This is a genomic window from Anoxybacillus andreesenii (assembly GCF_030813005.1).
In the GTDB taxonomy this organism is placed as follows: domain Bacteria; phylum Bacillota; class Bacilli; order Bacillales; family Cytobacillaceae; genus Robertmurraya; species Robertmurraya andreesenii.
Map to the genome: position 1 here is coordinate 230,686 of NZ_JAUSTU010000001.1, position 115,343 is coordinate 346,028.

Genomic DNA, 115,343 nt, shown 5'->3' on the forward strand with positions numbered 1-115,343 from the left:
GAAAGGCTGGAAGAAATCATTCCGAAGAGGGACCGGTTTCGACTAAACATTGAAAACGTTGTTAGAGATGGGATTCGAAAGGAAGAGTTTCGCTCTAACCTAAACGCCTCCATTGTCACTTTCGGCATCCTTGGAATTGCCAATTGGAGCTACAATTGGTTCAACCCGGAAGGAAATCTATCGGATTTCGAGGTGTCTGAGATTTTTGTTGACATGATTTTGAGAGGGATTCAGTAATTTTACGTCTTGTCTCATAAAGATAACATGATAGGATGTGATAAAATGACTAAACCACTTGATACGATACCCGTAAGAAGGGGAGAAGAGCTCAATTTAGTGAAGCTACGGACCTTTTTGCAGAAGAACGTTGAGGATTTGCCTGATGAATCATTGGAGGTTTTGCAGTTCTCGGCAGGACATTCAAATTTGACCTACCAATTAAAGGTAGGGGAGTGGGAGGCTGTCCTGAGACGGCCGCCGCTTGGACCAGTTGCTCCGAAGGCCCATGATATGGAGAGAGAATTCAAAATTATTTCCGAAATCCAGCCTCTCTTTTCTCCTGCACCAAGGCCCATTTTATTTTCCGATGATGAATCAATTGTGGGGGCACCCTTTTTCCTGATGGAGAGAAAGCGTGGAGTTGTTATTGATTCCTCTTTTCCAGATGGGGTGGAAGCTCCCCCGGAAATTTGTAACCAGCTATCTCATATCATGGTTGAGAATCTAGTAAACCTCCACTCTATTGACTATACAAAAACAGGGCTCATAGCAATTAGTAAGCCTGAGGGATTTCTCGAACGGCAGGTCCACGGATGGATTTCAAGATACCAACGTGCCAAAACAGATGAGCTAAAAGAAGCGGAGCATGTGATGAAGTGGTTGGCTGAACACATCCCTACACAGAAGTATGCCACGGTTATTCATTATGATTATAAATTCAATAATGCCATGTTTAATGATGACCTTAATCAAATGGTTGGACTGTTTGATTGGGAAATGACAACGGTAGGGGACCCATTAGCGGATCTCGGGGTCGCATTAAGCTATTGGAATCAGCCGGATGATCCCGAATTACTGCGATCGGGATTAGGAAGTTCTGCTATCACGGTCATGGACGGTTTTATTAGCAGAAAAGAGTTTATCGAACTTTATGGAGAAAAGAGTGGCAGAGATGTCACAGATATGAATTTTTATATGACATTTGCTTATTTCAAACTTGCTGCCATTGTTCAGCAAATCTATTATCGTTATAAAATGGGGCAAACCCAGGATGAGCGTTTTTCGCAATTTAATTCTTATGTAAAAAGCTTAATGACACATAGCAGCCATACAGTTGCAATATAAATAGAGGTGGGGAAATGACAAAAGTTCATCTTCTCGTCAAGAAGGAAGATATTGATGAAGAAAAAATAGGTGAGGGGAATAAAATCGCAGTTGTTCTCGATGTCCTGCTTGCGACAACTACGATAACCTCTGCTTTACATGATGGAGCTAGTGGGGTAATCCCTGTGATGGATGCGCAGGAAGCGATGGAGATCAGCAGGGAGCATGTTCAAGGCAGCTATCTTCTTGCAGGTGAAGTGCAGGCAAAACCGATTGAAGGATTTGTCTATCCCAGTCCAAAGGTGATTCGTGAATCCATTTCTGGCAAGACACTCATCCTATCCACTACAAATGGCACAGTTGCACTAAGGAAATCCTCCCGTGCGAAGGCTGTATATGTAACTTGTCTATTAAATAACGCTTATGTAGCTGATAGAGTGGTTCGTGTTGCAGAGGAAGATGACACGATCCTTGTCATTTGCTCTGGAAATTCGGGACAGTTTAGCTTGGAGGATTTCTATGGTGCCGGGCATTTTATTTCCTGTCTGCTTGAAGGAAAGCGGAAGGCAGAGCTATCGGATGGTGCCAGAGCTGCTCTATTATTCTATGAAGGGAATCGAGACCGTGCTTATTCCATTCTTTCTGCTTCTTACGTCGGGAAGCTGTTTGAACAGCATGACTTGCAGGGGGAGCTATCTTTTACCTGTCAAATAGGCTCGGTCCCCATTATTCCGATTCTAAAAGGAAGAAAAGTCGTCGTAGAATCAAAGGTTCCACATTATAGGGAATAAAAAAAACGTTATGAGAGGTGAGGATATTGAGATTTTCGCAGAATATTGCACTTATCACTGGTGCAGGAAGTGGAATTGGCAAGGCCACAGCGATTCGGCTGGCGGACGAAGGAGCAAAGGTGATTCTTGTTGGGCGAACGAAGTCCAAATTGGAGGCAGTGGCAACCGAGATTAATCGCACAAAACGAATTCCGATGGCTGAGATTTTTCAAGCGGATGTTTCGGATGAGGAGGATGTCAAGGAATTAGCGGAATACGTAAACATCCATTTCGGCGATCTTCATATCCTCATTAACAATGCGGGTGGTTCAAAGCACTCCAAAATATTAGAAACGACCGGAAAGGACTGGGATTATGTGCAAAATGCCAATCTGAGAAGTGTCTTTCTCGTTTCTAAAATGCTCGGCCGTTTAATGGTGAAAAAGGCGCAAGAGGAACATGGAGAACATGGGCGGGCGATCGTCAATGTGGCCTCCCTATCAGGTCATCAGGCTGGCGCCCATATTCCTCATTATAGTGCTGCCAAAGCAGGAGTGATTAATTTTACAAGGGCACTCGCACTTGAGCTTGCTCCTTATAAAGTCCGTGTCAATTCAATTTCACCGGGGTTCATCGAGACACCGCTGACGGAAAATGGCCTTCAAAATGAAAGGTTTGTAAAAGCAATTGAGCGCAATACCGCCTTAGGAAGAGTAGGAAAAGTCGAAGAAATTGCCAATGTCATTGCCTTTGTCGCCTCGGATGAAGCCTCATATATGACAGGAATCGACGTGCTTGTAGATGGTGGTTGGCTGATAAAGTAGAAACCAGGAGGAACTAAAAGTGAAAGCAATTCAATTTATCGAATATGGCGGGCCAGAGGTATTAAAGCTTGTGGAGCTTGAAAGGCCAACGCCAAAGGACTATGAAGTGTTAATCGAAATTAAAGCGATCGGTGTAAATTATGCCGATACTGCAAGAAGAGAAGGGCAGTATGTAGTGCCAACTAAACTTCCATTCATTCCAGGAGCAGAAATTGCTGGGGTGATCACAGCTGTCGGTGACAAAGTGACAAAGGTGGTACCTGGCACCCGTGTGGTCACTCTCATTGAATCAGGGGGCTACGCCGAATTTGCTCTTGCCGATGAACGCTCCGTTATCCCGCTTAGCGACCATTTATCCTTTGATATGGCTGTGGCTTTGCCTCTTCAAGGCTTGAGTGCCTACCATATTCTCAAAACTATGGGACGCTTGGAGAGCGGGGAGACAGTCCTTGTCCATGCGGCGGCAGGTGGGGTGGGCTCGCTTGCTGTCCAACTTGCAAAAATTTTCGGGGCTGGCAAGGTCATCGCGACGGCAAGCTCTGAAGAAAAACTGCAGCTTGCCGGTGAACTAGGAGCCGATGTGTTGGTGGATTACACGAAGGAAGGATGGGAGGAGGAGGTTCTTCAAGCAACTGACGGCAGGGGTGTAAATGTTGCACTAGAAATGGCAGGTGGAGAGATTTTCAATAAAACACTGAAATGCCTAGCGACAAACGGTAGACTCGTCATCTATGGAGTAGCAAGTGGGCAGCAAAGCAGGTTCTACCCATCCTCTTTAATGGCAAGAAACCAATCAGTCATTGGCTTCTTTTTGCCACAAATTATGAGAAAAAGAGAGCTCCTACAATCTAGCTTAGAAGAGCTATTCACCTATTTGGCAGATGGAAGGCTCAAATTAACCATTGGAGACGTGTTTGAGCTTGGGGAAGCTGCCCAGGTACACGAGCTGATGCAATCACGAAAAACAAAGGGGAAATTAATTCTCGTTCCATAGGTTGAATCATTTCTCTGCCTGTTGGGGTAACTATCTCAGTGTATTCGCCTTTCCTTTTGCTATTAAATCACCATTTTAAGATCCCTTCATAAACTGTAATTAGCTTAATCAATCCATTTTGATGGCGAGGGAGTACGAAGATCTTAAAAGGTTTTCGATTTATTAGCTTAAAAAGGAGGCGCACTTCGACTGATGGATAATCAATTCTTTAAGAATATTGAAAAAAAGACAGGTGTGAATATGAAGGATGTCTTTGATTTAGCCAATTCCTTACAGGGGGCTAATTTCAAGGATGAAAGAACGGTACGGAATGTCATTAGACGAGTATCCCAAATTGCCAATAGACCCGTTAATAAAGAATTGGAGGACAAAATTGTCCAATCGATCGTAAACGACGGAAAACAGCTTGATTTTAATACGATTGCCCAAATGCTTAATAAGAAGTAAATAATCAAACGAAATGGTCGGTATTAGGGCCATTTCAGTAAACAAATCCGTACGAAAATTGCCTGTTAAAAAAAGTCGCTCAGTACCATGTTGAGCGGCTTTTTTCTATGTTTGTAGATTAACCATAGAGGAAACCATGTTATATTCCTATAAGAGTCTATCAGTTTAATAATTTGCTATCACATGATGATTTCTTACTTTTGAACTGATTCAAAAATATTTATAATTATCGTATAATAAAGAACGTAGTTATTTAAATCTATTAAAAATTGTATTACACTATGATAGGGGTATAATTGAGTCAGAAAAGATGTGTGTCAAAGTGGCTCCTTATGGTGTTCTGCCTACATCATTTCTGAAAATTCAGGGGAAAAGGTTGGTTAATATGAACAACAGGGAAACAAAATCAGATGTCATTCTAATTGGCGCTGGAATCATGAGTGCTACCTTGGGGACAATTTTGAAGGAACTAGTGCCGGAATGGGAAATTAAAGTATTTGAGAAGCTGTCAAGTGCAGGGGAGGAAAGCTCTAACGAATGGAATAATGCGGGAACGGGCCATGCGGCACTTTGTGAGCTTAACTACACGGTCGAGAAGCCAGATGGAACTGTTGATATTAGCAAAGCTATAAATATTAATGAACAGTTTCAGGAATCCATGCAGTTTTGGTCTTATCTGGTAAAAAGTAATTTAATAGAAAATCCACACGATTTTATCATGCCATTGCCTCATATGAGTTTTGTTCAAGGAGAAGAAAATGTCAATTTTTTGAGGAAGCGTTTTAAAGCGCTATCAAATAATCCTTTATTCCAAGGGATGGAATTTTCTGATGATCCAGAGAAACTAAAGGAATGGATCCCGCTCATTATGCAAAATCGGGATCTACATGAGCCAATTGCAGCCACGAAAATTGATACTGGAACAGATGTCAATTTTGGGGCTTTAACTCGTATGTTGTTTGAACATTTAACGAATAAGGATGTAGATATCCATTATAAGCATTGTGTTGAGGATATTAAGCGGACAAGCGATGGTCTATGGGAATTAAAAGTAAAGGATTTAGTGAATGGAGCAGTGGAACGTCACACGGCTAAATTTGTCTTTATCGGTGGCGGCGGAGGAAGCCTACATTTACTGCAAAAATCTGGGATTCCTGAAGGGAAACATATTGGAGGGTTTCCTGTCAGTGGAATCTTCATGGTGTGTAAAAATCCAGATGTAGTAGAGCAGCATCATGCAAAGGTTTACGGAAAAGCGAAGGTGGGGGCACCACCTATGTCTGTTCCACATTTGGATACAAGATATATTGACAATAAAAAGTCACTATTATTTGGACCTTTTGCCGGCTTTTCACCAAAGTTCCTAAAAACGGGCTCGATGTTTGATTTAGTGGCTTCTGTGAAACCGAATAATATATTAACGATGCTGGCAGCAGGTGCAAAGGAAATGTCCTTAACCAAATACCTTATTCAACAGGTCATGCTATCGAAGGAACAGCGTATGGAAGAGCTGCGTGAGTTCATACCAAATGCTAAGAGCGAGGATTGGGATTTGGTCATAGCAGGACAACGTGTGCAAGTGATTAAGGATACCGAAGCTGGGGGCAAGGGTACGCTTCAATTTGGTACGGAAGTCATTACTGCTACAGATGGCTCGATTGCAGCCCTTTTAGGTGCTTCACCTGGTGCTTCTACTGCTGTTCATGTGATGCTGGAGGTTATCAATAGATGCTTCCCGCAGTATATCAAAGAATGGGAACCGAAAATTAAAGAAATGATCCCTTCTTATGGTGTTTCTTTACTGGACAACCCAAGTCTCTTGCGAGAGGTTCATTCTTCAACTGCCGAAATACTTGGCTTAGTTGAAAAAGAACTGGTCCTTATTTAAGACTACTATAAATATAATTGACTCAGATGGTTTCCCAATCCTTATCTTGGGGAACCATTTTGCTTTTTAAATAAGAGAAATCTTTAGGAAAGGAAGGTACGAAAATTAGCTTGACATGAAAATTTTTAACAAAAATGAATTTTCATGTTGACATAGAAAGTGTATTAACCATATAATACAAACAAGATGTATTAAATAGTTAATACACATTATGGATACACTTTAAGTGTGGTATTTTTTTGCACTATCTGTATTAATCCTATAATACATCAAGTTTTTTTGTACACTATGTATTAAGCGGGTAATACAGATTATATTTTGCTTTAGTTGTATGAACCTTTTAATACAGAATTATTTTTTGCTCTTTGTGTATGAACCTATTAGTACGGAATAAGGAGAATCACATTTTTAATTAGGAGTTGGGTCTATGGATATCAAGTATAACAATCGGGATCCTGTTTATGTTCAAGTGATTCGGCATTTTAAAGAGAAAATTGCAACGGGTTTGTATGGACCAGGGGAAGAAATACCATCTAGAAGGGAACTAGCCAATCAATTGAAGATTAATCCGAATACTGCGCAACGGGCGTATAAAGAAATGGAGGAACAAGGATTGATTTTTACAGAGGGAAATTTGCCCAGTCGAATAACAAAGGATGAGCTCGTGTTGGCACAAGTACGAGAGGAACTGATTTTGGAGGCCGTTGATGCGTTTGTCGATTCTGTTCGCTCCATCAATGTTCCGCTCGCAGAGGTTTTGAATTTAGTCGAGAAAAAGTATAACAAAGAAGGCCAGGAATAGGAGGGGATCCTTGTGATTGAAGTAAAGAATGTCACGAAAAAGTTTGGTAAAAAGACGGTTCTAAAAGGAGTCTCTTTCACTGCCGAAAAAGGAAAGATTACTTGTTTAATCGGGATTAACGGTGTTGGGAAGACAACGATCATGAAAGCGATTATGGCTTTAACCCCAATTAATTCAGGTGAGATTCTCATAAATGGGGAGAAAATCCATAAAGGGAGCTATGAGAAAATTACTTTTATTCCCGATACGATTACGATGCTGCCGAATATGACGATTAAAGATGCTTTTACATTTATGGCTGATTTCTATGACTGCTGGAATCCAAAACGAGCAGATGAGCTTCTTCAATTTTTTAGACTACAAGAGTCAGATAGAATTTCCGAATTATCAAAAGGGAATACCGCAAAAGTAAACCTTATTCTCGGACTTGCTTTGGATGTTGATTTTATTTTAATGGATGAGCCTTTTTCAGGCATCGATATCTTTAGTAGGGAACAGATTGCGGATGTGTTTACAAGTCATTTAATTGAGGGCCGCGGTGTCATTATCACAACCCATGAAATAAATGATATTGAGCATTTAATTGATAAAGCGGTGCTTTTAGATAATGGGGTCGTATTGAAGGAATTCGATACCGAAGAAGTGAGAGAGAATGAAGGAAAATCGGTTATCGATGTCATGAGAGAAGTGTTTAGAGCATGAACCGTTATTTGAAGCTAGTCAATTTTGAGACAAATCGTTTTTTAAAGCTATATCTCGTTCTCATTGGGATTGTTTTCTTTGTGCAAATGATAGGAGTAATCATTGTATCACGACTATATGTCAATTCTGCGAATGAAGCGATATACGAGGATTTCTTAACGAAGGCGCAGTTCCTAGATCAATATGGATATATGTCCTTTATCAACTTTACCAGGACAGCTTGGTTCTTGGGACCGATTATGCTTTCTATGGCAGTATTAATTATTTATGTGTTCTTCATTTGGTATCGTGATTGGCTCGGAAAAAACACATTTGCTTATCGTTTATTGATGTTGCCGACAGAACGCATTAATGTGTATTTAGCAAAGGCAACAACGATGCTAATATTTGTTTTAGGGCTTGTTTCCGTACAGCTATTATTATTTCCTTTGGAGAATCAAGTAATGAAGTGGCTGGTTTCTGATGATTTTCGGATGGATTTCTCTGTTAAACAAATTACTACGAGCAATGAGCTTGTCATCCTTTTCCCTAATACATTTACTGAATTGCTTCTTTATTATGGTGGTGGAATGGTTGCAGTATGCATCGTTTTTACGGCCATTCTGTTTGAACGGTCCTACCGCTTAAAAGGGATCATCTATGGGATTCTCTATTGTGCAGCTTCACTGCTAGTCTTTTTTGCACCTGTCTTCGTGGATGCTTTTCTGTTAGGAAACTTCCTGTATCCACTTGAGTTATTCTTTATCGAGATCGTTATGGGATTCCTTGTTTTAATAGGCGCAATTTGGATAGGTCATTACCTATTAAAGAATAAAGTAAGGGTTTAAAGAGGGGGCTACATGATGAAACGATACTGGAAAATTATTTCTCTTTGCGTGCTAACGGTTCTGATATTGGGTTTCTTTTACATTCAATCGGGCCTAGCTGCAAAAGAGGATATCAAAGTTGAATTTGAAAAAGTAAGCGGTAATCAAGCAGAATTAGAAAAAATACTTTTCTATGGCGATTATGAAATTGGCAACATTTATCAATCCTTACACTTTACCAATCAAGAAACCATCGATATAAATCAGCTGTCTCTGCTTCAAAGTCTAAATAGGGAACTATCATCACCTTACTATAAAAAATTGGTAAAGGAATACAGAAGTTTTATGCGTGGAAAAATCTTCACAACGAATAGCTTCTATGAGGATGAAAAAATATTAGCATACGCAGAGTTAGATTATCAATCAGCAAAAAAGTCTTCATTTGATATTGATGTTTTAGATAAGAAATCGGGAGAAACTACATCTATTAAATTGGATTTACCGGAAAAGGAAAAATACAACTGGGCAGATGTCTCAGAAGTTCAGGCTATAGATGGAAAGCTAAAAGTATTTGTACGAGGATTCCAGGTAACCGGGACATCTGAGATCAATTTATATACATTTGACATTGATAAAGAAAAGCTAGAAGAAAATGAAGTCCTTCTTTCTACATCTGAAAAAGAGAACAACTGGTCAGATATTCGAATGATAAATAGTTATCAATCGAGCGGATACGAAAGGTATATTCTATTTAATATTGAAACTCAGCAGGTTGAAACTTATGAAGATGAATCTTCAATGGAAATGAAAGATAATCTTGAAACAGCCAACAAGGAGCTAATTATTTACGATATTGAAACAGGCAAAACTAATAAAATGGTGACAGATGATGAAATGATCGGTTTTCTAGATGCAGCTAGTGTCTATGATTCAACTCTGTTTATCCCAATCCAGGTCGAAAATCGTTTTGAAATAAATCAGTATGATATCGAGAAGCAAGTGTGGGGGAAAAAGATAACATTTGATGTACCAGCTCCAGAGGATGGACATTCTCCAGGACCCTATATGAAATTAATGAATGGAAAGTTCTATCTAGTTAGTGCTACGAAAAAGGGACATTCACTTGTAGTTGGCGACATTTCAACAGGAAAAACATTATATGAAGGAATCATGAAAGTGAAAAAGGACGGTGTAGAACAATCAGATTACCGTCTCTATATTCACGAAATGGAAACAGTCCAATGACTCGGCCTAAGCATGTGATGGTGAATCAATAAGGTGGGGTAATAAAATGAAGGAATACGAAATTGAACGTATTATTGCGGATTATGAAATTGGGCTGCGATATTTAGCTTTTCGCTATGTACGGGATTGGATATTGGTCGATGATATTATGCAGGATGTCTATTTGAAGGTCTTTTTGAAGTTAGATACTTTCCAAGGTAAATCAAATATTAAATCTTGGCTCTATCGAATTACTGCTAATCAATGTATTGATTATCTTCGTAGTAGAGAGATGAAATCAACGGTCTTAATCGATAATCTTGAGGAAGTGGATTCTCACAGTGGTGTGTCAGTTGAGAATGATATCATTGAAAGGCTAGAAAAAGAAGTGCTATATCAAAATATTCGTTCTTTGCCGGATGACTATAAGCAAACATTATCTCTATACTACCTTAATGACTATTCGTATAGGGAAATTAGTGAAGCTCTATGTAAGGATATTACTTATGTAAAGAATCGACTTTTCAGAGGAAGACGTTTGTTAAAAAAGGTCTATCAGGAAAATGAGTTAAAGGTAGTATAATATCAAGGAATCAATAGGTTTATCACGGGGCTATTCTTCAAGTAGGGGAATAGCTTTTTCTAATGGAACAGAATGAAGCATGAAGCAGTGGTATGGAGGTTATGGTATAATTTACTAAAATATTGTGAGGTTAGGTGATTTTGAAATAATTTGATTGGTGGTGATTGTGATGGAGCCAAAATGGCTTGATTGGGCAAAACAGCTACAATCCATTTCACAGGCAGGGTTAACATACTCTAAAGATGTTTATGATTTAGAGCGGTTTGAATTAATAAGAGAAATGAGTGTTGAAATATTATCACACTATACAGATGTTGAAAAGACGAAAATAAAAGACTTATTTGCCAATGAAACTGGATATGCAACACCAAAAGTAGATATTCGAGCTGTTGTTTTTAGAGATAAGAAAATTTTAATGGTTAAGGAGAAGACAGATGGCGATTGGTCGTTACCAGGCGGCTGGGGGGACATTGGATTAACCCCAAGTGAAGTAGCGGTTAAAGAAGTAAAGGAAGAATCAGGGTTTGATGTGAAGGCAACGAAATTGTTAGGTGTATTTGATAAGAAGTGCCATCCGCATCCTCCTTCTCCTTACCATGTTTACAAAATCTTCATCCAATGTGAAATCATTGGTGGACAGCCAGAAAAGGGAATAGAAACGAGTGCAGTTGAATTTTTTGCTGAAAATGAATTGCCTCCATTATCTGTAGCAAGAAATACAGAATCACAAATTCAACTTGCTTTTAAACATTTGCATCATCCACAGGAACCGGTTTATTTTGACTGATATGAAAATGAGTTCTGTATTAGAATCCTGTTCTAAGACCTAAGGCTGATGATGTAATAACTATGGCATACAGGCTTAGATGAACATTTTCGGTAGTTGGACAAATTTTTGTACAATAAAGGCCATTCTTCCAACAAGAAAATGGCTTTTTCCTGTTAAGATACGAGGAAAAGAATGTTTGCTTTATTAAAAAATATATGGGAGAGTGGCCCATGAAGATTATCGAAACAGAGAGATTATATTTAAGAGAACTAACCTTTGATGATATACAAGATTTATCAAAGGTTCTGACTGATCCAGAATCAATGCAGTATTACCCTGAGCCATTTAGTCTAGAAAAAGTGGAAAAGTGGATTAAATGGAATATGGATAATTATAAGAAATACAACCATGGACTTTGGGCTGTCATTCTAAAGGATGGAGAAAAATTTTTGGGGGATTGCGGCATCACCATGCAAATGATTGAGGATGAAAAAGTACCAGAGATTGGTTTCCATATTATCAAGGACTATTGGAATAAAGGTTATGCAACTGAGGCGGCAATGGCGTGTAAGCACTATGCCTTTGAAGTTTTGAATTATCCAAAGATATTTTCCTACACCACGATTAGAAACCTTCCATCACAAAAAGTAGCTGAGAAAATGGGCATGCAGACATATAAGATATTTGAGAAAAATGGGGAAACACAAATTGCTCAGGTTGCCATTAATACGCAAGAGTCCTAGCTTTAAGTACTGAAAAAGCGTATTCATTCATCTATAATGGGGGTACTTTTCGATAGAAATAAATGACAAATAAGAAACGGGGAGGTTAGGGCTATGAATGATCCGATAATAAAAGATCTGCAATCGAAAAACGATATCCTCGCAGCGTTCCCAGTTATAAAGCAGCTGCGGTCGCACCTAGATGAAGGTACATACCTTGAATTGGTTAACGATGCTATGGAACATGATGGCTATAAGATGTTTGCTTTATTTGAAAAAGCGCAAATCGTTGCGGTGGTTGGTTTCAAGCCGATGATCACTCTTTATTATGGAAGATTTGTATGGGTCTGTGATTTGGTTACGGATGAAAATACACGTTCAAAAGGATATGGTGAGAAACTGCTTACCTTTGTTCATACATGGGCAAAAGAGCATCAATATGAATCGGTCGCTTTATCATCCGGTTTACAGCGTGAGGATGCCCACCGATTCTATGAAGATAAGATGGAGTACGACAAGGTTAGTTATGTGTTTAAACGGACTCTAGATGATTGAAAGCAATAATCCTTGTTTATTGAGGATATTTACAGATTAGCTGGCTATTTGTTTGACCGTATCTCATTATTCGGTGCGGATTTGGTATAGCTTTGTTAAAAAGATGGAGATGAGGAACAATAACTCGAATACGTTCATGAGTAGGGGGTTTTTAATCCAGATCCCAACAACACCTCCAATAATCATTGCAAATGTGCCAATAAAGAGCCAAGGAAAGTGAAATTTTCTAATTAATAAGAACCCAACCACAAGTAGAACAGTCGTGACGACTACCACCATGAATGGACTGCTCGTATAGGCAATATTTTCATAGGTTAAAAGACCATTCTCCCACCTTGGTTCCATTTTTATTTTTATGACTTCAAAAATAAGTTCGAATAGGATTAATCCGATTGTTAAGAGAGGAGCTAGCACCTTCCATATCGTTTTTTGGGCCCAGCGGAAACCAGTCTTGAAACAAATTCCCCAAGCGAATAATATGAGAGTAGGAGTTAAAAAAGCATGTAACCAATGACGGCCAATACTAAGGTTTTTTAAAAACAGACCTTCACCAATTATGCTACCGGATGCAATGATCAAATTGTCATAAACTAATCCAAGTAGGACGATAAGAGGGATGTTGGTAACATCTAGCCACTTGTTTTTTCTAACTAGAACAAACCAAGCAAAAAACAAACATAGATACCCGAATGCAAGAAGGAAAAATAGAAATGTCATGGTCCACATCCTTAATTGTTTTTCCTATTATTGCCATGTTAACTCCTGGTTACTCACCTAAGGTGTCCATGATTTCCAAATGATTCAAGAGTATAAAGAAATGGGTTTAAATTTAAAGAAATTAGTTAGTGATATACGATATGAATGTTGTAAAGGGAGAGTTGGTTCATGATCGTTAGAGAAGGTATATCATCTGATGCAGAAAAACTTGCACATCTTATCCAACAGGTTGAAGAAAGCTCACAATATATGCTATGGGAAGCAGGTGAGAGAAACATTCAGCCTGAATCTCAACAAAAGATGATCGAGAGCATGAGGGAGAAAGATAACTCTATTATTCTTGTTGCTGAACAAAATAATGAGCTGGTTGGGTATTTGTTTGCTATCGGAGGAAATGCAAGGAGAAATAAACATGCAGCTTATATCGTGATTGGCATTCACAAGGGTTTTAGGGGAAAAGGAGTCGGAACTCTTCTATTTGGGGAATTGGAAAAATGGGCCAGCAAACATAATCTGCATCGATTAGAATTAACGGTTGTCACTCGTAATGAAGCGGGGTTATCCCTGTATAAAAAGATGGGCTTTGAAATTGAAGGGACGAAAAGGGATTCACTGCTGATTAACGGCGAATATCAAGATGAATTCTATATGGCGAAACTGCTATAATTGTAATAGAGGAAGGCTGTTCTTCAAGAAGGAGGATGGCTTTTTTTGTAGAAATTTAAGGAGTAATTTATTTCTGACAGGGTGGTGGAGTTTTGGACATTCAAGGTATGGTGGGGCAGCTTTGCAGGACAGTTTGCAGTGGAAAGGACGACTGATGAAAAGGTAGAAAGTCTGTATCGGGATTTGGCATATTCACTCCAGAAAAAATGGATAGAGCCATTCAAGGCATTGCATATTAGTTTACTGTATGATGAATGTGTGTTGGTAAATGCTAATACCTCGTCGTATTTTGCCGTTCTCCCGATAAGAGATTTTTTTGTTGCATACAAAGAATTGGTTCCAAGACTGCAAGGATGTTTTGATTAATTTGATTTAAGGAAAGTTTTTGACAAGTAAGCGATAAACCAAAGAGGACTTGCCGTTTGTATATTTCCTTAATCAAGTTTAAATTTTTCTAAAGAGGCTGGTGGTCCGGATAGTGTGTCGATATAGGCCCTTATGACTTTCATGTCATGGGTTAAGGGATCTTCTTCAAAGATAAGATGCATACCGCTGTCATCTTCCTTGTAAATGGAGTATGCCCATAGCAATCTATTGGGTTTATCAACAGGCACTTCATTGATAAATTCTTCGTAATGGACCTTGTATCGAGGTACTTCCCCCTGGAAACGTTCCGAAATCTCTGCTTCGGTCAAGCCAATTAATTCGCTATCCTTCGGCAATTTCCCTCCTTCAGCATCAGACCAGTATTGATCTACTATTCCCTTCATGATGTCATGATTGGTTACATGGGAAGTGTTTGATTCAGTATAAAAGAAAAAACTTTTTGTAGTCTCCACAATCTCTTTTTCGATCGTTTGATTTGCATCTTCATTCTTTGGAACACAGCTAGCTAGGACAATAACAAGAAGAACACTTGATATGATTGCTTTCTTCATCAAAAAAACCTCCAAAATCTGTTAATGGGATTATTACTATTATACATAGGAAATAAGGAAAATTATAGGAGGAAATAGCTTGTTATGATATAGTTTAAGAGAATGGGAAAGGGGGAACTATTTATGCCCCAAGCAAAAATAGACTCTATATCAATAGCGATGACAAGAGAAAAAAATATAAATTCCATCGTCGAATGGTTCGCTCAGCATAAAAGATCATTTTATTTACTTGGTTGGTCTTATCTGAGGAATGAGCAGCAAATGGAGGAGCTTTTTTTTCAAGCCATACATAGAATGAGTAAGGAAATTTCCCGATATAAAGGGAATGCATCATTTGAAACGCAGGTTACATCGGTTTTTATGGAGCTTTGCCATGAACTTTCTAGCTCTAGAAGTTCTCAGGTGTCTGAGGAAAATGAACAATATCGAGATTTGTTTGATGCACTTGATCAATTAGAAGAATGCGAGAAAGATATCATTTTACTATCATATGTAAAAGGAATGTCGAAGGAGGAAGCGGCAAATCTTCTGCAAGTTCCAGTGGGCAAGCTGAAAGAACATTTGTTTTCTGGAATCCAGTCACTTAGAAAAGCGATGGGGTACGGCTCACACTTTAGCGGCTGTAAGGAATACTACTCGAATTACATCGATTATTTAGAGAAAAACATGGATCGTTCAAAAAAGATTGATTTCGAGATGCATATCTACCATTGTCACGACTGTCAGGAAGATTTAGCTACCTTTCAGGATGTCATGTTACGCCTGCTCAATCTTACCGAAAGGCTTGGTGAATTCTTTATCCCCTCTGATTTTATGGAAAACGTCAAAGCTCGGGTTTTAGAAAAGGAAAAGAAACGCCAACTGCGGATCAAGAAGCATACAAGAAGAGGATTTGCTATGGCAAGTATCTTCTTGGTATTAACGGGTCTTGGTTTTTTTACAGGGGCCTTTGCCAATCTTTATTATTCATGGACAGAAGATAATCCGGAATTACGTCCCTTTCTTCAGCATCATCTGGGTAAAATGTTGAACCTGGAAGCGGAAAATGACGGGGTGAAAATCACCATCAAAAGTGCAATTGCTGATGAGGTTCAAACGCTTGTCTTTTATGAAATAGAGGATACGACCGAGGACAACCAGTTTATGATGATGTATGAGGATGGGGTTTCCATTGAGAACACAGGCGAAATCATGATCCGTAATGTATATCCTAGGTACTATCCACCTGATTTTGAATCAGATATAAATAAAAATGAAAGAAATGTATATCAAGGGAAGTTGAGTTTACCGCCAATAAATGAAGAAAGCGGGACGCTCAAGCTGAAAATCACAAAACTACTGAAACTAATCAATATGTCATCAAATTCAAATAATTATTGGACTTATGATAATATAGAAGAGAAGATAGGGGAGTGGAGCTTCGAAATCCCTGTAACTAAAAAGCCTTCCACCGAGTATGTATTAGATGAAGAAACAGAAATTGAGGGAATTCCCGTTCGAATGGAAAAGCTAACGATTGCACCAACAGCTACGATTATCCAATATGCTGTTAATCAAGAAAAGGCGGAAAAGCAGATCGAATATCTCGATCTTGATTGGCTAGAAGTGAACAATAAGAAATTTGAAACGGATTTGTATGGCAATTCTTATATGGGTTCTAATCAAGACATGAATTGGACAGGCTATCAAACATATTTTGACCCTCTTTTTGAAAACAATCCAAAAGAAGTGAAAATTAAATTTAGAAAGGCTCAATTAAGAATAGAAGATTTAACAACCATCATGTTGGATGGAACCGTGAACTACCCACAAACTTTTGAATATGCAGGTAGTACAATATCCATTGAGAAAGTGGAGGTTGGGGAACCGACCGAAGTTGTGATCAGCAATCATGAGATTGAGAATCGTATATATGAGAGCCTGCATTTCGGTATTATTGACGAGAATGAGAATTTTGCTAACAATACGGAGATGAGCTCTGAAGGTGTGCTCGTTGATAAATATGGGAAAGAATATAACTCAAATGAAACTACTTTTTCATATGAAGAAATTGAACAGCCTCGTTTTTTTGAGACTATCAAAACCGTGAGACTATACAATGAAAATTCAGAGGAAAAAATAATTCCCAAAAGACTTGAAATTTATAGCTATTTTACAACGAAATATTTGGATGATATGGTGAAAATATCGTTGGATTAAGGCGTATTTGAGATACGTCTTTTTCTTATGGTATAAAAGCTCTTTGTAGATATGAAATCCTCCATATATAATTTAGTTAACTAAACTAAATTATATATGGAGGATTGATGAATTGAGAAAAGGGAAACGTTTAAAACAATCGAAATCAATCTTTTATAATCTTGGAATGGGGCTCTTAATTCTATCTCTATTGCTTTGGCTAATTCCAGTTATCACACCATTTACATCATTTTCAACGAAGGTAAAGGCAGGGGCCATTACGGGAAGCATCATAATCGCAGAAATAATTTTTTGGATTGGTGCTTTGCTCGTTGGAAAAGAAGTAGCTGCAAAATTCAAGGGCTATTTGAACCCGAAAAATTGGCGAAAAAAGAGTGAGGAGCAACAGCATGAAGATTAAAAATATTGCAGAGCAAATTAATGAAACGATTGAAGATATATGGATGATACTCGAAAAAAAGGAAAGAGCCTATACGAAATTCAAATTAAATAACCAACAATATGTTTTATTAACACTGATTATTCGGCATCCACATTCTTCTCCAACAGAATTAGCGGAAAAAATGGAAATCACGAAAAGTGCCGTCAGTCAGCAATTAGCCAAACTTGAGAGGGAAGGCTATATCATCAGAAAGCAACACCCTGAGGACAAACGTGCATTTTCAATTGTATTGGGAGAAAAGGGAATGCTTTATCAACAAGAAATGAAAGCATTCAACCAGCAGGTTTCTGATAAATATCATGCGAACCTGTCAACGGAAGAAATGACAAACATGTTGTCAACTCTCCAAAAGCTGAGGGAAATACTTTAGAGTTTATCGTTCGACAATCGTAGATTCTTTAAATGGGAGAGTCTTAACATTTCATACCCCTCCGTGATTTAAAAGACGGTCTTTTCTGATAAACAAAGATAGGATCTTGTAACCTTTTATATAGCTCAAACGATTAATATATAAATACCTAATAGGGGAGGGGACATTTTGCCTGATATTGAGAATTTGGAGGATAGTATTATTGAAATCTATCGGAATCATTATTTAGACGTTTACCGCTTTCTCATTTGTTTTACTGGAAATCAAAACGATGCTGAGGATTTAACTCAGGAAGTATTTATACGTGTTTTGAACAATCTAAATAAATTTCATTCAGGCAGTTTAACGACTTGGATTTTTTCAATCGCAAAGCATGTTGCTATTGATGATTACAGGAAAAAGAGATTCAGTTCCATATTTAAAGATGGTTTTTTCAAGCGGATAGCATCGATGGAGAAGAATCCTAGTGATTTTATTGAGCAGGACGAATTGAAAAGAACGGTCCACACAGCAATTTCAAAACTCAAACCTAGTTATAGATCAGTTGTCATTCTAAGAGGGATTAACGAATTTTCAATAAAAGAAACAGCATATATTCTAAAATGTAGTGAATCAAAGGTTAAGGTGGATTATCATCGGGCCTTGAAAATACTTAAGAACCAATTAAATATGGTTGATTTGGAGGTTATCAAGAATGTCAACTGATAAGGAATTATTTGATCAGATGAAAGAATCTTATGCCATGAATCCAAGACCGGATTTTGTTTCCAATACAGAATTATATCTTAGAAAGGCTGCCAAGAAAGCTAAGAGGAAGAGTTCATTTCAACTTATATCAATTACTTCAGGTGGACTTATTGCTTGTATTATTGCCATGTCATGGCTTTTTACCTTTAATGGAAAAGAATTCATCCACAATACGCTAATTTCCGTGAAAGAAAATACTCCATCATCCATTATGAATAAGAATGAACCACTTATTTATATTTACCATACCCATAATCATGAGTCATTTAGCTCAGAAACATTGTCAAAAGACCCTAATAAGGCATTTCATCATGAAAAAAATATTTCCCTGGTTGGCTCAAGATTTAGTCAGGCATTAGATAAAAGGAATATCAGCAACATCCACGAAAAAGGTGATGTCATGGGTGATTTGAAACAAAAGGGGGAAACCTATTATCAGTCATATACAGTTTCTAGGGAACTTCTCAACAATGCTCTAGAAAACAATGAGAGTATTAAAATGGCATTTGATATACACAGAGATTCGCATAAAAGGAATGCTACCACCACTAAAATAAATGGAAAAGACTATGCGAAAATTGTTTTTATTGTCTCGCAGTCAAGTCCAAATTATGATGAAAATTTAAACTTTGCCGAGAATCTTCATTACAAGGTTATGGAATTATACCCCGGTTTATCTAGAGGAGTAGTTATAAAATCAGATACAAATAAACAAAGCACCTATAACCAAGACCTAAAAGATGAATTAGTCATCCTGGAAATAGGTGGATTTGAAAATACATTAGAAGAAGAATATCGAACGGTCGATGCCTTGGCGGAAGTTATTGAAGAAATATTAAAAACGGAGAAATAGAATCTTAGAAAAATCCCAAAATAGTAAATTGGGCCACAATAGAAGTGTTGATCCAAGAAGGATTAACGCTTCTTTTTGTTGAAGTACTACAAGACGAATTATAAGATAATACGGGGTTCACAGGCTCAATGGAAAGAACACCGACGATCTTCAATTTATTCACGACTTTGCAGCTAATCGGGTACCCGTTTCCAAGCGTTTTGGAACCGCAAATAATCAGGGGATTCTTATGTTCCATTGTATGTATGTGTTTCATCAAGATATTTACTATTTGGAACGTGAGGATGCTATCGTTATCTTTAAAAAGGATAATGAACAAATTGATATTTTCGATGTTATTTCAAAGAAAGGGATTTCCATTCATGATATTCTTTCAAAAATTGTGGATAGAGATACAAAAAAGGTTGTCTTTCATTTTACCCCAGACTACCCGGAAATTTTTACAAAGACTGAGTTGTATCATGGTAGTGATGTATGGTTCATTAGAAGAAATGATCATGCTCCACTTCCATTGAATTTGAAGCATCCGTTGACTTCTCAGGCATAATAATGGGGATGAAATCTTAGAGCTTGGAGGGAATAAATAAATGAAGTATGAGGTAAAAACATATGAGGAAGCCATTAATGTAATAAACGAGGTGGGTATACTCCCCTTGGCCCCGTTAATACCTGATTTTCCTTCTTTAAATACCATTACCCGACCGGAATATTGGCATTCGGAAACGGAGTTTGACCCTTGGATTTGGAGAACAAAATTCTCAACTGACGGTGTTGCAGGATATGGAAAATTTATAAAGAAAAAATCGGTTTTGGTTTCACGACAATTTCTTCCTTATGTAAAGAGGGTTTTAGGTTATCAGGAATCTGTCGATGAACGCTACTTTAATGGAACGGTTTCGAAAGAAGCGCTTGATATTTACCAGTTGATTCGTCAGGAGGAAGGAATAGATACAAGGGCATTAAGGGGAAAAGCAGGGTTAAAAGATAAAGACAAAAAAAGAATATTTGAGAATGCATTGCTCGAACTGCAAGGTTCAATGGATATCGTTATCTCGGGAATACAAGAGAAAAGAAATGAATTAGGCGAGAAGAATGGGTGGAGCAGTACAGCCTTTGAAACCTATAATTCTTGGATTACTAGAAATGGAATAGACATCATTTCCATTGATAAGGAACAAGCAAGGCAATTTCTCATGGCCCATTTTTCAAATATATGTAGTGCTGAGGGGATAAAAAGGCTGGGGAAAATATTTGCCTAAAGGTTCAATCTTTGCTTTATTCTGAGAAAGGGATAAATCTCCCTGAAACCCGGGTTCCCGATTCAACATTTTGGTTGGTAAATGATCACAAGCGGGTTATTGGTGTTGTGAATATTCGGCATAGATTAACTGAGAGATTACTCTGTTGTGGTGGACATATCGGCTATGGTATACGCCTGTCTGAAAGAAGAAAGGGGTTTGCGACACAACTTTTAGCTTTATCCTTAAATAAAGCAAAAGAAATCGGGATTCAAAAGGCACTCGTGGTCTGCGACGAAACCAATATTGGCTCTGAAAGAACGATTTTGAATAATGGGGGAGTGCCAGATATCAGTTTCGTCGAGGAAGATGGAAATGTTATTAAAAGGTTCTGGATAGAGTTGTGAATGTGCCTAGCTTTAAATTATGAAAGATTAGGTCATCGTAAAGGAGGGAAATAAGATATGAAGACAACAAATTATTCAAAAATTGCTGAAAGATATGATAAGAACCCATATAGGGTTAATGAAATTTACTTTGATGCTGAATTAAATGAAGTTATTAATAAAAATAGTAGAAGTGAATATCATGTATTGGATTTATCCTGTGGAACCGGTCTATATCTCGAAAAACAGAAAGGCTATTTTGATAAAATGGCAATTAAGTGGTATGGATTAGATTTATCCGAGCAAATGTTACAAAAAGCTAGGGACAGGTTAAAAAATGTTGACTTAATTTTGGCAGATGTTGAGAATATGCCATACCAGTCAGACACCTTTGATTTTATTTCAAATAACTATGCTTTTCATCATTATCGAAATAAGGGTCAAGCCTTAGACGAAATCTATCGAGTACTTCAAAAGGGTGGCATTTATAAACTACATAATATAGCCATTCACGAAATGCCTAATTGGTAGGTTTATCATTATTTTTCTTCGGCCTATTGTGAAGATCTAAAGAGATATTGGGAAAAAGAGATATTATTCTATGAGCTTACAGCAAGAGGTTTTGAGGTTAATTTAAGAATTGGATACAGAATGGAAAATATAAAGGTATGTGACTACCTAGCACATGCGGAGAATAGAGATATTTCAGTACTTACTTTAATAGATGATAAGGAATATGAGGAGGGTTTAGAAAAAATGAGGTTTGATGTGAAAACGAACCCTGATAAGACGATTTCGAATGATTTTGCGGAACTAGTCTGTATCGCAAAAAAACTCTAATGCTAAAGACTGAGTATTTCTTGTCAAATAACTAGGGCTTTAGTTACTTAAAGGGGAGGCGAACTGGTTGAAAATAAATAAATTTTTTGTCGGCTTCTTGGCGGGAACTATTATTTGTTTGCTGGCTGTTTACTTTGTCTTTGATTACTTTTCCTGGTCTTTCACCGGTGGTTACCTAGCAGGCATTATTATATTTGCATTGTTGCTAAATTTGATTAGAGGGCGGAATCTTTCTAAAGATTAGGGATGCAAGTCTGTCAGATGCTGAAGGAATTACTTGAACAATGCCCTCAGATAAGTAAATGAAGACACAAAACTCGAAATCTATTTGATTTGTGTCTTCATGAGGCAAGCCAGATAACCTTATCTTACCGAACTGGCGCCAGAAACCTCGACGGGTGGGCATTTTTACCACGGCGATTGTCGGGGATGGAGAGATACAACTCCTCCATAGCCCTAGTCACTGCGACATAAAGCAAACGCCTTTCCTCCTCTAAAGCTGCCATATCCCCATTTCGATAGGAATCGAGGGCATAATCGTGGGGAATGCTTCCGTCCACAGCACCAAGCACATAGACTACCTTGTATTCTAACCCCTTAGACCGATGAATCGTGCTTAAGGTTATTGCATCGTCCAGCTCTTTGCTGAGATTTTTGATTTCTCGATTCATGGCAGTCATGTGGGCGACATGATCCAGTAGCTCGGCAATCGACCGGAACCCTTTTGCAACTACCTTTAAATCTCGAATATCATCTGAACCCTTATCCAGCTTGTTTCCTTCATTACCCCTCTTTTTAATAAAATCTCCATATCCGAATTCCCTTTCTACCGTCTCGATCGCTGTTAGCGGAGATAAAGCATGGAGGGAACGGATGACACTCACAAGCTTTCGCAGCTTTTTCTCCTGAAACGCAAAACCAGTTTTCACAGCACTCAAGGCTTCAAGAATGGTGCAATCCTTTAGAATGCTTTCCGCTTTAATATCCTGAAGAACGCTATTTTTTACAAAAAGGACGGGCAGGATGTCCCTCACAGCGTGCTGATCCTCTTCATCGAGGGCCAGCTTTAAAAAAGAAAGCATTCCTTTTACGATAAAGCGTTCATAAAAAGGTTCCACATCCAAATCAATGGTAAAAGGCAGACTAGAATTGGCAAGTCTCTCAAATACGGCACGGCTTCCCGTATTGGTGCGGAATAGAATCGCAAAATCACTCGGTCTATATCCCGCCTCAATCTTTTCTTGCATATCCTGAACAATCATCGTGGCTTCTTCTTCCTCATCATAAGGGAAAAACAACATCGGAGCAGAGGAGGTAGACCTTTGCGCGTGCATCACCTTAGGCTTACGCTCCTTATTTTTTTGAATGATTGCATTCGCAGTTGCTACGATTTCATGTGTGGAGCGATAATTTTCATTCAAAACGACAACTTTCGCATTTGGAAAATCTTTTTCGAATTTTTGCAGGTACTCTGGGTTGCTTCCTCGAAATGAATAGATAGATTGATCATCGTCACCGACCGCACAGACATTTCCAGAAGAAGCAATCATGCGGATTAGCTCATACTGCACCTTATTAATATCCTGAAATTCATCAATCAAAAAGTACTGAAAGCGATTTTGATAGCTTGCGAGAATCGATGGATTTTCCTGAAAAAGCTGAAAGCATCCAAGCAGCATATCGTCAAAATCAAATAATCCCTGCTGGCTCTTTGTTTTTTCATAATGGTCGTACAGGAAAGTGACTTTCTCTTCCCATGGGGACTCAGGCCTAACCTGAGAAGGAAGGCAGAGAGAATTTTTCCAGAAGCCGATTTGCTGTAGGGCTAAGTCGTAGGCGAATTCCTTTTCATCAAGATTTAGTTCTCGGCCGCCCTCCTTCAAAATTTGTTCCTTCTGCCAGTCCTTTTTTAATAGCTTATGAGAATTCCAGCGTTCTCGATCATGAAAGGCGAGAATGCGGTAAAAAATGCTATGAAAGGTACCAGCCAACAGCTGCCCAACGTGTTTTCGTTCCATTTTTGGGTAGTGAGATAGTCGATTTTTCATCTCGGCTGCCGCTTTTGCTGTGAAAGTGACGAGCATGATTGTTCTTGGGTCGATTTGTTCTTCATGTAGCATGTAGGCGGTTCGTGCTGTTAAGACACGTGTCTTGCCACTTCCTGCTCCAGCAATGACAAGAAGGGGGCCATTCGTAGACACAATGGCCTCACCTTGATTCGTGTCTAATGCAAACCCCTCATTTTCTAACAATTGGATATAGGGGTGGGCCAAGGAAGAGAGATTATTTTCTTTTTTAGTAAAAGGTGAAAGCTTCGAAATGCGCTTAGGATTTTTGAACTCCGTTCTGGTTTCGACTGTTGAAATAGAGCGTGAAATGGGTATTTTGAAGCCGTTCCGCTCAATATACTCGTCATTTTGGGCTATTGGCTCAGCCGTTTTATGTATAGGATCCTGGCAATTTTCTCGTTTGGATAGATGATAAAAATGGGGTTCTCTTTCAATTCCCAAGTATAATCGAACTGGTTCTTTGCAGACAGGGCATTGAAGCTTGCCTTTTTTCCCAGCATCATAGATAAATTGGTAGTTTTCCCTCTTAAGCTGATTTAAGTCAATTATGTTTTGGTCAATCATGGCTGTATTCATTGTGTTACTCCTTTTCAAGTCTCTTAAGGACAAAATTTCACACAATCCTAATCATAACAAAAAACATATACTTATGTAAAAGGGCTAAAAATTTGATTGAGGTGAGAAAGATGGCTTATATTCCACCAGTTTCGAACAATCAATACGAGCAATATGCCGAAAGAGAATTCAAGAAAAACTATGATCCGTTTCATGTGGGTCCGATCAATCGGGCGAATCCTGCGGCAGGAAACAACAATACAAATGTAACCTTATCCAAAGGGACGTCTCTAAAGAAATCCATTAAAAAGAAGCGGACTTCGATTAAGAGGGCGGTGAATCACTCAGTCAGTGATAAGGCCATCAGTGAAATTACGGGCAAAGGCAGAAACTTTAACGACAGCATTTAAACATCCTAATAGGATTGTAGAAGCAATGGTTCTCCCTCTTTCCACTCAGCATATAGAATGTCCTTTTCGGATTTGAACCCTTGCTGCTGTATGGCATCAAGTAATTTCTTTTTATCCCATTGAATCATATGGAGATTATCCTCCTCAATGATCCCGTCGAGAATCAAAGTCACCGGTAAAGTGACTGGGGAGAGGGGGAGATTTAAATCCCGTATCGTTACATTTTGATAGTTTGGTTTCTTCAAGACGCTAACCGAACCATCTGTTTCTATAATGGCGTATTCACACTCCCTAATGGAAAAAACATCTTTCGAGCGCAGTAAGTGCTGGAGCTGGTTAATGTCCATATGTACTTCTTTTAGAACGTTGTAATCGATCCTTCCTTTGCGAATGACAATCGAAGGCTCGCCCTCGAGCAGCTTTCGTAGCCCCTTTTTCTTCTGAGTAATAATTTCAGTGGAAAAGATTAAGATCCCCCAGACGACAACAGCAAATATGACCTTGGAGAATTTAATGTCATTATCATACATAGCGTTCCCAACAAGCTCACCTAGAATAAGAGCAGAGATGAAATCAAAGGGAGTAATTTGCGTGATCTGGGTCTTTCCCATTAACTTTGTCAGAACGAATAGCGCAGCATAGCCAAAGATTAGCTCCAATAATATCTGTAGAAAATCCATTATCCTAATTCCCCCACAATTGAGCAATTTCTCCTTAGTATTGGTAATGATTAGAGGAAATATAAAAAAACTTGGTGGGGGACCAAGTTCTTTTTTTGAAAGCTCTTAAAAGCTATATATGCTTTGCCATTGTTCTATGTGGGATGCCAGCATCCATAAATTCCTCGGAAATCACTTCATAGCCTAAATTTTCGTAAAAAGGAATCGCGTGTGTTTGGGCATTCAGCTTCAGTTTGCTGATTCCTTTGCTTTTGGCGAAAGCCTCAATTCCTTCCATGATGACTCTTCCTGCACCAGTACCACGTTTCTCCTTTAGAACACAGATGCGCTCTACTTTGCCGTAGTCATCGACGACACGAAATCTTCCTGCTCCTACTGGTTCATTGTGGTCGTATAAGACAAAATGTTTGGATTCTGCTTCAAGATGATCAATTTCTTCCTCAACAGGAACCTGTTGTTCCTCCACAAAGACTACCTTACGAATTCGGTAGGCATTTTCAAGTTCTTGATTATTCTTGACTAATTTGAGATTCAAGCTGCATTATTCCTTTCCGAGACGAAATGTTTCATAGACTGTCCATTGTCCATTTTCAAGTTGATAAAGCAAGTGGAAGCGGTCAACTGTTTCCTCATGGTTAATCGGTTGCATTCTTAGTGAGCTATACACATCAGAATGTTCATCATTTGATAAATTCTGTCCGACGGTGATATGTGGAACGAATGAATATTCCTGCGGACGATCAACGATTGAGGCAAGTGCTTCGTGAAGATCAACAATCTCATGCGAAGACTCAACCTTCATATAAATCACATTATTCACTGGTTGAAATGAGCTGAATTTCAATACCTTCAGTTGAAATGGAGAAAATCTTTCAGCAGTATTGCGAATTTGGTCTGCTAATTTCTTGATTTTGTCATCGTCTTCTTCAAAAGAACTGATCAATGTTAAATGTGGGGGAATAAGTGCGTAGTGTGTATCGTATCTTTTTCGGTAAGCATTAGCCTTATCTTGAAGAGACTTAGATGGGAAAATAACGATTCCATATTTCATATCTTAACCTCCTGAGCCATTAAATTTTACAAGTATTATATCAAACATTAAACAGTATTGACAGAAAGTTCATAAATAATCTATTCACATCAAAGACGATTCGACATGTTATAATCTTATTATTCAAAAGAGAGAGGAGACATAATAATGACAAGAGTACATAGTAGAGTTGTTACAGAAGCAGCAAGAAAATCCTTAACAGAGCGAGGGGTATCGATTGAAGCCATAGCAGAAATTGTTTATGATATGCAAATTCCGTATAACAAGAATTTAACATTGTCAGATTGTATTGAAAGCGTTGAAAGTGTTCTATTAAAGCGGGAAATTCAGCATGCGATATTGGTAGGTGTTGAGCTCGATAGGCTTGCTGAGGAGAAGAAACTTTCCGAGCCGCTGCAATCCCTTGTTGAATCAGATGAGGGTTTATTTGGGGTTGATGAAACGATTGCTTTTGGGGCAGCCCTTGGATATGGAAGCATCGCAGTTACAACCTTTGGTCACCTTGATAAAAACAAGATTGGCATTATAAGAGATTTGGATACAAAAAAAGGAGTCGCAGTCAATACATTTCTTGATGATATTGTTGGAGCCATTGCAGCTACAGCTGCATCCCGCTTGGCACACCGCTTTCGTGATCTAGAAGAGCAATTAGAAGAAGAAGGAATACCTACAGGGAACTAATGTTTCCTGTGGGGGATTCTGACAAAAAATGATACTGTTGACAAATATACATAATTTTGTGATAAAATAGAAAACGATAATCTTAGAAAGTACAAAAAGGGGGAAAAGGAATGAAGAAAAAGAGTTTTCTGTTACTGACTATTTTAATGTTAGCGCTATCAATGTTTCTAGCTGCTTGTGGTGGTGGAGAGAAAGAAAAGGCCAATGGAGGTAAGGATTCAGGCTCTGGTTCAGATTCAAAGGATGCTGAAGAGTCTGCCGATCTTCCAGAATTCGTTAGTATCCTAACTGGAGGTACTGGTGGAACTTATTATCCGCTAGGTGGTGCTTTCGCAAGTATTATTTCTGATGAGCTTGGGATTGATGCAAACGCTGAATCAACGGGTGCATCTGCTGAAAATATGACAACGTTGAAAGCTGGCGATGGAGAAATCGCCTTCACACAAACAGATATTGCTTCCTATGCGAAAGAAGGAAAAGCAATGTTCAAAGAGAAGATTGATAACATTCAAGCAATTGGTACTCTTTACCCTGAAACGATTCAAATTGTGACAACTGCAAAATCTGGAATCAAATCTGTTGAAGATTTAAAGGGGAAAAAGGTTTCTATCGGTGCCCCTGGTTCTGGTACAGCCCTGAATGCTGAACAAATTTTAGAGGTTCATGGATTAACATTAAATGATATTCAAAAGCAAGATTTATCTTTTGATGAATCCACAGCTGGAATCCAAGATGGTGCGATTGATGCGGCATTTGTTACAGCTGGAACTCCAACTGGTGCAGTTGAAGGCCTTTCTGCAACTGAAGATGTAGTGATCGTTCCAATTGCCCAGGACAAAATTGATGAGTTAATCAAGAAATATCCTTACTACATTCAAGATGAAGTACCAATTGGTGTTTATGGTCTAGAAGAGGCTGTTCCAACTGTAGCGGTATCAGCTATGTTAGCAGTTGTTGATAGTCTTTCTGAGGATGCTGTATACCAAATCACTAAAGCAATTTTCGAGAATCTAGACAAAGTAACACATGCTAAAGCTAAGATTATTGATCCAGCCAAGGCAAAGGAAGGAACTGGAATTGAGATCCATCCTGGAGCGCAAAAATATTATGATGAAAAAGGTTATTAATCTTAACTTCTAGTTTTTTGTCGATAAAAATGACCGGCTGCAATACCTTATTACAGGGGCTTGCGCCGGTCAAATTATCTTTTAATATGAATTCCTAAATATAGAATATGTTCTACAGGTGGGTTTGCATGAAGAAGCAACAGATAAACTGGATCATCTTTTTAGTAACCCTCGTATTTTTAAGTTTGACTATCCTTACATTCATTCCCATAAAGAAGGCACTTGTATTTGAAGATCCTAAAACTGAAAATGTGCTTGCCTACATCCCTCTGTCGGAGGAACAAACTTTTAAAATCAAGTATACCCATTCCATCCATCTATCTGATGTTGTAGAAAGTTATATGTCAACAAGTGATGGACAAATCAAGCAATATGAACTGATGTATGAGGATTTTGCCATCGGAATGCCGTCATATGCTTCTGATAGTGAGATATTCGAAGAGAAAAATGGGAAATATTTTCTTAAGAATATGAATCGAGTATTTCCATATTTTGACCTTCGAATTGCTCGAGTACGGGCGAATCATATCGTTATTTTCCAAAATGAAGAATTTCCTCTTTTAAATTACTTTGAAAAAGGTACAAGGGTACGTATTAAGATTGAAAATCTAGATTTGTTACAGCTTTTGAAAGGAGTGAACATCATTGAGTCAAAATAATCATGAAACACTTTCGTTAGAGGAACAACAGAAATTATTAGAAAAGTATGACCCTGAGGCAGGTACGAGGAAACTAACAGGAATAATTGGCTGGATTGTATTCCTAGGTCTCTTGGCTTTTTCCTTATTTCAACTATATACGGCTATATTTGGTGTTTTGACTGCACAATTACAGCGTTCAATTCACTTAGGCTTTGCCCTTTCTCTCATTTTCCTATTGTTCCCGGCCAAGAAAAAGGATCGGGGATTCAAGCATAAGCCAGCATGGTATGATATTATCCTGGCGATTGCCTCCGTTGTGGTAGGTGCTTATTGGCCGCTGATGATTGATGATTTGGTCATGAGAGCAGGGGTCATTACGGATATAGACTTTTACATAGGGATATTAGCCGTTCTATTGGTATTAGAAGCGACACGCCGAGCAGTGGGCTTGCCGATTACCATTATTGCTGGATTTTTTATTGTCTATGCATTATTTGGGCCACAAATGCCAGGGTTTTTAGCACACCGTGGTTTATCTCCAGAACGCTTCATTCAAACGATGTTTTACACAACTGAAGGCATACTTGGAACACCAATAGGGGTATCAGCTACATTTATCTTCTTGTTCCTATTATTTGGGTCCTTCCTTGTGAAAACCGGTGTAGGACAGTATTTTAATGATCTAGCGGTATCCATTGCTGGTAAGGCTACAGGAGGGCCGGCAAAGGTTGCAGTTTTCTCTAGTGCCCTTCAAGGAACAATTAGTGGTAGCTCTGTGGCAAACGTAGTTACTTCAGGTTCATTTACAATTCCGATGATGAAAAAGCTCGGATATAAGAAGGAGTTTGCTGGTGCGGTAGAAGCCGCAGCTTCCACAGGTGGACAGCTTATGCCGCCAGTCATGGGGGCTGCAGCCTTCTTAATGGTGGAGTTCATCGGCGGAATTACGTATTGGGAAATCGCAAAGGCAGCTGCTATCCCTGCATTACTATACTTTACTGGCATATGGATCATGACACATTTTGAAGCGAAAAGAGTAGGTCTTCGTGGTCTAAAAGATGAGGAAATGCCAAATCGCAAGGAAGTATTCAAAAATATTTATTTATTAACTCCAATTCTAGCTGTTATAGTCTTGTTAACCTCTGGTATGAGTGTAACAAGAGCAGCATTATGGTCCATTCTGATTACCATTATTGTCAGTGGTTTACGTAAAGCAACTAGAATTGGTTTCAAACAAATGATTGATGCTCTTGTAGATGGAGCTCGGACCGCACTGGGTGTGGCGGCAGCAACAGCCTGTGCAGGAATTATCGTTGGGGTCGTTACGAAAACAGGATTGGGGCTGAAGCTTGCAAACGGTTTATTAGACTTAGCGGGTGGAGCATTACTTCCAACCTTGATGTTAACAATGGTCGCTTGTATTATTCTTGGTATGGGTTCCCCAACAACAGCAAACTATGTTATTACATCAACGATTGCAGCACCTGCTATTATTTTGTTAGGCGTACCCGATTTATCTGCTCACTTATTCGTTTTCTATTTTGGAATTATTGCAGATATTACTCCTCCAGTTGCTTTAGCAGCCTTTGCTGCTGCAGGAGTTTCCGGTGGTGAACCGATTAAAACCGGTATAAATGCATCCAAGCTCGCAATAGCAGCCTTCATTATTCCATATATGTTCGTCCTTTCACCGGAATTACTGATGATCGATACGACTTGGTATTACTTAATTTGGGTTGTATTCACTGCACTCTGTGGGATGATGGCGATTGGCGCTGGTGTTATCGGATTCTGGCAAAGAAAGCTTAACGGGGTTGAAAGAATTGTAGGAATTGTTGCCGGGTTATTGCTAATTTATCCAGAAGGAATCTCAGATATTGTTGGTTTAATCATGTTTATTGGTCTTGTTGTACTTCAATTCCTTGGCAAAGGAAAAGGAACATCCACACCACAGGCCTTATCAAGTTAATCGTTTGAATATGTATAAAAAAGGAAGCTCTCAGTTTGAGAAAAGAGCTTCCTTTTAGTTTAGGTTCTACTTTGCCTAAGATAATTGTTCAACTAAATGTTCCTCTTTTTGTGGATTAAATTTCCCTTCCCATTTTGAAATGACAATTGCTGCAAGGGAATTCCCAATCACATTCACTACGGTACGTCCCATATCAAGAATACGGTCAATTCCCGCAATGAAGGCAAGTCCCTCAACAGGTAATCCGACGGTACCCAATGTTGCTAACAGAACGACAAAGGAGACACCAGGAACTCCTGCAATTCCTTTCGAGGTAACCATTAGAACAAGCATGAGTGAAATTTGATCAGCAATACTCATATCAATTCCATACATTTGCGCAATAAAAATCGCAGCAAGGGCTTGATAAAGAGTGGAACCATCCAAATTAAAGGAATAGCCTGTTGGAATAACAAATGCGGCTATATGCTTTGGACAGCCAAGCTTCTCGACCTTCTCCATTATTTTTGGTAGAACGGTTTCCGAGCTAGCTGTCGAGAATGCAAGAATTAATTCATCTTTAAGATAACTAATCAATTTGAAAATATTGTATCCAGATATCATGGCTACTGTACCGAGAACAACAATGATAAAGAACAGCATGGTTCCATATACGGTGAGAACCAGCTTTCCAAGTGGAACAAGAGAGGAAATACCGAATTTTGATACCGTTACACCAATCAAGGCAAATACACCGAATGGCGCAAATTTCATAATTTGATTCGTCGCCCAGAACATGGCATCTGCGATTCCCTGGAACAAGGTTAAAACCGGTTTTCCTTTTTCACCGATGGCAGATATCCCTAATCCAAGAACTAATGAAAAGAAAATTATTGCAAGCATGTCTCCATTGGCAATCGCTGCAATTGGATTCGTTGGAACAATTCCAACCAGGGTGTCCACAATTGTCTTACTTTCCTGAGCTTCAGCGGTTTCGACATAGCTGTGAATATCGGTTTGCTTTAGCTCGCTCATATTCACACCGCTACCTGGGTGGAAAATATTTGCTGAGGTAAGACCAACGATAATGGCGATGGTTGTAATGATTTCAAAATAGAGGAGTGTTTTCCCACCAATCTTACCTAACTGCTTGATATCGCCAACACCTGCAACGGCCACAACGATGCTCGCAATCACGATTGGGACGACAATCATTTTAATTAAACGAAGAAATATATCTCCAATGGGTTGAAGATAAGAGGCTGCTGTTGGACTACCATAGAAAATAGCACCCACTACTATACCAAGGGCTAGTCCAATAAATATCTGTGTTGCTAAACTAATCTTTTTTTTCATACAATCTCTCCTTACCTTTATTTTTTATGCTGCAATAATAAGTCTCGGTAAGGGAAACAGAGTAGCCACTTTTCGGCCAAAAATAGACACCTGTAGTGTCTGATTTTCAGGAAGTATTGATTTGCTGTTCCCTTATAGACGCTGACGGGGTTAGCTGTCGGGTTAGGACTGGAAACATGCCCCTTCTTAAAAAATTGCAAGCTGCACGTAATACCCAAGATGCCCGCATTTTCTAAAAATTCACCCCAAAGGCTGGAGGCCAACTGATTGGTTCCCCCGTTCTGAAAAAGATTAAGCGAAAAACACATAAGAAAATATTATCCTATTATAATTAATTTGTAAATAATAGATTCCTGGTAGCCGGTTTGAGGAGAATTCAGTGTATGAAAAAAGCTAACAACCCTATAAAAGATTGTTAGCTTTTATTTTACCCAATTTGCCGATTATCTTTCCTTGCGACCATTACAGATAAAATGTTGTCTAGATTAAACAATCTTGTTTGTCTGCGTAAATAACAGTAAGCACGAATAGTACTGGGATTGATTTCAGTAATCACAATTTTTCGTTGCGTGATTTGATTGTTTGAGGAAATATAAATCATTTCAATTGGCATATGCTCTTCCAGCGATCTCAAGAGAAGACCCTTCATGATGACTCCCCACTTTTCAAGTTCTTAGCTCTATTATATGCAAACAAATGTTCTTTATACAATAAAAAAACGAATATTTGTTCGTATTTTTATTTTCCATTCGCTCTTTATCAACAAAAGCATTGACTTTTCATTGTACCCATGTATAATAAAGCATGTACTCTTTAAAAACGATCTGTTAGCTCAGCTGGGAGAGCATCACCTTGACAGGGTGGGGGTCGGGGGTTCAAGTCCCTCACAGGTCATTGGGTGCCAAACCCGTAGAATCCTTCGGAACAAAGGGTTCTTGACAAAAGACTGCTTCCTTTGGAAGTGGTCTTTTTTGTGTTCGGCAGTTGTAGGGGAAAATTAGCATTTGTGAAGGGACGATCATGATACAAAAAAGATACAAAAGGTACAGAATAATTAGAGATGTGGTTGAAAAAGCTAATTTTAAAAAGGATGTTTTTTGCGATGTTCGGATTTATTACTGCGATTATTCTCTTTAATTTGTTAGCTTTTACAACCAATAAACGTTTAAACAAAAATGAATTACTGCATATATGGATGTTTACAATCGCTTTCCAGGCAGTTACTGAGACCTATATAGACTTCAAATACCATGGTTATTGGTACTTTACTAAAGAAATTAATTGGTGGGTGCTTCCTGCATTCACTGTATTAATCCCTCCTGTAAATATTATGTTTATAAATTGGTATCCATTTAAGCAATTGTTTTACAAGCAAATACTTTATATCCTGTTTTGGGTAATAGCTATTACATTGTATGAACTCATCTCATTATTACCTGAACCTTGGGATTTTTATCATAATTGGTGGCGTATATGGTATTCATTGCTGGTTAACCCAATTTTGTTAATAGCTGTTTTGTTTTACTATAAATGGGTCTGTAAGATTAACTCATAATCATAAAAGTGGAAACAAAGCAAGCGATAAACTAAATAAAATAGCCAATATCATTAAAGAAGATAAAGAGTTTGCAATTGAAATACTAAATACGCTCATGAACAGTTCAGAACACAATAATTTACTCATTTACTTTCACATTTCTAGGTCGAATACAATCAGTAGATACAGGATAATCCCTATTTTTTTAGCAGCTTTGTATGCAATTTTGAAAAGATGAGAAGTGCTAAAATAGAACCAACTAGGGTTAATAACATATCCCATTGTGAATCCCAGATATCTCCTTGAGTTCCTAAGAATTCTTTAGAAGCTTTTCCTCCTTTTGTTATCTTAGAAACTAACCATTCGATTATTTCATACAAAGCTGCGATAGCAAGCGATATACTTAATGTTACACCGATGAGCCATTTTCCTTCCGTAATTGCAGCACTTTTCTCAGTTGTTTCTATAGATAGTCTGCATAATCAACCGTTTTGTCTAATTATCTTTATTCAAAAACAACAATGTTTGAGAAAAGAGCCTAAATGAATAAGCATCGAATCAATTGACTCGATGCTTATTCGCAAAGGCTGCTATTTTCTTCTCAATTTTAATAACGGTTTTGAAATAATCGGCGCCAACACACCTGAAAGAATTGCTTCAGTAATTCCATTGGTGGCTACAATGGTCAGTAGCGCAGGCAAGAGCTGCTCCATGTCCATCTTCAAAAAGTTCGCATATGGCTCCCGATACAATAAATAAATGAGTCCCAGCACTAAAATAGTATTTGTTAAAGATCCCAGCACACCAGCAATACTCATTCTTACTGTTTCATTGAGCTTCCCGCTGAGCATTCTATGAAACACATATGCAGCAACTACACCAATTAAAATCCGAGGCAATACGGATACAAGCGGATTGGTGAAAATAAGTGGTGCAATTGGGCTTGTCGGGGCGACAAATGCCCTGATGAACGTGATCATACCCCATACGCCGCCGACGATGGCTCCATCCTTCATTCCGAGGACGATTGCTGCGATAATGACCGTTACCTGAATAATCGTTAAGCTAAGCGGTCCCATCGGGATATATCCTAAAAAAGGGATTGTCGTTTGAATAATTATGATGGAGGAAAGCATCCCTAATATGACAATTCGGAACGTCTTATTTTTCTTGTTCATATATAAACCCCTTTTAACGAAAAAAATCTTCTTCGTTATCATACTACAAAATACAGAAGAGACAATAGGGGAACAAGCTAAAAAAGCATTATTCAGTCAATCGATAGTTTTATTTTCTCCTACCTGTGCTGGTTTAAATGAAAAAATATTTGACAATTTTGGTTTAAGATATTATCTTAGTATTAAGAGTAAGCGCTTTACTTTAATAGCTTAATTATTATCAGGGTGTTACTGAAGAAGGCATAACCTGAATTTACTAGTATGGACGAGTCTATAATTCTCCATATTAAGTAGGTTCAGGTTTTTCATTTTTACTAGTATTGCTATTTTAAACATAGCAAGAGGTTTTTGTTCTATACTATGAGAGATATCTTAGGACTAGTTGTATTGTCTCAAATGAAAAGGCGGGTGAAGCTGTGATCCTTAAGAAAGCTTTGAACAATAATGTTGTACTGGCTAAGAATGAGAAGCATCAAGAAGTTGTTATTTTCGGGAATGGGATAGCTTTTAACAAAAAGCCGGGCGAAGTTATTGATGAGTCAAAAATTAGCAAGGTTTTTACACTTCAAACCCAAGACCTATCATTGAAGATGGCGACCCTGCTGAAAGATGTTCCAGTAGTGTATGCAGAAATTGCAGAAGAAATCATTAAATATGCAAAGACAAAAATTCATGGGCCAATTGGTGACTATCTCTTCTTGGCATTGACGGACCATATCCATTATGCGGTTACCCGTTATAAAAATGATGAGGAAATTCATAATGTACTGTTATGGGAAGCGAAGAAATTCTATAAGATAGAATTTGAAATTGGCATGAAAGCAATTGAGATTATCAAGGAAAAAACTGGTGTCGAATTTAGTGAGGATGAAGCGGGATTTATCGCTTTCCACTTTGCTAATGCCCAAACGGAAGAGCAGGAACTAAACCGAACGGTAAAGATTACACAGTTCGTTCAGGATGTCTTGGGAATTATAAAATATCATTTTGGTATTGAATTCGATGAGGACACATGGAATTATGGGAGGCTCATAACCCATTTGAAATTTTTTGCACAACGGGTTCTTTCAAAGGATATTGGGCAAAACGATGATGACTATTTATATAAGCATGTTCAACAAAAATATAAGAAAGCATTTGAATGTGTGAAAAAAATTGAGAAGTATGTTGCCAATGGATATGGGGTTACCATTACGAAAGCGGAAATGGTCTATCTGGTCCTTCATATTAACCGTGTGACCAGCCGGACCAAAGATTAGACATAAATCACAAATCAACTTAATAATTCAGGGTGTTACTGAAAAGGCATTACCTGAAGTGAAACAGAGAAGGCAATAGCTGCTGTTACTGGATTCCACAATGGGATCTAAGATGGGGCAGCTGCAATCCCTCCGGTTAAGTCTCGGACTCTGTATTCATTTCAGGTTTTTCTTTTGGAAAAATAAATAAAACCATTAGGAGGAAATCTAGAATGGCTGATTATAAAAATCTAGCTAAGGCAGTCATAGATGGGGTAGGTGGAGAAGGGAATATCGTGAGCCTCTACCATTGTATGACAAGACTTCGTTTTAAATTGAAGGATGGAAGCAAGTTTAACAAAAAGGAATTACAGAATACCGATGGTGTTATAACGGTTGTTGAAAGTAACGGCCAATACCAGGTTGTCATCGGTAACCATGTTGCGGATGTATTTGATACGATTACGAAAATGTACAATATTGTAGCTACATCTAATGAGAAAGATACCAATGAAAAAAAAGGCAATCCTATTGCACGCGTGTTTAACATCATGTCAAACATATTCACACCAATTGTTCCATTACTTGCGGGTTCAGGTATGCTGAAGGCAGTTCTCGTTATTTTAACAACTTATTTCGGAATGTCTGCTGAAGGTAGTACCTATATGATTCTAAGTGCAGCCTCTAATGCGGTATTTTACTTCTTCCCGTTAGTTCTCGCATTTTCGGCGGCAAGGGCGTTCGGGACAAACCCATTTGTGTCATTTGCAATCATGGGAGCGCTACTTGAGCCTAAGTTTACAGGCCTTATGCAAAACGTTGGGGATATCGTTGAATTCGCAAACCTCCCTATTGTCCTTATGGGTTACAGCGGAACCGTCATCCCGGCTATTTTAGCGATTTGGGCATTTTCATATCTTGAGCGTTTCTTGAATCGTTATGTACCAAATTTGATTAAGATGTTTGCAGTACCAATGCTTTCTCTTCTAATCATGGTTCCACTTACAGCAGGTGTAATCGGCCCTATCGGTGTTTATCTTGGAAACTGGATTGCTGATGGAATAGCTTTCATGAGCGGAACAAGTGGAATGCTAACAGGAGCCATCATTGGTGCTGGCTGGACATTCCTTGTTATGTTTGGTGTTCATTGGGGTATTGTCCCAGCAATGCTTAATAACCTAAGTACGACTGGTTTTGATACAATACGACCACCGGTTGCAAACGCAACATTTGCTCAGGCTGGTGTTGCTTTCGGTGTGTTTCTTAAAGCAAAAGACAAGAAACTTAAAACAACAGCCATTTCTGTTATGATGCCTGCGCTTCTTGCCGGTATTACTGAACCAATTGTTTATGGATTGTCCGTAAAATACAAGCGGCCGATGATAGCTGCAGTTATCGGCGGTACGCTGGGCGGAGGTTTTGCAGGTGCAATGAAAACGACGGTAATGGCCTATGTATTCCCGGCTCTTACCACTCTGCCTGCATTTATGACTGGAACATTTGTGTATTACATCATTAGTATCACCATAGCATTTACCGTGACAGCTGCATTAACCTATATTCTTGGTTTTGATGAAGAAGATACGAAGGAGCCATTACCAAAGGATCAACCGAAAAAGACTCCGTCTGTAACACGTTCAATCGTCCTTTCTCCGTTGACTGGACAGATTGTCCCGCTTAATCAAGTAAAAGATCCTGTGTTCTCTACTGAAGCGATGGGCAAGGGAATTGCCATATTGCCTGAGGATGGAAAAGTGTACTCTCCAGTGTCAGGGAAAGTAACAACCTTATTCCACACAGGTCATGCAATTGGTTTGACTTCAGACCTAAATACTGAAATCCTGATCCACATCGGTCTTGATACAGTCAAGCTTAATGGTGAGTTCTTTATCACGCATGTGCAGCAAGGAGATGATGTTGAGAAAGGACAACTACTAATTGAATTTGATGTAAAGAAAATTGTGGAAGCAGGCTATGATGTGACTACTCCGGTTATCATCACCAACTCCAATGACTATACGGATGTAATTGAAACTGAGCAAAAATCAGTTAAGAAGCAAGATGTATTGCTAACAGCAGTTGTTTTATAAGTAAATTGGACCGCTGTGCTAGTTTAGTATAGCGGTCCAACTCTTAATAAGGAGGACTTGGTATGAAGGAATTTCCAAAGGGTTTTCTATGGGGCGGTGCCATTGCCGCTAACCAGGCAGAAGGTGCATGGAATGAAGATGGTAAGGGACCAGCCATTTCGGATGTATATCGGAATGGGATTGTTGGCGGCCATTTTGACGGCGAAGTACTTGAAGGCCATTATTATGCAAGCCATGAGGCAATTGATTTTTACCATCGCTACAAAGAGGACATTGCGTTACTTGCAGAGGCTGGGCTCAAGTGTTTCAGGACATCGATTGCTTGGTCGAGGATTTTCCCGAATGGTGATGAAGAACAGCCGAATGAAAAGGGTCTGCAATTTTACGATGATCTGTTCGACGAGTTGCTCCGTTATAACATTGAGCCAGTTATCACCATCTCGCATTTTGAAATTCCGTTGAATTTAATACTCAAATATGACGGCTGGAAGAATCGGAAGCTGATTGGCTTTTTTGAAAGGTATGCAAGGACAATCCTTACTAGATATAAGGGTAAGGTTAAATATTGGATGAATTTCAATGAAATCAACCATTTCCATACGATTCCACTAGCAGCAGGGGGAATCTTAATTAAGGATGAACAATCAAAGCTGCAGGATATTTACCAGGCATCACACCATGTCTTCGTCGCAAGTGCTCTTGCCAAAAAGCTATGCAGTGAAATCTCACCGGATGCAAAGATGGGCTGCATGCTTTCATTAAGTCCAATATATCCACACACCTGTAATCCTGAGGACATTTTTGACGCTTACGAACTAAGAAGAAGGTCACTTTTTTACTCTGATGTCATGATCCGCGGCTATTATCCAAGCTATGCGAAACGCATTTGGAGGGAGCATGGCATTTCTGTCAAGATGGAGGAAGGGGATCTTGAAATCATTAGGGAAAATACGGTCGATTACCTTGGTTTCAGTTATTATAGGAGTTCAACCCATAAAGCTGGGATGCCGATTTTGGGGAACACTGGAGGTATCATTGGTCTAGAGAACCCTTATTTGGAAAAAACAGAATGGGGCTGGCCGATTGATCCAAAGGGACTTCGTTTCGTGTGCAATGAACTTTACGACCGATACCAGATTCCTCTGTTCATTGTTGAAAATGGTTATGGTGGGATTGATGAAATTGGTGAGAATGGTGAAATTCATGATGATGCCAGAATTGACTATATACGAAAACACTTACTCCAACTGCAGGAAGCAATTGAGGATGGCTGTGAAGTCATGGGATATACCTGGTGGGGGCCTATGGATATAGTCAGTGCCGGGACAGGGGAAATGAGAAAACGCTACGGATTTATTTATGTTGATAAGGATAATGATGGTAATGGAACACTAGAGAGAAGGAAAAAGAAAAGCTTTAACTGGTACAAATCTGTGATTGAAACAAATGGAAAAGTATTATTTGAGACAAATGATAAATGCTGACTGAACCTAGAAATAAAACTGAATGAATTTATCTGAAAGCAAAATAGATTTAGGAGGGAATAATGTGGAGCATCGAAACAAGATTTCTTTTCCAAAGGATTTTCTTTGGGGCGCGGCCTCTGCGGCTTACCAGGTAGAGGGAGCGTGGAATGAGGACGGGAAAGGCCCGTCTGTCTGGGATAATTTTGTCCGCGAGGAAGGAAGAACCTATAAGGGAACGAACGGGGATGTTGCGGTTGATCATTATCACCGTTATAAAGAAGACGTAAAGTTGATGGCTGAACAGGGTCTCAAAGCATACAGGTTCTCGGTCGCATGGAGTCGGATTTTCCCCAAAGGTAATGGTGAAGTTAATGAAAAAGGTCTGCAGTTTTACGATGATTTAATCAATGAACTTCTGAAATATGGAATAGAACCGATTTTAACGTTGTACCATTGGGATTTACCACAGGCACTACTTGAGGAGTATGGAGGCTGGGAATCCCGAAGAATCATTGAGGATTTCAACACTTATGCGGTAACGCTCTTTAAACATTACGGCGACCGCGTGAAGTACTGGGTGTCGCTGAATGAGCAAAACTATTTTGTCGGCTACAGTTATGAAACTGGTCTGCACCCGCCAGCAGTGCGTGATAAAAAACGGATGTATGAGGCGAATCATATTGCCAATCTTGCTAATGCAACGGTCATTAAGTCGTTTAGAAAGTTTGTTCCAGACGGGAAAATTGGACCAAGTTTTGCGTATAGGCCATATTATCCACTAAATTCTAATCCGGAAAATATTCTCGCATTCGAGAACGCAGAGGATCTGCTAAATTATTTCTGGATGGATATCTATGCTTGGGGAACATATCCAAAGACCGCTTGGAGATATCTTGAGGAAAACGGTCTTACACCTACTGTGGAAGAAGGGGACTTTGAACTTCTGAAATCTGAGAAACCTGATTTTATGGGAGTGAATTATTACCGTACCACTGCTGTTGAAAAAAATCCATTGGAAGGCGGAGTAAGCATCGGTATAAAAAATACAACCGGCAAAAAGGGCTCAACCAAGCATTCAGGAGTACCTGGCATGTATAAAACCACTGACAACCCGTTTGTTGAAACTTCAAACTGGGATTGGGAGATTGATCCACAGGGAATCAGGGTGGCGCTTCGCCGCATCGAAGCACGCTATCATCTTCCAGTACTGATTACTGAAAACGGACTTGGTGAATTTGATACTGTTGAAGAAGATGATGTGATTAATGATGATTACCGGATTGGTTATCTAGAAGCTCATATTGCCGCCATCCAGGATGCTATTTCTGATGGAGTGGATGTCATGGGTTACTGCGCCTGGTCGTTCACTGATCTATTAAGCTGGCTAAATGGCTACCAAAAAAGGTACGGCTTTGTTTATGTGAACCGAACCGAAGAGGATGAAAAAGACCTCCGTAGGATTAAGAAGAAAAGTTTTTACTGGTATCAGGATGTTATTAAAAGGAACGGTATCCAATAGTTATTTTTAGAAAAAGGGGAGGTTTATAATCATGTTTCAATTGAAAACCAAATTTCCTGAAAATTTCTTATGGGGAGGGGCAACTGCTGCCAATCAACTTGAGGGAGGGAGTGATGTAGGCGGCAAGGGTCTTTCTGTCTCAGATGTATATATCTTTGATGAGAATACTCCAAAAGAGCATTGGGCTGACCAATGGCATTTGATGACCCATAGACAAGTGGAGGAAGCTCAAGATCCCACTAGCAAAAAGTATTATCCTAAAAGGCATGGAGTGGACTTTTATCATCACTACAAGGAAGATATCGCTTTGTTTGCCGAAATGGGCTTTAAATGTTTCAGAATGTCACTTGCTTGGACACGGATTTTCCCAAATGGAGATGAGCTCGAACCAAATGAAGTGGGACTGGCGTTCTATGACTCCGTGTTTGATGAACTAAAAAAATATGGCATTGAGCCGATTGTTTCTCTATCTCATTATGAAATGCCTCTTCACCTTGCCACTGAATATGGAGGCTGGGTAAATCGTAAATTAATTGATTTCTATGTACGATTTGCCACAACTGTTTTCAATAGATATAAGGATAAAGTGAAATACTGGATGACGTTTAATGAAATCAATTGTGTGAAGCACCACCCTTATGTAAGTTTAGGGGTTGTCGAGGAAAATCATCCTCATATTGAGCAAGCCAAATTTCAAGGAGCACATCATCAATTTGTTGCAAGTGCTCTAGCTACAAAAGCTTGTAAAGAGAGTAATCCTGAAGCAAAAGTAGGATGTATGATTAGTTATCAGCTTCTTGTTCCATACAGCTGTGATCCGGATGATATTCAAAAGACTGTGGAAAAGCAGCGAGAATCCTTGTTTTTTAGTGATGTACAAGCAAGAGGTTACTATCCAGCATACACAGCTCGCATGTTGGCGGACAAAAATGTAATCCTTGAAGTGGAACCTAAAGATGAACAAATTATGAGAGAGTATCCGGTTGATTATGTATCCTTCAGCTACTATATGTCGAGTGCTATCAGTGCGCATCCAGAAAAGTTAGAAGGAGCGGTAGGAAACTTAATTACGGGAGGAATTAAAAATCCTTATTTACCAACGAGCGACTGGGGCTGGCAGATCGACCCTAAGGGTTTACGAACTGCTTTAAATCAGCTATTTGATCGCTATCAAAAACCGTTATTTATTGCAGAAAACGGTTTAGGTGCAATGGATGTAGTGGAAGAAGGCGATCTTATCCAAGATGATTATCGCATTTCATATCTTAGAGATCATATCAAACAAATTAAAGAAGCGATTACAGATGGTGTAAATGTATTTGGATATACGAGCTGGGGCTGTATTGATATGATCAGTGCTTCAACGAACCAAACATCAAAACGATATGGATACATTTATGTCGATCAAGATGATATGGGGAGAGGCACAAAGCGCCGTATTAAAAAGAAATCATTCCATTGGTATAAAAATGTTATTACTAGTAATGGAGAAGAATTGGATTAATAGAATATGTTATTGGGGAAGCGGTTATGGTAGAAAAGAATTACACAATAATTGATGAAGTAATGGTAAAGGAGGAGCTTGCTGAATAACGAGCGAATTTCTGGAACAATGGATCTTTGATATAAGGCTGTTTCCTTTGGGAGCAGTCTTTTTTTGTTAAGCATCTAATTTAATTGACCCTCTTTACATACCCTGTAAGGGTATAGTATAATAACATCAAGTTAGGGGGTTGAGTATATGGAAAACTCAATTAAAGTAGAAGCTTGCCATACAGAAGATGGTACCTCTTGTCGAAAAAGTCATCATCCAGAGCGTGTAAAAAAGGATTTAACAACTCGATTAAATCGTATTGAAGGTCAGATCCGTGGAATCAAAGGAATGATCGAAAGGGACGTATACTGTGATGACGTGATTACCCAGATTTCTGCGACACAATCAGCTTTAAATAGTGTAGCCAAAATTCTTTTAGAAGGTCATTTAAAAGGATGTGTGGTAGATCGCCTTTCGGAAGGGGACAATGAGGTTTTAGACGAATTAGTGGTTACTATCCAAAAACTTATGAAAAAATAATTTTTTTGCGGTATATATACCCCTATGTGGTATGAGGAAATGGATTATGTTTTTAAGGGAATTAGAGTGCTTTTTAGAGCGCTCTCTCATTTTATAAAAAATATACCCATTATGGGTATGTGGAGGGTGGAAGATTATGAGTACAGAAGCTATAGAGGGTAGTAAATTGAAAGAAACGAGCATTCAAATTACAGGAATGACTTGTGCCGCGTGTGCGACCCGGATCGAAAAAGGATTAAATAAAATGGATGGGGTCGAGCAAGCATCGGTCAACCTTGCACTTGAAAAATCCTCCATTAAATATGACCCATCAAAACTGAGTGAAGCTGATTTTGAAAAGAAAATTGAGGCGCTTGGCTACGGGGTTGTAAAACAAAAAGCGGAGTTTGATATCACAGGAATGACCTGTGCAGCTTGTGCAACACGGATCGAAAAAGGGCTAAAAAAGATGGAAGGTGTTGCAGCCGCAAACGTCAATCTAGCACTTGAAAAAGCAACCATTGAATTTAATCCATCTGAAGTAACGATTGCAGACATTATTGCAAAGTTAGAAAAGCTTGGTTACGGTGCACATCAAAAGGAAGAGGATAAGGAACAGGTAGATCATCGTGAAAAGCATATAAAAGATCAACAACGTAAATTCATTGTTTCAGCGGTTTTATCATTACCATTATTATGGACGATGGTCGGTCACTTTTCCTTTACATCGTTCTTATATGTACCGGAATTCTTAATGAATCCATGGATTCAACTGATATTGGCAACACCAGTACAATTTATTATCGGGAAACAGTTTTATGTAGGTGCCTATAAAGCACTTCGTAATGGTAGTGCAAATATGGATGTGCTAGTTGTTATGGGTACTTCCGCAGCTTACTTTTATAGTGTATATCAAGCGATTGTTACAGCTGGAACACATCATGGTCCACACCTATATTTTGAAACAAGTGCGGTGCTGATTACCTTGATCCTCTTAGGTAAATTATTTGAAGCGAAAGCAAAAGGCCGTTCATCTGAAGCCATCAAAAAATTAATGGGACTTCAAGCAAAAACGGCAATGGTTGTACGTGACGGTGTTGAAAAGGAAGTACCATTAGAAGAAGTAGTCATCGGTGACACTATTTTAGTGAAGCCAGGTGAAAAAATTCCTGTTGATGGTGAAGTATTAGAAGGTACAACGGCCGTTGATGAATCTATGTTAACGGGTGAAAGTTTGCCAGTGGATAAAAAAGCGGGCGACATATTATACGGCGCAACGATTAATAAAAATGGTTTTATCAAAATGACAGCAACTAAAGTTGGTCGTGATACTGCGTTAGCCCAAATTATTAAAGTAGTAGAAGATGCACAAGGTTCAAAAGCACCAATCCAACGTTTGGCTGACCAAATTTCGGGTATTTTTGTACCAATCGTTGTAGGGATTGCGTTTATCACTTTCTTAGTATGGTTTATTTGGGTCCAACCAGGTGAGTTTACACCTGCACTTGAGGTCTTAATTGCCGTTCTAGTTATTGCTTGTCCATGTGCGCTGGGTCTTGCTACACCAACTTCTATTATGGCAGGAAGCGGCCGTGCAGCTGAGTTTGGTATTTTATTCAAAGGCGGCGAGCATTTAGAACAAACACAAGGCATTGACACAGTGGTTGTTGATAAAACAGGTACTGTCACACATGGTAAACCTGTTTTAACAGATGTCCTATTAGCAGATGGTCAAGATATAGAGAAATTCTTATCACTTATTGGCGCAGCCGAAAAACAATCTGAGCATCCATTAGCACAAGCGATCGTTCAAGGAATTGAGGATAAAGGCATCGAACTTGGTGAAACCCAATTTTTTGAAGCGATTCCAGGCTACGGTGTTCAAGCAACGGTCTCAGGTCAAGGGGTTGTCATCGGCACACGAAAGCTCATGCAGCAATATGGGATTGATATTACAACCATTCTATCAGCAATGGAGGAATTAGAGAAAAATGGGAAAACAGCGATGCTAGCGGGTATTAATGGACAATATGCAGGGCTAGTTGCCGTAGCAGATACGATTAAAGAAACATCTCAACAAGCGATTCGCCGACTGCAGGATATGGGCATTAAAGTCATCATGATGACAGGAGATAACGAGCGTACAGCGCAAGCAATTGGCAAAGAGGTAGGCGTTAACGCAGTAATTGCCGAAGTACTTCCTGAAGGGAAAGCAGAAGAAGTGAAAAAACTGCAAGAACAAGGTAAAAAGGTGGCAATGGTTGGTGACGGGATCAATGACGCACCAGCACTGGCTACTGCTGATATTGGGATGGCCATTGGTACGGGTACTGATGTAGCGATGGAAGCTGCAGATATTACACTGATTCGAGGAGACCTAAACAGTATTGCTGATGCCATTTTGATGAGCCGCAAAACGATGCGTAACATTAAGCAAAACTTATTCTGGGCGTTTGCTTATAATACCATCGGGATTCCAATTGCGGCAGCAGGATTCCTTGCCCCTTGGGTTGCTGGTGCTGCGATGGCGTTTAGTTCTGTATCTGTTGTATTGAATGCATTGCGTTTACAAAGAGTGAAGCTAGAAAAATAGAATATTGGATAGAGATTAAGATTTATAGAAGTGGTCTTTTTTATCTTAAAGAACCTCTTTGTAGGAAAATTAAGAGCAGCTAGTTTTTTCAGTCATTAAAAGAATGGATCGAATGTTATCTTAACAGAATATAGAATTAGTATAAAGTGACAATGCGTCATAAAATAATTGACAAATGACAATGTGTCATTTATGATAGAAACATCATTATATGACATTGTGTCATGTGTGAGAACTGGAGGTTATGCAGTGCCAAAGCAAACATTCTTTAATTTGCCAGAGGATAAAAAGAATAAATTGATCGAATCAGCTGAACTAGAATTTACGCGAGTCCCTTTATTTGAAGCTTCAATAGCAAATATTATTAAAACGGCGGGTATTCCTAGAGGAAGTTTTTATCAATATTTCGAGGACAAAGAGGATTTATACTTTTATATACTGGACGGGAAACTCAAAAAGGCAAAAGTGGGCTTCATAAATTTATTGAAAAAACATAACGGTGATTTGATAAAAGCTTTTATGGAAATGTACTACCGCATTCTTGTTGCTATCCCCGATGAGGAAGAAAAGAACTTTTTGAAAAATGCCATACTACATACAAGTCACAGGGTTGAAAGTTCTTTCGCAAGTATGATTGATGCTAATATTGATAATCAAGAGTTCAAAGAAATCATCGGATTAATCAATAAAGATAGTCTAAATATGAATGAAGATAAGGAATTACTCCAAATCTTCAAAATCATTTCAGCCCTTGCCTTTCACAACTTCATTGAAAAAATACTAAAGGGATTGTCTGATGATGAAGCGATGGAAACCTTCACACTGAGGATGGATTTAATAAAGCAAGGAATATCTAAGAAAAAATAATGAGGAGTATGGAAAATGACAGTGAATATTTATGGACAGGGATGTTCTTCAACAAGGAAAGCTAGAAAATGGATGATAGAAAATAAAGTTTCATTTGTGGAGCGCAATATTAGGGATGAGCCCTTAACAGTAGGGGAGCTTCAAGAGATTTTACGCTTGACAATAAATGGTACGGATGACATTATCTCTAAAAGATCTGCTCCTTATAAAGCGATGAAATTAGATTTTGATGAACTTTCATTACTTGAATTACTAGAAATTATTCATGAACAGCCTAGGTTACTCAAAAGCCCTATTATTGTATCCGAGAAGAAACTTCAAGTTGGTTATCATGAGGAGGAAATCCGTCAGTTTCTTCCAAGGAAAACTCGAAAATTTCAATGGCTACAATGGAGAATGGACCACTTTAATCCTGTTGAAGGTTAGCAGATTGTATCTTAATGGTCGGTGGGGAAATTATGATTGCCATGAACACCCTATTTTACAACGTTCGGCAACCCTCCATCTTTAATATTTGTGAGGTGGGCAAGTCGCAGGTTTGTGAGTTTTTGTCCCAGCTAGAGCGCTAGTCCAAGAAGGATTAACGCTCTTTTTTATTGATTTTATTAAACTAAGACTTTTTAAATTTTCTTATTCATCTACTTTTCGTCGCATGATCTCGTGATATTAATTGAAGATAACGATACACACTTGATTCCGACATTCCCATAATATCAGCAACTTCATTTATTGTCCCTTTAATATCAAACACCCCATATTCCTTAAATTTGGAAATAGCCAGTTTCTTTTGTTCAGGTGATAATTGCGCACCAGAATCTAGTATATCTTTATCTATTACCGTATAAATGATATTACGAACATTATCGTGAAGTTTTTCAACAGGTTGCTCCTGTTCGGTTTTCATTTCGAACTGTTCTATATCTATGCTTAGATTGGCTAACTTTAATACATCTTTGGCAACTTTCCGATAGACATCTACATCAATATTTATACATAAAAGACCTTGTAACTGACCTTCACTGTCCTTAATAAATAGAGTTGATGAACGAAATTTCTTACCTCGTGGTCCTTCCCCGACATAATCCACAATATGATCCTTTTCTAGATAGACTTTCTCGCTGATTAACTTCTTTGCATAATTCGTAAGTGGCCCGTTTAAAGTTCTACCACTTAATTCTCCATTGACGATGTGCCCGATATGAGAACCTCCATCAGGATCTAAAACATGTAATACAAATTCATAATTAGGTCCCAAAATTGCCCCAAAATAATTCATAATATTCCGATAGTGGCGAAATAGTTCTTTGTCCAATTTAGAATTCCTCCTTCTATGAAACCCTTAATTTCAAAGGTTTATTGTCGGGTCTTTTAGTTTTCGACAATTAAACGAATAAGGGGATATGTAATCTCTCTAGATCTAAATTCATGGTTTACTAGCTTGTTAAGGCCATGGTAGATTCTAATCGCTTTTTTAAGATAATTGGTAAGAGGATTAAATCGCTTTCAAATAAATGAAAAACTGCTCATCCCTCCTTTGATCTATTATAGTTATCTCTTAAATTATAACAAACTTTTAGAACATTCCAAGTAAAAAATAATAATTTTTTCTTATAAAAATAGTTTATTATTATTATATTGACATAGCATTATCTAGCGTGATATATTTTGCGTGTAATAAAAAATAATAACTGTTGTAATAAATTATTAGAAAAATCTAATGGAGGTAATACGAAATTATTGTTCTCTAATCATTTCAAAAGTGTGCAATCAATCAATTCACTGGTAAAAAATTTTTTGCTAGATTTGGAAACGTTTTCGTAACGGCTTTCATAATTAAATTACGGGGGTGCTTATATGAACTCGAATGTAGTGCCTATTAAAGAAAAAAAGGTTGTTAAATACAAGAGTTGTTTTGATGTGATTGGGCCGGTAATGATAGGTCCTTCAAGCTCACATACTGCAGGTGCTTTAGCTATTGGAATGGTTGCCAATAAATTATTTCAAGGTCTTCCAAAAAAAGTTGTAGTAGAGTATTATGAATCATTTGCTGAAACCCATAAGGGACACGGTACTGATTTTGCTATTATTGCTGGGGTATTAGGGTTTGCTGCTGATGACAGCAAAGTGCCAGATGCGATTAAAATAGCAAAATCTAAAGGAATGAATATTACTTTCATTGAAAAAGCAGGTGATAGTCCTGCTGGTCATCCAAATACGGCAGATATTTATTTGGAGGATGAAAGTCGAAGTATCCGAACGATGGGTATTTCGGTCGGCGGCGGACTAATCGAAGTCAAATATATTGAAATTGACGGATTTAGTTTGAATCTGCAGGGGCCATTGCCTGTGATTATCGCAATTTCCGAAAAAACTGACCTTGAATTTGTCTTACGCAGGATTTTTCAAAAACATGATGTGGAAGTTAACAATTTTAATAGATTAGAACAAAATGGCAAATATTTATATGCATTTTCGTTGGACTCGCTTTTGCCTAGTGATGTTCAGAAAGAATTGGGAAGTTTAAGCAGCATCGCTAATCTCATCATTCTTTAGTTTCATTAGGAGGGAAAAAACATGTATATGTCCATAAAAGAAATTGTCGATGCAGCTAATGAAAAACAAAAGCCTATTTATGAATTAGCCATCGAACAGGAAATGGAGCAAACGAAAGCTTCTTATGAAGAAGTTTGGCGTAAAATGGAAAAAAATTTACAGACGATGGAAAACTCCGTCAATAAAAGTATAGAAGGTGACGGTGTATTTTCTCCAACTGGGTTAACGGGTGGTGACGCTGTCAAAATAAAAAAATATCGAGAAAGTGGGAAAACCCTTTCTGGAGATTTGATGGTATACGGGGTCCAAAGTGCTATCGGTGTGAATGAAGTAAATGCTTCGTTAGGAGCTATTTGTGCAACTCCAACAGCAGGGGCGAGTGGGACCATCCCTGGAGTGCTATTTGCTATTAAAGATACGCTGCAGCTAAATCATGAGGACATGGTTCATTTTCTCTTCACTTCAGCATTATTTGGAATGGTAGTTGCAAATAATGCTTGTATTGCCGGAGCGTTCGGTGGATGTCAAGCCGAAGTAGGCAGTGCCTCAGCAATGGCGGCTGCAGCAGCGGTAGAAGCTGCAGGAGGAACACCACAGCAATCGTCTGAAGCGTTCTCAACAGCATTACAAAATTTGCTTGGTCTAGTTTGTGACCCAGTCGCTGGTTTGGTAGAAATCCCTTGTGTAAAGAGAAACGCAATTGGTACTGCCAATGCTTTAGTAGCAGCTGACATCGCATTAGCAGGAGTAACCAACGTCATCAATGCTGACGAAGTGGTTGAAGCGATGTATCGAGTTGGAAGGCAGATGCCACGCGAATTAAGAGAGACAGGTTTGGGCGGAATTGCGGCCACACCTACAGGAATTGCGATTAAAAGTAAAATTTTTGGAGAGAAACATATTAAACTATAAACGGTAGGAGGAATCATTATTATGCATGGGAATACTGCTAAGAAATTAGACTATCAAACTGAAAATCCTGCGGTAAAAAATGAAAATTATCCAGATCCAAAAAAGTGGCATAAACAAGATACCACCTGGGCATTGAGTCTATTTGGAACAGCCATTGGAGCAGGAGTACTGTTTTTACCTATTAATGCAGGTGCAGGCGGTTTATTATCATTATTGTTAATTACCATCCTTGCATTTCCTGTCATGTATTACTCGCATAGAGCGCTTGCAAAAATGATATACGCATCCAATTCTGCTGAAGAAGGGATTACGGGTACGATTAGAGAGTATTTCGGAAACAAGGCAAGTATCATTTTCAATATCGTATTTTTCATCTCCATCTATACGATCGTACTCATGTATTCAGTTGCACTTACAAATACGGCCAGTAGCTTCATGGTGAATCAATTGCATATGCAAGAGCCTCCAAGGGCTATTTTATCGCTTGTGTTAGTACTCGGTCTTATCACTATCCTAAATTTTGGACAAGATATCACTGTAAAAGTAATGAGCATGCTCGTATATCCTTTCATAGCTTCACTACTGTTTATCGCAGTATCTTTGATTCCTCAGTGGAATACGTCTATGCTTAGTTTTTCAAGTGTTACTACTGCTTCATCAGGAACAGGAATTTTTGGAATGATATTGATGGTACTGCCAATCATCGTATTCTCGTTTAACCATTCACCAATTATTTCGTCATTTGTTATGAAGCAAAGAGCAACCTATGGAATAGAAGCTGTTGACGCCAAGAGTGCTCAAATCCAAAAAGTTACTTATATCCTAACATTCAGTGTTGTTATGTTCTTTGTTTGGAGCAGTGTCTTAAGCTTGAATCCAAGTGACCTTGCCATGGTAAAAGAACAGAACTTGTCTATCCTATCCTATCTGGCTAATGAGTTAGGTTCACCAATCATTACGATTGCAGCACCAATCATTGCTTTTGTGGCTATCACAAAGTCCTTCCTTGGCCACTATATTGGAGCCTATGAGGTAATGCGTGACATGATTATCGAAGGCGGTAGAAAGCGCGGAAAAGACATCAAAGAAAAAACGGTTAAGTCAGCCATTCTTGTATTTGTTGTATTAACATGCTGGTATGCTGCTTATGCAAATCCAAGTATTCTTGGACTCATTGATTCTCTCAGCGGTCCGCTAGTTGCTGCCATTCTTTGTATATTACCAATGTATGCAATTCGAAAAGTACCTGTTCTTGCTAAATACAGAGGCAAATGGAGCAACGTGTTCGTCATTGTTATCGGTATTCTTACAATCCTAGCAAGCATTAAATCATTCTTATAATTAGGGTGAACGTCCCGCTGGTTATCAAAAAAATAGGCCTTAATCCTTGTTCTGCAAGGGTTTGGGCCTGTTTTTATACGACTAGCTGATAGGTTGAGTATTTTTAAGATACTTATACAGTTTAAGGCTCAAGTATAATTCAGCTTTTTCATTAAAGTCTTTGAAGTTAATTTGTGCTATTTCAGCCATTCTCTTTAATCGATAATTAAGTGTGTTGATGTGAATATGTAAATGCTTGGCGGTTTCACTTATATTCAAGTCATGATCCAAATAAGATTCGAGGGTGACTAAAAGTTCACTGTTATTCTTTCTATCATAGTCTTCTATAATAATTATGGGCTCGGGCTTTTGATAGGAAGGGGCAATGGATTTTATATGCCTAAATAACCCAAGTTGATGATATCCATAGACGTTTAAAAGTTCATTTGGAAAAATCCCCTTAAGTTCAAGAACCGCTTCCGCCTCACTAAAACAAGCGTGTATGAACTGAAGATTATGATAGATACCTCCAAAACCACATTGCAAGCCATCAATTTGGAACCTCTCCTTCATTTTATAAACAAAGGTTTCTATATAGTCTTGCAGCTCGATGGTTGGTTGCTTTGTCTTGGAGGCAACGAGAATAATAAAATCATGATCTTCTATTTGATAAAAAATAATATTTAGCTTCTGTATGGTTTCCATCACATAAATTAGTTGCTTATGAAAAGAGTCAGATATAAAGTCTTGAAATCTAAAAATGATAATAGAATATGTGGAAGGGGGCCTGATCCCTAGTTGTTCAAATTGCATGATTGCTTTCTTTTCATCCATAAAATGCCCTTTCAGCAGCATTCGGAAAATCTCTTGTTGGTCCTTTTGCTTTTTATTGATCTTTGTTTGGATTTTTAACAACAAATTCTTTGCTACTTTACTTGCTTCAACTAAATAATCAAGGTCTTGATCATCGATATTTTGCTTTTGATCGAGGACCCATATGAACCCTAGGATTTCTTCATTTTTACGGATAGAAATGGCAATTCGGTTTCCTAGTCCGACTTCTGAAATTTCCTTAATTCTTAATGGCTGTTTACTGGATAAGAGTGTAGGGATGATATTATTCTTCCAAAGCATATTTATTACATTCTCAGGAACTTTTCTTCTTATTATCGTTGATATTCTGGCAGGATCCGTTTTCTCATCATGCTTGCTATAGGCAAGTAGATGATGATTGGCATCCTCGACAGTTATTGGGCAATTTAAAACTTCACTGACTACGTCGACAAAATCTTCGAGGCTATCAAAATTTCTCATGAAAGGTTTTGAAGCATTACCCATAAAAGTCCTCCTAATATTTCTAATTCGTTTGTCTAAGAATTCCTTCGACAAATCCGATGAAATACCCTTTATTTTTGGTAAAGTTAAAATAAAGAGGATTGGTTCCATTCTTCGAAAACCAACCCTCTTTAAAGCAAAATTAGTAAACTTCAACTCTGTCTTCGATACGTATCCGCCCAGTTCTAGCAACCGTAGCATAAACTCCAAAGCTTCCGGCATTATTTCTGACAATAGATCTTAACACATTTAGATCTTTCGGAAGGTCACCCTGAGCCAGTGTTGTCATCACACATCTCTTTGTCTCCTGAGAAACTTTTAGCTGCACATCGCCGATTGTTAAGGTTTTGCCCACCCACTCATTTTCGATGAAGTCGTCTGTGCTAACGAAAGAATCCCCACTTGGCAAAGTTATTCTAACTGGAGGAATTGAAGTGTGCTCCTGCGGTGGTTCAATAAATGTAGCTCGATGCTGAAATATATTGGGCCATTTGTGTGGATTTTTAGCATTTGCAAGTTTTCCAGTTCCATTATCGATGACACCATATGCTCTGTCTCCGAGTAACCCTTTTTCGGTAATGCAAGCGTTTAATTCCTCTCCGATCATTGACTTGACTGGGTACCTCCAAATGGAAGCAACTTTTGCGGAAAGCATATTCACATTCTCCCTTTCGCTATTATTCCTCTACCTTTTCATTTGTAAATACAATTCATCATATTTTTGTGCTAAGGTGAAATCTAAATCAGTTAATCCCTTTGCCCGCCAGGAAGTAATTTTTATCGATATGAGCTTATAATCAATGGAGATAAAAGGATGATGATTCATGCTTTCTGACAACCGGGCAACACGCTGTACAAATTCTATGCCGTTTAGATATTCCTGAAACCGGTACTTCCGCTCAATCCACTTTTTATCGGTCAGCTTCCAGTTTGGATTGTCTGTTAACTTTCTTTGGATGTCCTCCTCATTAAGCCTTTCCATGGTTTCCCTCCCTCTATTCTAATCGTATTGTCTGATAAATCCCTTCGACAAACTCGATAAAATTCCCTTTATTTTTGGCAAAGTTATGGCGCGGATAGAATTGCTGTTATCGATTATTTCAGACATAACATTTTTCAGCAAATACAAATCATGAGCAAAAAAAGAAATGGGAGCATTGCCTTTGTGATTTTTCACAAATTATGCTCCTTTTGTTTGATGTTTTCCACAAATACAATCGAGAATATTCAGTCTATAATTTTCTTAAACAATATTATACTCATAAATATCAGGCTTTACTTTATTTCTATTTTTTCAAGCAGAAAAAATTACCAAGTTTTGATGGGGGATGGAGAGATGGATAGGATCGTCATTTGTAGATGTGAAGAAGTTGATTTAGAAGAAATAGAGCAAACCCTTATTAACTATCAATGTTCAATGCGGGAAATAAAATTACGCACGAGAGCGGGAATGGGCTATTGTGGTGGAAGGACTTGTCGTCCGGCATTGAATGCCATTTTGGAAAAAGTATCGGGAGAGAAGCAACCGCACCAAATTCCATTGAAAGTCCAGCCACCGGTAAGGCCAGTATCTCTGGGAAGAATAGGAGAGACGAATTATGAATAGTCATCGAATTTTGGATCATCCTGTCCTTGGCAAATTAACGATTGAGAAAGAAATCCCTTTTACATTTGATGGGAAAAAATATACTGGGTATGAAGGAGACACAATTGCCTCCGCACTTTTGGCACAGGGAATACGGACGCTTCGTGTTCATGAAGAAAGTGGTTCACCACGAGGGATTTATTGTAATATTGGTCATTGCTTTGAATGTCGGGTGACTGTCGACGGAACACCTGGTATTCGGGCGTGTTTGACAGAGCTAAATCCAGACATGATTATTGAAAGTGGAAAACAACAGTTCTCCCCCTTTAAATCAACGGAAAATCAAGATGATTTGCCTCGGACATATGCGGAATTTGAAAAACAACTTAAAGGGGAAAAGGAGGATGAGCCAGATGTATGATGTGCTGATTATAGGTGCTGGTCCTGCGGGCTTATCCGCAGCTATTGCTGCCCGAGAATGGAATTTGAATGTTCTTGTCATTGATGAATTTCTGAAGCCAGGTGGGAGATTGCTTGGTCAACTCCATCAGGAACCAGATGGGAAATGGTGGAATGGAATAGAAGAAAGTAAGATTCTTTTAGAAAAAGCAAAAGAATTGAATACAGATATTAGATGTGGCATTTCTGCACACACCATAGAAAAAACTGATCATGGTTTCAGCGTCTACACAAATGAAGGGATTTTGGAAGCTGAAAACCTCCTGATTGCAACCGGAGCGGCAGAAAGCCCAGCGCCCATACCAGGATGGACACTTCCAGGGGTCATGTCGATTGGTGCTGCTCAAGTGATGACAAACGTGCACCGCGTTCGTGTAGGAAAGAAAGGGATCGTTGTCGGTGTCAATGTATTATCTGTCGCAATTGCACGGGAAATGCAACTAGCGGGAATTGACTTGGAATGCATGGCACTTCCAGCCATTAATTCAGCTACCGAAAGTCATGGAAGCCCTAAGAAAGTTATGAAAGCGCTATTACGAATTGCTCATTTAGCTCCATCCGCAGCCATCCGTTTTGGCAGTAGATTCATGAAAGGGGATGGGACGAAAGATTTGGCTGTAAAGTTTTTTCCTAAAAGCGGTGTGAAAATGTGGGGTATGCCTATTCATCTCCGTAAGGCCGTGACCCGAATAAATGGAACGAATCAAGTAGAGTCTGTGACGATATGCGATATTACGGCGGATGGAGAAATCATTCCCGGAAGTGAAAGAAACATTGAAGTTGATTTTGTCTGTATTGCTGGCGGGCTTTACCCATTAGCTGAGCTTGCGGCTGTCATTGGTTGTCCCTTTCAATATATTGAAGAACTTGGCGGTCATGTCCCAGTCCATAATGAACAGATGGAGACACCACTGGAGGGGCTTTTTGTCGCAGGAAATATTACCGGAATTGAAAGCGCAAAGGTTGCTCGGGCTCAAGGTACATTAGCTGGCTTATCGATTGCAAAAAGAAAAGGACAGAACCTAGCAAAACTAGAAAATCAAATTCAGCAAGCAAAGATAAATGTTAGAACGATTCGTGAAAATGCAACCATACAATTCCATCCGGGCATTGAAAAAGGCCGTTCCCGAATGGAAGAGGCTTATTATGATATAGTGCACGGATAAAGGAGGGATTGGAAATGACCAACAAAAATTATGCAGAAGTTGCCATTATCGGTGGCGGGATCGTGGGCTGTGCGATTGCCTATTATGTTGCAAAAGCCGGGATTGATTGCATGTTAATAGAAAAAGGGGATTTAGCAAGTGGAACCTCTTCACGATGTGATGGAAATATTACCATCGTCGATAAGGATCCTGGTTTCGATAGTCTGATGTCTTTGGCTAGCCAAGAATTAACGGCTGAATTGGAGAAGGATCTCTATTTGCCGTTTGAGTACCGTACTCAAGGAAGTATATTGGTATGCGATAATGACGCCGAAATGGAAGTAGCTAATGAATGGGTGAACATCCAGAATCAAGCGGGATTGAAATTCAAGCTCTTAGACCATTCAGACATTCGTCAGGAATCGCCCTATTTTGCCGATGACATCCCTGGTGGCTTAGAATGTGAAACGGATTCACTTATTAATCCTTATTTATTTTGCTACTCGTTGATCGATAGAGCGAAGGAATATGGGTTAAAATTACACACCCGTGCAGAGGTAAAGCATGTTTCAAAAAAGGAAGAATTTTTGATTGAAACTACCAATGGCAGCTTTACGGCACAGAAGGTAGTGAATGCAGCAGGAGTGTGGGCTCCTTTTATCGGGAAAATGCTAGATATCGAGATTCCTATTAAGCCAAGAAAAGGACATATTATGGTCGGGGGAAGACAAAGGCCGATTATCATGAGAAATGTAATGGAATTCGGATATTTAATGAATAAATTTCAACGAGAACGCATTGCGGATCCCGAAACTCTAAAACATGGTGTGGCCTTGGTGCTTGAGCCTACTGAAAGTCAAAATTTCTTGATTGGCAGTAGTCGTCAATTTGTTGGCTTTGATGCAAGGGTCGATTTTAATGTTGTACAAACCATGGCTAAAAGAGCTTTGCGGTTCTTTCCAAAACTGGATGATTTCAATATCATTCGCACTTATACTGGTTTTAGACCTTGGACAGAAGACCATTTACCAATCATTTCAGCTGTCGAGGAAGTGCCAGGATTTTATATTGCTGCTGGCCATGAAGGGGACGGAATCAGCTTAGCAACCATTACAGGTAAGTTAATCGAGGAAATGATTAGCGGAAAAGAGACAACGATTTCGATTGAGCCATTACGGTATGACCGTTTTAAGCGAAAAGTTGTTCATATGTAAGAGTTCATCATTTGAATCTATTTATATAAAAATCTAAGGTTTAATTGAAAAGGACCACTTCCTCGGGAGTGGTCCTTTTCTCCTTTACGATAATTTTTTTATGTACCAAGCATCCATAGTACTATGCTCAGAACCATCTAGTGGTCTTTCGAGTTGCTGGAAACCTAATTTGATATATAGGAGATTAGCAACCTCAAGTTTCTCCATTGTTTCTAAGTAACAGTATGTATAGTGTTCCTTTGCGAAATCGAGTGCAACTTTCATCAGCTTCCTCGACAACCCCATACCTTGAACTTCTGGGGTAATGTATAGCTTCTGCAGCTCGCAAATCCCAGGCTTCTGTCCAAATGGTGCAATCCCCACACCGCCAACCACTTGATCTTGCTCATCCACGACAACCCAATACTTTGCATTTGGCTGTTGCTTGTAAAATTGTGCTAGACTGCTCAGTTGGGGATCAAAATAGGCTGTTCCAGGAATGTTTAAGCCAAATGATTCCAGTGAGCGTTTTATAATTTGCTCCATTGCTTGATTGTCTTTTTCATCAATTTCACGAATATTCATGATTCATCCTCCAATATTATTTTTCTACTGTCTACTTGACAGGAGGCGTGAAAGTGTGCCCTTCGCCTATTGTTGGAAGCCTCTCTCCTACCGATAATCGAAAATTGATTGTTCTTACACTCGATTTTCTTAGTCTCTAGGCCTGATTTTTCGCAAAATCTCTTAAAACATTGATTCCCCTTTTATAAGCTCCTTTTAACGAAAAAATCCTCTTCGTTATCATACTACAATATACTATAGAGACAATAGAGGAACGGGCTAAAAAAGCATTATTTCTAGTTGTTTCTATTCTTTTTCGGCTTCATAAGATTCCTATGTTTGTGATACTAGCAAAAATATTCCCTCCATTATTAATATTAATTAAGACATTATTGACTGTGTAAGTGAGCTTCAACTTAGCTTAAGATACAAGGGTAAATGTGCTAAAATTGATTCAAAGACACTTAATTTAAGGAGAAACGAATGAATTTAGGAGCAAAGGTTACACAAAAACAATTAATGGAGCTGCTATTAAATGTAGCTATCATCCGTCCTGTTTTTATCTGGGGAGCCCCTGGAATCGGAAAATCATCCCTTGTAGAAGAATTCGCATGTCAAGTCGGATTGCCGTGTGTTTCGCTGTTGGGAAGTCAACTTGCCCCCGAGGATATCATGGGTGTACCGCAAATTATTGAAGGAAAAACAAAATTCTGTCCCCCTAATTTAATTGCAAGAGACGAACCATACTGCTTATTTTTAGATGAATTAAACGCTTGTTCGCATGAGGTCCAAAAATCATTTTATAGCCTTATTCACGACAGAAGAGTTGGTGAATATATGCTACCAAAAGGATCGATTGTCATTGGAGCAGGTAACCGAGCACAAGATAGTGCCATTGTGAAAACAATGAGTTCAGCCCTTATTAATCGTATGTTTCATGCCCAGCTTCATGTTTCCTACAAAGATTGGATGGAATGGGCGATTGGATTTGGCATCCATCCATTTGTGATTGAATACTTGCAAATTCGTCCAGATCAATTGTGGACAGAACCGCCAAAGCATGAAGAACCCTTTTCAACACCACGAAGCTGGCATATGTTAAGTGATGTCCTTTATGAATTTGGAGAAGAGCATCTTACGAATGAAATGGTTGGAATATTAGCTGCTGGCTGTGTTTCACCCCAGCATGCTTCTCAATTCCAAACATTTCATAAACAAATTCATACAAAGTATCATTTAAATAAAATTCTCAATGGGGACATGAAGTTTCCACATGAACCTGAAAATCGCGATGTGTTATATTTTTTAACACAAAGTTTCCGTGCTCAAATTATTAAAGAGCTTCCAAGTGAAAAAGATGCCGTTCATCCCAGTCAGCGTCAGTTTGCTCATCAAGCAAAAGCTCTCATTAAAGATTTAGCTTCCATCAGTCATGAAATGGCACAATTAGTTGTCTCTAGTTCAGAAAAAGAAAAAGGATTGCCTGACTGGTTTATGACTGAGATCATTCGTGATCTACCAAGACTAGCCGAACGGAAGGACAAAAAGGATGCGTAAAAATAAGCAATCAATTGATATCGCAACGAAACTTTACCAAGAAGGATACAATTTGATTGCTAACCACCCTATGTTTTCGCCGCTCGTGACGCACGCTTACTTCAACCGCCAAGAAGGAAACCTATGTCCAGACGAAGGCTATGCAGTCGTGACAAAAGGAGGGATAATCCATGTACATCCGAAAAAAAGAGTCAAACCAGAGGAATGGCTGTATATTCTAGCTCATTGTCTCCTCCATTTGGGTTTTGAACATTTCAAGGATAAAGAGAACCCTGCTCTTTGGAACATTGCCTGCGATGCATTTGTCTCCAAGTTTCTATATGAAATGAAATTAGGAAAACCTCCTGGGGAATTCAGAGTACCAGTTGATTTTCATGCGCGTGATGAAGAGTCATTGTACAAGATGCTGCTCCAAAAAGGCATTGATCCAGTTTATACTGGATGGAGCGTAGGGGGTGCTAAGCAGTCGGATCTGATATTTGATGATGATCGGTATTATTGGGGAGGAGAAATCAAATGGGGTGATTTGCTTGGAAGAGGCATTGCACAAGCAGTATCTAGTGCCATCGATGTCGCAAGTGGCCATGCGAGTAGTTTAGGAGAAAAGAAGGATCAGCTAACGGAAGCGCAAAAAGCAAAAAATTGGTTTTTGGATTCCTACCCGCTTCTAGGGTCATTAGCCTCCAACTTCACCTTAATTGAGGATTCAATCCTTTGCAAACGGTTGGAAATATCTATCGCTGCGATCGATGTAATTCATAAAGAAATTTATATCAATCCTGCAGCCGGACTTTCGTTCGAAGAGTGTAAATTTGTTTTGGCCCATGAATATTTACATGCAGGTCTTTGCCATCATGAAAGAAGACAGGGAAGAAATCACTATTTTTGGAATGTTGCTTGTGATTATGTTATTAACGATTGGCTAATTGAAATGGGAATAGGAGAGTTTCCTAAAGTTGGCGGCCTATTGGATCAGGAATTGAAGGGGCTCAATGCAGAAAGCATCTATGACCGTATTATAACGGATATGAGAACCTACCGAAAATTGTATACATTCCGTGGACTTGGTGGGAGTGATATTATAGATGAAGGAAATAGTACTTATTGGGATCCAAGAAATGGCATTAGTTTGGAGGATTTTTACAAAAGTTGCTTGTCACAGGGCTTGAGCTTTCACCAAGAGCAAAAAAGGGGTTATTTGCCAGCAGGGCTAGTTGAAGAAATCAAAGCTCTTGCCATGCCACCGATTAAATGGGATGTGGAACTCGCAAAATGGTTTGATCATCATTTTCAGCCTGTCGAAAAGAGAAGAACATATACAAGGCTTTCCAGAAGGCAATCCAGCACCCCTGATATCCCACGCCCCGCTTATGTTGATGTAGGGGGTGATGAGCATGGAAGAACGTTCGGCGTGGTGCTTGATACTTCGGGATCTATGGATAAAAAACTTCTGGCCAAAGCACTTGGAACCATTGCAAGCTATAGCGTTGCCCGAGATGTTCCAGCAGTTCGTGTCGTCTTTTGCGATGCTACTGCCTACGATGCAGGATACATGACCCCAGAGGAAATAGCTGAAAGGGTTAAAGTGAAAGGACGGGGAGGAACAATTCTTCAGCCAGGAATTGATTTGCTCGAGAATGCAACGGATTTTCCCAAAAATGGTCCTATCTTAATCATTACGGATGGAGAATGTGACCGCTTGATGATTAAAAGAAAACATGCTTTTTTACTGCCAAAAGGGAAACATCTTCCTTTTATCCCTAAGGGAGATTTGTTTCGAATTGATTAAGCAACCCAAAGCCTTTCCGCACGAAGGTTATGGAACGGCGCCGCTATCACCACCCGAAATCACCAGGTAAAATAGTTGAAATTCCTCATATAATGTGTTTTTAAAACCTTGATAGGCCAAGTGCCTTTTAAGGTTTTTTTTGAGGGGTTACCTAGTGCCGAATGCACCACTATTTATTTTTAGTGATTAGAATAAACCTCTTCTTTATTCCAAGTCGAAAGATATCTGTTATTATCTCTGCATGAAATTTAGTCAATTTATAAAGTACGTACCAATAGCTATAAAACATATGCCCTTAGAAGATTATGGGTAAAATTGAGTTAAATAAAATAACCAGGAAGTTTTCAGAGTTAGAAAGTTTACCAGACCAAAATATTCCTACTAAGTTTTATTTTGATCGAGCTGCTCAAAGATTGGCAGTTTGCCTTGTAAGAGAAGGTGGCATATTTCCAGAAAAAACAGCTTTTGAATCATAGTAGCTATAAATAGAACCTTCATGGGTGGTAAAGGATTTGGGCTTTTTATTTGAGTTAGGACAACTAGTTTTACGTCAAAATCAAACTTGAATCGACATAATTTTAACCATAGATACATGGCTATACCATCCTTCTTTACAAACATATCTTGTTTATTAAGAGAGTAATGTAAGGAGGTGTGAGGGGATGCCAAGATTTTGTCTCTTTCCCGGCTATAATTGGTGTGGTCCAGGATGTAGTGGTCCCGGTGCTCCTGTTAATGCTGTAGATGCTGCTTGCCGAAGACATGATATGTGTTATCGATACACCGGAGACCGCTGTAGATGCGATCATGAATTTATTTATCGGTTGGAACGTTTACAAAATCCTTATTCCGTTGAAGGCCGTCATGCGAAAGTAATGCTAAACTATATGCGAATGGTGCGAGGGTTCAACTGTAGTTTTAAGTAGTGTAAAGTGGTACCTGATCTTTGATATGGAGATGGGTATTTTTTTATGAATGGAAGAAAAGAAAAATTGTGATGATGCGGTAAAAGAATCATAAATAAATAGGTTTTGTAAAATGATTAAGGGTGTCAGTTCAAATTTACTGGCACTCTATTTGTTCATTCTGCTAGGCCTTACTAGGTAGAAAATAGGATATATGAGGAAGTGGATGTAGAAATTTGAAAAAGTTTGGTCGTTTTGTGACAAAAAATGATTAAATTTGATTGAATTTGATTAAATCTGATTGAAATATATATTGGCATCCGCTAATATTTAGTTGTTCATGATTTCGTGTGGAGGAGAAGATAGTCGTGCTCACACCTGAAAGACATCATATTATATTGGAATTATTGAGGCGCAAGCATAATGTTAAGATACAAGAATTTGCGGAGAAGACGAATTCTTCAGAATCGACCATTAGGAGAGACCTAAGCCAGCTTGAAAAAGAAAAGAAGTTGAAGCGTGTTCATGGGGGAGCATCCATTGTGCAGCAAAAGGCACAAGAGCTTAGTATTCTTGAGAAATCTATGATCAACACAAATGAAAAAAATATCATCGCCAAATATGCAGCAAATCTTATTAATAATGGCGACTGCATCTACCTAGATGCCGGTACCACCTCCTACCAGATGATTCCTTATATAGTGTCAAAGAAAATTAAAGTTGTCACAAACGGTTTTACTCATCTTGATGCACTTCTAGAAAAGGAAATAGAGACTTATATCATTGGCGGTTATGTAAAAAATAAAACGAGAGCTTTAATTGGAAGCGGGGCCATTGACAGTTTGAGCCGATACCGCTTTGATAAATGCTTCATTGGAGTCAATGGGATTCATCTTGATTATGGGTATACTACTCCTGACCCTGAAGAAGCAAAAGTAAAACGTACAGCCATGAATCTAGCACAGGAGACATATGTTCTAGCTGATGATTCTAAGTTCAATGAAGTTGCTTTTGCGCAAATTAGCGACTTGAAACAAGCAACTATCATTACGAATCAGGTGGAACAAGAGATTTTAGATGATTTTTTGAAACAGACCAAGATAAAGGTAGTGACATCATGATTTATACCTGCACATTAAATCCATCGGTTGATTATCTTGTACAAGCGGACCAAATTAAATTAGGCGACTTAAATCGAGCGCAGAATGTCTCTTTTTTTCCCGGTGGAAAAGGAATTAATGTATCACGAGTGTTAAGAAATTTAGATATCGATAGTATTGCTTTAGGCTTTCTTGGTGGCTTCACGGGGGATTTTATTCGGAATGAATTGAACAAAGAAGGGATCTCCAATGACTTTATATATGTGGAAGAGCCAACAAGAATAAACGTTAAACTAAAGACAAAAGAAGAAACGGAGATTAATGGTGTTGGCTCCTATATATCTGAAATAAAGCAGGAAGAGTTACTGCAAAAATTTCAGAGTTTTACTAGTGACGATTATGTAGTGCTTGCTGGTAGTCTCCCTGCAAGCGTTTCAACTCAATTCTACGAAGCCTTGACCAATCAATGTTCTCAGAACGGGAGCCACCTAATCGTTGATACATCTGGTGAGTCGCTCAAAAATCTATTGAAGTACCAGCCTTTTCTAGTAAAGCCCAATCATCATGAATTAGGGGAGATTCTAAATAGAACTTTAACAAGCTTAGATGAAGTAATTGCATCTGGTAAAGAACTGTTAAGGAAGGGGCCACAGAATATCATTGTTTCCATGGGAGGCGATGGAGCTGTTTTCATCAATAACAGCTTAACAGCAGTTGCAACTGTACCTAAGGGTGAAGTGGTTAGTACAGTTGGTTCTGGTGATTCCACAGTAGCTGGTTTCTTAGCGGAATATGTGAAGAGCGGGGACTTTTTAAAGGCTTTTCAATATGGAGTAGCCTCAGGCACGGCAACAGCCTTTTCAAATGATTTATGTAACAAATCAAGAGTAGAAGAAGTATTGCCAAAGGTGAAGATAGAACTGCTTGATAAGGAGATGACATCATGAGAATTACAGAGCTTCTACAAACAAACACTGTTATTGTTGATTTAACTGCTAAGACAAAAGCTGAAGTCATAGATGAACTAGTTGAAAAATTATATACAGCAGGAAAATTAGCAGATAAAGAGGCCTATAAGGAAGCTATCTGGGCACGTGAATCTCAGAGTACAACAGGGATTGGGGAAGGAATTGCGATTCCCCATGCTAAAACGCAGGCCGTAAAAACACCGGCAATTGCTTTCGGTCGTTCTAAAGAGGGGATTGACTATGAGGCATTAGATGGACAGCCAAGCCATCTGTTTTTCATGATTGCCGCAAGTGAAGGCGCAAACAATACCCATCTTGAAACCTTGTCTCGACTATCCGGTTTCTTAATTGATATGGAGTTTCGAAACAAGCTTCTGCATGCCAATACTGCTGAGGAAATCATGAAAATTGTAGATGAGAAGGAGCTTTCTGAACAGGAAGAAGCAGCTGAAGAAGCTGAGACATCCATCTCCAATCAAGATTTGGTCCTTGCAGTTACAGGCTGCCCAACAGGAATTGCGCATACGTATATGGCAGCAGATGCCTTGAAGGCGAAAGCAAAGGAGATGGGTGTACAGATAAAGGTCCAGACAAACGGCTCAACGGGTGTAAAAAATCGCTTAACCGCGGAAGAGATCGATAAGGCAAAAGCAATCATTGTGGCAGCTGATACAAAGGTTGATATGGATGTATTCAATGGGAAGCATGTGATCCAGGTTCCTGTTGCACAGGGTATTAAGGATCCGCAAGGCTTGATTGAGAGAGCCTTAAAGCAAGATGCCCCTGTTTATCAAGGAACTGGATCAGCTGATAAGTCAGCACAAGGTGGAGAGAGAAAGGGCTTTTACAAACACCTAATGAACGGTGTATCCAATATGCTTCCATTTGTGGTCGGTGGTGGTATTCTTATCGCTCTATCCTTTATTTTTGGTATTCATGCGGCTGATCCGAAATCTCCTGATTTTAACCCAATTGCCGCTGCATTAAGTACAATTGGTAGCAAAACAGCGTTTGCTCTAATGGTTCCCGTCTTAGCAGGGTTCATTGCGATGAGTATTGCGGATCGGCCGGGTTTTGCTCCAGGTATGGTCGGTGGATTATTAGCAGCGAATGGGGGAGCAGGGTTCTTAGGAGGGCTTATTGCTGGATTCTTAGCAGGTTATTTAGTATTAGGTCTAAAACGTGTATTTGAGCGCTTGCCACAATCTCTTGAAGGAATCAAGCCGGTTCTCTTATATCCATTGTTCGGTATTTTGCTTACGGGTCTTATCATGCTTTATATTGTCATTGAACCTGTACAGGCATTGAATAGGTTGCTCGAAGATTGGCTTGGCGGCATGGGAACGGGAAATCTTGTGCTACTAGGACTTATTTTGGGTGGAATGATGGCTGTTGACATGGGTGGCCCAATTAACAAAGCAGCATTTACTTTTGGAATTGCCATGATTGATGCTGGAAACTTTGCTCCACATGCTGCAATTATGGCTGGTGGAATGGTGCCTCCGCTAGGACTAGCCCTTGCTACGACATTGTTCAAAAGAAAGTTTACAAAGCAGGAAAGAGAAACTGGTAAAACAACTTATATCATGGGAGCGACATTTATTACAGAGGGGGCAATTCCGTTTGCGGCTGCTGACCCAGGGCGTGTGATTCCGTCTGCCGTAGTAGGTTCTGCTGTAGCCGGTGCTCTTACAATGGTCTTTCATATTGGTTTGGCAGCCCCTCACGGAGGAATATTCGTCATTCCATTTGTTACAGGCAGTGCCTTACTGTATTTATTAGCGATCATCATTGGCTCGATTGTAACAGCATTAATGGTCGGTTTTTGGAAAAAAGATGTTAACGATTAAAGAAAAAAGACATCATCTTCTTGTAAAAGGCAAGTGGATGATGTCTTTTTTATGACTGCCACTATTCGTCATTCTCTGTTCTTCACTCTAAAGGTTAATGTAATACGAATAGAAATAAGAGCCCTACTGGACAATATTTTTTCCATAAAAGATTTCATCCATCTCAAGCTTGATTCTTTCGGTAATCTCAATTTGCTCATCAGGTGCTAGTTTGTCTTTTGTGTAACCAAACAGGTAATTATTCAAGTCAAATTCTCGTAACTTACATTTCGTATGGAAAATATGTTCCTGATAGATATTCACGTCAATCATATCAAATTGTTCACCGACATCTTCAGGGATATAGTTTTGAATCGAATTAATTTCATGATCGATGAATAGCTTGTACCCATCTTTTTTTCTTGTAAAACCACGGACACGATAATCGATAATCATTACATCAGTTTCAAATGAGCGGATTAAATAGTGAAGTGCTTTTAACGGAGATATTTCTCCACAGGTTGCTACATCAATATCCGCTCGAAAGGTACTAATTCCTTCATCTGGGTGAAACTCCGGATATGTATGAACAGTGATGTGGCTTTTATCCAGCTGCATAACAACTGAACCAGGAAGGGGCCCCGGTGATTCCTCGAATGTTTCTGATGTGGCATGTTCTATTGGTGCTTCTGAGACTAGTAGCGTTACGCTTGCACCCGCAGGTTCAAAATCCTGGCTTGCAACATTTAATACATGTGCCCCAATGATATCTGAGACATTCTTCAGAATATCTGCTAGCCTTTCAGCACTATATTGCTCATCAATATATTGCAAATACGCCTCACGTTCCTCTTTCGTGCTGGTATAGCATATGTCATACATGTTAAAGCTTAACGATTTCGTAAGGTTATTAAAACCGTGTAGTTCAATCGCCTTCTCATGTGTTAATTTCATAATCACTTCCCCCTTATTAATAAATTTCATTGTATGTATACGGTACCCATTCTGATCATTAGTTACTTATTTAAATGGAAAAATCAATATATGGTGTAAAGAAGTACTGTCGTGCTCCAAGTACCGCCGTGGGCCTGAGCATGTGTACATCAAATGTAATGGAATGTATATATTCGGAAAAATCACATAGTATATAATTGGAAATCAAATCAAAATGTTAGGGTGGGTGATCACATGGATGAGAAGTCATCAAGAAACCAAACGCCTATTAATAACGCCAAACAGGAGCAAATGGATCAATACCGAATAAAAAATACAGGAAAGCCGTTAACGACAAATCAAGGGAGAACAATATCAAACGATAGAGACATTTTAAGGGCTGGTGAACGCGGCCCCACATTACATCAAGATTGGCACTACTTTGAAAAAATGTCTCATTTTGTGCAGGAAGAGCAACCAGAAAGAGTGGTTCATGCAAGAGGCTACAGTGCCCATGGGGAGTTTGAATGCTACCAGTCGATGAAGCATGTGACAATGGCCTGTTTTCTACAAGAACCAGGGAAAAAGACTCCTATTACGTGCCGTTTTTCTACTGTACAAGGGCCAAGAGGATCCTATGATACAGCAAGGGATTTACGTTGTAAGGGTGTGAAGTTTTATACAGAAGAAGGAAATTATGATTTGACAACCATTGGGATGCCTGTATTGATCAATCAAGACCCGATGCAATTTCCCGATATGATTCATGCGTACCAAGCCAAACAGGATGATGATATCCCAACAGCTACAGGCGCACACGACTATTTTTGGGATTACGTAGCGAATAATCCAGACTCGCTTCATATGGTAACATGGATCATGTCAGACAGGGGAATTTTAAGAAGTTACCGAATGCTGGAATCTTGGTCCATTAATACGTATTTATTTGTTAATGACAGAGGAGTTGCGACATTTGTTCGATTCGTCTGGAAACCAGTCCTTGGTGTTCACTCGCTCCTTCAGGACGAGGCGATTAAAATTGGCGGACTGGATCCAGATTTCCACCGAAAGGATTTGAGAGAAGCTATTGACAAGGGGTATTATCCAGAATACGAACTAGGTGTCCAGCTAATTCCACTTGAGGATGAATTTAAATATGATTTTGATATTCTTGATCCTTCAAAGTTTTGGCCAGAAGAACTCATTCCTGTTCAATTAGTCGGCAAGCTGACACTAAATAGAAATATTGATAACTATCATACGGAATCAGAGCAAGCAGCATTTAATCCTGCCAATGTCGTTCCTGGAATTGATTTTTCCAATGACCCCGTATTGCAGGGCAGGCTTATCGCTTATCATATGGCGCAGGTACATCGAATGGGGCCGAATTTTCAGGAGCTTCCAATTAATAAGCCCCTGTGTCCATTTCATAATAATCAAAGACGAGGCCCAATGCGGGTTCGAATCGATGTCGATCAAGTAGACTATCATCAAAATTCACTCGCAAATAATACGCCATACGAGACTCCTCCAGAAGAAGGTGGATACGAGCATTATCCAAAAAAGGTAGAAGGGCATGTTATCCGTGCTCGGAGTGAGTCATTTAACGATTTCTATTCGCAAATAAGAATTTTCTGGAACAGCTTAACCCCTGTTGAAAAGCAGCATACAATCGATGGATTTAGCTTTCAACTCGGAAAAGTAAAAAGCGAGTCGGTCCGTCAGCAAAATGTTAACCAATTGGCCAATGTGGATAAAGAATTAGCTTCAATTGTTGCTGAGAATATTGGAGTTGAGCCCCCGACTGGATCCCATCTACCTATTTCAACGAGCTATGCTTCTCTTAGTCAGGAAAGTACGCCTAAATATGCAGCTACGTTAAAAGTAGGTGTCTTAATTGGCAATGGGTTTAACGGCGGGGAAGTAGCTGCTGTACTTAACTTCCTCCAGCAAAATGGAGTCTTCGTTGAAATAATCAGTGATAAGCTTGGTACAGTTACAGGGGCCGATGGAACAAAGATCAAGGTTACCCACACCTTTATCACAACTAGTCCTTATTTAGTCGATTCTCTTTATGTCGTCGGAGGAAATAGTGGAAATCAAGAAAATTTCGATCAATATGTTACAGAATACGTGCATGAAGCATATCGACACTATAAGCCAATTGGTATAGCTTCGACTGGACAGCCATATATTTATACATCAGAACACAATAACCTAGCTGGGGTCGTTTTTGCTGCAAATACTCCAAACTTTGGCGAGGAATTTGTCAATGCTATCGCTCAACAACGTTTTTGGGATCGAACATAGTACTTACAAAGAAATTTAAGCATAGAAAACTGAAAAAAGGACATATCCGATGGGAACATGTCCTTTTTCCTATTCTTTACAGAGAGCCGAATTTTGTGGCAGATATGGCGCCGGCTTTATTGGCAAACTCTGTATAATCTGTTAATTCAGCCTCATTTTTGGGGATACCTTTTTCATGAAAACAGGCTAGAAGGGCCGCCATAAAAGCGTCGCCAGCACCCGTTGTATCTACCGTTTCAACAGGAATTCCCGGTACACGTACCATAAGATTTTCATGAACAGCACATGCTTCGTCCTTTCCTTGTGTGACAAAAAGGAATGGGATTTCTAATTTATTTATTTGCTCCAGTCCTTGTTCGAGGGTTTCCGCTTCGGTTAGAAATAGCAATTCATCTTCAGCCATTTTTACGATATCAGCCTTTTTCACATAGGTTAAAATGGTTTCTTTGCATTGATTCTCACTTTCCCATCTTTTAAGCCGAATATTCGTATCGAAGGCAATCTTCAGATTCTCTTCTGCGGCATATAGTAAAGCCTGATTAGTTGTTTTTTTGGCTATTGGATGAAACAAAGTACCGGATCCAAAATAAAAGATTTTATTTTTTGTAAACGGATCTTTGTCCAGCTCCTCAGCTGTAATCCATTCATCAGGAGTTTCGTTCACGTACGAATGGAAATAACGTTCTCCATACTGATTTAAGTGAATGTAAACAGAGCAAATTCTTTTCGCTGGATGATAAGAACAAAAAGAACAATCAACCTGTTCCTTCATTAGATTCTCTTCTACAAATCTACTCGTTTCGTCTATTCCTAATTTACATAAATAATAGGAAGGAATGCCATGTCTCCTTATCCCAACTGCTACATTAACAGTCGCTCCTCCTAACAATCGTTGATAGGCAGAGTTCGTTGGATCTATAGCGATAAAGTCAACAAATGCTTCACCCAATGATATAACCCCTTGCTTTTTCAATATTTGACTCCTTTCACTGTAATTAGAAAATATTTATAAATAGACTGATACATTCATATTTTAACAAAAATATTAACAGTTATTTTGATCATTTGTAATAGTAAGAGAGTACACACAATTCTAATGAAGCTTTATGGAAAAGGTTGGGTCTAGTTAAGGGCTTGGCTTTTTTTTCGATAAAACTTGTATTTATTCCAAACACTATACTAACTAACCTAAAAAATTTACAAAAGCTTTACAATCGTTTAATGGGGAATTTACATAGCATCGTTATTCTTTACATTGTCTAAAAGATTATTTTAGATAGTGAAGTTACATTTGTGCATCCTGGAGGTTTAAATATGATTCTAAAAAGGAATTTGTTGGCGATATCCTTGCTTATGCTCTCCATTCTAATGATTGGATGTGGTAAGAGCGAGGAAGATCAGGCAGTAGAAGGGAACTCCAAAACCTTAGCTATATCAGGCTCCACATCTGTTGGACCATTAGTTGAAAAATTAGCCGAAAAGTATAAAGAGGAAAATCCAATAAAAATAGAAGTGAATCAAATTGGTTCCTCTGCAGGAATCACAAATGCCATAAATGGTGTCTCGGAAATAGGGATGTCCTCCCGTGATTTAAAGGAAGAAGAAAAGGCCAGCGGTTTGCAGGAAACAATCATTGCCTACGATGGAATTGTCGTTGTTACCCATCCTAGTAATAGGGTCAAAGATTTAACGATGGAGCAAGTAAAGAAGATTTTTACTGGGAAGGTAACAAATTGGAAGGAATTTGGTGGAGAGGATATGGAGATAGTTGTTGTATCCCGTGAGGATGGTTCCGGCTCCCGAGATGCCTTTCAAGAAATTGTCGGTTATTCATCAAGTGAGTTAATAAGAAGTGCTATTGTTGCGAGTGGGAATGGGAATATTAAGACAACAGTAGCTACAAACAGGCATGCGGTAGGATTTATTTCCTTTGAATATATTGATGATTCAATTTCAACTGTAAAGATTAACGGGGTAGAAGCTACGGCTGAAAATGTCCTGCAGCAAGCATATCGTTTATCCCGACCTTTCTTATTTGTTCACAAAGAAGGCAAACTAACGAATGAAGGTAAAAAATTTATTGACTATATTTTAAGCCCTGAAGGACAAGCAATCGTGGCTGAGACAGGAGCGATTCCGGTCAAATAATCAAATATATTCAAAACTCGTATCTAAACATCATGTGTAAATGAGAGCTTGGAGGAATGAAGTATGTCAAGCCTACCTATCAAAAAAGAATCCGGAGAAATCGGTAGAACGAACAGAAGGAAATATTTTTTAGAAAAGCTGTCAGGGAGAGTTTTCTTGTTTTGTGCCCTTCTTTCGGTTGTTAGCTTAGCGCTTATTATAGGTTTTGTATTTTATAAAGGTTCTCATCCATTTATTGCAGGGGGATATAGTATTACAGACTTTCTGTTTGGAGTGGACTGGGTACCCTCTGAAGATCAATTTGGAATTTTTCCGATGATTGTTGCTTCCTTGTACGCAACGATTGGGGCTTTAATTATTGGAGTTCCCATCGGATTATTTACAGCTATTTTTCTTGCGGAAATTGCTCCAAAAAGCATCGCAAAAATTATCTCGCCAGCTGTCCAGCTTCTAGCTGGGATCCCGTCCGTCCTTTATGGTGTTTTTGGACTAGCCATTATTGTTCCTTTTTTACAAGACAATTTAGGATTGGCGAAGGGTCAGAGCTTAATTGCTGTCATTCTAGTGTTGGCGATCATGATGCTTCCGACGATTGTGACGGTTGCAGAAACAGCGATTCGAGCTGTTCCAAAAACCTATCGAGAGGGTTCGTTGGCTTTAGGAGCCTCTCCTGTTGGCACTATATTTAAAGTAGTGGTACCTGCAGCGAAATCCGGGATCATGACAGCGATTGTTTTAGGGATGGGGAGAGCCATAGGAGAAACGATGGCGGTTATCTTAGTAGCGGGAAATAGTTTAATTATTCCAACCAGCTTAACAGATAGTATTCGTCCATTAACGACAAATATTGCCCTGGAAATGGGCTATGCCTTTGGTACCCATCAAGAAATGCTGTTCGCCACTGGAATTGTTTTGTTCTCATTTATTTTAATTCTGAATTTTGTATTGGCCAGAATCAGCTCGAAGGGTGGTCATTAAGTTGAGAAGGCTTAAGGATAATATAATGCTCGGACTACTTTGGTTGGGGGCTTTCTTAACTGTCGCGGTCCTTGTTACAATCGTTGGGTATATCTTTTATAAGGGATTTCGATTGATCAGTTTTGAGTTTATATTCAATGAATATTCTGCTGCTGGAGACGGTGGAATATGGCCGATGATTATTACAACCCTATATACGATCCTCATCTCCTTACTCATAGCAACCCCAATTGGGATCTTGGCTGCTGTATACTTACAGGAATACGCCAAGCAAGGACGATTAGTAAGAATCATCCGCTTTGCTACGGAAAGCTTAACGGGTATTCCTTCTATTATCTATGGTTTGTTTGGAGCCGTATTTTTTGTTGCGACGTTAAAATTTGGTATGTCAATTATTGCGGCATCTTTAACCTTAACGATCATTATTTTACCAGTTATTATCAGAACAACAGAGGAATCATTGAAGACCGTTCCCTTATCTTATCGGGAAGGTTCACTCGCATTAGGAACTACAAAGCTACAGACCTTATATAAAGTTATTTTGCCAAGTGCAATGCCAGGAATTTTATCCGGAATTATTCTTTCAATGGGAAGAATAATTGGTGAGTCTGCTGCGATTTTTTTAACAGCTGGTACAGTGGCTGCTATGCCAGATAGCATTTTCTCTTCCGCTAGAACATTAACAGTTCATTCCTATTTAGTCACCCAAGAGTCAGGGGATATTGAATTGGCTGCCGCTATTGGGATTGTTTTGATTGTGATCATATTAGTTTTGAATTTATCTGCAACCTTTATCTCCAAGAAATTAAATAAAGCCGACTATTAAAGGGGTGTATGGAAATGGCTACATCAGTGATAGAGCATAAGGAAACCAGAAAAAATACTGCAACATTTAAGAATACCTCTGAGAAAAAAACCAAAATCAGCGTTCATAATTTAAATTTATTTTATGGGGAGAAGCAAGCCTTATTCGATGTTTCGATTAATATTAAGGAAAAAGAAGTAACAGCTCTTATTGGCCCTTCAGGCTGCGGAAAATCCACCTTTTTAAGAACGTTAAACCGGATGAATGACTTGATTGATGGAGTAAATATTAATGGGAAAATCGTGATCGATGGTGAAGATATCTATGATTCCAATGATGTGATCAAGCTTCGGACGAAGGTTGGAATGGTTTTTCAAAAGCCAAATCTTTTTCCAATGAGTATTTTTGATAATGTGGCCTATGGTCCAAGAATGCAAGGAATCAAAAATAGAGCAGAATTAAACAGGATCGTCGAAGAAAGTCTTCGAGGAGCCGCAATTTGGGATGAGGTAAAGGATCGTTTAAAATCATCCGCTCTCGGACTATCAGGCGGACAGCAGCAAAGGGTTTGTATTGCTCGTGCGATTGCGATGAAGCCAGATGTGATTCTGATGGACGAACCAACATCCGCCCTTGATCCAATTTCAACGTTAAAGGTTGAAGAACTAATTGCAGCGATGAAAAATAATTTTACGATTGTCATCGTTACACATAACATGCAGCAGGCAGCGAGGGTTTCAGACAAAACGGCATTTTTCCTAAATGGAGAAATTATTGAATTTGATGAAACAAGTAAGATCTTTTCAATGCCAAGTGACCAAAGAACTGAAGATTATGTTACCGGGCGTTTCGGATAAATGGAGGTGGACCATGGTTGTACGAGAAAGCTTTGAAAATAGCTTGCAGGAATTACAAAGGAAAATGATGGAAATGGGTGAGTTGACGGTTGCTTCCTTGGATAAATCCTTTACTGCATTAAAGAATCAGGATATAGAATTAGCATTAAGAGTCATTGAAGAAGATAATGAAGTAGATGATTTAGAAGATGAGATTAATCAATTGGCCATTTGGCTAATTGTGAAAGAACAACCTGTGGCAAGGGACTTGAGGAAAATAATCGGGGCCATCAAAATTTCCTCAAACATTGAGCGTATTGCGGATTTTGGGGTGAATATTGCAAAGTCCACAATAAAAATCGGAAAGACGAACTCCCAAATAGATCTAACCAATCTCGAGGCGATGAAAGATATATCTGTGAATATGTTGCATAAATCTTTAGAGGCTTTTCTTACTGAAAAAATTGCCCTCGCAAAAGAAGTAGGGGATATGGATGATGAAGTGGATCAATATAGTGACGACAATTATAAGCATCTCACTAATTATTTATCTTCACATATTGAGCAAACGAATCAAGTTGCCCAATTATTATTTGTCAATCGTTATCTCGAGAGAACAGCGGATCACATTACGAATATAGCCGAAAGTGCTGCCTATTTAATAAAAGGGCGGATGTATGATTTGAATACCTAATTATTTTGTGGCCAGATGACTAAAAATCTCTGGCTTTTTATTATTTGTTCATTTCCTGCTTCTAGCTCTTGAACAGCTCCTTTTTGCTGTAAAAGGGCTTTAGCAGGAGATTGGTTGTCATATATTGCTGAATTTTCTGAAATACTTTCATTGATTTAGTAGATGTGAGAAATCTATAATATTAGTAAAATAGGGGGTGTTATCCTATGACATTACTAAGCAATCTGAAAATATTAGATTTCTCAACCTTACTTCCGGGTCCCTTTGCCACCCTTTTATTGGCTGATTTAGGGGCTGAAGTGATCCATGTTCAAAGACCAACCGACAAAGAGGCATGGGTAACTGATCAATATCTGCAGCGAAATAAGAAATCCGTAACATTAGATTTGAAAAAAACAGATTCTGTTGAAATCGTTAAAGGGCTTGTTAAGGAATACGATATTGTATTGGAGCAATTTAGACCTGGTGTGATGGAACGACTAGGCTTGGGGTACGAGGATTTAAAAAAAGTGAATCCAAAGATAATCTATTGTTCTTTAACTGGTTTTGGCCAAACAGGTCCATATAAAAATCGTCCTGGCCATGATATCAATTACCTTGGCATTTCAGGTGTATCAAGCTATTCTGGTACAAAAGCTGGAGGGCCAGCAAATCAAAGTATTCAGATTGCCGATTTAGCTGGTGGTTCTTTGCATTCTGTTATTGGGATTTTAGCGGCTGTCATTTATCGGGATAGAACAGGGGAAGGACAGCATTTAGATATTAGCATGACAGACTGTAGTTTCACATTGAATGCATTATCGGCACCGAATTATTTAGTGATGAATTCTGAATTAGAGCCAGAGGAACTCCTCCTTAATGGAGGAACCTTCTACGGTCATTATGAGACAAAGGATAGCCGATATTTTTCAGTTGGAAGCCTAGAGCCACAGTTTAGGAAAGAGCTATGTGAAGCAATCGGGCGTCCTGATCTATTTCCATTGAGCTTAAGTAACGAACCTCAAGATGTTCAATCCTTTAAAGAGGAAGTGAAAAAAGTATTTCTTTTGAGAAGCTTTGAGGAATGGCAGGATATCTTTAATGAATTCGAAGCCTGTGCCGAACCTGTCTTAAGCTTTGCCGAAGCCTGTGAACATCCGCAAATCGTGGAAAGAAACATGGTTGTGGAAGTTCCAGATTCAAAAGGAAGCGTACAAAAACAAATCGCTTGCCCGATCAAATCTACTGTATTTTCCCCTGAATACAACCATATTGGGTTAAGGCCGGGAGAAAATAATGAAGAGGTATTGGGGAACTGACCAAGAACCTATTTTAGACAGTGGAGAGACCCTCGTGTGAACGAGGGTTTTTAAATTGGAGTAGAATTTTGTCAAGACTGCCTATTTGTTTAAGGCTGTTTTCGCACGGATTGTGGTTCTGGAATGTCCTTAATACCGGCCATTCCGTTTCATACTAGGCGTGCGATACGCATAGATTGAGTAGCACTTTTCTCCGTTGTTTCTAGAGATACTCTGCATAAACAAGAGTTTTATCTAATTATTTTTTGTTCAAAAGCAACCATGTTTGAGAAAAGAGCCTTGTTTAAAAATTCCTTCAGCTACTGTTTTTGAACAGCCTCTTTAAATTTATTGTGACTTTAAGTTGAATATTATTATTGTAATATATTAAAAGAGTACGTATAATATTCTTTATATAAAAGACAGATGTATTTTTGGGGTGGAATTTAATATGAAGAGCTTATTGAACAAATGGCATCGTTTGAGCCTAGTAAAACAAATTATGATCGGTTTGATGACTGGGATGGTGCTTGCTCTAGCAATTCCAGAAACAGCAAAACCGATTGTTATTTTTGGATCTCTATTTGTCGGTGCATTAAAAGCAATTGCACCTATGTTGGTACTATTTTTGGTTATGTCGGCTATTTCTCAACACAAAAGTGAACAGAAAACAAATATGCAATCCGTCATTATTCTTTATCTTTTAGGAACTTTTTTAGCTGGATTAATTGCAGTTATTGCTAGTTTTATTTTTCCTGTCAGCTTAACACTTGCGAAGGGGGCTGAGGGTGTGACGCCTCCTAGCGGTGTTGTTGAGGTACTTAAGACCTTGCTCCTGAATATTGTTGATAACCCAGTAAAAGCAATCGTTAATGGAAACTATATTGGCATATTGGCTTGGGCCGTCCTTCTTGGTTTGGCTTTGAAAAATGCTGCTGAATCGACCAAATTGATGATTTCTAATTTTTCTGATGCAGTTTCGAAATTGGTTACTTGGGTGATTAAGTTTGCTCCATTAGGAATTATGGGGCTAGTATTTGAGTCAATTACGGCAAATGGATTGGATGCATTACTCGGCTATGGAAAATTGCTCGCTGTATTAATTGGGTGTATGATTTTTGTGGCGTTTATTGTCAATCCGATTATTGTATTTGTGTATATCAGACAAAATCCATATCCGCTTGTTCTAAAATGCCTAAAGGAAAGTGGTGTTACCGCATTCTTTACCCGAAGCTCAGCTTCAAACATACCTGTAAACATGAAATTATGTGAAGAACTTGGTTTGAATAAGGATAATTATTCAGTATCCATTCCGCTAGGTGCAACCATCAATATGGCTGGTGCGGCTGTGACGATTTCTGTTTTGACTTTGGCAGCAGTGCATACACTAGGAATACAAGTCGATCTTCCTACCGCTATTCTTCTTAGCGTATTGTCTGCTGTATGTGCCTGTGGTGCTTCAGGGGTTGCAGGCGGATCGTTATTATTGATTCCTTTAGCATGTAGCTTATTTGGAATCCCAGCTGATGTGGCCATGCAAGTAGTTGGAGTAGGATTTATTATCGGTGTATTACAAGACTCTTTTGAAACAGCACTTAACTCATCTACAGACGTACTTTTCACAGCCGCTGCTGAATACAAAGAGTGGCGCAAAGAAGGGAAAAAAATAGAGATTCATAAAGTAGCATAAACTTTAGTAAAAAACTGTAGCCCCATTGTTAGAATCAACTAACATTGGAGCTACAGTTTTTTTATGTGCTACATCTACTCTATAAATTAGAATGCCGCAGTCCAACCACCGTCCGCAACAACAACGGTTCCATTGATAAAGCTGGATTCATCAGAGGCTAAGAATAAGGCCACTTGAGCAATTTCATCAGGTTTGCCGATTCTTGGCATCACTCCATGGACAGCCTTTGTACGTCCAAATCCGAATTCATTGATCGATTTCATGGAAGCCCCAATGTTTGTCTCAACACCACCTGGAGCAATGGCGTTACAACGAATTCCGCTGTTCGCATACATGTAGCCGGTATTCTTGGTCAAACCCACTACTGCGTGCTTGGATGCCCCGTAGGTTGCCCCAGCGTGTGCCCCGTTTAATCCACCGGTAGATGCGACATTAATGATGACCCCTTTTCCTTTTTCTAAAAAGATCGGGATGGCTTTGCGCATGGCACGCATGACACTCTTTGTATTTACATCGAAAATCATGTCCCATCTTTCTTCAAGAATGTCACCAACAGGTTCAAATCCATCCATGATTCCAGCGTTATTGACGAGAATATCCAAAGTGCCATAGTCGTTTACGGCGGTATCGATCATTTTCTCGATGTCCTCTAATTTGGCTACGTTCACTTGAAGTGCTTTTGCAGTTCCACCATTCTTTGTAATTTCTTCTACAACACCATTTGCTCCTTCAAGATTGAGGTCGGCAACTAAGACCTTCGCACCTTCTTTGGCAAACAATTGGGCTATGCTTTTTCCCATTCCTGATGCCGCTCCTGTTACAATAGATACTTTGTTTTCAAGCTTCATTCTAACTCCTCCATTCCCTTGGTTTGATAGCGCTTTCTTAAATAGAATACCGTGGAATAAAATAATTTACAATCAACATCAAATCAGTAAAAGCCATTTATTAAATGTTTCCAAATTTAAAATGTAAAGATATAATTAATACTAGAAGAAAAAATATTTTTAGAATGAAAACTCTTATGAACATCGTAGTTACTAGATAAAGATAGGTAACTTAAGAATAGAATTCATTAAAAATCATGATTAAAAAAGTAAAGGAGGATTGAAACATGGAGGAAATCCTGGGTTTAATTTTAGAGGAAATTAAATCTATAAGAGAAGATGTAAATTCTCTAAAAGAAGATGTAAATTCTCTAAGAGGGGATGTAAATTCACTAAAAGAAGATGTGAATTCTCTAAAAGAAGATGTGAATTCTCTAAAAGAAGAGGTGAATTCACTAAAAGAAGATGTGAATTCTCTAAAAGAAGATGTGAATTCTCTAAAAGGAGATGTGAATTCTCTAAAAGGAGATGTAAATTCACTAAAAGAAGATGTAAATTCTCTAAAAGAAGGCCAGAAATCGCTAGAAGAGGGTCAAAAACTGTTAAGAGAAGGCCAAAAGGAATTAAAGGAAATTGTTGATGCCATTCGTGACCGTCAGGAAGAAACAGATGCAAAATTAGATGCTCTAACAATGGATGTACATCAGCTTCGTGGTGAACTTTCAGCTCTGAAAGAGGGACAAGAGCGACAGGATAGGATTCTCGAATCACTGTCTTTACGTTCACTCGAACAAGAAACGGAGCTTCGGGAGCTTAAAAGAATCAAATAATACGTAAGGAAGGGCTGAATCTCTAGAAAAGAGCTTCAGCCTTTCCTACTTTTTGGCTTCTTATTGAAATGTCTCCCTGACTTTAGTACCCAACCTCAACTGAGGCCACAACTATGTACATGAGGTCATTCTTGTCTCCTTTTTCTTCAAGAACAATACCGCTTGTTGTCAGCATTCCACCGTCCATGATTTCAACAGTAACCTTTCCGTAGGGCAAAACTTCCTTGACTGCATCAGTATCAAGCTTTTCCTTGTCACAAGGAACTGCAAGCTTCACATGGACTCTCATATTATCCAAACTATTATCTGGTAGCACAGAGCGAATGCCAGGCATTGAATTAAAGTGAATGGCATTTTTGACTGCTCGTATTGCTGCAGTTGTGATATTTTGACCGTGTACATCAATTCCCATTCCTGTTTCAATGAACATTAATTTTTCCATTATCAATAAGCTCCTTTTTTGAAAATACACCATTATTTTACCTCAAAAACTAGAAGTGTATCTACGAAACAGCTTGCTGTATCGTTATTTTTTGGATAAGAAAAGCCCAATTTGGAAAAATAGGGATGTTACTAGATTTTGGAAGGAGCCAAATGAAGAAAATCTATTTGAAAAGAGGGAATATCAATGGAAGCCTTTCCAACGATACATACAAATTTCTGGGATGCAATAATAGCTGTCCCTCTTGTTGTTATTCTTACACAAATATTCAAGAAAATATTTCCTATTCGAAAGCCCTTTGTTCCTACCCTAGCTAACGGATTGGGACTAGCGATCGGGATATTTTTTGCCCATGAACACAACGTGTGGGCGGGCATATTTATGGGCTTTTTCTACGGAAACGCTGCGGTAGGTGTCTATGCATCATTAAAAACACAAATAACCGCCTACAGAGAATCAAAAAATTAAGAGCTGGATTGTATGTGAGTGCTAATCTCCTGGATGGGCAGAAATGCTCCTTAGGAAAATACAAGCTAATACCTAAATAATTTTTCTTCAGTGTGTTATTTGCCCAAGAATTAAAAGCATAAACGAATATCTTGCTCTTGAGAAAGAGGAGGGATAGAATGAATACAGAAATGCTTTATTACCCACAAGTTCCAGTGGGGATGGATGAGGACAGTCGAATTATTGGCAGACCGTTTGGATTTGGCAGACCGTTTGGATTTGGTCGACCCTTCTTCGGTGCTCCATTCTTAGGAGGCGTGTTGGGTGGCTTAGCCGGTAGTGCCTTGCTTGCTCCATGGGCCTATGGTGGGTTTGGCTACGGATACCCATTTGGGTGGGGATATCCAATGTTTTGGTAATGCATATTATTAGAAAAGATACTCTATTCTTAATGTTAAACAGCTTATTTAGCTGTTTTTTTTATTACCCTAAGAATACAAGTATAAAACTCATTGACAACAAATACGTAAATAAGCTATGATTCACATATCCTATAAAACCAATTAATTTGGTATGAATTGTAAGAATAATATTTAATGAGGGGGAAATAGGATTGAAACGCAAATATTTAGGGTTGCTTATAGCTCTAGGAATGATTCTATTTGCAGCTGTGGGCTGCAGCAATAATGACAAGGAATCCAAGGATTCTAATGAAGCAACTAAAAGCAACAAGAGCTATGACGATGAAATGAACATTGCTGTTACCGCACAGCCGCCAACGCTCGATTCAGTGATGACGGTTTCTCAGGTGGCATTGGATATAGCCGGAAATATCTACGAAACACTATACACGTTAAACGAAAAATATGAACCTACACCAATGCTTGCGAAATCTGTAGATGTGAGTGATGATGGCAAGACTTATACCTTCCATTTAAGAGAGGGTGTCAAATTTCATAACGGCAAGGAAATGGCTTCTGATGATGTTGTAGCATCGATGAATCGTTGGTTGGAAAAATCCTCCCGTGCGAAATCACTTTTGGGAGGAGCGAAATTTGAAACCCAGGACCCATATACAACGGTTCTTCACTTAGAAAAGCCATCATCAGATGTACTGATTGCTATGGCATCCCAATCAAATTTCCCAGCTATTATGCCAAAGGAAATTATTGAATCAGCTCCTGCAGAAGGAGTTACAGAATATATTGGTACTGGTCCTTTCAAATTCAAAGAGTGGAAGCAGGATCAATTTATTCATTTAGTTAAGAATGACGACTATCAAGCCGTCGGTGAAAAGCCAAGCGGTTTTGCAGGAAAGAAAGAAGCCCTTGTGAACGATGTTTACTATCATTTTGTGACGGACCACTCAACAAGAATCGCGGGGATACAAACTGGTGAATATGATATTGCCGATAACATCCCAACTGAAAGCTATGAGCAGTTAAGCACCATGGATCACGTAAAAGTTCATACCTTTGAGGGTGGAACACTTACCATGTTCTTCAATGTGAATGAGGGACCACTTGCCGATGTGAAATTACGTCAGGCCGTGAACACAGCCTTAAATATGGACGAGATTCTGCTAGCAAGCTTTGTGAATGAGGACCTTTATGAGTTAAATCCAAGCTACATGAATCCAAATCAGCCTCAATGGGCAAGTGACGCTGGCAAGAAAGTATATAATCAAGGTGATTTGGAGAAAGCGAAGAAGCTGTTAAAAGAAGCTGGCTATAATGGAGAAGAAATTACTTTATTAACCACTCAGGATTATGGTGAAATGTATACTGCAACGATCGTTGTTCAAGAACAATTAAGACAATTAGGAATGAATGTCAAGGTTGCCAATTACGACTTCCCAACATTCTTAGAGAAGAAAAATGACCGCTCATCATGGGATATTTTTATTACGAGCAATGGTTATCAGTTGATTCCACCACAGCTTTTAGCATTAACACCAGATTGGGCAGGTAATGATAACCCACAAATTAAAGCATTAATAGCAGAAATTAGAGAAGCGGAAACTCCTGAAGCAGCGAAAGCAAAATGGGATGAACTTCAAGGCTTCCTCTATGAGTACTTGTCATCTACAGTCATTGGTCAATATAAGAGCATCCTTGCGACAACTGACAAGCTTGAAGACTTTGAAGTGTTTGAAGCACCAATTATTTGGAATACAAAGGTTGTTAAATAAAGACATTCGTGTAAAAAGATATCTATTTTGCGAATCCTCCATCTCATGTATTGTGATGGAGGATTCAATCTGTCAAGACAGCGTTACTTTTCAGTTGTTCTTGTTCTAATGTATAAAGCCGATCATGCTCAGAAAAGGAGGGACTTCTTTTGATTGGATATATATTGAAACGTGTACTTTCGCTGATCCCTGTTTTATTTGTCGTTTCAGTAGCGATTTTTTTAATTGTGCATATCACTCCTGGTGAACCGGCAGCAGTCATTCTTGGCTTAGAAGCCACTGAGGACCAGGTCCAGGAATTGCGTGAAGAGATGGGACTTAACCTCCCGATTTATGAACAATACTTTAATTGGGTAACAGACGTCATTCATGGGGATTTAGGGAACTCCTACTTCATGAAGGAGCCGGTTACAGAAGCCATTATGAAGCATTTGGAGCCGACGCTTTCATTGGCCATCCTAGGAGAAATTGTTGCACTGATACTAGCGATACCAGTAGGAATTATTGCGGCTTATCGTCGTGGCTCGGCGATCGATCAATCGCTTATGGTTATATCTTTATTGGGAATGGCAGTTCCAAGCTTTTTACTTGGGCTATTGCTCATGCTCCTTGTCGGTGTGCATCTGCAATGGCTGCCAGTTGCAGGTTATGAGCCCATTCAGGAGGGGTTATGGGAGCATATTAAATATTTAATTTTGCCGGCCATTTCACTCGGAGCCATACAGGCGGCACTAGTGGCAAAAATGACACGCTCATCGATGCTAGAGGTATTGAATACGAATTTTATCAAAACGGCAAGATCAAAGGGTGTCAAAGAATATAAAGTTGTGATTAAGCACGCCCTAAGAAATGCCTTTCTTCCCATTCTTACGGTGATTGGTCAATCCTTTGGAACGCTTGTTACAGGTGCAGTTGTGGTTGAAACAATCTTCAATCTACCTGGAATTGGCCAGCTCATTATCAATTCCATTGAACGAAGAGATTTTGCTGTGATACAGGGAGTTGTCCTCTTTGTTACATTGGTATATGTGCTTATTAATTTAATCGTTGATTTACTATATGGTGTCATTGATCCAAGAGTAAGGCTAGAACGGAAGTAGGGAGGGGCTGGATGATGGAAGAATTGAAAAGAACGGATGAATATCTCACGATAAAGGCGAATCTTAAGAAACAACAACGCCAATTGATCATGAGAAAAATTCGATCCAATAAATTTATGATGCTCGGAAGTATTATTTTCATCTTTTTAATGATAATTGCTCTCTTTGGCCCTAGCCTGATGTCTTTTGATCCCTATGAAATGAAAGTTACTGAAAGATTAAAAGCACCTAGCTCCTTACATCTATTAGGTACGGATGAATATGGTCGCGATCTTTTAACCCGAATTGTCTATGGTACTCGTGTATCGATTGGAATCGGTGTAGCGGTTACCATCATATCATCATTACTTGGGATGATAATCGGACTTTATGCGAGCTATTACCGAACCCTTGATCATATCTTGATGCGAATTTGTGATGGTTTGATGGCGATTCCTGGGATTCTTCTTGCTATCGCGCTGATGGCGGCGCTTGGTCCATCAGCAACAAATGTCATCATTGCCCTTTCGATCGTTTTTACACCTAATATTGCACGGGTCGTTCGCTCCTCCGCTCTTGTTATTCGGGAGCAGACCTATATAGAAGCGATGCATGCCCAAGGGGCTGGCTCATTTCGCATTATTTGGGGGCATATTGCACCAAACACCATTTCTCCACTTATTGTGCAGGCAACCTTTGTGTTTGCGGAGACGATTATTTCCGAGGCGGCTCTGAGCTTTCTTGGGGCAGGGATTCCCGCTCCAGATCCAAGCTGGGGAAATATCCTACAGGCGGGGAAATTAGTCATCTTTAAGGCATGGTGGATGGTTGTTTATCCGGGTTTGTTCATTATTATTTCCGTATTAGGATTGAATCTATTGGGGGATGGTCTTCGAGACTATTTTGACCCACATACAACAAGGAAATTCAAAAGACGGAAGAGTAAGAGAGTAGGAGGTTAATATTCATGACGGGTCAGCCTCTTTTAGAAGTGAAAAATTTAAGAACGCATTTTTATACAGATCGGGGTCAGGTAACGGCAGTGGATGGGGTTAGCTTCCACGTTCATGAAGGAGAGATTGTCGGAGTCGTTGGTGAATCCGGCTGTGGGAAAAGTGTGATGTCTCAGTCGATTATGCGCCTTTTTGATGAGAAGTACACGGTTGAATACGAAGGCGAAATTAATTTCAACGGAGAAAATCTTTTGGCATTTTCCAATGGGAAAATGCAGAAGATCCGTGGGAATGACATTTCGATGATTTTCCAAGATCCACTCAGCTCATTGAATCCTGTTTATACCATTGGGGATCAAATTAGAGAATCCATCCGGCTGCACCAAAAGGTTTCGAAAAAGGAAGCCTTTGACAAAGCAGTTGAAATGTTAAGGTTAGTGGGTATTCCAGCTCCTGAGAAAAGAGTGAATGAGTATCCTCATCAATTATCAGGAGGGATGCAGCAGCGGGCCATGATTGCGATGGCTTTATCATGTGAGCCTAAGCTGCTTATTGCTGATGAGCCGACGACAGCCTTAGACGTTACAATTCAAGCGCAAATCCTAGATTTAATGGTGGAGTTGAATAAAAAGCTCGGGATGGGCGTCATTTTTATCACACATGATTTGGGGGTTGTTGCAGAGGTTTGTACACGAGTGATGGTCATGTATCTCGGTCAAATAGTAGAGGAAATGGATACGGATCAGTTGTTCACTCGTCCGCTCCACCCATATACAAGAGGATTAATGCAATCGATTCCTCAATTGGATGGGGACCGCTCGAAGGAACTTCATGTCATAAAAGGGACGGTACCTTCCCTTGACAATGTTCCAAAGGGCTGCCGTTTTGCCTCACGTTGTCCCTTTGCCGATGATCAATGTCGAGAGAGTGCTCCTGAACTAAGGGTACATGAAGGAAATCATAGGGTCAGATGCTGGCATTATGAAAAAATTGACGAGGAGGGTGCATATGGCCGAGCAAGCAAATGAACCGCTTCTTGATGTTCGAAATTTACAAAAGTTCTTTCCTGTCACTGGTCAGCTTGGACGCATAGGAGGAGTAAAGGGGCAAGTCAAAGCGGTCAATGATGTCTCGTTTCAGTTGTTTGAAGGAGAGACCTATGGCCTTGTTGGAGAATCGGGCTGTGGGAAGAGTACCACAGGAAGAACTCTTCTTCGTTTGACTGAACCGACTGGCGGAAAGACAATCTATAAGAATCAAGATATTTTTCAAGCCTCGAAAAAAGAGCTTCGCAGTCTGCGCAAGGATTTGCAAATGGTGTTTCAGGATCCATACTCATCGTTGAATCCTCGCAAGCGGATTGGGCAAACGTTAGAGGAGCCTTTAGTGATTCACTCCCTTGGTTCAAAGGAGGAGCGGAGAGAAAGGGTTTTTGATATCTTGAATAAAGTTGGCCTGGGTGTAGAGCATTATTATCGCTATCCTCACGAGTTTTCTGGTGGACAAAGACAGCGTCTTGGTCTTGCTAGAGCTCTTGTCATGAATCCAAAGGTCGTTATTTATGATGAACCAGTTTCGGCTCTTGATGTTTCGATTCAATCCCAGGTTATTAATCTACTAAAAAAGCTGCAGGACGATCTGAAGCTGACATATCTTTTTATTACCCATGATATCAGTGTGGTAAGGCATATTTCCGACCGAATTGGGGTTATGTATTTAGGGAAAATTGTGGAGGAGGCTCCGACAGATAGCTTGTTTGCTTCCCCGCTTCACCCTTATACGAAGGCCTTGTTTTCGGCAGTGCCTGGTGCCAACAGGGAGCATAAAAAGGAACGCATTGTGTTAAAAGGAGAAATTCCATCTCCATTGAATCCACCATCTGGATGCATGTTTCACACTCGATGTCCTTTTGCGATGGATATTTGTAAAAAAGAAGTTCCCGTCAAAAAAGAAATGGAGTCGAAGCATTTTGTTGCTTGCCATTTGTATTGATTCGTTGCGGTAGACGGGAAACATAAGGAGGAGAATAGAATGGCAATCATTAAGAAAAAGGATGGTCAATTCGGAGTTTATAATGAAGCAGGTTACCAGGTAGAAGGAAGTTTCTCTGCGAACCTAGAAGGACTGAATCCAAAGGAAATGCTTGAAGCTTCGTTGGCGCTTTGCACGACCATCGTTATTCAACGAATGTTCGAGCGTGACGGAATTGAGTATCAAGAGGGCGATTTTTCCGTTGAGGTCAATGCAATCAAAGCAGGTGATAGTCCATCACGGTTTGAGGAATGCATCATGAAAATCACTCTTCCTCCTCATCTTGAGGATTCTTACAAGAACAAGCTTATCGTTTCAGCTGAAAGAGCTTGTACCATTGGTAACACCCTGAGAAAAGGGCTCACAATAAGAACAGAGAAAGTGGATAACTAAGTGATTCGGCATAGTCCCATAAAAAGGGACTGTGCTTTTTTGTTTTATTGAGCTTTGTCACTGAGAATGAAAGAATAGAAGTGTATAGTTAAGGGGAAAAGTTAGTTTTGATGAAAGTGGTGACATTATGGAAAAAGAAAACCTTTTAAATGAAATTTCTAGAATAATTAGTGAGAGCCGACTTGGGACGCTGAGCACGATGAGAGGAGATCAACCCTTTTCACGGTATATGATCTTCCGCCATGATGGCTTCAAGTTGTATTGTGTATCCAGTAAGCAGACCAATAAGGTACGAGATATTGAACACAATGACAAGGTTCATATTTTGCTGGGGTTTGAAGGTGGAGGATTTGGTAAGCCTTATTTGGATATCAGCGCAACGGCCACTATCCACGATGAAAAGGAATTAAAGGACCGTCTATGGCATGATAATTTTCTCAAATATTTGGAGGGACCGAATGATCCGAACTATATTGTAATCGAATGTGAGCCGAAAATCATTCGTCTAATCAATCATCCTGATTTGGACGGTCCTTACACTTTCGATGTAGTATCCTAGGGGGGCTAAAACAAGGGCCTTGGTCTACTAGATAAAAGAGAATCTTGTTCAACGGGTAGCCAATCAGGTTTGTTATAAAATTGTCTTCTTTACACTCGTGATTCATAGGAATAAAAAAGTCATTAAGAAGTACACTCCCCTCATATGTCGCATAGGATGATTTTGTAAATATGTGAAGGGGTTGAATAATATGTACGATCCTTATCGTTCATTTCCATACCATTATCAATATCATCCAATGTATGTGAGACAACCTATGTATTGGTTTGACGATGCAAACCGAATTAACATTCTACCGACCACGAATCAGAGCAACTACCTAAAGCTAAAGGATAATGGTCCAAATCCATTTGTAGTAAATATTAATACGGCCTCAAGGCAAAACAACAATTATCGAATGGCTTTATGGACTGGACATCATTTGCAGGTGACATTAATGAGCCTGAAACCTGGGGAGGATATTGGCTTAGAAATTCATCCTCATCTAGATCAATTCCTCCGTATTGAAAAGGGTCGAGGGGTTGTTCAAATGGGAAGGAGCAGGGACAATCTAAATTTTGTTAAAAGAGTATCCGATGATTCTGCCATTATGGTCCCTGCTGGAACATGGCATAATGTAAGAAATACAGGTAGCTCCCCACTAAAACTCTACTCTATTTATGCTCCACCACAGCATCCATATGGAACAGTCCAGGCTACGAAAGCACAAGCCATGGCTACAGGGCACTAGAATGAATGATGCGCTCCCTAAGAAAGATCAAATCCTCGATGATTTGGTCTTTTTGTTTGCCCCTGAAAAAATGATCCTTAGCAAGAATCTCAAGGTTTTGGGGTAAGCCCACAGACCATTCATGCTACAATGGAGAATTTTTTTACTTGAGGGGCGCGAGCATTTCCTTTTGGAGAGAAGAGCTTTATACGTTAGAACGAAAATGTGTAAATCCAATAGTTTTTCTTGTATAATGTAATTATCAAAGATTTTATCTTGCGAAAAGTAACGAAAAGAAATAGTAAAATCTAGTAAGCACCTTCTATAGCAAGGGTGCTTTTGTATTGGATGATAAAAGGGGGAACAGTTTTGCAAAAGGAAACAAATAAGAAATTAGTGATCGTTGCCCTCTTAATTGCAACTTTTTTGACGGCGATTGAAGGGACGATAGTCAGTACGGCAATGCCAAGAATTGTGGAAGATTTAGGAGGAAGTCATCTATATACATGGGTGATTTCAATCTATTTATTGGCATTAGTTATCAGTACACCTGTATTTGGGAAGCTCGCTGATTTATACGGAAGAAAGCTGATGTTTACCATTGGTACGATTATTTTCCTTATTGGTTCAATGCTTTCAGGAATCTCGCAAACGATGGAACAATTGGTCATCTTCCGCCTAATTCAAGGAATTGGAGCGGGTGCTTTGGCGACGATTCCTTTTACGATTATTGGTGATGTGTTCGAGTTCAAGATGCGTGCAAAAATGCAGGGCTGGATGAGCAGTGTGTGGGGGATTGCCGGGATTGTTGGACCGCTAGCGGGTGGAGTGATTGTCGATCAAATCACATGGCATTGGATTTTCTTTATGAATCTTCCATTTGGAATTATATCCTTATTCCTTCTTTGGACAGCTTTACAAGAAAACATTGAAAAGAAGAAGCAAATTATCGACTATGCTGGAATTATTACCTTTGCGATTTGTATGACCGCCTTTTTGTATGCGTTGACCTTGCTGAAGGATAATAAGCAGTTAACAGGAAATATTTCGCTTCTATTCATTATTGCAATTATTACCCTTGGAGTATTCTTTTGGATTGAAGCAAAAGGGAAGGAGCCGATGCTGCCGCTTTCCTTGTTCAAAAATCGCTTTATTACGATTTCGAATATCTCTGGATTTTTATTAGGATTTATTCTTGTTACGGTTACTTTCTATATTCCATTATGGGTGCAAGGGGTGACAGGCTTAAATGCTACCTATTCCGGAATTGCGATGATGCCGATGTCCCTCACATGGCCGATTGGTGCAATGGTATCGGGAAGACTGATGAGTAAGAGGTCGATCGGTAGTATTACCTTAACCGGGATTGCCGTTGTGATCGTCAGCTGTATCATGCTCGTATTCTTTAATACGGAAACAACGATTCCATGGATGCTGGTCGTAACAGGAGTGATTGGTTTTGGCTTTGGCTTATCCCTTACTGCTTTTACAGTTGCGGTTCAATCGGCTGTGGAATGGAAAATTCGAGGAGCAGCGATGGGATCGAATAACTTAATGAGAAATCTTGGGCAGGTCATTGGAATTGCGATTTCTGGTTTGTTATTGAGCGATGAGCTGAAGGGTCAAGCACTGGAATCAAGCTTGCATTCGGTTTTTATTTTGCTAACCGTGCTAGCAGTAGTTTCATTTGTTGTAACGAGCTTGCTTCTTAAGGAAAAAGAAACAGCATTAGTAACTGAGTAAAAACATTTGGATTTCTTGCATTTGAACGAAACCCAATAGCTCTTATTGGGTATAACCTGCGGAATTCAATTGTTTGAACAATACCCAATAGCCAATAATGGCTTGCTTTTTAAAATTTCCTAACCCATCCATAATAAATCTCTATTACAAAGTATTTTTATGATGGCAAATATAAAGGCTTTCCAAACAGATAGGGTAACTGTCTTTTGGAAAGCCTTTTCTGGGGCTTATCAGAATCAGACAGCCCCATCTTCTATTATCTATAGATTTTGCTGTCTTGGTCCACGCTTACGGTAAATGACATAGCTTCGGGATAAATAACGAAGCGGTGCACTAAATACATGGACAAGGCGGGTAAACGGCCATGCCGCAAAAATTCCAAATACAGCAAGAATATGAATTTTGAACCAAAGTGGAACATCAGCCATCAGACTGGCATCCGCGCGGAAGGTAAGAACTCCCCTTAGCCAAGGTCCAATCGTTGTCCGATAATCAAATCCTTGAGAGTCGATATTAAGGAATGTTGCAGACATTCCCGATAAGACGACAATCACCAAACAGATTAAACTAACCCAGTCGCCTTTTGTACTGGTTACGACAAGACGCCTTACGGTCATGCGTCGGTAACAAAGGATTAGAAGCCCAATTGCTGCTGCGATCCCGGCAGGAATTCCTCCAATTAGGGCGATGGTGTGATATTGATGCTCCGACACTCCCATAGTCTCATAGACTTCAATCGGAATTAATAGCCCCATCACATGTCCACCAAATACAAAGATAATTCCCCAATGAAAAAGATTGCTACCTATTCGAAGCAATTTCTTTTCCAGAAGCTCACTGGACTTTGATGTCCACCCAAACTGATCATGCTGATAACGATATATATGCCCGCCGATAAAGATCGTTAGGACGATATAGGGGAGGACTACCCATAAAAACTGTTCGTACATATTTCTTCGCTCCTCCTTACGGCCTTTGTAATGCCCGCTTCCTTAAGAGCAAGCATCATTGCCTTCATAATGTGACCATAAAGGTTCTGTTTCGGATCTAATTTTGATTCGATTTCTTTAATATTTTCCAAGTATCGGTCAAAAATAGGTCTAAATGTTTCCTGCTCAACCTGGCTCGCAAATTCAAGCATTACTGGGAGATAATCAGGGAGTTCTTTATCTGTTACATGAAATCCATGCAATTTATAATAGTTTTTCAAGAATAAAAGGTCCATGCCTCTTTCTCTTTGCTCTCCATTGGTCATGTACGTAACGTAAAGATTTGTTTTCTTACCGAAATCGAATGTATCCACATAGGTAGAAATAAAATCAGCCGTTGATAGAATTGTAGCTTTATTTAGAAATTGCTGAAGCTCTTCTTTTAATTTGGAGTTTGATAAAGAATCAAGCTCTTCTTGGAGATCCTCAAGCGACTCAATAAATTCTTGGTTGGGATAACTCAATAAATACGAGCAAAATTGAAAACCTAGCTTAATTTCCTGTTCAATCATGCTTTCACCACCCATTTCAATTATTTGAGTCAAAAGTGTCCACTCCATATGGACACTTTTGACAAAAAGTCCACCGGCGGTACCTGGTACCACTTGGAAGGGGTACCACCTATTAGAGTGTTCCGCATGCGCCTGGGCCGCCGGCGAAGGCAAGACCACAGCTACCTTGCTCATCGTAAAGGTCAGCGACTTCTTCACGATGGGATGCTGGGATAACGAAACGGTCTTCATATTTGGCAATCGCAAGGAGGCGATACATGTCCTTAATATCCTGCTCGCTTAAGCCTAGGTCTTTCACAATATCCACATTTGGAGTCTTATTTGTTTGTACACTTCTCATATACGTTCTCATAACCGCCATTTTCTTTAATACGTTGCGGATGTGAGACTCATCTCCGGCTGTAAGAAGATTGGCCAAATATTCAATTGGAATTCTCATTTGATCGATCGCTGGGAAGATGTCCTCCGCATTTGAGCTGCTTCCAACCCCTTCAAACATGTTCATGATTGGGCTTAGTGGTGGAATATACCAAACCATTGGCATCGTGCGATATTCAGGATGTAGCGGTAGGGCAATTTTCCAATCGATGATCATTTTGTAAATAGGTGATTTCTGAGCAGCCTCAATGAATTCCATTGGAATGCCTTCCTTTTTGGCCTCAGCAATAACTTCAGGATCATGAGGATCAAGGAAAATATCTAATTGTGCATGATACAGATCCTTTTCATCGGCAAGAGCCGCTTCCTCAACCTTATCCGCATCATAGAGCATTACACCAAGATAACGAATCCGACCTACACAGGTCTCAGAACAAATCGTTGGCATACCAGCTTCAATTCTTGGGAAGCATAGCGTACACTTCTCTGCTTTATTTGTTTGCCAGTTAAAATATACTTTCTTATATGGACAGGAAGTAACACAATGTCTCCAAGCACGGCAAGCGTTCTGGTCAACAAGGACGATCCCGTCTTCATCGCGTTTGTACATCGCTCCTGAAGGACAGGCACTTACACAAGCAGGGTTTATACAGTGTTCACAAATTCTTGGAAGATACATCATGAATACATCTTCAAATTCAGTGCGAATTTGGTTTTCCATTTTCTCTACGTTCGGATCTTGAAGGCCAGTAATATGGCCGCCAGCAAGGTCATCCTCCCAGTTTGGTCCCCAGAGAATTTCCATGAAATCACCAGTCAGAGACGACTTTGGACGAGCCACAGGCTGAACTTTACGCTCTGGACTATTGGTTAATGTTTCATAATCGTAGTTCCATGGTTCATAGTAATCATCGATTTCTGGAAGATCTGGATTATAAAACAAATTGAGTAATCGCTTCATTTTGGAGCCTGATTTAAGCTGAAGCTTGCCGTTTTTCACTTCCCAACCGCCGCGATACTTCTCCTGGTCCTCCCAACGCTTTGGATAGCCGATACCTGGCTTTGTTTCCACGTTGTTGAAGTACATATATTCCGCACCTGGACGGTTCGTCCAGGTGTTTTTACAGGTTACACTACATGTATGACAGCCAATACATTTATCTAAATTCATGACCATCCCAATTTGAGCTTTAATCTTCAAGCCAATCAACCTCCTTGAGTTTACGGATGACCACATTTACGTCACGTTGATTTCCTGTTGGTCCGTAATAGTTAAAGCCATAGCTTAGCTGTGCATAGCCACCGATCATATGGGTAGGCTTCACATAAATTCTTGTTGGGCTATTATGAGTACCTCCGCGATTGCTGGTAAGGTTTGTACCTGGTACGTTAATATGTCGGTCCTGAGCGTGATGCATAAAGGCCATTCCTCTTGGAATTCTGTGTGAGACAACCGCTCTTGCAACGACGACACCGTTGCGGTTAAAGCACTCGATCCAATCATTATCTAGAACGCCAACATCAGCGGCATCATCCTTGTTCATCCATACGGTTGGACCACCGCGGAAAAGGGTGAGCATTGGTTGTGAATCAAAATACATACTGTGAATCGACCACTTATTATGCGGTGTTAAGTAGTTCAGAACAATTTCTTTGCCTTCCTCTTCAGGACGGTTTTTCTTAAATGGTTTATGTTGAAGAATTGGCTTAAAGGTGGCCATTGCTTCTCCAAATTCCTGCATCGTTTCATGATCAATATAGAATGACTGTCTTCCCGTAATCGTTCTCCAAGGAATAAGTCGTTCAACATTGGTTGTAAATGGTGAATAACGTCGTCCACCTTTTTCAGAACCACTAAAAGCAGGGGAGGTGATCACCGTTTTTGGCTGAGCTGTAATTTGGGCAAATGTAAAACATTCTTCTTCCCGTTCAGCAGCTAAGTCGACTAGTTCAAGATCTGTTTTCTTCTCAAGTGCTTCCCATGCTTTAACCGCCATTCTTCCGTTTGAAGTAGAAGAAAGAGTTAGTACTGCTTCACATGCACTTTTGGCCGTTTCAATGCTAGGACAGCCATCACCGATTCCACCTTGGTGAGTTCCAAGAACCTTCTTCAATTTTTCATATTCTTCTTCTGCGGACCATGTAATTCCCTTTATTCCATATGGAGCGTTCTTGACATTTGGTCCTAAAGTGATCATTTTGTCATAAATAAGCTTGTAATCCCTCTCAACGACATGGATCTGTGGCATCGTTTTCCCAGGAATCGGCTCGCATTCGCCTTTACTCCAGTCCTTCACGATTCCAAGCGGCTGTGCTAGCTCCTGCGGTGTATCATGGAGCAATGGTGTAGCTACAACCTCTTTTAGTGGTTCCATTTCTAGTTCAGCAGCCATTTCTGATACGTTTTTGGCAATTGATTTGAAAATCTCCCAGTCTGAACGTGATTCCCATGGTGTTGAAACAGCTGGATTAAATGGATGGATAAATGGATGCATATCCGTACTGTTCAAATCATGTTTTTCATACCAGGTTGCTGCCGGTAAAATAATGTCTGAATATAGTCCTGTACCTGCCATACGGAAATCAAGATCAATGAGTAAATCGAGTTTTCCTTCAGCCGCCTTGTCATGCCACTTAATTTCTTCAGGGCGCAGGCTGTCATCATCATCATTTAATACTCCGCTTTGTGCTCCTAGTAAATGCTTTAAGAAATATTCATGTCCTTTTCCAGAACTAGAAATAAGGTTTGAACGCCAAACAAATAGATTTCTAGGGAAGTTTACAGGATTATCCGGATCTTCTATCGCGAACTGTAATTTGCGGTCTTTTAGTTTTGCTGCTACATATTTTCCGACTTCCTCAGGTGTATTAGCCCCAGCTTGTTCAGCCTCTTTGTAGAGGTCAATGGTGTTTTGATCAAATGTAGGGTAAGAAGGAAGCCAGCCAAGTCTTGCTGCCATAACGTTATAATCGGCATAATGATCGTAGCGGGCTTTGTCATACAATGGTGAAATATGATCACTTACTGGATGCTCTTCATAACGCCACTGGTCTGTTGAAAAATAGAAAAATGACGTTCCGTTTTGAAGCTTAGCTGGACCTGACCAGTCTTTTGCTGTTGCAATCGTTTGCCAGCCCTCAACAGGTCGGAGCTTCTCTTGACCAACATAGTGAGCCCAGCCACCACCATTCACACCTTGTGCACCGACAAATAGAACAAGATTTAAGACGGCGCGATAAATCGTATCGGCATTGAACCAGTGATTGATTCCCGCACCGACGATGATCATGGAGCGACCATTTGTATCAAGGGCATTTTGGGCAAACTCTCGAGCAATTTGTGTGACTAGTTCTGGTTTAACACCAGTAATTTTTTCCTGCCATTCAGGTGTGAAAATCGAATCGTTCATCGAAGTTCCACCAAGTCCACGGTCAACCCCATAGTTTGCAAGTGTAAGGTCGTAGACGGTTGTTGTATAGAAGACCTCTCCATTTACCTCTACTTTTTTCATTGGGACGTTTCGATAAAGAATTTGATTGCCTTCATGGGAAAAATAAGGAAGCTTCACAGTTGCGATTTCTTCTTCGATTCCTTCGAAAGACAATCTTGGATCGATTTTTTCTTCGGTTTCTTCGTCGATCATTTTAAGATTCCATTTTGCTTTGTCTTCCCAGCGAGCGCCCATCGTTCCATGAGGAATCACCAATTTGCCGTTCAGATTGTTGAAAAGGACAGGCTTAAACTCACCGTTTTCAGTTGCTTTACCAAGGTCGGCAGCATTTAGGAAGCGATCAGGAATGAACTGCTCCCCGTCTTTTTTCAAGGTCACAACAAATGGGAAATCAGTATATTGCTTCGCATAGCTGATAAAGTAGTCATGCTGATTCTCTACATAGAATTCTTTCAAAATGACATGGCCCATCGCCATGGCAACGGCCCCATCCGTTCCTTGCTTGACCTTCATCCAATCATCAGAAAACTTGGTGGACTCCGCGTAATCAGGGCTGACTGAAACAACCTTTGTCCCACGATAGCGAACTTCTGCAAGGAAATGGGCATCAGGTGTCCGTGTTTGCGGAACGTTTGAACCCCATGTCATGATGTAGCCGGAATTATACCAGTCACTGCTTTCAGGCACGTCCGTTTGATCGCCCCAAATTTGTGGGGAGGCAGGAGGGAGGTCCGCATACCAATCATAGAAGCTTAGCATTGGTCCGCCCATTAGAGACATGAAGCGAGAGCCTGATGCGTAGCTAATCATCGACATCGCTGGAATCGGTGTGAACCCGACATTTCGATCTGGGCCATATTTGATGATGGTGTAAAGTAGGGATGCCGAAATAAGCTTTAATACTTCATGCCATTCTGCTCGCACCAATCCGCCTTTTCCTCTTGCTTGCTTGTATGTCTTTGCCTTTTCAGGATTTTCAACAATGCTCTTCCATGCTTCTAAAGGATTTGAATTTACCTTTAAAGCCTCACGCCACATGTCTAAAAGAACGCCACGGATGTATGGGTATTTAACACGCAGCGGGCTGTAAAGATACCAAGAAAAGCTCGCACCACGGGGGCAACCACGTGGTTCAAAATCTGGCATATCTGGACCTGTTGATGGGTAGTCAAGCTTTTGACCTTCCCAGGTGACAATGCCGTCCTTTACGTAAATATCCCAGCTGCATGAACCTGTACAGTTAACGCCGTGGGTAGAACGTACAACCTTGTCATGCTGCCATCTCTGGCGGTACGCTTGCTCCCAATCACGATTTTCATAGGTTGTTTGGCTATGGTTATTGGATTGTTTTTCAACTGGAGTTAAGTATTTTAAACGATTTTGTAAAGGTGATCGTTTCTTTTTCATGGAAAATCACTCCTTATTTTGTTTTGACTGTTATTTGGAATGCCTGACTAAACTTACTTTAACAATGCGTAAACAATAGAAGCTGTAAAGTACTTCACATTTTGGGGTCTGACACATATTTGTCACATCCGGGGTTGACGGGAAAGGGAGTAGAGGTGGTTGGCAAAAGGACTCGTAGAATTAAAAAAAGCTGACTCGAGAGTCAGCTTAATCCTATCCATTATTCAAGCTATGTTGCTGGATTATGGTTAATCGCAATTGGTGAAAAGAACGTTATTCAATACTACAAAAAACAGCGGGACAATTTTCACAATCAATTTCTTTTTTAATATACTGGAGGTCATGAATCGTAATTTTCTTTTTCTCTATTGAGATAACGCCTTTTCGTTTGAGTTCATTCAATAAATGATTCGTACTTTCCCGTGTTGTTCCACAGAAATTGCCAAGCTCCTGATTGGTTAAGGGAAGATCAATTAAAATACCATCCTCCTGCTCAACCCCATAGCTATTTGTCATCCGAATTAAGGTAGAGTAGAGAGCTCCTTTTTTACCGTAAAGAACGAGATCACGGAACTTCATTTGTGTTTTTCTAAAGTGGTCACTCATCCATTTGATAAACTCAAAGCCGAGGGCACTATCTTGAAAAATTTTCTCTTCGATCATTTCTTTTTTTATTACCGCGATTTCTCCATCCTCAAGCATCAATGCACTAAGAAGGTATTTAGGTGAATTCGTGAACAAGGTTAATTCTCCACAAATGTCATTTTCGCTGCAGATTCTTAAGGAAAGCTCGCGGCCATCTGCGGTGATTTTACTTATTTGAATTTTCCCCGAAATGACTAAATACAGCTCGCCAGCATCCTGACCTTCTTGGAACAAATATTGTCCTTTTTCCACTTGAATGATTCTATCCGCAATATGAAGTAATTCTTTTATCTCAATTGATTTTGTAGGTTTCAGCGTGTTAGGCATTTTATCCCCACCTGACATTTTTTCGTATTCTTTTATTCTAACATATATTATTTTAGCACTTTATAGATGAAATATGGAAATATGAAATGTTTATGAACATGGTAAAAATGTGAAGTACTTCACACCCAGAAGGCCCATCGATTTTTTACGATGATGGTAACAAATCGATAGTACTTCTATGGTTGTTTGAAAGGAGATAGGGCTATGAAACTTAAAAAAGTACAATTACCACTACAGACATTTACATTGATTTCTGGATTTATGGTTTGGGTGATCTTATCCTCATTGATGCCTTTCATCAAAGAGGAGATCAATTTGAGTGCCAATCAATTAACATTAGTAACAGCTACACCTGTTGTACTTGGGTCGTTACTCCGAATCCCGATTGGTTATTGGACCAATCGATATGGTGCTAGAAAGCTCTTTGCGATCAGTTTTCTCTTATTGTTGTTTCCGATTTTTTACATCAGTAAGGCCAACTCTCTTACGGACCTACTCATTGGCGGATTATTCTTAGGGATCAGCGGTGCGGTATTTTCCGTTGGGGTTACCTCGCTGCCAAAGTATTATCCAAAGGAACGTCATGGTTTCATTAACGGGATTTATGGTTCAGGAAACATTGGTACGGCGATAACAACCTTTGCTGCACCGGTTATTGCCACACAGGTTGGCTGGCAAACTACTGTTCAGCTCTATTTAATTCTAGTATTTGTTGTTGCGCTACTAAACTTCTTACTTGGGGATAAGAACGAACCAAAGGTCGTAACTTCATTAAAGGATCAAATCAAAAGTGTCTACAAGAATGAAAAACTATGGTTCTTAAGCTTATTCTATTTTGTTACCTTTGGCTCTTTTGTCGCATTTACGGTTTATTTACCAAATTTCCTTGTAGCGAATTTTGGATTAGAAAAAATAGATGCTGGTATGAGAACAGCAGGATTTATTGGGATAGCCACTCTTTTTCGCCCAATTGGTGGATGGTTGAGTGACAAGTTTAATACGTTCAAAATTCTTATCCTTGTCTTTGCTGGTTTAACCTTGTCAGGCATTTTGCTTGCGTTCAACCCATCGTTAACTTGGTATTCCGTAGGATGTTTAACGATTGCTCTCTTTGCGGGGCTTGGAAATGGAGCTGTGTTCAAATTATTGCCGATGTATTTTTCAAAGCAGGCTGGAATTGTGAATGGGATTGTTTCCGCAATGGGGGGATTAGGTGGATTTTTCCCACCGTTAATTCTTACTTTCCTCTTCAATTTAACCGGTCACTATGCGATTGGATTTATGGCACTTTCCCAATTTGCAATGGCCTGCTTAATTATTGTCATGTGGATGTTTTATCAGGAAAAATTGGGAATGTCCAACCGAGTCATTAACTACACAGTTGAAGGCGTCATGGTCACCGATTTGAAAGGAAATATTGAAAAAGTAAACCCTGCCTTCACTCAAGTGACTGGCTATAAAGAAGAAGAAGTGATCGGAAAGAATCCACGGCTCCTCCGTTCAGGTAAGCACAACAAAGAATTCTATGAGAAAATGTGGGAGTCTATAAAGGAGAATGGATTTTGGCAGGGTGAAATTTGGAACAAGAAGAAGGATGGCCAAATTTATCTTGAACAGCTTTCGATCAGTCCAGTGAAAAATGATGCAGAGGAAATCAAGAATTATGTTGCCATGTTTCGTGAAGTAAAAAAAGAATCCTAATAATTAAGGGATAGGTTCAAAGCAGAATTGCTTAAGCCTATCCTTTTTTGATACCAACAATATTTGGTAGAATAGGAAGAGACTCTTTAATATAGGGCTCTGTTATATTTTGTTGTTGATCTACGTATCGCCTTATACGTGTACGTTCACTAAGTTATTCGTACCGAATAAAACACGTTCACGCACACGTATAAGGGCAAAAATCAACATTGAACAACAACACAGCCTAGAATAAAGAAAGGGCCATTCTTATGATGTATTTATTTTTTGCTATATTTTTACTTGTTTATTTAGCCATTTGTTTTTATATCGGTTACAATGGCTTCGTTTGGTTGAGGCAAAGCTTTTCTTTCCGGTATAAATGGGCCTATATTGCATGTATTGCTTTTTTATCCTTTAGTGTATTTTTCGATCGGTTTTTTTCCACAAGAGTGCTGGCGTACATAAGCGGGATATGGTTTCTCATTATTGGATATGGCCTAATTCTCTTGCCGATCATTAATTTAATCTACTTTCTTAATAAGAAACGTGGAGCTAAGATTTTGGGCGGTGCACTCGTCATCTTTTTCATCGGGGTAGTTATCAGCGGTTCCTATTATGCTTGGCATCCTGTTGTCCGTACATATGAAATCTCGATTGATAAGCAGGCAGACCAAAAGGAATTTAATATCCTCATGGTTACTGACCTACATTTAGGAAAAATCGTAGGAAACAAGCATTTGGAGAGATTAGTAACCATCTCAAAAGAGATGAATCCAGATATGGTCGTTATTGCGGGGGATATCATTGATGATTACATTAAGCCTTATGTGGATGAACAGATGGGAGAGACGCTTTCGAAGATAAAAGCGCCACTCGGTGTTTATGCAACCTCTGGGAATCATGATTACTACGGTGATGATTTAGATGAGCTGCATCAAGAAATGGAAAAGGCGGGCATCATCATGCTCTCGGATGAATCCGTTAATATTGAAGATAGCTTCTTTCTGGTGGGAAGAAATGATCTCACAGACAAACATCGAAAAACCATGAAGGAATTAATTGGAGCGCTTGATAAGAACCTGTCAATCATCATGCTGGACCACCAGCCAAACGAAATCGATGAAGCCAGTAAAAATGGAGTGGACATCTTACTATCTGGTCACACCCATGGAGGACAGATTGCACCAGCCAATATCATTACTGGGCTCATTTATGAGAATGACTGGGGCTATTTGAAGAAGGGCGATCTCCATTCCATTGTATCGTCAGGCTATGGTCTTTGGGGACCACCATTTCGAATTGGAACCCAATCTGAAGTTGTGCAGTTGAAAATAAAGTTCAAAGGCAAGGAATAAAGGTATCTTTTTGAAAGCCTGTAAATAGCTAGAAGCCTAGGTTCTCCATTGCCGAGAATCTAGGCTTTTTGTCATGAGGATAAAAAAGTACAGAAAAGAATAAAAGATTACCATTTGTTAGCGCTTACACTATGGAATAGTCCATTTATAATTTAAATTGTAGGAATTATTAGAAATATAGGAAAGGGGATTTTACATGAAAAAGAGGTTTAAGGCAGTTTCGTTTATCATTGTTGCGATGATGTTTCTATCTTTGCTTGTAGCATGTAAAGACAACAGCAGTAGCGGTGGTGGAAGCGGAGGCAAGAGCAGTAAGGTAAGCGTAGGGATTGTATTGCCGACGAAGGACGAGCCAAGATGGGTGCAGGATGAGCAAAGATTCAAAGATGCACTGGCTGATTCTGAATATACGACGGAAATCCTTTTTAGCCAAGGTTCTTCTGCAAAGGAAAAGGAAAATGTGGAAACATTGCTTAACAAAGGAATTGAGGTATTAATTATTAGCCCGCATGATGGTGAGGCGGCTGGAGCTGCTGTGGAGGCAGCAAAAAAGGACGGCGTAACGGTTATTGCTTATGACCGACTCATTACCAATACCGATGCAGTCGATTATTATGTCACCTTCGACAGTGTTGCCGTTGGAGCAGCCCAAGCACAATATTTGGTGGATCAGGCAGAAGGCACGAATGTTCCATTGTACTTATATGCTGGAGCGGCTTCAGACAATAATGCTTTCTTATTCTTTGAAGGAGCCTGGAGTGTCCTTCAACCAAAAATTGCTGATGGAACATTTAAAATCGCAAATTCAAGTGAAGCAGAAGGTTTGAAGGATAAGGCTGAGCTCTCACGTGATGAGATGAGTAAGATTCTTGGCCAGGTAACGACAAACTGGGATCCGAATGAAGCAAAGAATAAAGCACAAACACACTTAACGGCTGCTGGAGCCGACTTGAAGGGCAATGTAGCTATTCTTGCACCAAACGATGGAACTTCTCGTGCGATTGCAGATGTGTTTGCGACAGATGGTGATATTACAAGCTATGTGATCAGCGGTCAGGATGCAGAGAAAGCCTCCATCCAATACATTATTGATGGTAAACAATCAATGACCGTGTTCAAGGATGTACGTACTCTAGTCAAAGATGCCATGGGTATGGCAATCGATATTCTTGACGGAAAAACTCCTGAAACAACGGGAACCTATGACAACGGCTCTATTGAAGTGAAGGCAAAGCAAACAGATGTCATCGTGGTCAACCAAGAAAATGTGAAGAAAGAGCTGATTGATTCAGGCTACTATGAAGCTAGTGAATTTACAGGTCTCTAGAATTTTGGATGTCAAAACAGGGGGATAGTGATAGATTCATCTATCACTTTTCTCCATTCTGTTGTTTTGCTAGGGGGGAGAAGATTGGGTAAGTATATTCTTGAGATGCATCAGATTACGAAGGAGTTTACTGGTGTTAAAGCTTTAACGAATGTGAATTTCAAGGTAGAAAAAGGCGAGATTCATTGTCTAATTGGAGAAAACGGAGCAGGTAAATCCACTTTGATGAAGGTTCTCTCCGGTGTCTATCCTTATGGTACGTATGAGGGAGATATTGTCTTTGATGGGGAAGTACAGAAATTCAATAAGATAAGTGACAGTGTTCAAGCTGGTATTGCAATCATCTATCAAGAATTAGCTCTTTTTCCAGATTTAACTGTCTATGAAAATATATTTGCTGGGAATGAAGTGCAACACGGAGGCGTCATTGATTGGAACCAAACGGTCGTTCAAGCGAAGGAAATATTGAAAAAGGTTAAATTAGATGTGAACCCAGATACCCTTGTAAAGGATTTGGGGGTGGGTAAACGTCAGCTAATCGAAATAGCAAAAGCGCTAAGTAAGGATGTAAAGCTTCTTATTTTGGATGAACCTACCGCGGCATTGAATGAGGATGATAGTGAAAACCTACTCCGACTTATAAGGGAACTGAAGGAACAAGGCATCACCTGTATCATGATCTCCCATAAGCTCAAAGAGGTTATCTCCATTGCTGATAAAGCAACGGTGCTTCGTGATGGCCAAACAATTTGCACACTTGACAGTTCAAAGGGCGAGATAAAAGAGAATATTATTATTAAAAATATGGTTGGTCGGGAAATCAATGATATCTATCCAAGGCGGGAAAAGAAGGCTAATGAGGAAAAAATACTAGAGTTGAAGAATTGGTCCGCCTATGATCCGCAACTAGGCCGTTATGTTGTCAAGGATGCAAATCTTTATGTGAATCAAGGTGAAATCGTCGGAATTGCTGGATTGATGGGTGCTGGAAGGACAGAGCTTGCCTTAAGTATTTTTGGCAATGCAAGGTCCTATAAAATGAAGGGGGATTTATGGTTTAACGGCTCTCTACTTTCACTTAAGCATCCTAGTGAAGCCATTAAGGCCGGGATTGCTTATGTGACTGAAGATCGTAAGGATGACGGACTCTTTTTAGGCCAAGATATCAAAAATAATATTTCTGCTGCGAACTTAAGGAGTATATCTCATAATGGAGTCATCAATCAAAATGAGGAGATTAAGATTGCGGAAGGATATAAGAGCTCGCTGCATGTGAAAGCATCCTCTTTGGAGCAGCTTGTTGGAAACTTAAGTGGGGGTAATCAGCAAAAGGTATCCTTAGGAAAATGGCTATTTGTTAGTCCGAAGCTTCTTATTCTAGATGAGCCTACTCGTGGAATTGATGTGGGGGCTAAATTTGAGATATATACGGTGATGAATAAGCTGATCAGCGAGGGGATGAGTATCATTATGATCTCATCTGAACTTGGTGAAGTACTAGGGATGAGTGATCGAATATACGTAATGGCTCAAGGTCAAATTACAGGGGAGCTGCCAATAGAAGAAGCGACTCAGGAAAATATCATGCAGCTAGCAACTCAGGTAGGGGGATAGGTTGATGAACACGATCAATGAAGCTAAATCATTAATTCAGGAAAATATTCGAGATTACGGGATGTACATTGCTCTCTTTGTTATTATCCTTACATTTACGATAATGACTGATGGACTATTTATATCCTCACGAAATATTAGTAATCTCTTAGATTCCGCAGGTTATATTGCTGTATTAGCTGTAGGTATGACGCTTGTTATCGTCATTCGCCATATCGATTTATCAGTCGGCTATGCAGCTGGATTTCTTGGCGCCATCGCTGCCATTATTTTGACGCAAACAGGGGTGCCTGTCTATTTAACCATTCCAATTATTCTAGTACTTGGTATCGTTATTGGGCTTTTTAATGGCCTGCTTGTTGCAAGTATCGGAATTCCTTCCTTTGTTGCCAGCCTTGCAGGGATGCTTATTTTCAGAGGTGCCTTGCTTCAGGTGACGGAAAAAACAGGAACAATTATCATCCAAAATGACCATTTCAACGCCATTGGTAACGGATATATTCCTTCCCTTTTCCAAATAAATGGTCTCCACTTCCTTACCCTTATCGTGGGGCTAATCGGGATTATTATTTATATCTATAGTGAAATATCGACCAGGAGAAATAAAATCAAATATCAATTTGATGTTGTCTCAAATAATATTTTTGCTTTAAAGCTCATGTTTATTTCTTCCATTATTGCGTATATTACTTGGATATTAGCGGGCTATAACGGTATCTCATGGACGATTATGATCATGCTAGCGGTCGTGATTATTTACCACTTTCTTTCGACGAAAACAGTGTTGGGCAGACATGTTTATGCGGTGGGAAGTAATCCCGAGGCTGCACATCTGACTGGGATCAATGTCAAAAAAATTACTTATATTGTATTTGGTTCAATGGGAATGCTTGCCGCTCTTTCCGGAATTCTATTTACCTCGCGGTTGCAATCGGCAACGACCACTGCTGGGACCTTATTTGAGCTAGATGCCATTGCAGCAGCCTATGTTGGTGGGGTATCATCCGCAGGTGGCGTAGGGAAGGTGACGGGGGCCATCATCGGTGCTATTGTTATGGCTTCTTTGACCAATGGGATGAATTTATTAGGAGTCGGAATTTCCTATCAATATATGATTAGAGGTGGTGTCTTAGCGGGAGCGGTCATCTTTGATGTTTTAACAAGAAAAAAGAGATAGTAGTGATAAAAAAGGGACACCATGGGGTCCCTTATTTCATTCGTATCGCATGCCCAGTTTGAATTGGAATGCACCACTCCAAATCCACAATCCGTACGAAAAAACCTTCATAATATTTGAACAATTACCAATAGCTGATAAAATATGATTAGTTTCTCATAGAGTAGGTGGATTCTTTTGCGAAAAACAGGCCTTATAGTACTCTGTCTTGTTATCCTCATTCTTTGTTATTTTACTTTTGTTTCAGCGGAAGCTGTATTTCGTTCCGAATGGCAGGTGCCAAAAACCGTATCTGAAAATCAGAAACAGCCTCGGCTTGTGCTCATTACCCAGGATACAGAAACACCATTTTGGGATAAGGTGGGGCATGGAGCAATGGAGCAAGCCAAAAAAGAGGGAGCTTCCCTTGAAATTTGGGGGAGCTACGGCAATAACCATGAGGATTTTTTGAAAAAGTTGGAGATTGCTATTCATTCAAAGGTGGACGGTATTATTATTCAAGGACTTGATACAGAGGAATTTAAATATCTAGCAAAGGTAAAGGCCTCTTTTTATGGAATTCCGATTATCACCGTGGCAAATGACGTACCTGTGACGGAAAGCTTGCGGAGAACCTATGTCGGCTCAGACCAATGCAAGGCAGGAAGTATGCTTGCCATGCGTTTGGTCGCGGATATGGGAACAAGCGGGAAAGTACTTCTCACCTATAGCAGCAACGAGGAGTATTATCAGAAGCAAAGATTAGAAGGAATACAGAATGTATTAAGCGAGTTTCCTAGTATCGAAACGATTTATGCGGAAACCTCCAGTTCACGGGAGGAAATCATCGCTACAACAAGAAATGTTCTAAATAATAGTCCTAATGTCGATGCGATTATCTCTGTGAATTCTAATATTATTGGAGCCCTTGTTCAGGAAATAAGTAAGCGTTCACAAGTTGAACCCTACTATATTTATTCCTTTGATGATGCTCCAGAGTCCTTATCCCTTCTTAAACAAGGAAAGATTGACGGGATGATCGAACAATCGCCTGAAATGATGGGGAAAACGAGTGTCGAATTAATTGTTGAATGGTTGAATGGGGAGACTGTCCCACTTGATTTCGATGGTTATTATACTAATATTCGTATTTTGAAAGCGGCGGATGTGCAATGACGAGTATACAGAAGAAAATATTAATGCTTACTACATTCGTTCTAGTGATCATGTCTTCTATTTGGATTGCACTGACGTATTATAACTATAAAACTCATAATCAATACAACGATATTTTACAACGATATTTGAATATGAATGAAGTAACCACTGTTAGTCATCAAGTTATAACAGAATTGAATAATTATATGCTCAATCCGTCATCAAAGAACTTAGAGAAGCTTAATAAAAGCATTGAAGTAATCCAAAGAGCTAAATATACGATTTTTCCTTTAAGAAATGAGGAAAATAATTTTGCCTTAACTAGTTATATTAATTTAATTGACAGCCTTTCAGAAACAACCGAACGATTAATATTATTTAATTCCAGTGGGGATTCTGAGGCCGCCGTGAAAGAGTTTACTGAAGCTACAAGAATATCTAACTATATTTCTGAAATGAAACTGACTCTTATTGATACAGAATTGAAAACGTATGACCGCTTTTATCGAACGATTATCGAGCAATCAGAAGGATTGATTATGCTTGGGATATGGATTATTCTTCTCCTCACAATCCTTTTGCTTCTATTTACCTATTGGTTTTCCTTAAGTATTACAAGACCTGTACATAAGCTCACCCAGGCGGCAAATGAATTGTCTCAGGGGAAATTCGATACACCAATAAAGGTTGACTCAAACGATGAAATCTCTTTCCTTGCGAAAACCTTCGATCGGATGAGAATAAACATAAATAATTTAATTTCCGAAATGAAGCAAAAGGCTCGGCTTGAGCATGAGTTACAGCAAAATAAGCTTCTTTTGCAAGAAAGCCAGTTTCGTAGCCTGCAAAGCCAGATCAATCCTCATTTTTTGTTCAATACACTGAATATTCTTTCTAAGAAAGCGTATTTAGAAGGAGCAGAAGAAACGAGTGATCTACTCGTCAGCGTCGCAGGGTTGCTCCGATATAATTTAAAGCGCATCGACCGATCCGTTACTTTATTTGAGGAGGTAACGGTTTTACAGCAATATATCGAAATCCAAAAAGCAAGATTTACAGAGCGTCTTGGGGTCCAAATGGAAATCGATGAAACCTGTTTACATTTGGCAATCCCAGCATTGACGCTACAGCCCATTATCGAAAATGCTGTGATTCATGCGGTGGAGCCAAATGAGGAAGGTGGCCTCATTTCCTTTCGTATCATTGATGTGGGGGAACTTGTCCAGATTGAAATTGAAGATGATGGAGATGGAATGCCTGAGGAGAAAATCGATCAAATCTTAAATGAACAACAAGTCCATTCTGAAGGACACTCAACAGGGATTGGATTCAGTAATGTAGTAAAGCGACTCCGACTATTTTATGGCTATGAGGACGTCATTACGATTGAAAGCTCAAGAGGTTCAGGGACGAAGGTAGTGATAAAAATTGAAAAGAGAAGGAGTGAACGTGCATGAAACTCCTAATTGTCGATGATGAGCAGGTCGAACGAGAGGCGATGGAAGTCATTTTACAAAAGGCATACCCAAACTTAATCATCAAACAAGCGAAAAATGGGAATATGGCGGTTGAAATTGCTCATGAATTCCAACCAGATTTGGTCTTGATGGATATTAAGATGCCAGGGATGAACGGGCTCGAGGCGGTGGAACAAATTAGCACTGACTATCCTCATATCAAATTTATCATGGTTACAGCCTATGACATGTATGATTATTTGCGTTCTGCCATTAAGCTTGGTGTGAAAGACTATCTCCTAAAACCAAGTAATACAAAAGAAATTCTTCATATTGTAGGGAAAGTGATGGGGGAAATAGAACAGGAAAAAAAGCGAAAAGAAGTGAATAAGATTCAATCAGAGGCTTTTCAAAAGGCTTTAGCCATTGTGGAAACTGATGTGGTTACCCAGCTACTATTTGATCATGTTCATGAGATCCGTTTTAACATGTTAGTAGAAATGCTTGGAGTTCGTTCCACCAACGAAATGTTTGTGATCTGTGTAATAATGCCGAAGGGCTGTGAGAGGTCATATTTTGCCGTCAAAGAAAAAATGAGACAGATTGGCAGTGGATGGGTAGGGGCATTATCAGGTAACCAGCTCCCCATTATTGTTTTTCGAGAGCCCGAAAAATCATATCGTTCCCAAGCTATCTTTCTTGCTCGTGAAATTCTATCTATCGCCCCAGCGGGACAGTTTGAAGAATGGTTTGTCGGAATTGGCGATGTGACGGATTCATTAGAAGAATTAAGACAATCCTATCATAATTCCTTAATTGCGACTTTGGACATCACCCTTCCAAGCAAATATCGCTTCTTTTCAGATGTACCGAATTTGGAGGAATATTGTGAAGAGGATATGGTTACTTACCGAGAGAATGAATTCTCCGATCTGATTCGACTTGGTAAATGGGAGCAAATTCATTTAAATGTTCGGCGATTGATTCAGTGCTATGAGAGAAAAGGAGCCGACCTCTTACAATCTCAGCAAAGATTGCTAGAAAGCCTGTGGATCATTTCTCGAGTGATGAATGAAATGGGGGTAGAAGCAGTTACACCACTTTATTCCTTTAAGGCACAAAATTATCGTCAATTGTATATGGAAGCAGAACTACTAATAGATAAAATGAAGCAAACCTATGAAGAGTATTCGCATCTATATGAGGCGGACACGATAAAGCAAATTAAACAATATATCATGGAGCATTCTCATGAGAATATTTCACTTGAGACTCTTGCACAAAAAGTGGGATTAAGCCCAATCTACATCAGCAAGATGTTTAAAGAAAAGCTTGGGATCAATTATATTGATTTTCTAACTGACTGTAGGATCGAAAAAGCAAAGAAGCTATTATGTGACCCTATAAAAAGTATTAAGGAAATTTCCTTTGAGGTGGGCTATCACGAACCGAACTATTTTAGTAAGGTGTTCAAGAAGGTATGCCAAATGTCGCCAAAGGAGTATCGTAGAACCTTTTTAGAAAAAAGAGCTTAAAGGGAGTGAAGACGATGAAAACGAATAGGTATCGACTAATAGCAGTCATCTTCACTCTTTTTCTTATGATATGCATTGCTTCTGGCTGTGAGCAGAAATCAAATAATGGAGAACTGGTAAATTCCCCCGAAGGGAGCTTAGCTAGCAGTACGAATCAGCTACAAAAGCCCAAGGATGAACGGATAAAGATAGGATTTTCCATGGATACGTTGGAAGAGGAACGTTGGCTTAGGGATCGACGCATGTTCATCAATGCGGTCAAAGAACTGGGTGCGGATGTTAAGGTCATGGAAGCAAATGGAAATGAGGCATTACAAATTTCCCAGGCTGAACGGTTAATCAGTGAGGGTGTTGACGTACTTGTTGTCGTTCCTTACAATGCTGAAGCCGCTGCGGCAATCGTCAATAAAGCCCACTCCGCAGGGATTAAGGTCATTTCCTATGATCGATTGATTAAAAATGCTGAAGTAGATCTCTACATCTCTTTTGATAATGAAAAAGTAGGGGAATTACAGGCCAAGATGATTAGTGAGCTCGTGCCAAAAGGAAAATATGTCTATATTGGAGGTGCTGACACTGATAATAATGCACACCTCATTAAAAAAGGGGTCTACAAAGTACTTCAGCCGCTAATCGATAAGGGAGAAATTAAGGTCGTGTTCGATCAATGGACAACTAATTGGATCCCTTCGAATGCTTTCAATAATATGGAGGCCGCATTGAAGGCAAATGATAACGATATTGATGCTGTCATTGCGGCAAACGATGCGACCGCAGAAGAAGCGATCAAGGCCCTTGCTGCACAGGGTCTTGCTGGAAAAATTCCTGTTGCTGGTCAGGATGCGGAGCTCGCAGCAGCCCAACGTATTGTCGAGGGGACTCAAACGATGACTGTTTATAAGCCATTGCAATCATTGACACTAGAAGCGGCAAAGGTGGCGGTTCGTCTCGCTAAGGGTGAAAAAGTTCAAACAAATAGCAAGGTCAATAATGGAAAAATAGAAGTCCCTTCCATTCTTCTGCCTCCTATCGCAGTGGATCGAGCAAACATCGATGCAACCATTATTGCAGATGGGTTTCATTTAAAAGAAGATGTATATAGGAAAGGGAAGAATGAATAACGGGAATTGCTGGACTTATCCTTGATAAGATGGTGGGTCTGTTCGAAGGCTGGATTAATCGAAGATGGGGAAGGGCATAGGCTCTTGTTGATTGAATAATTGGTTCACTCCCTGTATATTATCTTTTGAAGAGTAGGTACGAGATTCATAGAAATTGCTCTATTTAATTCGTATGTTTGGTCAGCCGATCTCGGATCCTATAGAAATATTAAAGGGTGAATCACATTGACTTTAGGCCCTCGGGTAGTTAAGACAGGTATGGCCGTCACATTAGCTCTTTATATTTGTGCGCTATTTGACTTAGAGCCTGCCATTTTTGCGGGAGTTGCCGCTATTTTTACAGTACAGCCTTCCATTTATCGAACGTGGAAACATGTTTTAGACCAGGTAATTACGAATACTATGGGGGCTGCCATTGCTCTATTTGTCATTTATTTTATTGGGAATGAACCGATTATCATCGGGATTGTGATGATTTTTGTCATCCTCATCAGTCTTAAATTGAAGATGGAAAGTACCATTTCCTTAACATTGGTGACGATATTAGCAGTGATGGGGGCGCCGAGTCATGAAGGCTTGCTATATGCTGCCAATCGTTTTCTCATCATTCTTGTTGGAATTGGGTCAGCTTTTATCGTCAATATTACAATTTACCCTCCAAAGTATAAGAAGAATTTCATCGACAAAAGCGAGACTGTTTTTCAAAATATGTCATTATTGCTGAGGACAGCTATCTCTAATGAATTAACAGAGAAATCTTTTCAGGATGATTACTCAAAGCTTAAAGAGGATTTGAAGCAGCTTGGGGAATTTTTTAAGATTTTAGATGAAGAGCGTGCGAAAATGTCGCGGCTAAACCCGCAGGATGCACGGGAAATTGTGGTCTTCAAGCAAATGTTAAAATGTCTTCAGAAGGGCCAGGAGCTGCTTGAAATCATTGAGGAGCATTATTTTCAAAGTGATACGAATGAGGAGGATGGTAGGCTATTTGATCAGCAAATTGAAGAGCTGATTAAATGTCACGAATACTTCTTGTTAAAGTATGAAGGGAAAATTAGAGAAGAAGGTGACAATGACCATGAAGCACTCATTGAAAGCGGCCTTTTCCTTGGCTTACTGATGGAAAAGTACCGCAATGAGGGTGGGGATAAGCTCCGACTAGTGGTCATTGGCTCGTCAGTATTTGAATATGCTTTCCAGCTGCAGCGACTGAATCAGCTGATAGAGCAATATCGAAAAACACTGAGAAAGTCAGAAGCTGCTTAAATAAGAAAAGCTAACCCAAGAATTGTTGCATGGGTTAGCTTTTTCCATAGAATTAGGGCTATACGCAGCTACTTTTTTATGCAGTAACTGTGGATTCCTTTAATTCACTTGCTGGTCCGAAGAACTCGAAGTGGATGTTTTCTGCAGGTACATTCCATTCTGTTAGGATTTTATACATCATTTTCATAAATGGAACTGGTCCACAGAAATAGAAATCAGCTTGATTGTTAGCAACAGTTGATTTCAACCATTCTGCGTCGATAAAGCCTTCCTTATCAAAGTTCATAGCTTCTCTATCATCTGCAGTAGGTTCGGAATAGACGACAAAGCTATGAATATTTTTATGGCTATCGGCAAGTTGTGCTACTTCTTCTTTTAAAGCATGTACCTTGCTATTTAATGCACCATGTATAAACAGTACTTCACGTTCTGGTTGCTGTTCAGCAATTGTATGAAGCATGCTAAGCATTGGAGTTAATCCAACACCCCCACTGATTAGCACGGCAGGTGCATCCTTTTTCTCAAGGACAAAATCTCCCGCTGGAACACTTACTGGGATGATATCCCCTTCTTGAATATCATTATGCAAATAGTTAGAAACAACTCCATTATCCTCACGTTTGACACTGATACGATAAAAATCCTTCCCTGGTGAAGTAGACAAGCTGTAGTGGCGAATATGGGTGTATTCTTCGCTTTCTGGTTGAACCTTTAGTGTTAAGTATTGTCCAGCCTGATAAGCAGCAATCGCTTTTCCATCTTCAGGCTTTAAGTAGAAGGAGGTGATAACGTCGCTTTCCTTTACTTTTTTGTCAACGACGAAGTTTCTAAAGCCTTCCCAGCCGCCTTCTTGTTCCTTCGCATCTGCGTACATTTCTTTTTCAATGCCGATAAATGCATCAGCAATCACACCGTAGGCTTCCGCCCAAGCTCCAATAACTTCATCTGTTGCAGCATCTCCTAGTACTTCCTTAATGGCTGCAAGTAAATTCTCTCCAACAATTGGGTAGTGTTCAGGAAGTACTCCAAGAGCACGGTGCTTTTGTCCAATTTGTTTCACTACTGGTAGGATCGCTCCAAGATTATCAATATGTGCCGCCGCAGCATAGACCGTGTTTGCTAAAGCCGTTTGCTGACGCCCTTGTCTTTGATTGGCATGGTTAAAAATATTGAGGAGTTCAGGATGATTTGTGAACATACGTTGATAGAAGCAAGTCGTAATATCTTTGCCGTATTTTTCTAGAACAGGTACAGTACTTTTGACAATTTCAATTGTTTTCTGACTTAACATAGAATGTAGCTCCTTTTTAAACATATATTTAATTTACATCTTTAATAATATAATAATAGTGTTTATAAAAGATATATTTTAGATACATGTTTCAAAAAGTTGTCACATTTTAAGAATGCTTTCTGCCTCTCATGTTATAATGGAAGAAACCTGGATTTAAGGGGAAAGAATCAATGAAGCTTACGAATTATACTGATTATTCATTACGTGTTCTCATCTTTTTGGCAGCAAAAAAAGAAGGGGAGCTAAGCACGATTCAAGAAATTGCGGATATTTACCAAATCTCTAAAAACCATTTGATGAAAATTATTCATCATCTCGGACAGCTTGGCTATATCGAGACTATTAGAGGGCGAAACGGTGGAATCCGACTAGGAAAAGCACCAAGAGATATAAATATCGGGGAAGTAGTTTCAAAAACGGAAGAAGATTTTTATATCGTTGAGTGCTTCAAGGATGGGAAAAGTGATTGTATCATCTCTCCAGCCTGTAAATTAAAACATGCTTTATTTGAAGCTCTACAAGCATTTATGAAGGTATTGGATGAATATACATTAGAGGACTTGGTGTACAATCAGGAGGATTTTGAAAAAATTCGCCTTACATTTATGAAAGAGTAGCTCAATGTGAATTAAGAGGGAAATGGAGGGAGAAGTGTGGGGAAAGTTCTACTCGAAAAGAATCGTAGAATTGCTTTTGTGACGATTAATCGACCAGAGCAATTGAACTGTTTTGACTTTGAGACACTTGTAGAATTGGAAAAAATTATTGATGAGATTCGGTTTGATCGTGAAATCAATGTGGTCATCATTGTAGGAGCGGGGGATAAGGCGTTCAGTGTGGGGGCGGATCTGAAAGAGAGACGGACTCTAAATGAACAGGAAGTAAGGAGAAATGTACAAAAGATTCGAGATGTGTTCTCTCAAATAGAGGATTTACCTCAACCAACCATTGCAGCGATGAATGGATATGCATTTGGGGGAGGGTTGGAGCTGGCTCTTGCCTGTGATTTTCGTTATGCGGTGAAAAGTGCAAAAATGGGTTTAACCGAAGTAGGTCTGGCCATTATTCCAGGGGCAGGGGGTACCCAAAGGTTAACTCGTTTAATCGGAGTACCAAAAGCAAAGGAGTTAATCTTAACGGCAAGAAGGATTGATGCAGAAAAGGCTTATGAAATGGGGCTTTTGAATGGAGTAGTTGAAGATGGTCAACTACTGGATAGCGCTATTAGTTTAGCTGAAGAGATTCTTAAGAATGGCCCCCTTGCCGTTACGCAAGCAAAATATGCTATCAATCACGGGAGTCAAGTTGATTTAACAACAGGTCTGGCGATTGAATCGAAGGCCTATGAAGTGTTAATTCCAACAAAGGATCGAGTGGAAGCATTGAATGCTTTTCAGGAAAAGAGAGCACCAAAGTTTCTAGGAGAATGAATGTTTGGTTTGTGTTCCAGATTAAGAGCCTCAATTCTTAAAGTAGAGAATTGGGGTTTTCATCAATAATATGTTGACAACTCGAAAAAAATATTTTAGAATAATTTCGTGTTCCGAAGAGGCTTCCTGAGATCGGGATGACTCTTAACAAATGTAACCCGATAGAGGGTACAATCAATTAAATGCCGGCCTAGCTCAATTGGTAGAGCAACTGAATCGTAATCAGTAGGTTGGGGGTTCGAGTCCTCTGGCCGGCACCATCAAAAGATTTGGAGGAATACCCAAGTCCGGCTGAAGGGATCGGTTTCGAAAGCCGACAGGGGTGTCAAAGCCCGCGGGGGTTCGAATCCCTCTTCCTCCGTCAAAATACAAAGGCTACGGTTCTTTTTTTTGAACAGTAGCCTTTTTTGAGGATTATTTTAAGACCCTTTTTGCCCCTACAAATTTATCCTTCCAATACTTTGTATTCAAGGATTGCTCTGAAACTCCTTTTGAAACAGAAACAGCGATAAATTTATCCTTGCTCAGTGCAATTCCCACAAAGGAAACATCTTTGCCGTTTGTTTTAAAGAATAGGAGATCTCCTTCTTTAATGCCTTTTTTCTGGACAGCTTTTCCTTCTTTATATTGTTCTTTAGAGGTACGTGGCAGCTTTACTTTGACTGATTTTTCAAATACATATTGAGTGAAGCCTGACGCATCGAACCCTTTTGGATCCTTTCCGCTTGCCTTATATTTTACACCCATATGTTTTTTCGCTTCTTGTGTAACTTCTTTAGGTAAATTGCTGCTTGCTTCGACTGAGTTAACTAATGGGCTGAGCAGCATTGCGATAAGAGTCATGATCGTCAACCCGATCATAATTAATTTTGGGAATCTAACAGTTGTTGTTAACATTTATATTTCCACCTTCCAATATTGATTTAGATTAGTTTTCTATTTTTATTTAGGAGTTTGCTTTTTCATAAATTTCAAAGTCGTTAATTTTCCAGCCTTTGTTTGCGAAATGGTGAACACTTACTGAATAGGTTTCGAATTCTTCTGTTTCACCGACGGGTACAGTCACGAGATAAACCCGATCTACCCCTTGCATTTTGCTGTATTTTACTGATGCTTGATCCCATTGAAGAAGGGAACCGCCATCTGCCTCGACTTGGGCAAGTCTCTTTTTATGCTCGATGATTCCAATGTCCTTAAGGTATTTCTCTGCGTAGCTTCTTGTTGTGCTTTCCGTTAAGTAATCCATTATTTCCTTCTTCGTGTCGATGTCCTTCGATAAGTATC

At 39.4% G+C, this 115,343-nt stretch carries 113 protein-coding genes, 3 tRNA genes, 3 pseudogenes and 1 riboswitch (2 of these 120 only partly in view); of the genes and pseudogenes, 91 read left to right on the forward strand and 28 right to left on the reverse strand.

Annotation, left to right across the window (positions count from 1 at the left end):
* The 15 genes from J2S07_RS01145 to J2S07_RS01215 all read left to right on the forward strand — a co-directional run.
* Nucleotides 1-237, forward strand: partial view of a TetR/AcrR family transcriptional regulator gene (locus tag J2S07_RS01145; RefSeq protein WP_307148556.1) — the 3' end only. It extends 324 nt beyond the left edge of the window; only the last 237 of its 561 coding nucleotides appear in the window; its start codon lies off the left edge, out of view; the stop codon is at nucleotides 235-237.
* A gap of 45 nt (nucleotides 238-282) precedes the next feature.
* A complete protein-coding gene (locus J2S07_RS01150; protein ID WP_307148557.1) occupies nucleotides 283-1,344 on the forward strand; it encodes a phosphotransferase family protein in 1,062 nt (353 codons plus the stop codon).
* 14 nt (nucleotides 1,345-1,358) lie between these two features.
* Nucleotides 1,359-2,114 (forward strand): 2-phosphosulfolactate phosphatase, encoded by a 756-nt coding sequence (locus tag J2S07_RS01155; RefSeq protein ID WP_307148558.1) that lies wholly within the window; start codon nucleotides 1,359-1,361, stop codon nucleotides 2,112-2,114.
* A 26-nt stretch (nucleotides 2,115-2,140) separates the two neighbouring features.
* The gene (locus tag J2S07_RS01160; protein WP_307148559.1) at nucleotides 2,141-2,917 is read left to right on the forward strand and encodes an SDR family NAD(P)-dependent oxidoreductase; all 777 of its coding nucleotides are present in this window, start codon (nucleotides 2,141-2,143) and stop codon (nucleotides 2,915-2,917) included.
* Between the two features lie 19 nt (nucleotides 2,918-2,936).
* Nucleotides 2,937-3,911 (forward strand): quinone oxidoreductase family protein, encoded by a 975-nt coding sequence (locus J2S07_RS01165; protein ID WP_307148560.1) that lies wholly within the window; start codon nucleotides 2,937-2,939, stop codon nucleotides 3,909-3,911.
* 192 nt (nucleotides 3,912-4,103) lie between these two features.
* Nucleotides 4,104-4,358 carry a sporulation-specific transcription regulator SpoVIF gene (gene spoVIF / locus J2S07_RS01170; RefSeq protein ID WP_307148561.1) on the forward strand — a complete coding sequence of 85 codons (255 nt, stop codon included), beginning with the start codon at nucleotides 4,104-4,106 and terminating at the stop codon, nucleotides 4,356-4,358.
* Nucleotides 4,359-4,743: 385 nt separating this feature from the next.
* Entirely contained in the window at nucleotides 4,744-6,246 is a 1,503-nt protein-coding gene (locus tag J2S07_RS01175; protein ID WP_307148562.1) for a malate:quinone oxidoreductase, read from the forward strand.
* A 427-nt stretch (nucleotides 6,247-6,673) separates the two neighbouring features.
* Nucleotides 6,674-7,048, forward strand: a complete 375-nt coding sequence (locus tag J2S07_RS01180) for a GntR family transcriptional regulator (RefSeq protein WP_307148563.1) — start codon at nucleotides 6,674-6,676, stop codon at nucleotides 7,046-7,048.
* Between the two features lie 12 nt (nucleotides 7,049-7,060).
* Nucleotides 7,061-7,750, forward strand: a complete 690-nt coding sequence (locus J2S07_RS01185; protein WP_307148564.1) for an ABC transporter ATP-binding protein — start codon at nucleotides 7,061-7,063, stop codon at nucleotides 7,748-7,750.
* Complete coding sequence (locus J2S07_RS01190; protein WP_307148565.1) at nucleotides 7,747-8,577, forward strand: hypothetical protein; 831 nt, start codon at nucleotides 7,747-7,749, stop codon at nucleotides 8,575-8,577. The genes J2S07_RS01185 and J2S07_RS01190 overlap by 4 nt, the downstream gene beginning before the upstream one ends.
* Before the next feature lie 15 nt (nucleotides 8,578-8,592).
* Nucleotides 8,593-9,801, forward strand: coding sequence for a hypothetical protein (locus J2S07_RS01195; protein ID WP_307148566.1), 1,209 nt, complete (start codon nucleotides 8,593-8,595; stop codon nucleotides 9,799-9,801).
* A gap of 46 nt (nucleotides 9,802-9,847) precedes the next feature.
* Nucleotides 9,848-10,363, forward strand: coding sequence for an RNA polymerase sigma factor (locus tag J2S07_RS01200; protein WP_307148567.1), 516 nt, complete (start codon nucleotides 9,848-9,850; stop codon nucleotides 10,361-10,363).
* A gap of 169 nt (nucleotides 10,364-10,532) precedes the next feature.
* A complete protein-coding gene (locus tag J2S07_RS01205; RefSeq protein WP_307148568.1) occupies nucleotides 10,533-11,150 on the forward strand; it encodes an NUDIX hydrolase in 618 nt (205 codons plus the stop codon).
* 212 nt (nucleotides 11,151-11,362) lie between these two features.
* Nucleotides 11,363-11,875 carry a GNAT family N-acetyltransferase gene (locus tag J2S07_RS01210; protein WP_307148569.1) on the forward strand — a complete coding sequence of 171 codons (513 nt, stop codon included), beginning with the start codon at nucleotides 11,363-11,365 and terminating at the stop codon, nucleotides 11,873-11,875.
* Nucleotides 11,876-11,968: 93 nt separating this feature from the next.
* Nucleotides 11,969-12,409: a GNAT family N-acetyltransferase gene (locus tag J2S07_RS01215; protein WP_307148570.1), complete on the forward strand. Its 441-nt coding sequence runs from the start codon at nucleotides 11,969-11,971 to the stop codon at nucleotides 12,407-12,409.
* 66 nt (nucleotides 12,410-12,475) lie between these two features.
* Here J2S07_RS01215 and J2S07_RS01220 read toward each other — a convergent pair whose 3' ends face one another.
* Complete coding sequence (locus J2S07_RS01220; RefSeq protein WP_307148571.1) at nucleotides 12,476-13,126, reverse strand: hypothetical protein; 651 nt, start codon at nucleotides 13,124-13,126, stop codon at nucleotides 12,476-12,478.
* A gap of 168 nt (nucleotides 13,127-13,294) precedes the next feature.
* On the opposite strand from J2S07_RS01220, the gene J2S07_RS01225 reads away from it, so the two are divergent.
* Nucleotides 13,295-13,792: a GNAT family N-acetyltransferase gene (locus J2S07_RS01225; RefSeq protein WP_307148572.1), complete on the forward strand. Its 498-nt coding sequence runs from the start codon at nucleotides 13,295-13,297 to the stop codon at nucleotides 13,790-13,792.
* An 84-nt stretch (nucleotides 13,793-13,876) separates the two neighbouring features.
* Nucleotides 13,877-14,158, forward strand: coding sequence for a hypothetical protein (locus J2S07_RS01230; protein WP_307148573.1), 282 nt, complete (start codon nucleotides 13,877-13,879; stop codon nucleotides 14,156-14,158).
* Nucleotides 14,159-14,226: 68 nt separating this feature from the next.
* On the opposite strand, the gene J2S07_RS01235 is transcribed toward J2S07_RS01230, so the two are convergent.
* Nucleotides 14,227-14,730 (reverse strand): hypothetical protein, encoded by a 504-nt coding sequence (locus J2S07_RS01235; protein ID WP_307148574.1) that lies wholly within the window; start codon nucleotides 14,728-14,730, stop codon nucleotides 14,227-14,229.
* 123 nt (nucleotides 14,731-14,853) lie between these two features.
* On the opposite strand from J2S07_RS01235, the gene J2S07_RS01240 reads away from it, so the two are divergent.
* From J2S07_RS01240 to J2S07_RS01290, 11 genes and pseudogenes are all read left to right on the forward strand, one after another.
* Nucleotides 14,854-16,929: a DUF4179 domain-containing protein gene (locus tag J2S07_RS01240; RefSeq protein ID WP_307148575.1), complete on the forward strand. Its 2,076-nt coding sequence runs from the start codon at nucleotides 14,854-14,856 to the stop codon at nucleotides 16,927-16,929.
* Between the two features lie 166 nt (nucleotides 16,930-17,095).
* Nucleotides 17,096-17,329 (forward strand): transporter suffix domain-containing protein, encoded by a 234-nt coding sequence (locus tag J2S07_RS01245; RefSeq protein WP_307148738.1) that lies wholly within the window; start codon nucleotides 17,096-17,098, stop codon nucleotides 17,327-17,329.
* Nucleotides 17,319-17,741, forward strand: coding sequence for a MarR family winged helix-turn-helix transcriptional regulator (locus tag J2S07_RS01250; protein ID WP_307148576.1), 423 nt, complete (start codon nucleotides 17,319-17,321; stop codon nucleotides 17,739-17,741). The genes J2S07_RS01245 and J2S07_RS01250 overlap by 11 nt, the downstream gene beginning before the upstream one ends.
* Nucleotides 17,742-17,909: 168 nt before the next feature.
* On the forward strand, nucleotides 17,910-18,446 hold the full coding sequence (locus tag J2S07_RS01255) for an RNA polymerase sigma factor (RefSeq protein ID WP_307148577.1): 537 nt from the start codon (nucleotides 17,910-17,912) through the stop codon (nucleotides 18,444-18,446).
* Nucleotides 18,436-19,341 carry a stage II sporulation protein P gene (locus J2S07_RS01260; RefSeq protein WP_307148578.1) on the forward strand — a complete coding sequence of 302 codons (906 nt, stop codon included), beginning with the start codon at nucleotides 18,436-18,438 and terminating at the stop codon, nucleotides 19,339-19,341. Before J2S07_RS01255 ends, J2S07_RS01260 begins: the two co-directional genes overlap by 11 nt.
* A gap of 229 nt (nucleotides 19,342-19,570) precedes the next feature.
* The gene (locus J2S07_RS01265; RefSeq protein ID WP_307148579.1) at nucleotides 19,571-19,888 is read left to right on the forward strand and encodes a hypothetical protein; all 318 of its coding nucleotides are present in this window, start codon (nucleotides 19,571-19,573) and stop codon (nucleotides 19,886-19,888) included.
* Nucleotides 19,889-19,928: 40 nt separating this feature from the next.
* Nucleotides 19,929-20,600: an AlkZ-related protein gene (locus J2S07_RS01270; protein ID WP_307148580.1), complete on the forward strand. Its 672-nt coding sequence runs from the start codon at nucleotides 19,929-19,931 to the stop codon at nucleotides 20,598-20,600.
* A pseudogene (locus J2S07_RS01275) lies at nucleotides 20,576-20,986 on the forward strand (GNAT family N-acetyltransferase); the annotation flags it as partial. The gene J2S07_RS01270 and the pseudogene J2S07_RS01275, both read left to right, overlap by 25 nt.
* A gap of 57 nt (nucleotides 20,987-21,043) precedes the next feature.
* Nucleotides 21,044-21,496, forward strand: a complete 453-nt coding sequence (locus tag J2S07_RS01280) for a class I SAM-dependent methyltransferase (RefSeq protein WP_307148581.1) — start codon at nucleotides 21,044-21,046, stop codon at nucleotides 21,494-21,496.
* Nucleotides 21,497-21,616: 120 nt separating this feature from the next.
* Complete coding sequence (locus J2S07_RS01285; protein WP_307148582.1) at nucleotides 21,617-21,805, forward strand: hypothetical protein; 189 nt, start codon at nucleotides 21,617-21,619, stop codon at nucleotides 21,803-21,805.
* A 67-nt stretch (nucleotides 21,806-21,872) separates the two neighbouring features.
* Nucleotides 21,873-22,049, forward strand: coding sequence for a hypothetical protein (locus J2S07_RS01290; RefSeq protein WP_307148583.1), 177 nt, complete (start codon nucleotides 21,873-21,875; stop codon nucleotides 22,047-22,049).
* Between the two features lie 124 nt (nucleotides 22,050-22,173).
* Here J2S07_RS01290 and J2S07_RS01295 read toward each other — a convergent pair whose 3' ends face one another.
* Nucleotides 22,174-24,450, reverse strand: coding sequence for a UvrD-helicase domain-containing protein (locus tag J2S07_RS01295; RefSeq protein WP_307148584.1), 2,277 nt, complete (start codon nucleotides 24,448-24,450; stop codon nucleotides 22,174-22,176).
* A gap of 110 nt (nucleotides 24,451-24,560) precedes the next feature.
* Here J2S07_RS01295 and J2S07_RS01300 point away from each other — a divergent pair, with 110 nt between their 5' ends.
* Nucleotides 24,561-24,839: a hypothetical protein gene (locus J2S07_RS01300; protein WP_307148585.1), complete on the forward strand. Its 279-nt coding sequence runs from the start codon at nucleotides 24,561-24,563 to the stop codon at nucleotides 24,837-24,839.
* Nucleotides 24,840-24,844: 5 nt separating this feature from the next.
* Here J2S07_RS01300 and J2S07_RS01305 read toward each other — a convergent pair whose 3' ends face one another.
* The 3 genes from J2S07_RS01305 to J2S07_RS01315 all read right to left on the reverse strand — a co-directional run bounded on the left by J2S07_RS01305 (nucleotide 24,845) and on the right by J2S07_RS01315 (nucleotide 26,570).
* A complete protein-coding gene (locus J2S07_RS01305) occupies nucleotides 24,845-25,519 on the reverse strand; it encodes a DUF421 domain-containing protein (protein WP_307148586.1) in 675 nt (224 codons plus the stop codon).
* A gap of 112 nt (nucleotides 25,520-25,631) precedes the next feature.
* Nucleotides 25,632-26,054 carry a GNAT family N-acetyltransferase gene (locus J2S07_RS01310; RefSeq protein WP_307148587.1) on the reverse strand — a complete coding sequence of 141 codons (423 nt, stop codon included), beginning with the start codon at nucleotides 26,052-26,054 and terminating at the stop codon, nucleotides 25,632-25,634.
* Nucleotides 26,055-26,060: 6 nt separating this feature from the next.
* Entirely contained in the window at nucleotides 26,061-26,570 is a 510-nt protein-coding gene (locus tag J2S07_RS01315; protein WP_307148588.1) for a YjcG family protein, read from the reverse strand.
* Nucleotides 26,571-26,717: 147 nt separating this feature from the next.
* On the opposite strand from J2S07_RS01315, the gene J2S07_RS01320 reads away from it, so the two are divergent.
* The 4 genes from J2S07_RS01320 to J2S07_RS01335 all read left to right on the forward strand — a co-directional run bounded on the left by J2S07_RS01320 (nucleotide 26,718) and on the right by J2S07_RS01335 (nucleotide 30,988).
* Complete coding sequence (locus J2S07_RS01320) at nucleotides 26,718-27,251, forward strand: phosphatidylglycerophosphatase A family protein (protein ID WP_307148589.1); 534 nt, start codon at nucleotides 26,718-26,720, stop codon at nucleotides 27,249-27,251.
* Nucleotides 27,252-27,361: 110 nt separating this feature from the next.
* A complete protein-coding gene (locus J2S07_RS01325) occupies nucleotides 27,362-28,378 on the forward strand; it encodes a TAXI family TRAP transporter solute-binding subunit (RefSeq protein WP_307148590.1) in 1,017 nt (338 codons plus the stop codon).
* Nucleotides 28,379-28,506: 128 nt separating this feature from the next.
* Nucleotides 28,507-29,037, forward strand: a complete 531-nt coding sequence (locus tag J2S07_RS01330) for a DUF1850 domain-containing protein (RefSeq protein ID WP_307148591.1) — start codon at nucleotides 28,507-28,509, stop codon at nucleotides 29,035-29,037.
* Nucleotides 29,024-30,988: a TRAP transporter permease gene (locus J2S07_RS01335; protein ID WP_307148592.1), complete on the forward strand. Its 1,965-nt coding sequence runs from the start codon at nucleotides 29,024-29,026 to the stop codon at nucleotides 30,986-30,988. The genes J2S07_RS01330 and J2S07_RS01335 overlap by 14 nt, the downstream gene beginning before the upstream one ends.
* Nucleotides 30,989-31,063: 75 nt before the next feature.
* Here the strand turns inward: J2S07_RS01335 and J2S07_RS01340 are convergent, their stop codons facing one another.
* Nucleotides 31,064-32,323: a cation:dicarboxylate symporter family transporter gene (locus J2S07_RS01340; protein WP_307148593.1), complete on the reverse strand. Its 1,260-nt coding sequence runs from the start codon at nucleotides 32,321-32,323 to the stop codon at nucleotides 31,064-31,066.
* A 124-nt stretch (nucleotides 32,324-32,447) separates the two neighbouring features.
* Nucleotides 32,448-32,631: riboswitch (cyclic di-AMP (ydaO/yuaA leader) on the reverse strand.
* 119 nt (nucleotides 32,632-32,750) lie between these two features.
* Nucleotides 32,751-32,972 carry a WYL domain-containing protein gene (locus tag J2S07_RS01345; RefSeq protein WP_307148594.1) on the reverse strand — a complete coding sequence of 74 codons (222 nt, stop codon included), beginning with the start codon at nucleotides 32,970-32,972 and terminating at the stop codon, nucleotides 32,751-32,753.
* A gap of 172 nt (nucleotides 32,973-33,144) precedes the next feature.
* Here J2S07_RS01345 and J2S07_RS01350 point away from each other — a divergent pair.
* Together J2S07_RS01350 and J2S07_RS01355 are read left to right on the forward strand one after the other, a co-directional pair.
* Nucleotides 33,145-33,217: transfer RNA gene (locus J2S07_RS01350), tRNA-Val, on the forward strand.
* A gap of 208 nt (nucleotides 33,218-33,425) precedes the next feature.
* Nucleotides 33,426-33,878 (forward strand): hypothetical protein, encoded by a 453-nt coding sequence (locus J2S07_RS01355; protein WP_307148595.1) that lies wholly within the window; start codon nucleotides 33,426-33,428, stop codon nucleotides 33,876-33,878.
* Between the two features lie 179 nt (nucleotides 33,879-34,057).
* Here the strand turns inward: J2S07_RS01355 and J2S07_RS01360 are convergent.
* Together J2S07_RS01360 and J2S07_RS01365 are read right to left on the reverse strand one after the other, a co-directional pair.
* A pseudogene (locus J2S07_RS01360) lies at nucleotides 34,058-34,300 on the reverse strand (DUF2238 domain-containing protein); the annotation flags it as partial.
* A gap of 150 nt (nucleotides 34,301-34,450) precedes the next feature.
* A complete protein-coding gene (locus J2S07_RS01365) occupies nucleotides 34,451-35,038 on the reverse strand; it encodes an ECF transporter S component (protein ID WP_307148596.1) in 588 nt (195 codons plus the stop codon).
* Between the two features lie 416 nt (nucleotides 35,039-35,454).
* On the opposite strand from J2S07_RS01365, the gene licT reads away from it, so the two are divergent.
* From licT to J2S07_RS01410, 9 genes are all read left to right on the forward strand, one after another.
* The gene (gene licT, locus J2S07_RS01370) at nucleotides 35,455-36,297 is read left to right on the forward strand and encodes a BglG family transcription antiterminator LicT (protein ID WP_307148597.1); all 843 of its coding nucleotides are present in this window, start codon (nucleotides 35,455-35,457) and stop codon (nucleotides 36,295-36,297) included.
* Between the two features lie 212 nt (nucleotides 36,298-36,509).
* Nucleotides 36,510-38,366 (forward strand): beta-glucoside-specific PTS transporter subunit IIABC, encoded by a 1,857-nt coding sequence (locus J2S07_RS01375; protein ID WP_307148598.1) that lies wholly within the window; start codon nucleotides 36,510-36,512, stop codon nucleotides 38,364-38,366.
* Nucleotides 38,367-38,428: 62 nt separating this feature from the next.
* A complete protein-coding gene (locus J2S07_RS01380; protein ID WP_307148599.1) occupies nucleotides 38,429-39,850 on the forward strand; it encodes a glycoside hydrolase family 1 protein in 1,422 nt (473 codons plus the stop codon).
* A gap of 64 nt (nucleotides 39,851-39,914) precedes the next feature.
* On the forward strand, nucleotides 39,915-41,351 hold the full coding sequence (locus J2S07_RS01385; RefSeq protein ID WP_307148600.1) for a glycoside hydrolase family 1 protein: 1,437 nt from the start codon (nucleotides 39,915-39,917) through the stop codon (nucleotides 41,349-41,351).
* 31 nt (nucleotides 41,352-41,382) lie between these two features.
* On the forward strand, nucleotides 41,383-42,855 hold the full coding sequence (locus J2S07_RS01390) for a glycoside hydrolase family 1 protein (protein WP_307148601.1): 1,473 nt from the start codon (nucleotides 41,383-41,385) through the stop codon (nucleotides 42,853-42,855).
* A 237-nt stretch (nucleotides 42,856-43,092) separates the two neighbouring features.
* Complete coding sequence (locus tag J2S07_RS01395; protein ID WP_307148602.1) at nucleotides 43,093-43,425, forward strand: metal-sensitive transcriptional regulator; 333 nt, start codon at nucleotides 43,093-43,095, stop codon at nucleotides 43,423-43,425.
* A gap of 136 nt (nucleotides 43,426-43,561) precedes the next feature.
* On the forward strand, nucleotides 43,562-45,997 hold the full coding sequence (locus tag J2S07_RS01400) for a heavy metal translocating P-type ATPase (RefSeq protein ID WP_307148603.1): 2,436 nt from the start codon (nucleotides 43,562-43,564) through the stop codon (nucleotides 45,995-45,997).
* 168 nt (nucleotides 45,998-46,165) lie between these two features.
* Nucleotides 46,166-46,864, forward strand: a complete 699-nt coding sequence (locus J2S07_RS01405; protein ID WP_307148604.1) for a TetR/AcrR family transcriptional regulator — start codon at nucleotides 46,166-46,168, stop codon at nucleotides 46,862-46,864.
* 15 nt (nucleotides 46,865-46,879) lie between these two features.
* Nucleotides 46,880-47,290, forward strand: a complete 411-nt coding sequence (locus tag J2S07_RS01410) for a Spx/MgsR family RNA polymerase-binding regulatory protein (RefSeq protein WP_307148605.1) — start codon at nucleotides 46,880-46,882, stop codon at nucleotides 47,288-47,290.
* A 208-nt stretch (nucleotides 47,291-47,498) separates the two neighbouring features.
* Here the strand turns inward: J2S07_RS01410 and J2S07_RS01415 are convergent, their stop codons facing one another.
* A complete protein-coding gene (locus J2S07_RS01415; RefSeq protein ID WP_307148606.1) occupies nucleotides 47,499-48,176 on the reverse strand; it encodes a helix-turn-helix transcriptional regulator in 678 nt (225 codons plus the stop codon).
* Between the two features lie 542 nt (nucleotides 48,177-48,718).
* Between J2S07_RS01415 and sdaAB the strand changes: the two genes are divergently transcribed.
* The 3 genes from sdaAB to J2S07_RS01430 are packed head-to-tail and all read left to right on the forward strand — an operon-like array spanning nucleotide 48,719 to nucleotide 51,670.
* Entirely contained in the window at nucleotides 48,719-49,417 is a 699-nt protein-coding gene (gene sdaAB, locus J2S07_RS01420) for an L-serine ammonia-lyase, iron-sulfur-dependent subunit beta (protein ID WP_307148607.1), read from the forward strand.
* 21 nt (nucleotides 49,418-49,438) lie between these two features.
* Nucleotides 49,439-50,329 carry an L-serine ammonia-lyase, iron-sulfur-dependent, subunit alpha gene (sdaAA, locus tag J2S07_RS01425; protein WP_307148608.1) on the forward strand — a complete coding sequence of 297 codons (891 nt, stop codon included), beginning with the start codon at nucleotides 49,439-49,441 and terminating at the stop codon, nucleotides 50,327-50,329.
* A 21-nt stretch (nucleotides 50,330-50,350) separates the two neighbouring features.
* Nucleotides 50,351-51,670, forward strand: a complete 1,320-nt coding sequence (locus J2S07_RS01430; protein ID WP_307148609.1) for an aromatic amino acid transport family protein — start codon at nucleotides 50,351-50,353, stop codon at nucleotides 51,668-51,670.
* An 81-nt stretch (nucleotides 51,671-51,751) separates the two neighbouring features.
* Here the strand turns inward: J2S07_RS01430 and J2S07_RS01435 are convergent, their stop codons facing one another.
* The 4 genes from J2S07_RS01435 to J2S07_RS01450 all read right to left on the reverse strand — a co-directional run bounded on the left by J2S07_RS01435 (nucleotide 51,752) and on the right by J2S07_RS01450 (nucleotide 54,161).
* Nucleotides 51,752-52,987 (reverse strand): PucR family transcriptional regulator, encoded by a 1,236-nt coding sequence (locus tag J2S07_RS01435; protein ID WP_307148610.1) that lies wholly within the window; start codon nucleotides 52,985-52,987, stop codon nucleotides 51,752-51,754.
* A gap of 139 nt (nucleotides 52,988-53,126) precedes the next feature.
* Nucleotides 53,127-53,639, reverse strand: coding sequence for an MOSC domain-containing protein (locus J2S07_RS01440; protein ID WP_307148611.1), 513 nt, complete (start codon nucleotides 53,637-53,639; stop codon nucleotides 53,127-53,129).
* A gap of 30 nt (nucleotides 53,640-53,669) precedes the next feature.
* Nucleotides 53,670-53,966 (reverse strand): 4a-hydroxytetrahydrobiopterin dehydratase, encoded by a 297-nt coding sequence (locus J2S07_RS01445; RefSeq protein ID WP_307148612.1) that lies wholly within the window; start codon nucleotides 53,964-53,966, stop codon nucleotides 53,670-53,672.
* An 18-nt stretch (nucleotides 53,967-53,984) separates the two neighbouring features.
* Complete coding sequence (locus J2S07_RS01450; protein WP_307148613.1) at nucleotides 53,985-54,161, reverse strand: hypothetical protein; 177 nt, start codon at nucleotides 54,159-54,161, stop codon at nucleotides 53,985-53,987.
* Between the two features lie 159 nt (nucleotides 54,162-54,320).
* Between J2S07_RS01450 and J2S07_RS01455 the strand changes: the two genes are divergently transcribed.
* The 4 genes and pseudogenes from J2S07_RS01455 to J2S07_RS01470 all read left to right on the forward strand — a co-directional run bounded on the left by J2S07_RS01455 (nucleotide 54,321) and on the right by J2S07_RS01470 (nucleotide 57,387).
* Nucleotides 54,321-54,590, forward strand: coding sequence for a (2Fe-2S)-binding protein (locus J2S07_RS01455; protein WP_307148614.1), 270 nt, complete (start codon nucleotides 54,321-54,323; stop codon nucleotides 54,588-54,590).
* Nucleotides 54,583-54,882: pseudogene (locus tag J2S07_RS01460) on the forward strand ((2Fe-2S)-binding protein); the annotation flags it as partial. The gene J2S07_RS01455 and the pseudogene J2S07_RS01460, both read left to right, overlap by 8 nt.
* 100 nt (nucleotides 54,883-54,982) lie before the next feature.
* Nucleotides 54,983-56,194 carry an NAD(P)/FAD-dependent oxidoreductase gene (locus tag J2S07_RS01465; RefSeq protein WP_307148741.1) on the forward strand — a complete coding sequence of 404 codons (1,212 nt, stop codon included), beginning with the start codon at nucleotides 54,983-54,985 and terminating at the stop codon, nucleotides 56,192-56,194.
* A gap of 14 nt (nucleotides 56,195-56,208) precedes the next feature.
* A complete protein-coding gene (locus J2S07_RS01470) occupies nucleotides 56,209-57,387 on the forward strand; it encodes an NAD(P)/FAD-dependent oxidoreductase (protein WP_307148615.1) in 1,179 nt (392 codons plus the stop codon).
* Nucleotides 57,388-57,471: 84 nt separating this feature from the next.
* On the opposite strand, the gene J2S07_RS01475 is transcribed toward J2S07_RS01470, so the two are convergent.
* Nucleotides 57,472-57,951, reverse strand: a complete 480-nt coding sequence (locus J2S07_RS01475; protein WP_307148616.1) for a GNAT family N-acetyltransferase — start codon at nucleotides 57,949-57,951, stop codon at nucleotides 57,472-57,474.
* Nucleotides 57,952-58,413: 462 nt separating this feature from the next.
* Between J2S07_RS01475 and J2S07_RS01480 the strand changes: the two genes are divergently transcribed.
* From J2S07_RS01480 to J2S07_RS01505, 6 genes are all read left to right on the forward strand, one after another.
* Nucleotides 58,414-59,487: an AAA family ATPase gene (locus J2S07_RS01480; RefSeq protein WP_307148617.1), complete on the forward strand. Its 1,074-nt coding sequence runs from the start codon at nucleotides 58,414-58,416 to the stop codon at nucleotides 59,485-59,487.
* Nucleotides 59,480-61,276, forward strand: a complete 1,797-nt coding sequence (locus tag J2S07_RS01485; RefSeq protein ID WP_307148618.1) for a vWA domain-containing protein — start codon at nucleotides 59,480-59,482, stop codon at nucleotides 61,274-61,276. The genes J2S07_RS01480 and J2S07_RS01485 overlap by 8 nt, the downstream gene beginning before the upstream one ends.
* Before the next feature lie 662 nt (nucleotides 61,277-61,938).
* A complete protein-coding gene (locus tag J2S07_RS01490; protein ID WP_307148619.1) occupies nucleotides 61,939-62,202 on the forward strand; it encodes a phospholipase in 264 nt (87 codons plus the stop codon).
* Nucleotides 62,203-62,549: 347 nt separating this feature from the next.
* Nucleotides 62,550-63,302 carry a DeoR/GlpR family DNA-binding transcription regulator gene (locus tag J2S07_RS01495; RefSeq protein WP_307148620.1) on the forward strand — a complete coding sequence of 251 codons (753 nt, stop codon included), beginning with the start codon at nucleotides 62,550-62,552 and terminating at the stop codon, nucleotides 63,300-63,302.
* Nucleotides 63,299-64,228, forward strand: coding sequence for a 1-phosphofructokinase (gene pfkB / locus J2S07_RS01500; protein ID WP_307148621.1), 930 nt, complete (start codon nucleotides 63,299-63,301; stop codon nucleotides 64,226-64,228). The genes J2S07_RS01495 and pfkB overlap by 4 nt, the downstream gene beginning before the upstream one ends.
* Nucleotides 64,225-66,099 carry a PTS fructose transporter subunit IIABC gene (locus tag J2S07_RS01505; RefSeq protein WP_307148622.1) on the forward strand — a complete coding sequence of 625 codons (1,875 nt, stop codon included), beginning with the start codon at nucleotides 64,225-64,227 and terminating at the stop codon, nucleotides 66,097-66,099. The genes pfkB and J2S07_RS01505 overlap by 4 nt, the downstream gene beginning before the upstream one ends.
* A gap of 123 nt (nucleotides 66,100-66,222) precedes the next feature.
* On the opposite strand, the gene speD is transcribed toward J2S07_RS01505, so the two are convergent.
* Nucleotides 66,223-67,032 (reverse strand): adenosylmethionine decarboxylase, encoded by an 810-nt coding sequence (gene speD, locus J2S07_RS01510; RefSeq protein ID WP_307148623.1) that lies wholly within the window; start codon nucleotides 67,030-67,032, stop codon nucleotides 66,223-66,225.
* Between the two features lie 234 nt (nucleotides 67,033-67,266).
* On the opposite strand from speD, the gene J2S07_RS01515 reads away from it, so the two are divergent.
* A complete protein-coding gene (locus J2S07_RS01515; protein WP_307148624.1) occupies nucleotides 67,267-69,321 on the forward strand; it encodes a catalase in 2,055 nt (684 codons plus the stop codon).
* A 76-nt stretch (nucleotides 69,322-69,397) separates the two neighbouring features.
* Here the strand turns inward: J2S07_RS01515 and J2S07_RS01520 are convergent, their stop codons facing one another.
* Nucleotides 69,398-70,294 carry a carbohydrate kinase family protein gene (locus tag J2S07_RS01520; protein WP_307148625.1) on the reverse strand — a complete coding sequence of 299 codons (897 nt, stop codon included), beginning with the start codon at nucleotides 70,292-70,294 and terminating at the stop codon, nucleotides 69,398-69,400.
* Nucleotides 70,295-70,635: 341 nt separating this feature from the next.
* Here J2S07_RS01520 and J2S07_RS01525 point away from each other — a divergent pair, with 341 nt between their 5' ends.
* The 7 genes from J2S07_RS01525 (at nucleotide 70,636) to sstT (ending at nucleotide 77,749) form a co-directional block, all read left to right on the forward strand.
* On the forward strand, nucleotides 70,636-71,469 hold the full coding sequence (locus tag J2S07_RS01525; protein ID WP_307148626.1) for a phosphate ABC transporter substrate-binding protein: 834 nt from the start codon (nucleotides 70,636-70,638) through the stop codon (nucleotides 71,467-71,469).
* A 63-nt stretch (nucleotides 71,470-71,532) separates the two neighbouring features.
* Nucleotides 71,533-72,447 (forward strand): phosphate ABC transporter permease subunit PstC, encoded by a 915-nt coding sequence (gene pstC / locus J2S07_RS01530; protein ID WP_307148627.1) that lies wholly within the window; start codon nucleotides 71,533-71,535, stop codon nucleotides 72,445-72,447.
* Between the two features lies 1 nt (nucleotide 72,448).
* Nucleotides 72,449-73,273 (forward strand): phosphate ABC transporter permease PstA, encoded by an 825-nt coding sequence (pstA, locus tag J2S07_RS01535; protein ID WP_307148628.1) that lies wholly within the window; start codon nucleotides 72,449-72,451, stop codon nucleotides 73,271-73,273.
* A gap of 8 nt (nucleotides 73,274-73,281) precedes the next feature.
* Nucleotides 73,282-74,109 carry a phosphate ABC transporter ATP-binding protein PstB gene (gene pstB, locus J2S07_RS01540; protein ID WP_307148629.1) on the forward strand — a complete coding sequence of 276 codons (828 nt, stop codon included), beginning with the start codon at nucleotides 73,282-73,284 and terminating at the stop codon, nucleotides 74,107-74,109.
* A gap of 13 nt (nucleotides 74,110-74,122) precedes the next feature.
* Nucleotides 74,123-74,782: a phosphate signaling complex protein PhoU gene (gene phoU / locus J2S07_RS01545; protein WP_307148630.1), complete on the forward strand. Its 660-nt coding sequence runs from the start codon at nucleotides 74,123-74,125 to the stop codon at nucleotides 74,780-74,782.
* A 206-nt stretch (nucleotides 74,783-74,988) separates the two neighbouring features.
* Nucleotides 74,989-76,080, forward strand: a complete 1,092-nt coding sequence (locus tag J2S07_RS01550) for a CaiB/BaiF CoA transferase family protein (RefSeq protein WP_307148631.1) — start codon at nucleotides 74,989-74,991, stop codon at nucleotides 76,078-76,080.
* Nucleotides 76,081-76,510: 430 nt separating this feature from the next.
* Nucleotides 76,511-77,749, forward strand: coding sequence for a serine/threonine transporter SstT (gene sstT, locus J2S07_RS01555; protein WP_307148632.1), 1,239 nt, complete (start codon nucleotides 76,511-76,513; stop codon nucleotides 77,747-77,749).
* A gap of 86 nt (nucleotides 77,750-77,835) precedes the next feature.
* Here the strand turns inward: sstT and J2S07_RS01560 are convergent, their stop codons facing one another.
* Entirely contained in the window at nucleotides 77,836-78,597 is a 762-nt protein-coding gene (locus tag J2S07_RS01560; RefSeq protein WP_307148633.1) for an SDR family oxidoreductase, read from the reverse strand.
* A 266-nt stretch (nucleotides 78,598-78,863) separates the two neighbouring features.
* On the opposite strand from J2S07_RS01560, the gene J2S07_RS01565 reads away from it, so the two are divergent.
* Nucleotides 78,864-79,406, forward strand: a complete 543-nt coding sequence (locus tag J2S07_RS01565; protein WP_307148634.1) for a coiled-coil domain-containing protein — start codon at nucleotides 78,864-78,866, stop codon at nucleotides 79,404-79,406.
* Between the two features lie 82 nt (nucleotides 79,407-79,488).
* Here the strand turns inward: J2S07_RS01565 and J2S07_RS01570 are convergent, their stop codons facing one another.
* A complete protein-coding gene (locus J2S07_RS01570) occupies nucleotides 79,489-79,848 on the reverse strand; it encodes a Lin0512 family protein (RefSeq protein ID WP_307148635.1) in 360 nt (119 codons plus the stop codon).
* Between the two features lie 186 nt (nucleotides 79,849-80,034).
* Between J2S07_RS01570 and J2S07_RS01575 the strand changes: the two genes are divergently transcribed.
* The 11 genes from J2S07_RS01575 (at nucleotide 80,035) to J2S07_RS01625 (ending at nucleotide 89,953) form a co-directional block, all read left to right on the forward strand.
* Complete coding sequence (locus J2S07_RS01575) at nucleotides 80,035-80,316, forward strand: hypothetical protein (RefSeq protein ID WP_307148636.1); 282 nt, start codon at nucleotides 80,035-80,037, stop codon at nucleotides 80,314-80,316.
* A gap of 158 nt (nucleotides 80,317-80,474) precedes the next feature.
* On the forward strand, nucleotides 80,475-80,714 hold the full coding sequence (gene ymaG, locus J2S07_RS01580) for an inner spore coat protein YmaG (protein ID WP_307148637.1): 240 nt from the start codon (nucleotides 80,475-80,477) through the stop codon (nucleotides 80,712-80,714).
* Nucleotides 80,715-80,908: 194 nt separating this feature from the next.
* The gene (locus J2S07_RS01585) at nucleotides 80,909-82,486 is read left to right on the forward strand and encodes an ABC transporter substrate-binding protein (protein WP_307148638.1); all 1,578 of its coding nucleotides are present in this window, start codon (nucleotides 80,909-80,911) and stop codon (nucleotides 82,484-82,486) included.
* Between the two features lie 149 nt (nucleotides 82,487-82,635).
* Entirely contained in the window at nucleotides 82,636-83,586 is a 951-nt protein-coding gene (locus tag J2S07_RS01590) for an ABC transporter permease (protein WP_307148639.1), read from the forward strand.
* A 14-nt stretch (nucleotides 83,587-83,600) separates the two neighbouring features.
* Entirely contained in the window at nucleotides 83,601-84,527 is a 927-nt protein-coding gene (locus J2S07_RS01595) for an ABC transporter permease (RefSeq protein ID WP_307148640.1), read from the forward strand.
* Between the two features lie 5 nt (nucleotides 84,528-84,532).
* Nucleotides 84,533-85,546 (forward strand): ABC transporter ATP-binding protein, encoded by a 1,014-nt coding sequence (locus J2S07_RS01600; RefSeq protein ID WP_307148641.1) that lies wholly within the window; start codon nucleotides 84,533-84,535, stop codon nucleotides 85,544-85,546.
* Nucleotides 85,527-86,510, forward strand: coding sequence for an ABC transporter ATP-binding protein (locus tag J2S07_RS01605; protein WP_307148642.1), 984 nt, complete (start codon nucleotides 85,527-85,529; stop codon nucleotides 86,508-86,510). Before J2S07_RS01600 ends, J2S07_RS01605 begins: the two co-directional genes overlap by 20 nt.
* Before the next feature lie 39 nt (nucleotides 86,511-86,549).
* Entirely contained in the window at nucleotides 86,550-86,942 is a 393-nt protein-coding gene (locus J2S07_RS01610) for an OsmC family protein (protein ID WP_307148643.1), read from the forward strand.
* A gap of 127 nt (nucleotides 86,943-87,069) precedes the next feature.
* Nucleotides 87,070-87,501 (forward strand): pyridoxamine 5'-phosphate oxidase family protein, encoded by a 432-nt coding sequence (locus J2S07_RS01615; protein WP_307148644.1) that lies wholly within the window; start codon nucleotides 87,070-87,072, stop codon nucleotides 87,499-87,501.
* A 190-nt stretch (nucleotides 87,502-87,691) separates the two neighbouring features.
* Nucleotides 87,692-88,231 (forward strand): cupin domain-containing protein, encoded by a 540-nt coding sequence (locus J2S07_RS01620; protein WP_307148645.1) that lies wholly within the window; start codon nucleotides 87,692-87,694, stop codon nucleotides 88,229-88,231.
* Between the two features lie 348 nt (nucleotides 88,232-88,579).
* Nucleotides 88,580-89,953, forward strand: coding sequence for an MDR family MFS transporter (locus J2S07_RS01625; protein ID WP_307148646.1), 1,374 nt, complete (start codon nucleotides 88,580-88,582; stop codon nucleotides 89,951-89,953).
* Between the two features lie 260 nt (nucleotides 89,954-90,213).
* Here the strand turns inward: J2S07_RS01625 and narI are convergent, their stop codons facing one another.
* The 5 genes from narI to J2S07_RS01650 all read right to left on the reverse strand — a co-directional run bounded on the left by narI (nucleotide 90,214) and on the right by J2S07_RS01650 (nucleotide 97,663).
* Nucleotides 90,214-90,903: a respiratory nitrate reductase subunit gamma gene (gene narI, locus J2S07_RS01630; RefSeq protein ID WP_307148647.1), complete on the reverse strand. Its 690-nt coding sequence runs from the start codon at nucleotides 90,901-90,903 to the stop codon at nucleotides 90,214-90,216.
* Nucleotides 90,879-91,487, reverse strand: coding sequence for a nitrate reductase molybdenum cofactor assembly chaperone (gene narJ, locus J2S07_RS01635; RefSeq protein WP_307148648.1), 609 nt, complete (start codon nucleotides 91,485-91,487; stop codon nucleotides 90,879-90,881). The genes narI and narJ overlap by 25 nt, the downstream gene beginning before the upstream one ends.
* A 79-nt stretch (nucleotides 91,488-91,566) precedes the next feature.
* On the reverse strand, nucleotides 91,567-93,033 hold the full coding sequence (narH, locus tag J2S07_RS01640; RefSeq protein ID WP_307148649.1) for a nitrate reductase subunit beta: 1,467 nt from the start codon (nucleotides 93,031-93,033) through the stop codon (nucleotides 91,567-91,569).
* Nucleotides 93,023-96,691, reverse strand: coding sequence for a nitrate reductase subunit alpha (locus tag J2S07_RS01645; RefSeq protein WP_307148650.1), 3,669 nt, complete (start codon nucleotides 96,689-96,691; stop codon nucleotides 93,023-93,025). Before J2S07_RS01645 ends, narH begins: the two co-directional genes overlap by 11 nt.
* Nucleotides 96,692-96,964: 273 nt before the next feature.
* Nucleotides 96,965-97,663, reverse strand: coding sequence for a Crp/Fnr family transcriptional regulator (locus J2S07_RS01650; protein WP_307148651.1), 699 nt, complete (start codon nucleotides 97,661-97,663; stop codon nucleotides 96,965-96,967).
* Between the two features lie 204 nt (nucleotides 97,664-97,867).
* Here J2S07_RS01650 and J2S07_RS01655 point away from each other — a divergent pair, with 204 nt between their 5' ends.
* From J2S07_RS01655 to J2S07_RS01700, 10 genes are all read left to right on the forward strand, one after another.
* Nucleotides 97,868-99,364 carry a nitrate/nitrite transporter gene (locus J2S07_RS01655; RefSeq protein WP_307148652.1) on the forward strand — a complete coding sequence of 499 codons (1,497 nt, stop codon included), beginning with the start codon at nucleotides 97,868-97,870 and terminating at the stop codon, nucleotides 99,362-99,364.
* Nucleotides 99,365-99,615: 251 nt separating this feature from the next.
* Nucleotides 99,616-100,701 (forward strand): metallophosphoesterase, encoded by a 1,086-nt coding sequence (locus J2S07_RS01660; RefSeq protein ID WP_307148653.1) that lies wholly within the window; start codon nucleotides 99,616-99,618, stop codon nucleotides 100,699-100,701.
* Between the two features lie 196 nt (nucleotides 100,702-100,897).
* Nucleotides 100,898-102,028 carry a sugar ABC transporter substrate-binding protein gene (locus J2S07_RS01665; protein WP_307148654.1) on the forward strand — a complete coding sequence of 377 codons (1,131 nt, stop codon included), beginning with the start codon at nucleotides 100,898-100,900 and terminating at the stop codon, nucleotides 102,026-102,028.
* A gap of 84 nt (nucleotides 102,029-102,112) precedes the next feature.
* Nucleotides 102,113-103,642 (forward strand): ATP-binding cassette domain-containing protein, encoded by a 1,530-nt coding sequence (locus tag J2S07_RS01670; protein WP_307148655.1) that lies wholly within the window; start codon nucleotides 102,113-102,115, stop codon nucleotides 103,640-103,642.
* A gap of 4 nt (nucleotides 103,643-103,646) precedes the next feature.
* Nucleotides 103,647-104,819, forward strand: coding sequence for a sugar ABC transporter permease (locus J2S07_RS01675; RefSeq protein WP_307148656.1), 1,173 nt, complete (start codon nucleotides 103,647-103,649; stop codon nucleotides 104,817-104,819).
* A 177-nt stretch (nucleotides 104,820-104,996) separates the two neighbouring features.
* Nucleotides 104,997-105,974 (forward strand): sugar ABC transporter substrate-binding protein, encoded by a 978-nt coding sequence (locus tag J2S07_RS01680; protein WP_307148657.1) that lies wholly within the window; start codon nucleotides 104,997-104,999, stop codon nucleotides 105,972-105,974.
* On the forward strand, nucleotides 105,971-107,413 hold the full coding sequence (locus J2S07_RS01685; RefSeq protein ID WP_307148658.1) for a sensor histidine kinase: 1,443 nt from the start codon (nucleotides 105,971-105,973) through the stop codon (nucleotides 107,411-107,413). The genes J2S07_RS01680 and J2S07_RS01685 overlap by 4 nt, the downstream gene beginning before the upstream one ends.
* Nucleotides 107,410-108,948 (forward strand): response regulator, encoded by a 1,539-nt coding sequence (locus J2S07_RS01690; protein WP_307148659.1) that lies wholly within the window; start codon nucleotides 107,410-107,412, stop codon nucleotides 108,946-108,948. Before J2S07_RS01685 ends, J2S07_RS01690 begins: the two co-directional genes overlap by 4 nt.
* Before the next feature lie 14 nt (nucleotides 108,949-108,962).
* Nucleotides 108,963-110,069 (forward strand): D-xylose ABC transporter substrate-binding protein, encoded by a 1,107-nt coding sequence (xylF, locus tag J2S07_RS01695; protein ID WP_307148660.1) that lies wholly within the window; start codon nucleotides 108,963-108,965, stop codon nucleotides 110,067-110,069.
* A gap of 225 nt (nucleotides 110,070-110,294) precedes the next feature.
* A complete protein-coding gene (locus tag J2S07_RS01700) occupies nucleotides 110,295-111,335 on the forward strand; it encodes an FUSC family protein (protein ID WP_307148661.1) in 1,041 nt (346 codons plus the stop codon).
* A gap of 76 nt (nucleotides 111,336-111,411) precedes the next feature.
* On the opposite strand, the gene hmpA is transcribed toward J2S07_RS01700, so the two are convergent.
* The gene (hmpA, locus tag J2S07_RS01705; RefSeq protein WP_307148662.1) at nucleotides 111,412-112,626 is read right to left on the reverse strand and encodes an NO-inducible flavohemoprotein; all 1,215 of its coding nucleotides are present in this window, start codon (nucleotides 112,624-112,626) and stop codon (nucleotides 111,412-111,414) included.
* Nucleotides 112,627-112,799: 173 nt separating this feature from the next.
* Between hmpA and J2S07_RS01710 the strand changes: the two genes are divergently transcribed.
* The 4 genes from J2S07_RS01710 to J2S07_RS01725 all read left to right on the forward strand — a co-directional run bounded on the left by J2S07_RS01710 (nucleotide 112,800) and on the right by J2S07_RS01725 (nucleotide 114,420).
* Nucleotides 112,800-113,246 (forward strand): Rrf2 family transcriptional regulator, encoded by a 447-nt coding sequence (locus tag J2S07_RS01710; protein ID WP_307148663.1) that lies wholly within the window; start codon nucleotides 112,800-112,802, stop codon nucleotides 113,244-113,246.
* Nucleotides 113,247-113,282: 36 nt separating this feature from the next.
* Nucleotides 113,283-114,059 carry an enoyl-CoA hydratase-related protein gene (locus tag J2S07_RS01715; RefSeq protein WP_307148664.1) on the forward strand — a complete coding sequence of 259 codons (777 nt, stop codon included), beginning with the start codon at nucleotides 113,283-113,285 and terminating at the stop codon, nucleotides 114,057-114,059.
* 184 nt (nucleotides 114,060-114,243) lie between these two features.
* Nucleotides 114,244-114,319: transfer RNA gene (locus tag J2S07_RS01720), tRNA-Thr, on the forward strand.
* 11 nt (nucleotides 114,320-114,330) lie between these two features.
* Nucleotides 114,331-114,420 (forward strand) — tRNA-Ser (locus J2S07_RS01725).
* 53 nt (nucleotides 114,421-114,473) lie between these two features.
* Here J2S07_RS01725 and J2S07_RS01730 read toward each other — a convergent pair.
* Entirely contained in the window at nucleotides 114,474-114,956 is a 483-nt protein-coding gene (locus tag J2S07_RS01730) for a C40 family peptidase (RefSeq protein WP_307148665.1), read from the reverse strand.
* A gap of 49 nt (nucleotides 114,957-115,005) precedes the next feature.
* Nucleotides 115,006-115,343 carry the 3' portion of a DL-endopeptidase inhibitor IseA family protein gene (locus J2S07_RS01735; RefSeq protein ID WP_307148666.1) on the reverse strand. 250 nt of this gene lie beyond the right edge of the window, so only the last 338 of its 588 coding nucleotides appear in the window; its start codon lies beyond the right edge, outside the window — the gene reads right to left on this strand; its stop codon occupies nucleotides 115,006-115,008.

Excerpts from the sequence above, each read along its gene's own strand:
- J2S07_RS01150 (WP_307148557.1), top strand. The coding sequence starts at position 283 with ATGACTAAACCACTTGATACGATACCCGTAAGAAGGGGAGAAGAGCTC.
- J2S07_RS01155 (WP_307148558.1), top strand. The coding sequence starts at position 1,359 with ATGACAAAAGTTCATCTTCTCGTCAAGAAGGAAGATATTGATGAAGAA.
- spoVIF (WP_307148561.1), top strand. The coding sequence starts at position 4,104 with ATGGATAATCAATTCTTTAAGAATATTGAAAAAAAGACAGGTGTGAAT.
- J2S07_RS01175 (WP_307148562.1), top strand. The coding sequence starts at position 4,744 with ATGAACAACAGGGAAACAAAATCAGATGTCATTCTAATTGGCGCTGGA.
- J2S07_RS01180 (WP_307148563.1), top strand. The coding sequence starts at position 6,674 with ATGGATATCAAGTATAACAATCGGGATCCTGTTTATGTTCAAGTGATT.
- J2S07_RS01190 (WP_307148565.1), top strand. The coding sequence starts at position 7,747 with ATGAACCGTTATTTGAAGCTAGTCAATTTTGAGACAAATCGTTTTTTA.
- J2S07_RS01195 (WP_307148566.1), top strand. The coding sequence starts at position 8,593 with ATGAAACGATACTGGAAAATTATTTCTCTTTGCGTGCTAACGGTTCTG.
- J2S07_RS01200 (WP_307148567.1), top strand. The coding sequence starts at position 9,848 with ATGAAGGAATACGAAATTGAACGTATTATTGCGGATTATGAAATTGGG.
- J2S07_RS01205 (WP_307148568.1), top strand. The coding sequence starts at position 10,533 with ATGGAGCCAAAATGGCTTGATTGGGCAAAACAGCTACAATCCATTTCA.
- J2S07_RS01210 (WP_307148569.1), top strand. The coding sequence starts at position 11,363 with ATGAAGATTATCGAAACAGAGAGATTATATTTAAGAGAACTAACCTTT.
- J2S07_RS01215 (WP_307148570.1), top strand. The coding sequence starts at position 11,969 with ATGAATGATCCGATAATAAAAGATCTGCAATCGAAAAACGATATCCTC.
- J2S07_RS01220 (WP_307148571.1), bottom strand. The coding sequence starts at position 13,126 with ATGACATTTCTATTTTTCCTTCTTGCATTCGGGTATCTATGTTTGTTT.
- J2S07_RS01225 (WP_307148572.1), top strand. The coding sequence starts at position 13,295 with ATGATCGTTAGAGAAGGTATATCATCTGATGCAGAAAAACTTGCACAT.
- J2S07_RS01235 (WP_307148574.1), bottom strand. The coding sequence starts at position 14,730 with ATGAAGAAAGCAATCATATCAAGTGTTCTTCTTGTTATTGTCCTAGCT.
- J2S07_RS01240 (WP_307148575.1), top strand. The coding sequence starts at position 14,854 with ATGCCCCAAGCAAAAATAGACTCTATATCAATAGCGATGACAAGAGAA.
- J2S07_RS01245 (WP_307148738.1), top strand. The coding sequence starts at position 17,096 with ATGGGGCTCTTAATTCTATCTCTATTGCTTTGGCTAATTCCAGTTATC.
- J2S07_RS01250 (WP_307148576.1), top strand. The coding sequence starts at position 17,319 with ATGAAGATTAAAAATATTGCAGAGCAAATTAATGAAACGATTGAAGAT.
- J2S07_RS01260 (WP_307148578.1), top strand. The coding sequence starts at position 18,436 with ATGTCAACTGATAAGGAATTATTTGATCAGATGAAAGAATCTTATGCC.
- J2S07_RS01265 (WP_307148579.1), top strand. The coding sequence starts at position 19,571 with ATGTTCCATTGTATGTATGTGTTTCATCAAGATATTTACTATTTGGAA.
- J2S07_RS01270 (WP_307148580.1), top strand. The coding sequence starts at position 19,929 with ATGAAGTATGAGGTAAAAACATATGAGGAAGCCATTAATGTAATAAAC.
- J2S07_RS01280 (WP_307148581.1), top strand. The coding sequence starts at position 21,044 with ATGAAGACAACAAATTATTCAAAAATTGCTGAAAGATATGATAAGAAC.
- J2S07_RS01285 (WP_307148582.1), top strand. The coding sequence starts at position 21,617 with ATGGAAAATATAAAGGTATGTGACTACCTAGCACATGCGGAGAATAGA.
- J2S07_RS01295 (WP_307148584.1), bottom strand. The coding sequence starts at position 24,450 with ATGAATACAGCCATGATTGACCAAAACATAATTGACTTAAATCAGCTT.
- J2S07_RS01300 (WP_307148585.1), top strand. The coding sequence starts at position 24,561 with ATGGCTTATATTCCACCAGTTTCGAACAATCAATACGAGCAATATGCC.
- J2S07_RS01305 (WP_307148586.1), bottom strand. The coding sequence starts at position 25,519 with ATGGATTTTCTACAGATATTATTGGAGCTAATCTTTGGCTATGCTGCG.
- J2S07_RS01315 (WP_307148588.1), bottom strand. The coding sequence starts at position 26,570 with ATGAAATATGGAATCGTTATTTTCCCATCTAAGTCTCTTCAAGATAAG.
- J2S07_RS01320 (WP_307148589.1), top strand. The coding sequence starts at position 26,718 with ATGACAAGAGTACATAGTAGAGTTGTTACAGAAGCAGCAAGAAAATCC.
- J2S07_RS01325 (WP_307148590.1), top strand. The coding sequence starts at position 27,362 with ATGAAGAAAAAGAGTTTTCTGTTACTGACTATTTTAATGTTAGCGCTA.
- J2S07_RS01330 (WP_307148591.1), top strand. The coding sequence starts at position 28,507 with ATGAAGAAGCAACAGATAAACTGGATCATCTTTTTAGTAACCCTCGTA.
- J2S07_RS01340 (WP_307148593.1), bottom strand. The coding sequence starts at position 32,323 with ATGAAAAAAAAGATTAGTTTAGCAACACAGATATTTATTGGACTAGCC.
- J2S07_RS01345 (WP_307148594.1), bottom strand. The coding sequence starts at position 32,972 with ATGAAGGGTCTTCTCTTGAGATCGCTGGAAGAGCATATGCCAATTGAA.
- J2S07_RS01355 (WP_307148595.1), top strand. The coding sequence starts at position 33,426 with ATGTTCGGATTTATTACTGCGATTATTCTCTTTAATTTGTTAGCTTTT.
- J2S07_RS01365 (WP_307148596.1), bottom strand. The coding sequence starts at position 35,038 with ATGAACAAGAAAAATAAGACGTTCCGAATTGTCATATTAGGGATGCTT.
- J2S07_RS01375 (WP_307148598.1), top strand. The coding sequence starts at position 36,510 with ATGGCTGATTATAAAAATCTAGCTAAGGCAGTCATAGATGGGGTAGGT.
- J2S07_RS01380 (WP_307148599.1), top strand. The coding sequence starts at position 38,429 with ATGAAGGAATTTCCAAAGGGTTTTCTATGGGGCGGTGCCATTGCCGCT.
- J2S07_RS01390 (WP_307148601.1), top strand. The coding sequence starts at position 41,383 with ATGTTTCAATTGAAAACCAAATTTCCTGAAAATTTCTTATGGGGAGGG.
- J2S07_RS01395 (WP_307148602.1), top strand. The coding sequence starts at position 43,093 with ATGGAAAACTCAATTAAAGTAGAAGCTTGCCATACAGAAGATGGTACC.
- J2S07_RS01400 (WP_307148603.1), top strand. The coding sequence starts at position 43,562 with ATGAGTACAGAAGCTATAGAGGGTAGTAAATTGAAAGAAACGAGCATT.
- J2S07_RS01410 (WP_307148605.1), top strand. The coding sequence starts at position 46,880 with ATGACAGTGAATATTTATGGACAGGGATGTTCTTCAACAAGGAAAGCT.
- sdaAB (WP_307148607.1), top strand. The coding sequence starts at position 48,719 with ATGAACTCGAATGTAGTGCCTATTAAAGAAAAAAAGGTTGTTAAATAC.
- sdaAA (WP_307148608.1), top strand. The coding sequence starts at position 49,439 with ATGTATATGTCCATAAAAGAAATTGTCGATGCAGCTAATGAAAAACAA.
- J2S07_RS01430 (WP_307148609.1), top strand. The coding sequence starts at position 50,351 with ATGCATGGGAATACTGCTAAGAAATTAGACTATCAAACTGAAAATCCT.
- J2S07_RS01435 (WP_307148610.1), bottom strand. The coding sequence starts at position 52,987 with ATGGGTAATGCTTCAAAACCTTTCATGAGAAATTTTGATAGCCTCGAA.
- J2S07_RS01440 (WP_307148611.1), bottom strand. The coding sequence starts at position 53,639 with ATGCTTTCCGCAAAAGTTGCTTCCATTTGGAGGTACCCAGTCAAGTCA.
- J2S07_RS01445 (WP_307148612.1), bottom strand. The coding sequence starts at position 53,966 with ATGGAAAGGCTTAATGAGGAGGACATCCAAAGAAAGTTAACAGACAAT.
- J2S07_RS01455 (WP_307148614.1), top strand. The coding sequence starts at position 54,321 with ATGGATAGGATCGTCATTTGTAGATGTGAAGAAGTTGATTTAGAAGAA.
- J2S07_RS01465 (WP_307148741.1), top strand. The coding sequence starts at position 54,983 with ATGTATGATGTGCTGATTATAGGTGCTGGTCCTGCGGGCTTATCCGCA.
- J2S07_RS01470 (WP_307148615.1), top strand. The coding sequence starts at position 56,209 with ATGACCAACAAAAATTATGCAGAAGTTGCCATTATCGGTGGCGGGATC.
- J2S07_RS01475 (WP_307148616.1), bottom strand. The coding sequence starts at position 57,951 with ATGAATATTCGTGAAATTGATGAAAAAGACAATCAAGCAATGGAGCAA.
- J2S07_RS01480 (WP_307148617.1), top strand. The coding sequence starts at position 58,414 with ATGAATTTAGGAGCAAAGGTTACACAAAAACAATTAATGGAGCTGCTA.
- J2S07_RS01485 (WP_307148618.1), top strand. The coding sequence starts at position 59,480 with ATGCGTAAAAATAAGCAATCAATTGATATCGCAACGAAACTTTACCAA.
- J2S07_RS01490 (WP_307148619.1), top strand. The coding sequence starts at position 61,939 with ATGCCAAGATTTTGTCTCTTTCCCGGCTATAATTGGTGTGGTCCAGGA.
- pfkB (WP_307148621.1), top strand. The coding sequence starts at position 63,299 with ATGATTTATACCTGCACATTAAATCCATCGGTTGATTATCTTGTACAA.
- J2S07_RS01505 (WP_307148622.1), top strand. The coding sequence starts at position 64,225 with ATGAGAATTACAGAGCTTCTACAAACAAACACTGTTATTGTTGATTTA.
- speD (WP_307148623.1), bottom strand. The coding sequence starts at position 67,032 with ATGAAATTAACACATGAGAAGGCGATTGAACTACACGGTTTTAATAAC.
- J2S07_RS01515 (WP_307148624.1), top strand. The coding sequence starts at position 67,267 with ATGGATGAGAAGTCATCAAGAAACCAAACGCCTATTAATAACGCCAAA.
- J2S07_RS01525 (WP_307148626.1), top strand. The coding sequence starts at position 70,636 with ATGATTCTAAAAAGGAATTTGTTGGCGATATCCTTGCTTATGCTCTCC.
- pstC (WP_307148627.1), top strand. The coding sequence starts at position 71,533 with ATGTCAAGCCTACCTATCAAAAAAGAATCCGGAGAAATCGGTAGAACG.
- pstB (WP_307148629.1), top strand. The coding sequence starts at position 73,282 with ATGGAAATGGCTACATCAGTGATAGAGCATAAGGAAACCAGAAAAAAT.
- phoU (WP_307148630.1), top strand. The coding sequence starts at position 74,123 with ATGGTTGTACGAGAAAGCTTTGAAAATAGCTTGCAGGAATTACAAAGG.
- J2S07_RS01550 (WP_307148631.1), top strand. The coding sequence starts at position 74,989 with ATGACATTACTAAGCAATCTGAAAATATTAGATTTCTCAACCTTACTT.
- sstT (WP_307148632.1), top strand. The coding sequence starts at position 76,511 with ATGAAGAGCTTATTGAACAAATGGCATCGTTTGAGCCTAGTAAAACAA.
- J2S07_RS01560 (WP_307148633.1), bottom strand. The coding sequence starts at position 78,597 with ATGAAGCTTGAAAACAAAGTATCTATTGTAACAGGAGCGGCATCAGGA.
- J2S07_RS01565 (WP_307148634.1), top strand. The coding sequence starts at position 78,864 with ATGGAGGAAATCCTGGGTTTAATTTTAGAGGAAATTAAATCTATAAGA.
- J2S07_RS01570 (WP_307148635.1), bottom strand. The coding sequence starts at position 79,848 with ATGGAAAAATTAATGTTCATTGAAACAGGAATGGGAATTGATGTACAC.
- J2S07_RS01575 (WP_307148636.1), top strand. The coding sequence starts at position 80,035 with ATGGAAGCCTTTCCAACGATACATACAAATTTCTGGGATGCAATAATA.
- ymaG (WP_307148637.1), top strand. The coding sequence starts at position 80,475 with ATGAATACAGAAATGCTTTATTACCCACAAGTTCCAGTGGGGATGGAT.
- J2S07_RS01595 (WP_307148640.1), top strand. The coding sequence starts at position 83,601 with ATGGAAGAATTGAAAAGAACGGATGAATATCTCACGATAAAGGCGAAT.
- J2S07_RS01600 (WP_307148641.1), top strand. The coding sequence starts at position 84,533 with ATGACGGGTCAGCCTCTTTTAGAAGTGAAAAATTTAAGAACGCATTTT.
- J2S07_RS01605 (WP_307148642.1), top strand. The coding sequence starts at position 85,527 with ATGGCCGAGCAAGCAAATGAACCGCTTCTTGATGTTCGAAATTTACAA.
- J2S07_RS01610 (WP_307148643.1), top strand. The coding sequence starts at position 86,550 with ATGGCAATCATTAAGAAAAAGGATGGTCAATTCGGAGTTTATAATGAA.
- J2S07_RS01615 (WP_307148644.1), top strand. The coding sequence starts at position 87,070 with ATGGAAAAAGAAAACCTTTTAAATGAAATTTCTAGAATAATTAGTGAG.
- J2S07_RS01620 (WP_307148645.1), top strand. The coding sequence starts at position 87,692 with ATGTACGATCCTTATCGTTCATTTCCATACCATTATCAATATCATCCA.
- narI (WP_307148647.1), bottom strand. The coding sequence starts at position 90,903 with ATGTACGAACAGTTTTTATGGGTAGTCCTCCCCTATATCGTCCTAACG.
- J2S07_RS01645 (WP_307148650.1), bottom strand. The coding sequence starts at position 96,691 with ATGAAAAAGAAACGATCACCTTTACAAAATCGTTTAAAATACTTAACT.
- J2S07_RS01650 (WP_307148651.1), bottom strand. The coding sequence starts at position 97,663 with ATGCCTAACACGCTGAAACCTACAAAATCAATTGAGATAAAAGAATTA.
- J2S07_RS01655 (WP_307148652.1), top strand. The coding sequence starts at position 97,868 with ATGAAACTTAAAAAAGTACAATTACCACTACAGACATTTACATTGATT.
- J2S07_RS01660 (WP_307148653.1), top strand. The coding sequence starts at position 99,616 with ATGATGTATTTATTTTTTGCTATATTTTTACTTGTTTATTTAGCCATT.
- J2S07_RS01665 (WP_307148654.1), top strand. The coding sequence starts at position 100,898 with ATGAAAAAGAGGTTTAAGGCAGTTTCGTTTATCATTGTTGCGATGATG.
- J2S07_RS01675 (WP_307148656.1), top strand. The coding sequence starts at position 103,647 with ATGAACACGATCAATGAAGCTAAATCATTAATTCAGGAAAATATTCGA.
- J2S07_RS01685 (WP_307148658.1), top strand. The coding sequence starts at position 105,971 with ATGACGAGTATACAGAAGAAAATATTAATGCTTACTACATTCGTTCTA.
- J2S07_RS01690 (WP_307148659.1), top strand. The coding sequence starts at position 107,410 with ATGAAACTCCTAATTGTCGATGATGAGCAGGTCGAACGAGAGGCGATG.
- xylF (WP_307148660.1), top strand. The coding sequence starts at position 108,963 with ATGAAAACGAATAGGTATCGACTAATAGCAGTCATCTTCACTCTTTTT.
- hmpA (WP_307148662.1), bottom strand. The coding sequence starts at position 112,626 with ATGTTAAGTCAGAAAACAATTGAAATTGTCAAAAGTACTGTACCTGTT.
- J2S07_RS01710 (WP_307148663.1), top strand. The coding sequence starts at position 112,800 with ATGAAGCTTACGAATTATACTGATTATTCATTACGTGTTCTCATCTTT.
- J2S07_RS01730 (WP_307148665.1), bottom strand. The coding sequence starts at position 114,956 with ATGTTAACAACAACTGTTAGATTCCCAAAATTAATTATGATCGGGTTG.